Origin of the sequence: Streptomyces sp. Act143 (genome assembly GCF_003143935.1) — a bacterium.
In the GTDB taxonomy this organism is placed as follows: domain Bacteria; phylum Actinomycetota; class Actinomycetes; order Streptomycetales; family Streptomycetaceae; genus Streptomyces.
Genome location: NZ_QFRX01000001.1, coordinates 7,128,200 through 7,240,128 on the forward strand (window position 1 = coordinate 7,128,200; position 111,929 = coordinate 7,240,128).

93 protein-coding genes, 2 tRNA genes and 1 pseudogene (1 of these 96 cut by a window edge) are annotated in these 111,929 nt (G+C 71.3%); 50 read left to right on the top strand and 46 right to left on the bottom strand.

Annotated elements, in window-relative coordinates; genetic code table 11:
- Nucleotides 1-2,431 carry the 5' portion of an ABC transporter permease gene (locus DI272_RS32600; RefSeq protein WP_109498754.1) on the bottom strand. Its footprint begins 827 nt before the window's first position, so only the first 2,431 of its 3,258 coding nucleotides appear in the window; it begins with the start codon at nt 2,429-2,431; the stop codon falls past the left edge of the window.
- Nucleotides 2,432-2,620: 189 nt separating this feature from the next.
- Complete coding sequence (locus tag DI272_RS32605) at nt 2,621-3,025, bottom strand: globin (protein ID WP_109498755.1); 405 nt, start codon at nt 3,023-3,025, stop codon at nt 2,621-2,623.
- Between the two features lie 69 nt (nt 3,026-3,094).
- Between DI272_RS32605 and DI272_RS32610 the strand changes: the two genes are divergently transcribed.
- Nucleotides 3,095-4,084, top strand: coding sequence for a methyltransferase domain-containing protein (locus tag DI272_RS32610; RefSeq protein ID WP_109498756.1), 990 nt, complete (start codon nt 3,095-3,097; stop codon nt 4,082-4,084).
- Between the two features lie 9 nt (nt 4,085-4,093).
- On the opposite strand, the gene DI272_RS32615 is transcribed toward DI272_RS32610, so the two are convergent.
- The 14 genes from DI272_RS32615 to DI272_RS32680 form a co-directional block, all read right to left on the bottom strand.
- Nucleotides 4,094-5,689, bottom strand: coding sequence for an FHA domain-containing protein (locus DI272_RS32615; RefSeq protein ID WP_109498757.1), 1,596 nt, complete (start codon nt 5,687-5,689; stop codon nt 4,094-4,096).
- Between the two features lie 38 nt (nt 5,690-5,727).
- Nucleotides 5,728-7,074, bottom strand: coding sequence for a VWA domain-containing protein (locus tag DI272_RS32620; RefSeq protein WP_109498758.1), 1,347 nt, complete (start codon nt 7,072-7,074; stop codon nt 5,728-5,730).
- 101 nt (nt 7,075-7,175) lie between these two features.
- Nucleotides 7,176-8,471 (bottom strand): PP2C family serine/threonine-protein phosphatase, encoded by a 1,296-nt coding sequence (locus DI272_RS32625; RefSeq protein WP_181387385.1) that lies wholly within the window; start codon nt 8,469-8,471, stop codon nt 7,176-7,178.
- Nucleotides 8,472-11,015, bottom strand: a complete 2,544-nt coding sequence (locus DI272_RS32630) for a serine/threonine-protein kinase (protein WP_109498760.1) — start codon at nt 11,013-11,015, stop codon at nt 8,472-8,474.
- Nucleotides 11,012-12,346, bottom strand: coding sequence for a hypothetical protein (locus tag DI272_RS32635; protein ID WP_109498761.1), 1,335 nt, complete (start codon nt 12,344-12,346; stop codon nt 11,012-11,014). Before DI272_RS32635 ends, DI272_RS32630 begins: the two co-directional genes overlap by 4 nt.
- Before the next feature lie 76 nt (nt 12,347-12,422).
- Complete coding sequence (locus tag DI272_RS32640; protein WP_109501171.1) at nt 12,423-13,487, bottom strand: glutamate ABC transporter substrate-binding protein; 1,065 nt, start codon at nt 13,485-13,487, stop codon at nt 12,423-12,425.
- Between the two features lie 14 nt (nt 13,488-13,501).
- On the bottom strand, nt 13,502-14,923 hold the full coding sequence (locus tag DI272_RS32645) for a hypothetical protein (RefSeq protein ID WP_109501172.1): 1,422 nt from the start codon (nt 14,921-14,923) through the stop codon (nt 13,502-13,504).
- A gap of 292 nt (nt 14,924-15,215) precedes the next feature.
- Nucleotides 15,216-16,187 (bottom strand): N-acetylglucosamine kinase, encoded by a 972-nt coding sequence (locus DI272_RS32650; RefSeq protein ID WP_109498762.1) that lies wholly within the window; start codon nt 16,185-16,187, stop codon nt 15,216-15,218.
- Nucleotides 16,178-17,443 carry a 6-phospho-beta-glucosidase gene (locus tag DI272_RS32655; RefSeq protein WP_109498763.1) on the bottom strand — a complete coding sequence of 422 codons (1,266 nt, stop codon included), beginning with the start codon at nt 17,441-17,443 and terminating at the stop codon, nt 16,178-16,180. Before DI272_RS32655 ends, DI272_RS32650 begins: the two co-directional genes overlap by 10 nt.
- Before the next feature lie 7 nt (nt 17,444-17,450).
- Nucleotides 17,451-18,344, bottom strand: a complete 894-nt coding sequence (locus DI272_RS32660) for a carbohydrate ABC transporter permease (protein WP_109498764.1) — start codon at nt 18,342-18,344, stop codon at nt 17,451-17,453.
- Between the two features lie 2 nt (nt 18,345-18,346).
- Nucleotides 18,347-19,315, bottom strand: a complete 969-nt coding sequence (locus DI272_RS32665) for a carbohydrate ABC transporter permease (protein WP_109498765.1) — start codon at nt 19,313-19,315, stop codon at nt 18,347-18,349.
- Entirely contained in the window at nt 19,316-20,647 is a 1,332-nt protein-coding gene (locus DI272_RS32670; RefSeq protein ID WP_109498766.1) for an ABC transporter substrate-binding protein, read from the bottom strand.
- Between the two features lie 42 nt (nt 20,648-20,689).
- On the bottom strand, nt 20,690-21,883 hold the full coding sequence (locus tag DI272_RS32675; protein WP_109498767.1) for an ROK family transcriptional regulator: 1,194 nt from the start codon (nt 21,881-21,883) through the stop codon (nt 20,690-20,692).
- A 231-nt stretch (nt 21,884-22,114) separates the two neighbouring features.
- Nucleotides 22,115-23,209, bottom strand: a complete 1,095-nt coding sequence (locus DI272_RS32680; protein WP_109498768.1) for a mechanosensitive ion channel family protein — start codon at nt 23,207-23,209, stop codon at nt 22,115-22,117.
- A 292-nt stretch (nt 23,210-23,501) separates the two neighbouring features.
- Between DI272_RS32680 and DI272_RS32685 the strand changes: the two genes are divergently transcribed.
- On the top strand, nt 23,502-24,038 hold the full coding sequence (locus DI272_RS32685) for an HNH endonuclease (protein WP_109498769.1): 537 nt from the start codon (nt 23,502-23,504) through the stop codon (nt 24,036-24,038).
- A gap of 117 nt (nt 24,039-24,155) precedes the next feature.
- Here the strand turns inward: DI272_RS32685 and DI272_RS32690 are convergent, their stop codons facing one another.
- Genes DI272_RS32690 through DI272_RS32700 form a run of 3 tightly spaced genes read right to left on the bottom strand, consistent with a single transcriptional unit; the run spans nt 24,156 to nt 26,760 of the window.
- On the bottom strand, nt 24,156-25,547 hold the full coding sequence (locus tag DI272_RS32690; protein WP_258314753.1) for an FtsX-like permease family protein: 1,392 nt from the start codon (nt 25,545-25,547) through the stop codon (nt 24,156-24,158).
- Nucleotides 25,544-26,230 (bottom strand): ABC transporter ATP-binding protein, encoded by a 687-nt coding sequence (locus DI272_RS32695; protein ID WP_109498770.1) that lies wholly within the window; start codon nt 26,228-26,230, stop codon nt 25,544-25,546. Before DI272_RS32695 ends, DI272_RS32690 begins: the two co-directional genes overlap by 4 nt.
- Entirely contained in the window at nt 26,227-26,760 is a 534-nt protein-coding gene (locus tag DI272_RS32700) for a PadR family transcriptional regulator (RefSeq protein ID WP_109501174.1), read from the bottom strand. The genes DI272_RS32695 and DI272_RS32700 overlap by 4 nt, the downstream gene beginning before the upstream one ends.
- Nucleotides 26,761-26,961: 201 nt before the next feature.
- On the opposite strand from DI272_RS32700, the gene DI272_RS32705 reads away from it, so the two are divergent.
- The 3 genes from DI272_RS32705 to DI272_RS32715 all read left to right on the top strand — a co-directional run bounded on the left by DI272_RS32705 (nt 26,962) and on the right by DI272_RS32715 (nt 29,669).
- The gene (locus DI272_RS32705) at nt 26,962-27,168 is read left to right on the top strand and encodes a hypothetical protein (RefSeq protein ID WP_109498771.1); all 207 of its coding nucleotides are present in this window, start codon (nt 26,962-26,964) and stop codon (nt 27,166-27,168) included.
- Nucleotides 27,169-29,247, top strand: a complete 2,079-nt coding sequence (malQ, locus tag DI272_RS32710; protein WP_109498772.1) for a 4-alpha-glucanotransferase — start codon at nt 27,169-27,171, stop codon at nt 29,245-29,247. It abuts the gene before it with no gap.
- Between the two features lie 146 nt (nt 29,248-29,393).
- Nucleotides 29,394-29,669 (top strand): hypothetical protein, encoded by a 276-nt coding sequence (locus DI272_RS32715; protein ID WP_109498773.1) that lies wholly within the window; start codon nt 29,394-29,396, stop codon nt 29,667-29,669.
- A gap of 120 nt (nt 29,670-29,789) precedes the next feature.
- Here the strand turns inward: DI272_RS32715 and DI272_RS32720 are convergent, their stop codons facing one another.
- Complete coding sequence (locus DI272_RS32720; RefSeq protein ID WP_109498774.1) at nt 29,790-30,386, bottom strand: TetR family transcriptional regulator; 597 nt, start codon at nt 30,384-30,386, stop codon at nt 29,790-29,792.
- 184 nt (nt 30,387-30,570) lie between these two features.
- Between DI272_RS32720 and DI272_RS32725 the strand changes: the two genes are divergently transcribed.
- Nucleotides 30,571-32,061 carry an FAD-dependent monooxygenase gene (locus tag DI272_RS32725; protein ID WP_109498775.1) on the top strand — a complete coding sequence of 497 codons (1,491 nt, stop codon included), beginning with the start codon at nt 30,571-30,573 and terminating at the stop codon, nt 32,059-32,061.
- A gap of 14 nt (nt 32,062-32,075) precedes the next feature.
- Here DI272_RS32725 and DI272_RS32730 read toward each other — a convergent pair whose 3' ends face one another.
- Complete coding sequence (locus DI272_RS32730) at nt 32,076-32,591, bottom strand: MarR family winged helix-turn-helix transcriptional regulator (protein ID WP_109498776.1); 516 nt, start codon at nt 32,589-32,591, stop codon at nt 32,076-32,078.
- Between the two features lie 107 nt (nt 32,592-32,698).
- On the opposite strand from DI272_RS32730, the gene DI272_RS32735 reads away from it, so the two are divergent.
- Nucleotides 32,699-33,640 (top strand): EamA family transporter, encoded by a 942-nt coding sequence (locus tag DI272_RS32735; RefSeq protein WP_109498777.1) that lies wholly within the window; start codon nt 32,699-32,701, stop codon nt 33,638-33,640.
- A pseudogene (locus DI272_RS45685) lies at nt 33,641-33,938 on the top strand (EamA family transporter); the annotation flags it as partial.
- A gap of 172 nt (nt 33,939-34,110) precedes the next feature.
- Here DI272_RS45685 and pepN (DI272_RS32745) read toward each other — a convergent pair.
- Nucleotides 34,111-36,687, bottom strand: coding sequence for an aminopeptidase N (gene pepN, locus DI272_RS32745; protein ID WP_109498778.1), 2,577 nt, complete (start codon nt 36,685-36,687; stop codon nt 34,111-34,113).
- Between the two features lie 121 nt (nt 36,688-36,808).
- Between pepN (DI272_RS32745) and DI272_RS32750 the strand changes: the two genes are divergently transcribed.
- Nucleotides 36,809-37,282 carry a DUF1203 domain-containing protein gene (locus DI272_RS32750; RefSeq protein ID WP_109498779.1) on the top strand — a complete coding sequence of 158 codons (474 nt, stop codon included), beginning with the start codon at nt 36,809-36,811 and terminating at the stop codon, nt 37,280-37,282.
- 20 nt (nt 37,283-37,302) lie between these two features.
- Here DI272_RS32750 and DI272_RS32755 read toward each other — a convergent pair whose 3' ends face one another.
- Together DI272_RS32755 and DI272_RS32760 are read right to left on the bottom strand one after the other, a co-directional pair.
- The gene (locus DI272_RS32755; RefSeq protein ID WP_109498780.1) at nt 37,303-38,319 is read right to left on the bottom strand and encodes an aspartate-semialdehyde dehydrogenase; all 1,017 of its coding nucleotides are present in this window, start codon (nt 38,317-38,319) and stop codon (nt 37,303-37,305) included.
- Nucleotides 38,320-38,426: 107 nt separating this feature from the next.
- Entirely contained in the window at nt 38,427-40,565 is a 2,139-nt protein-coding gene (locus DI272_RS32760; protein ID WP_258314754.1) for a TerD family protein, read from the bottom strand.
- Between the two features lie 112 nt (nt 40,566-40,677).
- Here DI272_RS32760 and DI272_RS32765 point away from each other — a divergent pair, with 112 nt between their 5' ends.
- Both DI272_RS32765 and DI272_RS32770 read left to right on the top strand, forming a co-directional pair.
- Nucleotides 40,678-41,217 carry a sigma-70 family RNA polymerase sigma factor gene (locus tag DI272_RS32765; protein WP_109498781.1) on the top strand — a complete coding sequence of 180 codons (540 nt, stop codon included), beginning with the start codon at nt 40,678-40,680 and terminating at the stop codon, nt 41,215-41,217.
- A 1-nt stretch (nt 41,218) separates the two neighbouring features.
- On the top strand, nt 41,219-41,926 hold the full coding sequence (locus DI272_RS32770; protein WP_109498782.1) for a hypothetical protein: 708 nt from the start codon (nt 41,219-41,221) through the stop codon (nt 41,924-41,926).
- Nucleotides 41,927-41,976: 50 nt separating this feature from the next.
- On the opposite strand, the gene DI272_RS32775 is transcribed toward DI272_RS32770, so the two are convergent.
- Both DI272_RS32775 and DI272_RS32780 read right to left on the bottom strand, forming a co-directional pair.
- Complete coding sequence (locus DI272_RS32775; RefSeq protein WP_109498783.1) at nt 41,977-45,291, bottom strand: S8 family serine peptidase; 3,315 nt, start codon at nt 45,289-45,291, stop codon at nt 41,977-41,979.
- Nucleotides 45,292-45,518: 227 nt separating this feature from the next.
- On the bottom strand, nt 45,519-46,046 hold the full coding sequence (locus tag DI272_RS32780) for a CGNR zinc finger domain-containing protein (RefSeq protein WP_109498784.1): 528 nt from the start codon (nt 46,044-46,046) through the stop codon (nt 45,519-45,521).
- A gap of 121 nt (nt 46,047-46,167) precedes the next feature.
- On the opposite strand from DI272_RS32780, the gene DI272_RS32785 reads away from it, so the two are divergent.
- From DI272_RS32785 to DI272_RS32805, 5 genes are all read left to right on the top strand, one after another.
- Entirely contained in the window at nt 46,168-46,611 is a 444-nt protein-coding gene (locus tag DI272_RS32785; RefSeq protein ID WP_109498785.1) for a VOC family protein, read from the top strand.
- Nucleotides 46,611-47,498, top strand: coding sequence for a pyridoxamine 5'-phosphate oxidase family protein (locus DI272_RS32790; RefSeq protein WP_109498786.1), 888 nt, complete (start codon nt 46,611-46,613; stop codon nt 47,496-47,498). The genes DI272_RS32785 and DI272_RS32790 overlap by 1 nt, the downstream gene beginning before the upstream one ends.
- Nucleotides 47,499-47,507: 9 nt before the next feature.
- Entirely contained in the window at nt 47,508-47,969 is a 462-nt protein-coding gene (locus tag DI272_RS32795; RefSeq protein ID WP_109498787.1) for an NUDIX hydrolase, read from the top strand.
- A gap of 357 nt (nt 47,970-48,326) precedes the next feature.
- Entirely contained in the window at nt 48,327-50,111 is a 1,785-nt protein-coding gene (locus DI272_RS32800) for a TIGR03767 family metallophosphoesterase (protein WP_109498788.1), read from the top strand.
- A 91-nt stretch (nt 50,112-50,202) separates the two neighbouring features.
- Nucleotides 50,203-51,351 (top strand): serine hydrolase, encoded by a 1,149-nt coding sequence (locus DI272_RS32805; protein ID WP_109498789.1) that lies wholly within the window; start codon nt 50,203-50,205, stop codon nt 51,349-51,351.
- 198 nt (nt 51,352-51,549) lie between these two features.
- On the opposite strand, the gene DI272_RS32810 is transcribed toward DI272_RS32805, so the two are convergent.
- On the bottom strand, nt 51,550-52,596 hold the full coding sequence (locus DI272_RS32810; protein WP_109498790.1) for a hypothetical protein: 1,047 nt from the start codon (nt 52,594-52,596) through the stop codon (nt 51,550-51,552).
- A 215-nt stretch (nt 52,597-52,811) separates the two neighbouring features.
- Nucleotides 52,812-55,385 carry an aminopeptidase N gene (gene pepN, locus DI272_RS32815; RefSeq protein ID WP_181387387.1) on the bottom strand — a complete coding sequence of 858 codons (2,574 nt, stop codon included), beginning with the start codon at nt 55,383-55,385 and terminating at the stop codon, nt 52,812-52,814.
- A 140-nt stretch (nt 55,386-55,525) separates the two neighbouring features.
- Here pepN (DI272_RS32815) and DI272_RS32820 point away from each other — a divergent pair, with 140 nt between their 5' ends.
- Nucleotides 55,526-56,188, top strand: a complete 663-nt coding sequence (locus tag DI272_RS32820) for a DsbA family protein (protein ID WP_109498791.1) — start codon at nt 55,526-55,528, stop codon at nt 56,186-56,188.
- A 3-nt stretch (nt 56,189-56,191) separates the two neighbouring features.
- Here DI272_RS32820 and DI272_RS32825 read toward each other — a convergent pair whose 3' ends face one another.
- From DI272_RS32825 to DI272_RS32845, 6 genes are read right to left on the bottom strand one after another with little or no spacing between them, the layout of a single operon-like run.
- A complete protein-coding gene (locus DI272_RS32825) occupies nt 56,192-56,419 on the bottom strand; it encodes a hypothetical protein (protein WP_109498792.1) in 228 nt (75 codons plus the stop codon).
- A 10-nt stretch (nt 56,420-56,429) separates the two neighbouring features.
- A complete protein-coding gene (locus DI272_RS44690) occupies nt 56,430-56,585 on the bottom strand; it encodes a hypothetical protein (protein WP_181387388.1) in 156 nt (51 codons plus the stop codon).
- Entirely contained in the window at nt 56,578-58,005 is a 1,428-nt protein-coding gene (locus DI272_RS32830; protein WP_109498793.1) for an FGGY-family carbohydrate kinase, read from the bottom strand. The genes DI272_RS44690 and DI272_RS32830 overlap by 8 nt, the downstream gene beginning before the upstream one ends.
- Nucleotides 58,006-58,022: 17 nt before the next feature.
- Nucleotides 58,023-59,057, bottom strand: a complete 1,035-nt coding sequence (locus tag DI272_RS32835; RefSeq protein WP_109498794.1) for a 2-hydroxyacid dehydrogenase — start codon at nt 59,055-59,057, stop codon at nt 58,023-58,025.
- Nucleotides 59,054-59,854 (bottom strand): ATP-binding cassette domain-containing protein, encoded by an 801-nt coding sequence (locus DI272_RS32840; protein ID WP_109498795.1) that lies wholly within the window; start codon nt 59,852-59,854, stop codon nt 59,054-59,056. Before DI272_RS32840 ends, DI272_RS32835 begins: the two co-directional genes overlap by 4 nt.
- On the bottom strand, nt 59,832-60,677 hold the full coding sequence (locus DI272_RS32845) for a DeoR/GlpR family DNA-binding transcription regulator (RefSeq protein WP_258314755.1): 846 nt from the start codon (nt 60,675-60,677) through the stop codon (nt 59,832-59,834). The genes DI272_RS32840 and DI272_RS32845 overlap by 23 nt, the downstream gene beginning before the upstream one ends.
- 161 nt (nt 60,678-60,838) lie before the next feature.
- On the opposite strand from DI272_RS32845, the gene DI272_RS32850 reads away from it, so the two are divergent.
- The 3 genes from DI272_RS32850 to DI272_RS32860 are packed head-to-tail and all read left to right on the top strand — an operon-like array spanning nt 60,839 to nt 63,687.
- Nucleotides 60,839-62,275 (top strand): FGGY-family carbohydrate kinase, encoded by a 1,437-nt coding sequence (locus DI272_RS32850; protein WP_109498796.1) that lies wholly within the window; start codon nt 60,839-60,841, stop codon nt 62,273-62,275.
- Nucleotides 62,272-62,898 carry a histidine phosphatase family protein gene (locus tag DI272_RS32855; protein ID WP_109498797.1) on the top strand — a complete coding sequence of 209 codons (627 nt, stop codon included), beginning with the start codon at nt 62,272-62,274 and terminating at the stop codon, nt 62,896-62,898. The genes DI272_RS32850 and DI272_RS32855 overlap by 4 nt, the downstream gene beginning before the upstream one ends.
- Nucleotides 62,899-62,910: 12 nt before the next feature.
- A complete protein-coding gene (locus DI272_RS32860) occupies nt 62,911-63,687 on the top strand; it encodes an SAM-dependent methyltransferase (protein WP_109498798.1) in 777 nt (258 codons plus the stop codon).
- Between the two features lie 117 nt (nt 63,688-63,804).
- Here DI272_RS32860 and DI272_RS32865 read toward each other — a convergent pair whose 3' ends face one another.
- Nucleotides 63,805-64,455: a superoxide dismutase gene (locus tag DI272_RS32865; protein ID WP_109498799.1), complete on the bottom strand. Its 651-nt coding sequence runs from the start codon at nt 64,453-64,455 to the stop codon at nt 63,805-63,807.
- Between the two features lie 115 nt (nt 64,456-64,570).
- On the bottom strand, nt 64,571-65,953 hold the full coding sequence (locus DI272_RS32870; RefSeq protein WP_109498800.1) for an amino acid permease: 1,383 nt from the start codon (nt 65,951-65,953) through the stop codon (nt 64,571-64,573).
- 353 nt (nt 65,954-66,306) lie between these two features.
- Between DI272_RS32870 and DI272_RS32875 the strand changes: the two genes are divergently transcribed.
- Nucleotides 66,307-66,885, top strand: coding sequence for a biotin transporter BioY (locus DI272_RS32875; RefSeq protein WP_109498801.1), 579 nt, complete (start codon nt 66,307-66,309; stop codon nt 66,883-66,885).
- A gap of 208 nt (nt 66,886-67,093) precedes the next feature.
- Here the strand turns inward: DI272_RS32875 and DI272_RS32880 are convergent, their stop codons facing one another.
- Nucleotides 67,094-67,813: a hypothetical protein gene (locus DI272_RS32880; protein WP_109498802.1), complete on the bottom strand. Its 720-nt coding sequence runs from the start codon at nt 67,811-67,813 to the stop codon at nt 67,094-67,096.
- A 231-nt stretch (nt 67,814-68,044) separates the two neighbouring features.
- Between DI272_RS32880 and DI272_RS32885 the strand changes: the two genes are divergently transcribed.
- Nucleotides 68,045-70,141: a protein kinase gene (locus tag DI272_RS32885; protein WP_309221680.1), complete on the top strand. Its 2,097-nt coding sequence runs from the start codon at nt 68,045-68,047 to the stop codon at nt 70,139-70,141.
- A 66-nt stretch (nt 70,142-70,207) separates the two neighbouring features.
- On the opposite strand, the gene DI272_RS32890 is transcribed toward DI272_RS32885, so the two are convergent.
- Nucleotides 70,208-71,626, bottom strand: a complete 1,419-nt coding sequence (locus DI272_RS32890; RefSeq protein ID WP_181387389.1) for an amino acid permease — start codon at nt 71,624-71,626, stop codon at nt 70,208-70,210.
- A 204-nt stretch (nt 71,627-71,830) separates the two neighbouring features.
- Here DI272_RS32890 and DI272_RS32895 point away from each other — a divergent pair, with 204 nt between their 5' ends.
- Both DI272_RS32895 and DI272_RS32900 read left to right on the top strand, forming a co-directional pair.
- Nucleotides 71,831-72,319: a ribose-5-phosphate isomerase gene (locus DI272_RS32895; protein WP_097264110.1), complete on the top strand. Its 489-nt coding sequence runs from the start codon at nt 71,831-71,833 to the stop codon at nt 72,317-72,319.
- A gap of 39 nt (nt 72,320-72,358) precedes the next feature.
- Nucleotides 72,359-73,168, top strand: a complete 810-nt coding sequence (locus tag DI272_RS32900; RefSeq protein ID WP_109498805.1) for an Fpg/Nei family DNA glycosylase — start codon at nt 72,359-72,361, stop codon at nt 73,166-73,168.
- 142 nt (nt 73,169-73,310) lie between these two features.
- Here DI272_RS32900 and DI272_RS32905 read toward each other — a convergent pair whose 3' ends face one another.
- Nucleotides 73,311-74,552: a GNAT family N-acetyltransferase gene (locus tag DI272_RS32905; RefSeq protein ID WP_181387390.1), complete on the bottom strand. Its 1,242-nt coding sequence runs from the start codon at nt 74,550-74,552 to the stop codon at nt 73,311-73,313.
- A 162-nt stretch (nt 74,553-74,714) separates the two neighbouring features.
- On the opposite strand from DI272_RS32905, the gene DI272_RS32910 reads away from it, so the two are divergent.
- The 4 genes from DI272_RS32910 (at nt 74,715) to DI272_RS32925 (ending at nt 79,777) form a co-directional block, all read left to right on the top strand.
- Nucleotides 74,715-75,902, top strand: a complete 1,188-nt coding sequence (locus tag DI272_RS32910) for a PP2C family protein-serine/threonine phosphatase (protein WP_109498806.1) — start codon at nt 74,715-74,717, stop codon at nt 75,900-75,902.
- A gap of 199 nt (nt 75,903-76,101) precedes the next feature.
- Nucleotides 76,102-76,869 carry an ABC transporter ATP-binding protein gene (locus DI272_RS32915; protein WP_109498807.1) on the top strand — a complete coding sequence of 256 codons (768 nt, stop codon included), beginning with the start codon at nt 76,102-76,104 and terminating at the stop codon, nt 76,867-76,869.
- A complete protein-coding gene (locus DI272_RS32920; RefSeq protein WP_109498808.1) occupies nt 76,869-79,307 on the top strand; it encodes an ABC transporter permease in 2,439 nt (812 codons plus the stop codon). Before DI272_RS32915 ends, DI272_RS32920 begins: the two co-directional genes overlap by 1 nt.
- Nucleotides 79,304-79,777, top strand: a complete 474-nt coding sequence (locus DI272_RS32925) for an HD domain-containing protein (RefSeq protein WP_109498809.1) — start codon at nt 79,304-79,306, stop codon at nt 79,775-79,777. Before DI272_RS32920 ends, DI272_RS32925 begins: the two co-directional genes overlap by 4 nt.
- Before the next feature lie 51 nt (nt 79,778-79,828).
- Here the strand turns inward: DI272_RS32925 and DI272_RS32930 are convergent, their stop codons facing one another.
- On the bottom strand, nt 79,829-81,013 hold the full coding sequence (locus tag DI272_RS32930) for an acyltransferase family protein (protein WP_109498810.1): 1,185 nt from the start codon (nt 81,011-81,013) through the stop codon (nt 79,829-79,831).
- A gap of 544 nt (nt 81,014-81,557) precedes the next feature.
- Between DI272_RS32930 and DI272_RS32935 the strand changes: the two genes are divergently transcribed.
- On the top strand, nt 81,558-81,752 hold the full coding sequence (locus DI272_RS32935; RefSeq protein ID WP_059191782.1) for a hypothetical protein: 195 nt from the start codon (nt 81,558-81,560) through the stop codon (nt 81,750-81,752).
- 407 nt (nt 81,753-82,159) lie between these two features.
- Here the strand turns inward: DI272_RS32935 and DI272_RS32940 are convergent.
- Nucleotides 82,160-82,230, bottom strand: a tRNA-Gly gene (locus DI272_RS32940).
- A gap of 152 nt (nt 82,231-82,382) precedes the next feature.
- On the opposite strand from DI272_RS32940, the gene DI272_RS32945 reads away from it, so the two are divergent.
- From DI272_RS32945 to DI272_RS32970, 6 genes are all read left to right on the top strand, one after another.
- A tRNA-Pro gene (locus tag DI272_RS32945) sits at nt 82,383-82,459 on the top strand.
- Between the two features lie 166 nt (nt 82,460-82,625).
- Complete coding sequence (gene tig / locus DI272_RS32950; protein WP_109498811.1) at nt 82,626-84,023, top strand: trigger factor; 1,398 nt, start codon at nt 82,626-82,628, stop codon at nt 84,021-84,023.
- A gap of 358 nt (nt 84,024-84,381) precedes the next feature.
- Nucleotides 84,382-84,987, top strand: a complete 606-nt coding sequence (locus tag DI272_RS32955) for an ATP-dependent Clp protease proteolytic subunit (RefSeq protein WP_109498812.1) — start codon at nt 84,382-84,384, stop codon at nt 84,985-84,987.
- 73 nt (nt 84,988-85,060) lie between these two features.
- Nucleotides 85,061-85,741 (top strand): ATP-dependent Clp protease proteolytic subunit, encoded by a 681-nt coding sequence (locus tag DI272_RS32960; RefSeq protein ID WP_109498813.1) that lies wholly within the window; start codon nt 85,061-85,063, stop codon nt 85,739-85,741.
- Between the two features lie 189 nt (nt 85,742-85,930).
- On the top strand, nt 85,931-87,220 hold the full coding sequence (gene clpX / locus DI272_RS32965; protein WP_109498814.1) for an ATP-dependent Clp protease ATP-binding subunit ClpX: 1,290 nt from the start codon (nt 85,931-85,933) through the stop codon (nt 87,218-87,220).
- 161 nt (nt 87,221-87,381) lie between these two features.
- A complete protein-coding gene (locus DI272_RS32970; RefSeq protein ID WP_181387392.1) occupies nt 87,382-87,783 on the top strand; it encodes a hypothetical protein in 402 nt (133 codons plus the stop codon).
- A gap of 536 nt (nt 87,784-88,319) precedes the next feature.
- Here the strand turns inward: DI272_RS32970 and DI272_RS32975 are convergent.
- Nucleotides 88,320-89,261: a hypothetical protein gene (locus tag DI272_RS32975; protein ID WP_109498815.1), complete on the bottom strand. Its 942-nt coding sequence runs from the start codon at nt 89,259-89,261 to the stop codon at nt 88,320-88,322.
- A gap of 86 nt (nt 89,262-89,347) precedes the next feature.
- Nucleotides 89,348-89,950: a transposase gene (locus DI272_RS32980; protein ID WP_109498816.1), complete on the bottom strand. Its 603-nt coding sequence runs from the start codon at nt 89,948-89,950 to the stop codon at nt 89,348-89,350.
- Nucleotides 89,951-90,052: 102 nt separating this feature from the next.
- On the opposite strand from DI272_RS32980, the gene DI272_RS32985 reads away from it, so the two are divergent.
- Entirely contained in the window at nt 90,053-91,522 is a 1,470-nt protein-coding gene (locus DI272_RS32985; protein ID WP_109498817.1) for an RNA-guided endonuclease TnpB family protein, read from the top strand.
- Nucleotides 91,519-94,143, top strand: a complete 2,625-nt coding sequence (locus DI272_RS32990) for a valine--tRNA ligase (RefSeq protein ID WP_109498818.1) — start codon at nt 91,519-91,521, stop codon at nt 94,141-94,143. The genes DI272_RS32985 and DI272_RS32990 overlap by 4 nt, the downstream gene beginning before the upstream one ends.
- 55 nt (nt 94,144-94,198) lie before the next feature.
- Here the strand turns inward: DI272_RS32990 and DI272_RS32995 are convergent, their stop codons facing one another.
- The 3 genes from DI272_RS32995 to DI272_RS33005 all read right to left on the bottom strand — a co-directional run bounded on the left by DI272_RS32995 (nt 94,199) and on the right by DI272_RS33005 (nt 96,321).
- Nucleotides 94,199-94,390 carry a hypothetical protein gene (locus DI272_RS32995; RefSeq protein WP_109498819.1) on the bottom strand — a complete coding sequence of 64 codons (192 nt, stop codon included), beginning with the start codon at nt 94,388-94,390 and terminating at the stop codon, nt 94,199-94,201.
- A 28-nt stretch (nt 94,391-94,418) separates the two neighbouring features.
- Entirely contained in the window at nt 94,419-95,486 is a 1,068-nt protein-coding gene (locus tag DI272_RS33000) for a glycosyltransferase family 2 protein (RefSeq protein ID WP_109498820.1), read from the bottom strand.
- Between the two features lie 139 nt (nt 95,487-95,625).
- A complete protein-coding gene (locus DI272_RS33005; RefSeq protein ID WP_109498821.1) occupies nt 95,626-96,321 on the bottom strand; it encodes a response regulator transcription factor in 696 nt (231 codons plus the stop codon).
- Nucleotides 96,322-96,394: 73 nt separating this feature from the next.
- On the opposite strand from DI272_RS33005, the gene DI272_RS33010 reads away from it, so the two are divergent.
- The 13 genes from DI272_RS33010 to DI272_RS45690 form a co-directional block, all read left to right on the top strand.
- Entirely contained in the window at nt 96,395-97,903 is a 1,509-nt protein-coding gene (locus tag DI272_RS33010) for a folylpolyglutamate synthase/dihydrofolate synthase family protein (protein ID WP_109498822.1), read from the top strand.
- A 6-nt stretch (nt 97,904-97,909) separates the two neighbouring features.
- Nucleotides 97,910-98,266 (top strand): DUF4233 domain-containing protein, encoded by a 357-nt coding sequence (locus tag DI272_RS33015; protein ID WP_109498823.1) that lies wholly within the window; start codon nt 97,910-97,912, stop codon nt 98,264-98,266.
- 176 nt (nt 98,267-98,442) lie between these two features.
- Complete coding sequence (gene ndk / locus DI272_RS33020; RefSeq protein WP_046586767.1) at nt 98,443-98,856, top strand: nucleoside-diphosphate kinase; 414 nt, start codon at nt 98,443-98,445, stop codon at nt 98,854-98,856.
- Nucleotides 98,857-99,120: 264 nt separating this feature from the next.
- Complete coding sequence (locus tag DI272_RS33025) at nt 99,121-100,140, top strand: rod shape-determining protein (RefSeq protein ID WP_004001297.1); 1,020 nt, start codon at nt 99,121-99,123, stop codon at nt 100,138-100,140.
- 139 nt (nt 100,141-100,279) lie between these two features.
- Nucleotides 100,280-101,227 carry a rod shape-determining protein MreC gene (gene mreC / locus DI272_RS33030; RefSeq protein WP_109498824.1) on the top strand — a complete coding sequence of 316 codons (948 nt, stop codon included), beginning with the start codon at nt 100,280-100,282 and terminating at the stop codon, nt 101,225-101,227.
- Nucleotides 101,228-101,240: 13 nt separating this feature from the next.
- Nucleotides 101,241-101,921 (top strand): rod shape-determining protein MreD, encoded by a 681-nt coding sequence (gene mreD, locus DI272_RS33035; protein ID WP_109498825.1) that lies wholly within the window; start codon nt 101,241-101,243, stop codon nt 101,919-101,921.
- Nucleotides 101,922-102,073: 152 nt separating this feature from the next.
- A complete protein-coding gene (mrdA, locus tag DI272_RS33040; protein WP_109498826.1) occupies nt 102,074-104,329 on the top strand; it encodes a penicillin-binding protein 2 in 2,256 nt (751 codons plus the stop codon).
- Complete coding sequence (gene rodA, locus DI272_RS33045) at nt 104,326-105,522, top strand: rod shape-determining protein RodA (RefSeq protein ID WP_109498827.1); 1,197 nt, start codon at nt 104,326-104,328, stop codon at nt 105,520-105,522. The genes mrdA and rodA overlap by 4 nt, the downstream gene beginning before the upstream one ends.
- A gap of 108 nt (nt 105,523-105,630) precedes the next feature.
- The gene (locus tag DI272_RS33050; protein WP_109498828.1) at nt 105,631-107,133 is read left to right on the top strand and encodes a CYTH and CHAD domain-containing protein; all 1,503 of its coding nucleotides are present in this window, start codon (nt 105,631-105,633) and stop codon (nt 107,131-107,133) included.
- A gap of 76 nt (nt 107,134-107,209) precedes the next feature.
- Complete coding sequence (locus tag DI272_RS33055; RefSeq protein WP_109498829.1) at nt 107,210-109,189, top strand: TIGR03960 family B12-binding radical SAM protein; 1,980 nt, start codon at nt 107,210-107,212, stop codon at nt 109,187-109,189.
- A gap of 163 nt (nt 109,190-109,352) precedes the next feature.
- Entirely contained in the window at nt 109,353-110,564 is a 1,212-nt protein-coding gene (locus DI272_RS33060; RefSeq protein WP_109498830.1) for a twin-arginine translocase TatA/TatE family subunit, read from the top strand.
- 48 nt (nt 110,565-110,612) lie between these two features.
- Entirely contained in the window at nt 110,613-111,371 is a 759-nt protein-coding gene (locus DI272_RS33065) for a TIGR03936 family radical SAM-associated protein (RefSeq protein ID WP_109498831.1), read from the top strand.
- Between the two features lie 260 nt (nt 111,372-111,631).
- A partial coding sequence (locus tag DI272_RS45690; protein ID WP_258314756.1) for a hypothetical protein occupies nt 111,632-111,929 on the top strand: 298 nt, incomplete at its 3' end.

The window sequence follows — 111,929 nt, forward strand, 5'->3', positions numbered from 1 at the left end:
GGGTCCAGGTGTCCTCGCGCGGGACGTAACCGGTTCCGTACTCCACGGCCGCACCGCTCACGCGCGGCGGGGCGGGGGCGTTGCTGCGGTCCGGGAGTTCGGAGGTGTTGTCGGTGGTCGTGCGGGCCGTCCACGCGGCGGGCAACGGCAGCCGCCGCTCGGTGCCTTCGGCGGTCACGGACGTCAACGCGTCCAGGGTGAAACGGTGTTGCTCCGCCCGGCCGCGCGGTACCGGCAGCACCAGCTGTACGTCGGTGAGCGTCGACGTGGCCGCGGGGACGGTCAGTTCCAGTGTGTGCGGGCGGTTGTCGGCCGGGAGCGAGCCGGCCGGGAGCCGGTACGGGGTGCCGTGGCCGTCCTCCAGGGTGACCGTCGCGTCGGCGGCCGTGCCCGGCGCCGGTCCCCGCAGGGTCGCCGTCAGCCGGAGCCGGGCGCCGCCCGCGGGGACGGCCGCGCCGGCCGACGGCCGTTTCGGGCCGAGCCCGGCCAGCAGCGGTCGTACCGGCTCCGTGGCGAGGTCCGGGCGCAGCAAGGCCGCGTCCGCCGCGTGCGCGGTGTCCAGGGCCAGCACGGTGGCCGAACGGTTGCCGGACAGCGGCAGTTCGCTGCGGGCGGCGGGAGCGGCCTCGCGGACGTGGCGGACGGCGGCGTACTCGTCGGTGCGGCCGAGGCCGTCCTCGCCGTTGGCCAGCACCCGCACCGGGACGCCCGCGCGGAAGTCGGCCTGGTCGTCCTGGGAGCGGTCGAAGGAGGCGCCCTGCGCGATCGCCAGCATGCCCAGCGCCACGGCCAGCACCAGCAGCAGCACCGGGCCCGCGCCCCGCATCGGACGGCGCCCGATCTGCCAGCCCGCGAGGGCCCCGGCGAGGCCCCGCCCGGCGGCGGCCCGGCGTTCGGCGAGGCGGGCGAGCGGGGGCAGCAGCCGCAGGGTGAGGATGGTACCGGCGAGCAGGGCCAGCGCGGGGGCGGCGACCAGCAGCGGGTCGACGCCCAGGGTGCCCATGGGGGTCCCCCCGCTCGAGCGGAGCCGAGAGTGGGGGATGCCGTCGGTCACCGCGCCGGTCGTCTGCCGGCTCAGCTGCCAGTACGCCACCCCGGCCACCACCAGCAGCCCCAGGTCCGCGCCCGAGCGCACCGCAGAGGGCAGCGCCCGGGCCCGGCCGGTGGCGAAGGACGACGTCAGCACGGGCAGCGTCACCGCCAGCGCGCACCCCAGCGCCACACCCGCCGCGACCAGCCACACCCCGAACCGGCCGGTCGCCGGCACGTGCAGTTCGAGTCCGATCCGGGCCAGCGCGCCCTGCCCGGCCAGCAGCCGGGTCAGCGGCCCCGCCAGCAGCGGCGCGCACGCCACCGCGGGCACCGCGAGCAGCAGCGCCTCCAGCGCGGCCAGCCCCGCGACCCGCGGCCGGGAGGCGCCGCGCGCCCGCAGCAGCCGGGTCTCGCCCGCCCGTTCGGCGCTCAGCAGCCGGGCCACCAGCAGCAGCGCGCAGCCCGCGAGGAGCGCCAGTTGCAGCGCGACGATCAGCAGGGTGGAGCGCGAGACGAGCAGGGAGCGGTCGACGCGGTCGAGGACCGCGGGCAGGTCGGTGTGGGCGGCCGTGGTGCCGCTGAGCGCCGCCTCGCCGCGCAGCGCCGCGCTGCCGTCGCGGGCCGCGTCGCGCAGGGCGCCGATCCGGGCGGTCGTCAGGGCCGAGAAGTCGGCGGTGGCCAGCCATGCCGACGGCCCGGCGCTGACCTTGCCGCCGGTCAGGGTGTCGGGGGCGGCGAGGAGGGGGCCGTAGGTGGTGAAGTCGAGCTTGTTGACGCCGCGGCCGTGCAGATCGTCCAGGAGCTGCCAGTACGGGGCGTCCGCGCGGACGGGGCGGTAGAGGCCGACGATCTCGACCCGCACCTTCGGGCCGCCGAGGCGGTCGACGAGGGTGAGGCGGGCGCCGGGCGCCAGTTTCAGCAGCCGGGCCGCGTTCTGCGGCAGCGCCGCCTCGGTCGCGGCCGACGGTGCCCTGCCGTCCGTGATCCGCACCTGCGACGCGTCCAGCGCGGCGAAGTGGGTGAGATCCGGGTCGCCGGACCGCTCGGCGGCCGGGCGGAGCGAGCGGGGCAGCGCGTACGGGCCCGACCTCAGCAGCGTCCGCACGGTCACCGGCAGCCCGTCGAAGGTCCGCTGCGCGCCTTTGCGTACGGCGGTGTCGGCGGCCGTGCGGGACGCGGCCGGGACGTCGGCCTTGACGACCAGGGCGGCGTCGGCGGCGTTGCGGGAGTCCGTGAGCGAGTGCCGCAGGGCGGCGTCGCCGATCGCGCCCGAGTACGCCGTGAGCGTCGCGAGGACCGCCGTGGTGAGCAGCACGGTCAGCAGCGCGGCGGCGAGCAGCGGGCGGTGTGCCCGCGCCCGCTGGAGGACGAACCTCGCGAACCCCCCGTACCCCGTCACCGCGTCACCCGACCCCCGTCGTGCCCCACCGCGCCCCGCCAGGCCCCGTCGTGTTGTCCAGACCTCCGGGCGATGCTGTCAGAGGGGGGCGAGGGCCGGTAAGCGGTTGTGCGCCGGACTTGACCGGATCGTGATCGGAAATCGACGTCGTACGACCGGAATTCGGGACTCAGTGCGCCCCCGGCGGGATCAACCCTCCGTGTTCACCATCGACGCCGCCGCGTACGTCAGGTAGTTCCACAGCGTGTGCTCGTGCTCCTCGGACAGGCCGAGTTCGTCCACGGCCACCCGCATGTGCTTCAGCCAGGCGTCGTGCGCCGCCCGGTCCACCTGGAACGGGGCGTGCCGCATCCGCAGCCGGGGGTGGCCGCGGTTCTCGCTGTACGTCGTCGGACCGCCCCAGTACTGGATGAGGAACAGCGTCAGCCGCTCCTCGGCCGGGCCCAGGTCCTCCTCCGGGTACATGGGCTTCAGGAGCGGGTCCTCGGCCACGCCCTCGTAGAAACGTCGGACGAGGCGGCGGAAGGTCTCCTCCCCACCGACCTGCTCGTAGAAGGTCTCCGTCTGAAGCGTGCCGCGCCGAATCTCTTTCACCCGTCCATCGTCTCAGACGAGGGGAACCAGGACTTGGGGCTTAGGACCCTTCCGCAGGACAGTGGAGGTATGGGTGCGCACGCTCTCTCCGAGGACCTGGAAGAACTGGCCGCCGAGGCGCGGGCCGCGCTGGTGGGGCAGATCGACGCGAGCGGGGCCTGGGCGGCCGACCCGGTGTGGCGGGACGCCTTCGCGGCCGTACCGCGGCATCTGTTCGTGCCGTACTACTACGTCGGCGTCATGGGCGGTTACGAGCGGCGCTGGGGCGAGAGCCCCGACGCCCGCGCCCGGGAACGCTGGCTGCGCGGCGCCTACGCCGACGCCCCGCTGGCCACCCGGCTGCGCGACGGCGAGCTGGTCTCCTCCAGCAGCCAGCCCTCCCTCATGGCGATGATGCTGACCGCGCTGGAGGTCGAGGACGGCGACAGAGTCCTGGAGATCGGCGCCGGTACGGGATACAACGCGGCGCTGCTCGCGCACCGGCTCGGCGACGACGGCCTCGTCACCACCGTCGACCTGGAGCCGGAGATCACCGAGGCGGCCCGGCAGCATCTGGCCGCCGCCGGGTACCACCCGGTCGTCGTCACCGGCGACGGGGCCCGCGGGGTGCCCGAGCGCGCCCCCTTCGACCGGATCATCGCGACCTGCGCCCTGGCCTCGGTCCCGCCGGTCTGGCTCGCCCAGTGCACTCCCGGTGCCCGCATCCTGACCCCGCTGGCCAACGGCCTCGTCGCGCTGACGGTCCGGGACGCGGGGCACGCCGAGGGGCGCTTCCTGCACACGCCCGCCTACTTCGTGCCGCTGCGGGGCGAGGGGCGGCCGGAGCCGGAGACCGCGCACCTCGGCGGGGTGCCCCGGCAGGCGCGGGAGCACGAGCTGTTCCGGTTCCTGCTCGACCTCGGCCGGGGCAGCCTCGACCCCCAGGAGGCGTATCAGCTCTGGGAACGGGAGGGACGGCCGGAGCGCCGACGGTACGGGCTCACGGTGAGCGGCGGGGACGAGTGGGCCTGGCTGGACGATCCGGAGGGGCCTTACGCGTGGCCCCTCCGGCTGCCCTGAGCCGGACCGTCAGCCGCGGCGGACGGTGATCGTCGTCCAGGCGCCCACGTGCACCCGGTCGCCGTCCTGGAGCGGTACCGGGACGAAGGGCTGGATGGGCTCCTCCGCGCCGTTGACCGTGGTGCCGTTCGTCGAGTTCTGGTCGACGACCGCCCAGGAGCCGTCGGGCTGCTGGACCAGCACCGCGTGCTGGTGCGAGACGCCCGGGTCCTCCGGCGGCACCGACAGGTCGATGTCCGGGGTGTCACCGGTGGAGTGCCGGCGGCGGCCGATGGTGACCTGGTTGCCGGTGAGCGTGCGCTGCTGCTCGGGCGAGTACGCGGGCAGGTTGAGGCCGGCCGCCTCCGGGCCGGAGCGCTGCATCATCGCCATGAAGTACTCGCGGTCCGGACCGATGGTCGCCGTCCAGGTCGCCGGTCCGGCGGGCTGCTGCTGGAAGCCGGGGCCGGGCGGGGCCTGGGTGGAGCCGGGCTGCGGGTAGCCGTAGCCGCCGGGGGCGCCACCGGGACCGCCGGGGCCGGTGGCGGACGGCGGGGAGATCACCCAGTCGTCCTCGCCGCCGCCGAAGGAGGGGCCGCCGGGCTGCGGGCGGTTCGTCTCCTGCGGGAAGGCGGGCGGGGCGGAGGGTCCGGACGGCGAGAAGGCCGAGGGAGCGCCACCGGGACCACCGGGACCGCCGGGTCCGCCGGGGCCCGCGGGCGGCGTGGGGCCGGGCGGGGGCGGGACGGGGCGGGACGGGTCGCTGCCGAAGGGGGAGGGGCCACCGGGGCCGCCCGGGCCGCCGAAGCCACCGGGGCCGTTGGGGTTGCCGGGACCACCGGGACCACCGGGGCCGTTGGGGCCGCCCTGCGTACCGAAGCCACCGGGGCCGTTCGGCCCGCCGGGCCCGCCCTGCGTGCCGTAACCGCCGGGACCGTTGGGGCCACCGGGACCGCCGGGGCCACCCGGACCATTGGGGCCGCCGGGACCTCCGGGGCCTCCGGGACCGCCGAACGCACCGGGGCCGCCCGGTCCGCCGGAACCGCTGCCGGGGCCGTGGGGGCCGCCCTGGCCGCCCTGGCCACCCGGGCTTCCGGGACCGCCGAAGCCGCCAGGTCCGCCCGGGCCACCGGCACCGCCGGGACCACCCGGACCGGCCGGGCCCGGGGGCTCGCTGCCGAAGGGCGGGATCGGCTCGGCGGGACGGTTCATCTGGGACGGACGGGAGCCCTGGTACTCGTACGAGTCACCGGCGCCGTACGACGCACCCGGCGGCGGGCCCTGGAAGCGCACGCCCGGGCCGGGGGCCGGCGGGCGCGGGGCGGCCGGGGTGTACGAGGTCGCCGTGTTCGTCAGGAAGTTCCACCGGCACTCCTCGCAGAACGGCGCACCGCCCTCGCGGGGCGTGCGGCACTGCGGGCAGAGCTCCGGCTCGGGGTCCGGCACCGCGGACAGGTGGGAGCGTCCGGGCTGGCCGCCGGCGCCCGGCGGGGGCGGCGGGAAGCCGTAGCCGCCACCCGGGGGCGGCGGGGGAGGGGGCGGAGGCACGGCACCGGCCATGCGGTGACCGCAGACCTCGCACCAGTCGTCGGAACCCGACTGGTGTCCGTTCGGGCAGGTCGGCATGTCGGCGCTTCCCCCTCTCACATAAGGAGACCTCTAGGTCACTTCTTTACACGAACAGTCTTTGTGGACCGCGTCTCGAGAGTCATCTCGTCCGCCTCCTCGACCTTCGCCTTCAATCGCACAGTACCTGTCGCGGCATCGACCACGTCCACCACCTTCGCAAGCAGTTTCGCAGTATCGGCGTTCCCGGAAGCGCTTGCGAGCTGAACGGCCCGGCCCAGTTTGGCGGTTGCTCCATCCATATCGCCCGCTTTGCGCAGATCGAGCCCTTGCTGGATGACTTGTGCCAGTTCGGCCTGGCCGGTGTAGTGGGCGACCTGGGGGTTGATCGACGTCGAGGCGACCATGTCGTCGGTCCACACCGCCCGTACCAGCCCCTGGGCGCCCAAGTTCTGTGCGGTGCCGTCGGGTTGGGGGATGACGAGGGAGACCCGGGCGGCCAGCATCTCCTGGCCGAGGTGGGCGGCCGGCACCTCCACGCAGACGTGGTAGTCACGGGACTCGTCTCCCCAGGAGCCGGTGGGGTAGTCCCCGGCACGCGGGCCGGCTTCGGTGCGGCGGTCGGTCAACTCCTCGACGGTGGGCGCGACCTGCTTGACGAACCTGATGGTGGTGCCGACCGGCGTCCACACCCGCAGCGAGACGTCCGCGACCTCCTTGCCCATCGCCGTCTCCATCATCTGCGTGAAGTCGGCGGCGAGACCGGCCGGGTCGGCGACGATGTCCGCGGTGCCGAGCAGCGCGGAGGCGATGCCTGTGACTTCTTTCACTTCCCAGTCGGTGCCCACGCCCCGCGCGTCACAGGTGAAACGTCCGGCGCAGGAGTCGAGGGCCGCCTTGAGGTCCTCCGGTGACTCGTGTTCATTGCGGCCGTCGGTGAGCAGGATGCCGTGCCGGATGGCGACGTCCGCCGAGGACAGCAGCCGGTCGGCGAGCCGCAGCCAGGTGCCGATGGCGGTGCCGCCGCCCGCGCTGAGCTTGCGCAGGGCCTGCTTGGCCTGGTCGCGGGTGGTGGCGTCGGCCACCGCGAGCCGCCCGCCGCCCGGGTACACCTCCTTGGCCACATGGGTGCCGCCGATCACCGCGAAGTGCACCCCGTCGCGCAGGGTGTCGACGGCGGCGGCCGTGGCGTCCCGGGCGTTGCGCATCTTGGTCGGCGGGTAGTCCATCGACCCGGAGCAGTCGACCATGATCGCCACGGCCGCGTCCGGTCCGTGACCCGGTGTGTAGAGGTGCGGCGCCGCGACCGCGCTGCCGATGGTGCCGCCGCCGGTCGCGGACACCGTCACGATCGCGTTGACCTCGCGGCCGCCCTCCGGCAGGTACTCGTTCTGGTACACGTCCACCGAGAACTGCGGCACATTGGACTTCGAGAAATTGGCCATGCCTGATCGAATCCCCCTTGAAAACCCCGCGGTGGCAGGGCATACGGCTGTGTGCGGACCGGTCCCCTCCGGTCCGTGAGGCGTCCCCGTACGAATCGGCCTCAGGCCGATCCTGCCCCCTGAGACGGGGCGGGGAACGGCACGAGAGCCACTGTTACGTTGTCGTGGCCGCCGCCGTCCAGGGCGTGACCGACCAGGACCTGGGCGCCGTGCAGGGGGCGTACGGCGGCGTCGAGCGGGACGGCCTCGGCCATCTCCTGCGCGCCCTCCGCGTAGTTCCACAGTCCGTCGGTGCACACCACCACCACACCCGGCCGGTCCGGCTTGAAGGAAGCGGTGTGCGGCTCCAGTTCGTAGGCGTCCGCGCCGAGCCAGCCGGTGATCGCGTGGGCGCGCTCGTCGGCGTACGCCTCCGCCTCGTTCATCAGGCCCGCGGCGACCATCTGCGCGGCCCACGAGTCGTCCTCGGTGAGCCGGGCCGGCAGGGAGGAGCGGTCCACCGGCACCCAGTAGGCGCGGCTGTCGCCGACCCAGCCGACAGTCAGCAGCCCGGACGTGACCACGGCGCCGACGATCGTGCAGGCCGGGGCGTTCTGGTGCGGGGCGTGCTCGCGGGCCGTCTGCGGTTCGGCGGCCAGGGCGTTGACAGCCTGGGAGGCGGCGACGATCGCGTCGTGCATCGCCTGCTGCGGGTGGGCGCCGCGCTCCAGGGCGGCCAGCAGCGACTCGCTCGCCGCCCGGGACGCGGCGAGGGATGCGTCGTCGGGGCGGGTCGCCGAGGAGACGCCGTCGCAGACGATCGCCACGGACGCGGGCGAACCGTCGGGCAGGGCGGCGGTGCCGACGGCGAAGGCGTCCTCGTTGCGGTGGTGGCGCAGGCCGCGGTCGCTGACGGCCGCGATCGGGCCGCACTCCTGCTCCATGTGGTCGCGCTCGCGCGGCTGGGCGTGCCCGCAGTTCTCGCAGTAGCCGTCGTGGTCGACATGGCCCGCGCGGCAGGCCACACACACCTTGGCGCCCTCCGCCGGGGCGGGCGCCTCGGCGGCCACCCGCGGGTCCGGCGCCTGGAGCGGGTACTCGTCCGGCTCCGACGGCCGGTCGAAGCGCACCCCGGAGGCCGGGGAGACGGGGGAGCCGCTCGGGGGCGGCGGCACCGGAGCGTGCTCGCCGGAGGCGGTGCCCGCGGGCTCCTGGCCGACCGGCCACGGGCCCCCCTCGGCGGGAGGTGACACCGGCGCCGAGCCGTTCACGGCCAGGGTCGGCTGGTCGTCCGGGCGTGCCGGTACGGCGGACAGGTCGTATCCGCACGCACCGCAGAAGCGGTCACCCGACTCGAGCGGCTCCTCGCAGCTCGGGCAGTTCGTCAGGGCGGCCTGCTGGGGCATCTGCGACATCAACTACACCCACGTCCGGGGGCGGTAACGGTTGGCACGTTCCACCAGGTCGATCCTCTCCTCGCCGCCCCGCGCGAGCCGGGCCAGCGTGCGGTACGAACGCTCCAGTCCGAAGCGGAGTCCCCGCTCGTCCAGCTCGCTGCCGAGCAGCACCCGGCGGGCCGCCGGGTCGGCGCCCTGGCCACCGGAGAGTACCCAGTCCAGCGCACAGCCGAGGACTTCGGCGGACAGCTGCTCCCGGCGCGCCGGATCCAGTCCGTACGCGTCGAGCGCCTCGACCTGCCCCGCGGCGGCGGTCAGGTCGTCAAGGAACGGTACGTCACCGGCGGCGGCCGTGCGTTGACGCAGCCGCGCCCGTACGGCGGCCACCCGGGCGGCGGTGTAGTGGATGGAGCTCTCCGGGACCGACTCCAGCGTCCGTACGGCACTGCCGCGGTCGCCCGCCGCGAGCTGCACCCGGGCGAGCCCGAAGGCGGCGCTGACATAGCTGGGGTCGGTCGACCAGACCAGCCGGTAGTACTCGGCGGCGTTGTCGAGCTGGCCCAGCACCTCCGCGCACAGCCCGAGCGCCAGCTTCGGCGCGGGCTCGCCCGGGAAGGCGTCGTAGACGGCGTCGAAGGCGAGCGCGGCGGCCTCGTGATCCCCGGTCACCAGGGCGGCGACCCCGCGGTACCAGACCACCCGCCAGTCGTCGGGCCGCTCGTTCTCCACCCGCGTCAGCGCCTCCAGCGCGGTGTGCGCGTCGCCGTTCTCCAGCCACGCCCGGATCTGCCGCAGCCGTGTCTCGACGGACGGCGCCGGCGCGGCCGCCAGCGCCCCGAGCAGCTCCGCCGCGGCCGTGGCCATGAGCCCGGCGAGGAAACCTGCGTTGGGGTCGGACGGGTCGACCCGCGGAACGGGCAGGGCCAGCGCCGCGGCGGGCGTCGCGACCGACTTGACCAGCGCCGCGGCGCCCACCGGCGTCGGGACGGCCGCACCGACCGGGGCCAGCGGGGAAGGAGCGGGGACGGCAGCGGCGGCCGGCGCGGCGGAACGGCGGCGCGGCACGACCACCCGCGCCCCCAGCCGCGAGACCTCCCCGTCCAGCTTCGGGAACAACTCCGTGTCCGGCACCCGCAGTTCCGGCCCGAACAGCGTCGACAGGGCGGGGCGCGCGCGGCCGGTCTGCAAGGACACGACCTCGCGCAGCACCCCCGTCAGCTGCTCCGCCATCTCCTGCGCGGAGGCGAACCGGCGGGCCGGGTCGGGGTCGGTGGCGCGGACCAGGAGCCGGTAGAAGGACTCGTACTGGCGGAAGACCTCGATGTTGTCGGGGTCGGGCAGGGAGTCCACGAAGACGTTCGTGTAGCCCTGGAAGTCGAAGGTGAGGACCGCCAGGGTGCGGCCGACTGTGTACAGGTCGGACGCCACCGACGGGCCGACCTCCGCGACCTCCGGCGCCTGGTAGCCGACCGTGCCGTAGATGGCCGACTCGTCGTCGTCCATCCTGCGGACCGCGCCCATGTCGATCAGCTTGAGCTGGTCCTCGGTCTGGATGGCGTTGTCGACCTTGAAGTCGCAGTACAGGAGGTTGCGGCTGTGCAGGTGGCCGAGCGCCTCCAGCGCCTCGATGCCGTACGCGCAGGCCTGCTCGACAGGGAGCGGATCGCGCTTGCCGTCCGGGGTGCGGCGGCCGTTGGCGATCTCCTTGAGGGACTTGCCGCCCACGTACTCCATGACGATGTACCCGTCCAGCGAACCCGTCCGCTGGTCGAGGTGCTCCACGAAGTTGTAGATCCGCACGATGTTGGCGTGCTCGATCTCCGCCAGGAAACGCCGCTCGGAGATCGCGGCGGCCATCGCGTCCTGGTCCCCGGTGTCCAGCAGGCCCTTGAGGACCACCCAGCGGTCCGAGACGGCCCGGTCGACGGCGAGGTACACCCAGCCGAGGCCGCCGTGCGCCAGGCAGCCCACGACCTCGTACTGACCGTGCACGATGTCACCGGACGCCAGCTTCGGGACGAACGAGTACGGGTTGCCGCACTTGGTGCAGAAGCCCTCCGTGCGCCCCGGCCGGTCGCCGCGCGCCCGGCCCACCGGCGCCCCGCAGTCCGAGCGGGAGCAGAACCGCTTGCGCTCGGGGACCTCCGGGTTCTCCAGCACCATCGCGCGCGGGTCGGGACGCGGCACGCCCGGCACCTCGACCAGCCCGGCGCCCAGCCGGCCGCGGGCGCTCGCCCCGGTGCTGGAGCCCGAGCTGCGCACCGACACCGAGCGGCCCGTCGACCGGCCCGACAGGGAGCGCGACAGGCGGCCCGACACCGACCGCCGGGACTTCGACGACTGCGACGTGCTGCGCGAGGTGCTGCGGCTGCTGGAGCGTGAGCCCGCGCTGCCCGAGCCCTTGCCGCCGCCCGTGACCCCGGTCGGCGAGGCCCCCACCATGCCGGTGGCCGACACGACCGGAGCGAGACCGCAGGTGTCGCAGTACAGCTCGCCGCCGCCCACGTCCTCGTACGTCCCGCCGCAGCCTGGCCGCTGACAGGTCCGCTGTGCTGCCTGACTCATGACTGGGCCTCCCCCCTACGGTCCTCTGGCCCGCCCTGCTCCGGCACGCGCGGGGCGCGCAGCAGTTCGGCGGCCGCGTGCTGGTAGCGCAGCACGGCCTGTTCGGCGACGCGCAGATCGCAGGGCGCGCTCCACAGCATGCGGCGCGCCGCGTCGTACCGCTCGATCAGGAACGGGTCCTCGGCGAGGCCGTGCCGGGCGACCTTCGCCTTGTACGCGTCGAGGCGGCCGCGCAGCTCCGCGCGGACCGCCAGTGGCTGGGTGACCGCGGTCAACGACTCGCGGGCGCGCAGCAGTTCTTCCTCCGCCTTCTGCTCCAGGGACTCCAGGAGCGGGGACAGCCGGTGCCACTGGGCCTGTCTGCGGTACTCGGCGGCCGTCGCCAGCTGCTCCTGCAGCACGGTCGGCGGCCCGCTGACCACCGGCACCTCCGTGGCCGCGATCTTCGCCAGCACCTCGCCGCGCGCGGTGCGGGCCTCGGCGAGGGTGCGGTCCGCGCGGGAGAGCACGTCACGGAGTCGGACCAGCCGCTGCTCGGCGTCCTGGCGGACCGTCAGCACCGCGTCGATCTCCCGGCGCACGTCCTCCAGGGCGCGCGCCTCACGGTCGTAGACCGTGGTGTCGGGCCGACCGCCGCCCGGTGCCGAGCTGCCCGGGGTGGGGTTCCAGTAGGCGAGCGGATCGGAGACCACCTGCTCGCGCAGGTGCGTCAGCGTGCGCGTGATGCGCTCCAGGTCGTCGCCCGCCGGGTGCTCGCCGGGGCGGACGCCCACCGAGTGCGCCAGCTTGCGGGTGCGCTGGAGTTCCGCGGCCAGTAAATCTATCCGCGCGGGCAGCGCCGACCACACCGCGTCCGCGGCCACCACCATGTCGAGCGAGGACGCGTACAGCTCGTTCATCCGGTCGACGAGCGTGGCGAGGCTGAACTGCTCGCTGAGCTTGCCCGAACCGCCGTGCAGGGTCGGGGCGTTGGCGGTGGCCGTGGTGCTGCCGGCCACCGTCACCGACTCGCCGCGCAGCAGCTCCGTCAGCTCCACCAGGTCCTCACGGCTGGACCAGCGGCGCCGCGACCGGATCTCGCGGGCGGTGCGCAACGCGTCCGTGTACGCGTCGAAGTACGCCCACAGCAGGGTGATCGACGCCTCCGCGGCCGTCCAGCGCTCCTTGGTGACACCCGTGAGCGAGGCGCCTTCGAGGAGCCTGCGGCCGGAGTGGTCCTGAAGGGCGAGGAGCGAGGTCTCGATCGCCTCGTACTCCGCGCCGAGCCGCGCCAGCGCACGGTCCACCTCGTCCCGGTCCATCACCGGCCCGGGGGGTCCCGTGACGCCCATCGATCACCTCTCGCTGCTGGTCTGGTTGTTGGGGGTGTGCTCGCCGTTCGGGGTGCCTGTGTCCGTGCGTTCCGTGTCAGCTCGTGCGGAGGTACTCCGGGGCGGGCGGCTCCGACTTCGTGGAGTCCTTGTCCAGTGTCGCCGACAGCCACTTGTCGTACGACGCCTGCCAGCCGTTGGCGGTGTCCTTGCGGTAGTCCGCCAGGATCTGGTTGACCCGGCGTACCAGATCGTCGGCCTTAAGGTTCATCGCCACGCCGTAGTACTCGGTCGTGAACGGATCGCCCTTCAGCTGCACCGTCGGGTCCTGGGCCGCCTGGCTCGCGGCGAGGGCGCCGTCGGTCACCACGGCGTCCACCTCGCCGAGTTGGAGGCGTACGAGGCAGTCGAGCTGGTTGGGGACGGTGGTGGAGATGTCGGTGCTCTCGGGCAGCGCGTTCTTCTTCTTGTCCTCGTCCAGCTTGGTGTACGCCGTCGAACCCTCCGCCGTGCAGATCTTCTTGCCGGCGAGGGTGTCGTCGTACCCGGTGATCGGCGCGGACTTGGGGGCGAGGACCTGCTGGCCGGTCTTGAAGTACGGAGCGGAGAACGCGACTTGGCCGAGGCGGGTGCAGTTGATGGTCATCGTGCGCACCACCATGTCGACCCGCCCCTCCCGGAGTGCCGGGATGCGCTGGTTGGTGGGGATCGCCTTGAACAGCACCGCGTTCGGGTCGCCGAGGATCTCGTCGGCGATCCGGTGCACCAGGTCGATGTCGAAGCCCTCCAGCTCGCCGCTGGTGCCGGCGTTGGGGTTGCGGTAGCCCCAGCGGTAGCTGTTCTGGTCCACGCCGACGACCAGCTTGCGCTTGTCGCCCACCCGGTCCTTGATCTTCCGGATGGTGTCGCCGTCCGCGCTCGACGGGGCCAGCGTCTGCTTCTCCGGCGCCTTCGCGATCTGCGGGTCCTGGCAGGGGTCGTCCTCGGCCCGCGCCTGGCTGCCGTGGGCCACGCCGGGGCCGCCGGTGCCGTCGGCGTCGGCGCCCTTCGACTGCGTCAGCGGCAGCAGCAGCACGAAGGCCAGCGCGAGGGCGCAGACCACCGCCATCGCGGCCACGCCGCCCCAGCCCTTCAGACCGGCCCGTATCCGTCGCACGGTCATCGTCACGCCCCCTTTCACCGGTACTCCGACAGCCTGCGGCCGATGCCCAGGATCGCGCCGGCCGCGCCCAGTACGGCGAGCACGGCCGCGCCCACGGGCAGGCCGGTCATCGCGTCCAGGCCGTCACCGGCCGCCTGCTCGAACTCGGCCTCCTCGTGCGCCAGCGCCTTGGCGAGGTTGTCGTCGACGCTGTCGAAGCACTCGCCCGTCGCGTTCTCGGGGCCGATGACCCGGTTCAGCGCCGCCTCGTAGTTGCCGTTGTCGTCCTCGGCGCGGGCCGCGGTGTGGCGCTTCTTCCACTCCGTCATGTTGCCCTCGGCCGCGGTGACCGGCTTCTCGCCGGAGCTGTCGTCGGCGAGCTTCGCCGCCTCGGTCAGGCCCGCGCCGAGGGTCTGCATGTCCTTCTGGAAGTCGTGGTCGTACGCGTCCAGCGTCTGTTCCACGCCGTCGGCGTCCTTGACCGTCACCGTCTCGGCGCCGCGGGCGACGAGCGTGAGGTTCTCGTTGCCCCGCGCCTTGAGGGAGGCGATGCGGGCGTCGTGCAGGACGTTGAGGGAGCGGACGCCGTGGTCGTAGGAGTCGTTCAGACCCGCGCGGGCGACGGTGTGGCCGACTACGAGCCACAGCAGGACGACGGTCGCGGTGGCCGTCGCCGCCACCAGGCCGTGGTTCATGACCCGGTTGGTGCGCCGGTAGTTGCGGTGCTGGGCCCAGGCGAGGGCGGCGAGGGCGAGGACGCCGAGGGCTATCGCCGCCCACGGGTACGGCGTCGCGTCGTCGTAGTCGGCGCGCAGCCGCTGGTTCTCCTTCTTGTACAGGTCCTCCGCCGCGGGGAGCATGTCCTGCTGCATCTTCTCGTTGGCGTAGCGCAGATACGCGCCGCCGACCGGGAAGCCCTGGCGGTTGTAGGTGCGGGCGCGCTCCACCAGGCCCTTGTACTCGGGCAGCAGCCGGTTGAGCTTTCCGACCGTCGCCGCGGCCGGGGAGTCGGGGTCGGAGTTGGCCGCGGCCTTGACCAGACCGGCCGCCGCCTTGTCGATGTCCTGTTCGTAGCGGTCGCGGGAGGCCGCCGTCTCCTGGCCGCCGGCGAGGAAGCCGCTGGAGGCCGCGGTGTTGGCGTCGGCGAGGCTGCGGTAGATGTCGGCGGCGGCGCTGCTGAGCGGCTGGCTCTTGTTGAGCACGTCGTCGGCGGCTGCCGCGCGCTCGGTCGTCTGCCAGGCCGTGACGGCGCCGAACGCGATGACCAGGGCGGCGAGGAAGGCGCCGATGATGCGCAGCCGGCCGGGTTCGGTGGTGGCCGCGTGCCGCAGGCGGTCGACGCCCTCGGCGAACGCGGTGCGGCGGGGTTCCTGCGGGGCGGGGGCGGCGGTGGCGGCCGGGGTGGGGGTGCCGTTGCCGTGCGCCTGGGGCCCTGCCTGTGGTGGTACGGCCGGCATCGTGGGCATGCCGAGGTTCGGTGGTGGTGCCGCGCTGCTTTTCGGCGGGTGTGTCACTGTTGACCTCCCCCATGGTCATCCGTCGCCGCAAGTATCGCTGCCGGGACCGACAATGCGCACCGGCCTTCACTGGATCTTGATCGGATCGCAGCGTGCATGCCGGAATTCCGGCACGACGCAGCGCCCCGCACACCCCCTGCCCATTCACACGCGAGGGGAATCTGTTCGGTTCCCGGTTGCCGGTTCGTACGGGCTGGGGAGGGATGCGGGGCACATGGCGGAGGGGGCGCAGTCAGGGCTCGTAGTGCTCCCGTGCCCGTGCCTGGGCCGTCGCGGGGGCTTCCACGTCGTCCAGGCCCAGCAGCGCCGCGCCCAGCACCGGGCTTGCCGTGACGACCTGCGGTACGGCCTTGGGGGCGCGGGACGCCAGCAGGTCCCGTATGCCGGTGTCCAGTTGGGGGTGGCGGGCCGCCAGGACGCCGCCGCCCAGGAGGACCGGGGTCTCCTCCGCCAGGAGGTCCAGGCGGGTCAGGGCCACCGTGGCCATGGTCGTCACCTCCTCGGCCAGGCGGTCCACCAGGGCGCGGGCGACGGGGTCGCCGGTGGCTGCCGTGGTGAAGAGGACCGGGGTCAGTTCGTGGCGGCGGGAGAGACGGATGCGTTCTCGGTGCAGGGCCTCTATCAGGGCGTACATGGACGGCAGGCCGAAGTGGGCGGGCAGCGTGCGGGCGAGGTCGGTGGGTTCGCCCCGGCCGTCCTCCGCCCGTGCCGCGTGCCACAGGGCCTCCTCCGCCAGGCCCCAGCCGCCGCCCCAGTCGCCGGAGATGCGGCCGACGGCCGGGAAGCGGGCGGTCCGGCCGTCGGGGCGCATGCCGACGCAGTTGATGCCGGCGCCGCAGACCACGGCCACGCCGCGGGGCTCGGTGGTGCCGGCGCGGAGGATGGCGAAGGCGTCGTTGCGGACCGTGACGGTGGCGGACCAGCCGCGGGCTCGGAGGGCCGCGGCCAGTTGTTCCTCCTCGAAGGGGAAGTCCGCGTTGGCCAGGCACGCCGACGTGTGGTCCGCCGTCGTGACCCCGGCTGCGGTGAAGGCCGCGGTCACCGCTTCCGCCACGGTGTCCAGCGCCGCCCCGACGCCCGTCGCGTGCGGGCGGAAGCCTCCTCCCCGTGCCGTGGCCAGGACCCTTCCGTCGGCGGCGAGGACGGCGACGTCCGTCTTGCTGTTGCCCGCGTCCACGGCGAGGACACGTGCGGTCAGGCCCACGCGAGGTGCTCCCGGTTGTGTGCGACGAGTCGGTCGGTGAGGTGGTCGGCGTACTCGTACTGGGCGATCAGGGGGTGGGAGAGAAGGGCCTTGAGGACCCGGTCCCGGCCGCCGTGCAGGGCCGCCTCCAGGGCGAGGTGTTCGTAGGCCGTGACGTTGGCGACCAGGCCCGCGTAGAGGGGGTCCAGGGGCGGGACGGGAAGGGGGGTCGCGCCCTTGCGGCCGACCGCCGCCTGGACCTCGATGACCGCGTCGTCGGGGAGGAAGGGGAGCGTGCCGTTGTTGAGGGTGTTCACCACCTGGTACGGGCTTCCCGCACCGGTGAGCAGGGCCGCCGCCAGGTCCACGGCCGCCTCCGAGTAGTACGCGCCGCCGCGCCGGGAGAGGAGCGCCGGCTTCTCGTCCAGGGCCGGGTCGGCGTAGAGACTCAGCAACTGGCTCTCCATGGCCGCCACTTCGGCCGCCCGGGAGGGTTTGGTGCGCAGTTCTCGCACGACCTCGTCGTGGGCGTAGAAGTAGCGCAGGTAGTAGGAGGGGATGGCGTTCAGGCGGTCCAGGAGGGGGCGGGGGAGGTGGAGGTCCTGCGCTATCGCCTCGCCGTGCCGGGCGAGGAGGTCGGGCAGGACGTCGCGGCCCTCGGGGCCGCCCAGGCGTACCGCCGTCTCCCAGGTGAGGTGGTTGAGACCCACGTGGTCCAGGTGCACCTCGGACGGGTTGACGTCCAGCAGGGCGGCGAACTTGCGCTGGAAGCCGATCGCCACGTTGCACAGGCCGACCGCCTTGTGGCCGGCCTGGAGGAGGGCGCGGGTGACGATGCCCACCGGGTTGGTGAAGTCGATCAGCCAGGCGTCGGGGTTGGCGCGGCGGACCCGTTCGGCGATGTCGAGGACGACGGGTACGGTGCGGAGGGCCTTGGCGAGGCCGCCCGCGCCGGTCGTCTCCTGGCCCACGCAGCCGCACTCCAGGGGCCAGGTCTCGTCCTGTTCGCGGGCCGCCTGGCCGCCGACGCGGAGCTGGAGCAGGACCGCGTCGGCGCCTTCCACGGCCGCGTCCAGGTCGGAGGTGGTGGTGATGCGGCCGTCGTGCCGCTGCCTGGCGAAGATGCGGCGGGCCAGGCCGCCCACCAGGTCCAGGCGTTCGGCGGACGGGTCCACCAGGACGAGGTCCTCGACGGGCAGCGTGTCCCGCAAGCGGGCGAAGCCGTCGATGAGTTCGGGCGTGTAGGTCGAACCGCCGCCTACCACGGTGAGTTTCATGTCGGGGCTAACCCTTCACTCCGGTGAGCGTGACACCCTCCACGAACGCCTTCTGCGCGAAGAAGAACACGAGGATCACGGGGGCCATGACCAGCACGGTCGCGGCCATGGTCAGGTTCCAGTCGGTGTGGTGCATGCCTTTGAAGGACTCCAGCCCGTAGCTGAGGGTCCAGGCGTTCTGGTTCTCCGAGGCGTAGATCTGCGGGCCGAAGTAGTCGTTCCAGGCGTAGAAGAACTGGAACAGGGCCACGGCCGCGATGCCCGGTTTCGCCATGGGGACGATGACCCGCAGGAGGGTCCGGAGGTCGCCGCAGCCGTCGACCTTCGCCGCGTCCACGTACTCGTTCGGGATCGTCATCAGGAACTGGCGCAGCAGGAAGATCGAGAACGCGTCGCCGAACGCCATCGGGATGATCAGCGGCCACAGCGTGCCGGACAGGTCCAGCTGCTTCGCCCAGAACAGGTACATCGGGATGACGACGACCTGCGGCGGCAGCATCATCATCGAGATCACCAGCATCAGGGACAGATTGCGGCCCCGGAAGCGGAACTTGGCCAGCGCGTACGCCACGGGGAGCGACGACACCACGGTCAGCGCCGTGCCCGCGCCCGCGTACAGCAGCGTGTTGCGCCACCAGGTCAGGAAGCCGGGGGTGTCCAGGACCCGGCGGTAGTTGCCCCACTCCCAGGTGTGCGGGATCAGGTCGCGGCTGAGGGCCTGGGTGTCGCTCATCAGCGAGGTCAGGAACACGAAGACGAAGGGGAGGGTGAAGAAGAGGGCGGCGGCGAGGCCGAGGGAGTGGACGGCGATCCATTCGAGCAGGGCCCGGCGGCGCGCGGTGCGCTCGGCGGGCGACGCCGGGGACTTCAGCTCCACCGGCACGTCCAGTACTTGGGTCACCGTCAGTCACCTGCCTGGATCAGGCCGCCCCGGCGCCGCATCAGGAACGCGGTGAAGGCCATCGAGAGGGCGAAGAGGACCAGGGCCACGACACAGGCCGAGCCGTAGTCGAAGCGCTGGAAGCCCAGGTTGTAGACGAGTTGGGGGAGGGTCAGCGTCGACTTGTCCGGGTAGCCGGGCTCGAACTGGGTGCCCGCGCCCTGGATCACGCCCGAGGCGACCTTCCCGGCGATCAGCGGCTGTGTGTAGTACTGCATCGTCTGGATCACTCCGGTCACGACCGCGAACATCACGATCGGCGAGATGTTCGGCAGCGTGACGAAGCGGAACCGCTGCCAGGCCGACGCCCCGTCCAGCTCCGCCGCCTCGTACTGCTCCCGCGGTACGTCGAGCAGCGCGGCCATGAAGATGACCATCAGGTCCCCGATGCCCCACAGGGCGAGCAGGGTGAGGGCCGGCTTGGACCAGGTGGGGTCGTTGAACCAGCCCGGGGCCGGGATGCCGGCCTTCTCCAGGATCGAGTTGGCCGGGCCCGTACCGGGGTTGAGCAGGAAGGCGAAGGCCATGGTGGCCGCCACCGGCGGGGCCAGGTAGGGCAGGTAGAAGAGGGTGCGGAAGACTCCCGTGCCCGTCTTGATCTTGGTGATCAGCATGCCGACGCCGAGACCGAAGACGACCCGGAGGCTGACCATGACCACGACCAGCCAGAGGGTGTTGCGCAGGGCGGGCCAGAAGAAGGGGTAGTGCTCGAAGACGTAGGTCCAGTTCTGTGTGCCGCTCCACGTCGGCGGCCGGAAGCCGTCGTAGTGCATGAACGAGAAGTAGACCGTCGAGAGCAGCGGGTACGCGAAGAAGACCGCGAAGCCCACCAGCCAGGGCGACATGAAGGCGAGGTTGCGCAGGGCCTGTTTCCGCCGCTTCGCAGCGAGGTCGGCCCTGCGGCGCTTCGACGCCACGGTGATCGTGGTCATCTACTTCGCCTGCGCAATGTCCGTGTCGATCTGCCGCGCCGCGTCCGCGAGGCCCTTGTCGAGGTCGGTGACCTTGCCGCTCTCGTAGTCGTAGCCGAGCTGCTGGATCGTGTTGAGGTACACGCCGCCGTTGACCGAGGCGGGGGAGGAGGACGACTTCGGGTTCGCGGCGATGTCGAGGAACGTCTTGAAGCGCGGGTCGTACGTCAGCTTCGGCGACTTGAGGGCTTCGAGGGTGGACGGCACGTTGTGGATGCCGTTGGAGAAGCCGACCACCGCGTCCGTGTCCGTGGTGATGTACTTGACGAACTCCCAAGCCGCGTTCTGCTTGCGGCTGTTGGCGGCGATGCCGGCGATGGTGCCGGTGATGTAGCCCTTGCCGTACTGGTCCGGCTGGTCGTCGGGGACGGGCAGCGGGGCGACGCCGATCTCGAAGTCCGGCTTGGCGTCCACGGCCATGCCGAGGCGCCACTCACCGTCCAGCTGCATGGCGACCTGGCCGGTCTGGAAGGGGTGCTTGGGGCCCCACTCGTCGCCGAGCGTGGCCCGGTACTTCTCCAGCCTCCGGTAGCCGCCGAGTTCGTCCACCAGCTTCTTCTGCAGGGTGAACGCGGCCTTGAACGCGGGGTCCTTGGCGAGCCGCGACTTCCCGCTGGAGTCGAAGTACGTCGGCGAGAACTGCCCGAGATAGTGCTCGGTGGTGGTCTCCCAGCCGTGGTAGTTCGGCATGAATCCGAGCTGCTTGTAGGTGCTGCCCTGCTCGATCGTGAGCTTCTTGGCGTCGGCCTCGAACTCCGACCATGTCCTGGGCGGCGAGCTGATGCCGGCCTTCTCGAACGCGGTCTTGTTGTAGTAGAGCCCGTACGCGTCGCCCAGCAGCGGCACGGCACAGCGGTCGCCGTCGAACTGGGTGTACTCGTTCATCGCGGCCGGGAAGGTCTTCGCCGGGTCGATCCTGGACTTCTCGAAAAACGGGTTGAGGTCGACCAGCGCGCCCGAGGAGCAGAACTTGCCCACGTTGTTCGTGGTGAACGACGAGATGACGTCCGGTGCCTTGTCGCCGCCCGTGCGCAGCGCCTGGTTGATCTTGTCGTCGGTCATGTTGCCGACGACGTTGACGTGGAGGTTGGGGTGCGCCTTCTCGAAACCGGCGACCAGCGACTTCACGGCCTTCACCTCGGAGTCCGCGCTCCAGGCGTGCCAGAAGTTGATGGTGGTCTCGGCGGAGGCGTCGTCGTCGGCGCCGGAGGAGGACTGGCCGGTGCAGGCCGTGGCCAGGAGGGCGACGGAGGAAAGGAGGGCAGAAGCTGTTATTCGGGCGCGCTTGGGCATGGCGAGATCTCCCTGGGGCGGGCAAGAGGGTGAGAAGGGGGCTCAGCGCGAGGTGTCGAAGACCTCGTCACGGGTGGCGGCGAGCGCGCTCTCCAACGCGCCGCGCAGCACGGGCTGTTCGGGTACCTCGCCGATGACGAGGTGGGGGCGGGCCGCGGCCAGCTCCTCCAGTTCGGACTGGACGAGCGCGCGCAGCGGCTCGCCGCCGGCGGTGAGCGAGGCGCCGCTCAGGACGACGAGTTCGGGGTCGAGGACGGAGACGAGCGAGGCCAGACCGGTGGCGAGGCGGGTCGCGTACGTCTCCAGCAGCCGCTGGTGGGCGGGGTCCTCGGAGTGCGCGGCGCGCGCGACCAGGGCGGCGGCGGCCTCGGCGTACGGGCCGCTCGGGACGTCGTGGATGCCGAGTTCACGGGCCAGCCTGGGGAGGGCCTGAGAACCGGCCAGCTCCTGGTAGCCGCCGCTGTTGGCCTTGGTGACCTGCCGTACCAGCGGGGCGCCGGGCACCGGCAGGAAGCCGACCTCGCCCGCGCCGCCGGTCCAGCCGCGGTGCAGCCGGCCGCCGAGGACGAGGGCGGCGCCGAGGCCCCCCTCGTTCCACAGCAGCACGAAGTCCTCGTGCCCGCGTGCCGCGCCGAGCCGCTGTTCGGCCACGGCGACGAGGTTGACGTCGTTCTCGTACTCCACCGGCATGGGCAGCGCGGCGGCGAGTTCGTCGAGGAGCGTCGGGGTGTGCCAGCCCGGCAGGTGGGAGGCGTAGCGCAGCCGGCCGGTGTTGGGGTCGAAGGCGCCGGGGGTGCCGATGGCGAGGCGGTGGATGTCGGCACGGGTCAGCCCGGCCGCCTTCACGGCGCCGTCGAGGGCGTCGGTGACCTGCTGGACGACCGGGGTGCCGGTCCTTCTGCCGGGGGTGGGCAGTTCGTACGAGCCGATCGTGCGGCCGGTGATGTCGGCGACGGCGGCCAGGACGCGTTCGGGGGTGACGTCGAGCCCGGCGGCGTGTCCGGCGGCCGGATTCACCTCGTACAGCTGGGCGTTGGGTCCGGGGCGGCCCTCGGTCGTGCCGCCGGCGAGCACGAGTCCGGCCGCTTCGAGCCGGGCCAGGAGCTGGGAGGCGGTCGGCTTGGACAGGCCGGTGAGCTTGCCGATCCGGGTGCGGGAGAGGGGGCCGTGCTCCAGGAGGAGGTCGAGGGCGGCACGGTCGTTCATGGCGCGCAGGGTGCTGGGGGTGCCTGCCATGTGTGCCCCTCTCCTGGGATCGGTCCGCAGCTGACTTTACGGAAGGTGACTGTTAGGAAGGTTTCCTATCGGATGCAGGGAACATAGATCCGGACCGTGGGGGAGTCAAGGGGGGATGAACGAACCGCCCCGGCAGGAAACGGAGTCGTTACCTGCCGGGGCGGTCCGGGGGCGTTGCGGGGCGGGACGTACCCGCGAAGAGGCCGGGGGCGGCGTGTCCTCCCGTGCCCGCTACTTCGCCACGCTCGGCGGCGTCAGCGGAGTGGCGGCCTGGGCCTGCGGGGACGAGGTGTTGGAGTAGGCCGACGGGGCCGCCATGCCCGCCGTCGGGTCGGGGGCCGGTTCGGGGGCCGCCGCGACGGCCGAGCCGCCGACGATGTCGATGTCCGCCGCGTCGAAGGCGTGCTTCACACGCCAGCGCAGTTCGCGCTCGACCGTCAGCGCCTTGCCCGGCATCGTCTTCGCCGAGACGCGGACCACCATCGAGTCCAGCAGCACGCTGTCCAGGCCCAGGACCTCGATCGGGCCCCACAGGAGCTCGTTCCAGGGCTCCTCCTTGCTCATGCGTTCCGCGACCTCGTCGATCGTCGACTTCACCTTGTCCAGCTCCTCGTCGGAGCGGACCGTGACGTCCACGCCGGCCGTGGCCCAGCCCTGGGAGAGGTTGCCGATGCGCTTGACCTCGCCGTTGCGGACGTACCAGATCTCGCCGTTGTCGCCGCGGAGCTTCGTCACGCGCAGGCCCACCTCGATGACCTCGCCGGACGCCACCCCCGCGTCGATCGTGTCGCCCACGCCGTACTGGTCCTCCAGGATCATGAAGACGCCGGAGAGGAAGTCCGTGACGAGGTTGCGGGCGCCGAAACCGATCGCCACGCCCGCCACACCGGCCGAGGCGAGGAGCGGGGCGAGGTTGATCTCGAAGGTGGCCAGGATCATCAGGGCCGCCGTGCCCATGATCAGGAAGCTGGCCACCGAGCGGAGGACCGAGCCGATCGCCTGGGAGCGCTGGCGGCGGCGCTCCACATTGACCAGGAGGCCGCCCAGCGCCGTGCCGTCGACCGCCTGGACCGTGCGGTTCATGCGATCTATGAGCTTGGTGATCGCCCGCCGGACCGCGACTCTCAGCACCGCCGCTATCACCAGGATCAGCAGCACGCGCAGACCGATCGCCAGCCAGGTCGACCAGTTCTGCTCGACCCAGCTGGCGGCGTTCGTCGCGCTCTCCTGGGCGTCCTGGAGCGAGGGGACGGTCGCGGTCTGGCTCTCCGAGGGAGAGGGCGACGGCGTCGCGGTCGCGGCCAGTAGGGCGGCGGGCAAGGACACGGCAGGAACCTCCAGGTGCAGCGTCCGCGGCCCGGCCGATGGTCAAGGTCACGGAAAGGTCACCGGGCGGCAGACCCACCACACTAACGGTGCATCGTGTGGGGATCGTTGCAATGTTCGGGGGAGAGACCGTGCTCACCTGGGGATGTAGTAGGCAGTGGTCTCAGGTGTGGTCGAAAACACTTCCAGCCCGTTACCGGGAGATGGTGGCGCTTCCACCAGGCATGAGGGGAGACTGACTACAGATCGTCCCGGCGCGAGCCACGCGCCGCCGACGCCCAAGGAGGCATCCGTGCCGCATGTCCTGGTCCTCAACGCGTCGTACGAGCCACTGGGCGTCGTACCGCTCCGCCGCGCGCTCGTCCTCGTCCTCGAAAACAAGGCCGTGTGCCTCGAGGAGTCCGGCGCCTTCATGCACAGCGCGACCGTCACAGTCCCCGCACCAAGCGTGGTCCGGCTCAAGCGATTCGTGCGGGTTCCCTATCGGGGGCCCGTTCCTCTGACCCGCCGCGCGCTCTTCGCCCGCGACGGGGGCCGGTGCATGTACTGCGGTGGCGTCGCAACCAGCGTCGACCACGTCATCCCGCGCAGCCGCGGGGGCAAGCACGTCTGGGACAACGTGGTGGCCTCGTGCCGCCGCTGCAACCACGTGAAGGCCGACCGGCATCTGTTCGAGATCGGCTGGCGGCTGCGCCACAAACCCGCTCCGCCCACCGGCCTGGCCTGGCGCATCATCGGCACCGGGCACAGGGATCCGCGCTGGCTGCCGTACTTGCAGCCGTTCGGCGCGGACGACGCCCTGGCCCGGATCGACGGCATCTCTGCCTGACGACGATCCGGGCCTTCGTGTTGTCCGGCGGGCGTGCCGGGTGTGCTGTCCCGGGGGTCCCCCGTGCCCCCGGGACGACAGTCATGGGCGCCTCACGCGTCCCGGGTCATGGGCGCCTCACGCGTACCGCAGCTCCGCCGGACGCAGTGAACGGCGCAGCAGCGGCAGCGCGGTGGCGGCGGCCAGCAGACAGGCCGCGAACACCGCCACCGGCGCCACCAGTGCCAGGTACGGCACCGCCGGCGAGCCGTGCGCGGAGACGACCGAGCCGTACCAGACGCTGATCGTCAGACCGCCGAGGCCCGCGACCGTCAGCGCCGGTGCCAGCGGCAGCGCGGTCTCCAGCAGGGTCGCCCGCGCGAGGACCGAGTAGGGCACCCCCGCCGCCGACTGGGCGGCCAGCCCCCGGCGCCGGGTGGCCACGGACTCCGCGGTGCCGACGGCCAGCGCGGTCAGGACCAGCACGAGGGCGGCGAGGATCACCAGGCCCGTGAGGTTCAGGCCGCCCTCGACGTCCTCGATCCGCCCGTCGTAGCCGTGCTCCCGGGAGTGCAGGGCCGACAGCAGCACCTGCCGTATCCCCAGGAAACCCGAGCCGACCACGGTCACCAGCAGCACCGCCGCATGCGTCCGCGCCGCCGCCCACGGGTCGTCGCGCAGCCGTCCCGCCGCGATCAGCACCGCCGGGCTCTTGGCGCGGACGGACAGCCCCTCGCCCAGCTGCCGGGCCGAGGCGCCGGTCAGCCACACCGCGACGGCGCCCACCAGGAGACAGAGGCAGAACACCGTGACCGGGGTGAGCGCGAACTCGAACGGCACGTCGTGGAAGGGCGTCGTCAGCACGTACACCACCAGCAGCCCGAGCAGCGCGGTCGCCACCCGGAACAGCCGCCCGGGCCCCTCGGCGGGCCGCTCCCGGCGCAGCCGGCCCAGCGGCGAGGCCACCAGCCGGCGCAGGGCGAGCACGCTCACGGCCACCCCCAGCACCGGCACCAGGACGGCCACCACGGCCATGACCGCCCAGGCCAGCGGGTCGGGCCGGTGCCACACCCGGAGCAGGGTCGGTACGGCGGCGACCGTGGCCACCGCCGAACCGGCCAGACAGGCCAGCCCTGACTCCAGCGCCGCGATCCGCCGCACCTGTCCCGGCGTGGCCCCCGCCAGCCGCAGCGCGGCCAGCCTGCGCTCGCGGTGCACGGCGCCGATCCGGGCGCACTGGCCGAGGAAGCCGAGCACCGGGACGAGCAGCATCAGCAGCGCGGTGATCACACCGATGCGGGTGCCCGGCTGGTCGAGCATGCCGTAGCCGACGGGGATGTGGTACCGCCCGCTCAGCGACAGCAGCGCGGCGACGACCAGACCGACCCCGGTCGCCAGCGCCGCCCCGACCCCCGTCAGCAACGCCCGCCACCCCTCCCGCCGGTCCGAACCCCGGGTGAGCAGCCAGGCCAGCCGGAGATCGGCACGCAGGTGCCCACGGGCGCCGGTGTGGTGCGCGTACGTCGTCACGCCGCCACCTCCTGCGGGACCGCGACCCCGTCGCTCAGCCGTATCTCGCGGTCCGCGTACGCCGCGACCTGGTCGTCGTGGGTGATCAGCAGCACCGCCGTGCCCAGCTCGCCCGCCGTGTGGGCCAGGGCCGTCATCATCTGCTCGCTCGCCAGCGAGTCCAGCGCTCCCGTCGGCTCGTCCGCGAAGACCACCTTCGGGCCGGTGACCAGGGCCCGCGCCAGCGCGGTCCGCTGGGCCTGGCCGCCGCTCATCTCGCCGGGCCGCAGCGCCTCCTGCGCCAGCACGCCGAACCGCTCCAGCCACTCCTGGGCCCGCGCCCGGGCGTCCTTGCGGGCGGTGCCCGCGAGCATCAGCGGAAGGGCCACGTTGTCGAGCGCCGTCAGCTCCGGGATCAGCTGCCCGAACTGGAACACCACCCCGAACTCCGTGCGCCGCAACTCGCTCAGCCGCTTCTCGGGCAGGGTGTGGAGCTGTTCGCCGGCATAGCTCACCGAGCCCCCGTCCGGGCGGACGATGCCCGCGAGGCAGTGCAGCAGCGTCGACTTCCCGCTGCCGCTGGCACCGGTCACGGCCAGGATCTCGCCGGCCCGCAGTTCGAGGGAGGCGCCGCGCAGGGCCTCGGTGCGGCCGTGCGCCTTCACGAGCTCGCGCGCCGCCAGGAGCGGCACTGTGGTGCTCATGCTGTGTCGACCTCCGTGGTCAGAGTGGTCAGCCGGGCCGCCGTGGTGGTCATCCAACGGAGGTCGGCGTCAAGGTGGTTGAGGGCGTAGTCCGCCGAGAGCACGGTCGCGAGATCGGCGCCCTTGGCCGTCTTGACCTGTGTGAGCTCCCGCATCCGCGCCATGTGGGCGGTGCGCTGGGCGCGCAGGTAGGCGTCCGGGTCGCCGCCGGACAGGATCGAGACGACGACCTTGGCGAAGATCTCGTTGGTGACGAAGGGGGCGGGCGGGGTGATCTCCGCGGCCCACCGGGCGAGTTCACGCTCCCCGCCGGCCGTCGCGCGGTACGTCGTCCGCTCCGGCCCGCCGTCGGACTCGGTGGCGTCGACCTCGGCGAGACCGTCGCGGACCAGGCGTTGCAGGGTCGTGTAGACCTGCCCGTAGGCCAGTGGGCGGGCCTGCGGGAAACGTTCGTCATGGCGTCGCTTCAGGTCGTAGCCATGGCTCGGCCCCGAGGCGAGCAGCCCCAGCAGGATGTGGCGGGTGCTCATGGCGATCATTATGCACTCGATACATGTACTGAGTGAATAGTGGGGCGGGTGGGCCGAGTGGATCGCCATCGCTGGACGGATCGCAGAGCGGGCCGGAACATGACGAAAAGCACGTTCTTGCCCTCCGTACGTCTGCCGCCGCGACCGCTGGGTAGGGCTGCGATGACCCCTCACGCAGCCGCACACACCAAGGAGGCCCCCGTGGCCGCACCGACCCACCCCCCGCTCCCGGCCCTGTCCAAACCCGCCGACGCCCATCTGTGCGTCTTCAGCGCCGAGGGTGCCTGCGCCGAGACCCCGCTGACCAGCGAACCGCCCCTGCCCGACGCCGAGCCCCTGACCAGCGAGCCGCCGCTGGCCGACGCCGCCCCGCTGACCAGCGAGTCCGATGCCGATGCGGAGCTGTAGATGACCGCTGCCGAGCCCCCGTCCGAGGACCTCTCCCGGCTTGCCGGGCTGCACGGCGTCGCCACCTCCTACAGTCCCGCCCCGGGCCGCACGGTCACCGCCTCGGCCACCGCCGTCATCCGGGCCCTCACCGCCCTCGGCGTCGACACCGCCGACCCCGCGGCGGCACTGGCCGCCCGTGAGCGCGAGCTGCGCGCACGGCTGCTGCCGCCGACCGTCGTGTGCTGGAGCGGCACCCCGTGCGCCGCCCTCGACGCCCTCCCTGACGGCACCCGGCTGCGCATCACGACCGAACAGGGCGAGACGCGCTCCACGGTCGAACAACTCCCGCCCGGACTGCACCGGTTGACCGCCACCGCACCGGACGGGCGAGTCGCCGAGGCCCACCTGGTCGCCGCCCCCGCCCGGCTCCCCACCCCCACCGGACGCTCGTACGGCCTGCTCGTCCAGCTCTACTCCCTGCTCTCCGGGCGCTCCTGGGGCATGGGCGACCTCGGCGACCTCGGCGAACTGACCGCCTGGGCCGGACGCGCGCTCGGCGCCGGATTCGTGCAGGTCAACCCCTTGCACGCGGCCGTGCCCGGCGCCCCCACCGACCCCTCGCCCTACCGGCCCTCCTCCCGCCGCTTCCCCGACCCGGTCCACCTGCGCGTGGAGGACGTCGACGAGTACCCGTACGTCCCGGACCGCGACCGGCTCCGCGCCCTCTCCGAACGGGCCGCGCTGCTGCGCGAAGCGGTCCTGGAGAAAGGCGCGTTGATCGACCGGGACGCGGTGTGGGAACTCAAGGGCGAGGCGCTCCGGCTCGTCCACGAGGTGCCGCTCGGGCCCGGTCGGCGCGCCGCCTACGCCGACTTCCTCGCCCAGGAGGGCGAGGCGCTGGAGGACCACGCCACGTGGTGCGCGCTGGCGGAGGTGCACGGCTCGGAGTGGCGCCGCTGGCCGGCCGCGCTCCGCGATCCCCGCTCGGCCGAAACCGCCCGCGCCCGCGCCGAGTTGATGGACCGCGTCGACTTCTGGTCGCGGCTCGCCTGGCTCACCGACGCCCAACTGGCCGCCGCCCAGCGCGCGGCCCGCGACGCCGGGATGAGCGTCGGCGTCGTCCACGACCTCGCGGTCGGCGTCCACCCCGAGGGCGCCGACGCCTGGGCGCAGCAGGAGTACTTCGCCGCCGGGATGTCGGTGGGCGCCCCGCCGGACGCCTTCAACGCCCGCGGCCAGGACTGGGGGCTGCCGCCCTGGCGCCCCGACCGCCTCGCCGAGTCGGGGTACGCGCCGTACCGGCGGCTGCTGCGCGCGCTGTTCCGGTACGCCGGCGCCCTGCGCATCGACCACGTCATGGGCCTGTTCCGGCTCTGGTGGGTCCCGCAGGGGCTGCCGCCGACCGAGGGCACCTACGTCCGCTACGACGCCGAGGCCATGCTCGCCGTGCTGGTGCTGGAGGCGTCACGGGCCGGGGCGATGGTCATCGGCGAGGACCTCGGCACGGTCGAGCCCGGCGTACGCGAGACGCTCCGCGAGCGCGGGGTGCTGGGCACGTCGGTGCTGTGGTTCGAGCGGGACTGGGAGGGCGACGGCCGTCCGCTGCCGCCCGAGCGCTGGCGGGCCGACTGCCTCGCCACCGCCACGACCCACGACCTGCCGTCCACGGCCGCCCGGCTCACTGGTGAGCACGTCGAACTCCGGCACCGGCTGGGGCTGTTGACGCGGGGGCTGGCCGAGGAGCGGGCCGAGGCCGCCGCCGACACGGGGGAGTGGCTGGAGGTGCTGGCACGGCTGGGGCTGCTGCACGGTACGGGCGGTGGGCACGGTGCGTCGACCGAGGAGGCCGAGGTGCAGGCCGTGCACCGGTTCCTGCTGCGGACGCCCGCACGGCTGGTGGGGGTGTGGCTGCCGGACGCGGTCGGGGACCGGCGGCCGCAGAATCTGCCCGGGACGTGGGACCAGTACCCGAACTGGCGGTTGCCGATCGCGGACGCGGAGGGGCGGGCGGTGACGTTGGAGGAGCTGGCGGGGGAGCCCCGCTTGCATGCGTTGGTGGAGGTGCTGCGGGGGAGAGGCGTGGACGGGGGCGGGTGAGCGGGGGCGGGCGGGTGCCGGACGGTGGGGCGGGAGGTGGCGCCGGCCCGGGGCCGTGCCGGACCGGACCGGGCGGATGGACGGACGGCTGCCTCATACGCACCCCCGGGCGCGCGGGCTCGATCCGCGTTAGATACTTTGGCACCGTGGACAAGAAGAACGCCCTGCGCGCCGGTGCTCTGGCTGCCGGTACGACGCTGATGATGCTGCTCATGACGTCTCCCGCGCTCGCGCTCACCCGGGACGACGGTGACGACCCCGGCTCCGGTCTGAGCGTCATCGACACGCTGGGTCTCTTCGTCGCGGCCCCGCTCGTGATCTTCGGGGTCATCGCCGGCCTCGTGCTGGTCCTGGACCGGTCGAAGCCGGAGCAGCGGGTGGCCGTGCCCAAGACCGAGGCGAAGGCCAAGGCCAACGCCTGACCGAGCCCGGGGCCGAGGTTGCGGCTCCGCGGCTCACCGCACGTTTCCCGAGGGCGCCGGCCCCGTCGTACGTACGCGCATCCGCCGTACGTGGGCGAGGCCGGCGCCCTCGGTGTGTGCTCAGGAGGTTGAGGGGCTGGGTGCCGTGAGGTACCGCTGCACCGTCGGCCCCAGCCACGCCACGATCTCGTCGGGGTGCAGCGCCACCACCGGCGGAATCCGCAGCACGTACCGGGTGAGCGCCAGCCCCAGCAGTTGCGAGGACGTCAGCGCCGCCCGCGCCGGGACCTGCTCGGGATCGGGGCACACCTGACGGGCCACCGGCAGCAACTGGTCCCGGAAGATGCCCTGCATGCGCTCGGCCCCGTCCTGGTTGGTGGCGCCGACCCGGAGCAGGGCGGTGAGGACCTCGTCGTCCTCCCACATGTCCAGGAAGTGCCGTACCAGGACCTCGCCGACGTCCTGCGGGGACAGCCCGCCGATGTCCGGCAGCCGCAGGTCGACGGCGACGGCCGCCGCGAACAGGCCCTCCTTGTTGCCGTAGTAGCGCATCACCATCGACGGGTCGATCTGCGCGTCCTTGGCGATGGCGCGGATGGTGGCCCGCTCGTACCCGTCGGTGGCGAACCGCTCCCGGGCCGCGGCGAGGATCGCGTCGCGGGTCGCCTCGGAGCGGCGGGGGCGGGGGCGGGGGTTCGTGGTAGGGGTGCCGGTCATGCCCGCAAGCGTATGCCAACGCATGTTTGCCAACAAGTGTTGACTTCGTTGTGCGTCCGCATCTACTCTCGTCAACGAGCGTTGGCAAACAATCGTTTGCATACGATCGTTGGCATACGGGCGTTGGCAAACAGACGTTGGCAATCAAGTGTCGGCGGACAGGCGCCGGCAACAGGAGGCCCCCATGAACGGCACCGGCACTGGCATCGGCACTGGTACGGGTACCGGCACCCACCGCACCACGCACCCCGTGATCGTCGTCGGCTCCGGCCCCACCGGCCTGCTCCTGGCCGGCGACCTGGCCACCGCCGGTGTCCCGGTCGTCCTGGTCGAGAAGCGCCCGCACAAGATCAGCAACCTCTCCCGGGCCTTCGGCGTCCACGCCCGCACCCTGGAGCAGCTCGACGCCCGCGGCCTCGCCGACGACCTGCTGGCCACCGGCGACACCATCACCGGCCTGCGCCTCTTCGGCCGGCTCTCGCTCGATCTGGGCACGCTGGAGTCCCGCTTCCCGTTCCTGCTCATCACCCCGCAGTACGAGGTCGAGCGGCTGCTGGAGCGGCGGGCGCGGCAGGCCGGGGTGGAGTTCCGGTACGAGAGCGAGGTCGTCGGGCTGCGGCAGGACGACGCCGGCGTCGATCTCGACGTACGCGGTCCGGACGGGGTGACCGCCACGCTCCGCGCGGACTACGTCGTCGGCACCGACGGCCACCACAGCGCCGTGCGCCGGGCGATCGGGGTGGACTTCCCCGGGGTCGCCGTCATCAAGTCCCTCTTCCTGGCCGACGTCCGGCTCGCCGAGAAGCCCGAGGGGGTGCTCACCGTCAACGGGGCGGACGACGCCTTCGCGATGATCGCCTCCTTCGGCGACGGCTGGTACCGGGTGATGGGCTGGAACCGGCGGCACGAGGTGGCCGACGACGCCCCGCTCGACCTGGACGAGATCAAGGAGGTCACGCGCCGCGCCCTGGGCACCGACTACGGCATGCACGACGCCCGCTGGCTGTCCCGCTTCCACAGCGACGAGCGCCAGGCGCCGCGCTACCGGGTCGGCCGGGTCTTCCTCGCCGGGGACGCCGCGCACATCCACTCCCCGGCCGGTGGCCAGGGCATGAACACGGGTCTCCAGGACGCGGCCAACCTCGGCTGGAAGCTGGCGGCGGCCGTCCAGGGCCGGGCCTCCGAGGGGCTCCTCGACAGCTACGAGGCCGAGCGGCACCCGGTCGGCAAGGCGGTGCTGCGCAGCAGCGGCGGGCTGGTCCGGCTGGCCCGCGCGCAGAACCCCGCGCTGCGTCTCGTGCGGGGCCTGGTGGCGGCCTTCGTCAACGCGGCCCCGCCGGTGCAGCGCAAGGCGCTCGGCCAGGTCTCCGGCATCGGCTACCACTACCCGGCCCCGCGCGGCGCCCACCGCCTCACCGGCACCCGCGTCCCCGACGTCGCGCTGCGCGGCGGCGGCCGCCTCTACGAGGCCCTGCGCGGCGGCCGGTTCGTGCTGATCACCCCGGAGGCCCACGACGGACGGGGCGCCCGCGAGGACCTGCTGACCGTGGACCGCTGGGCGAGCGACCGCCGTACGACCGTGTTGGTGCGGCCCGACGGATACGTGGCCTGGGCGGCGGACGCCGCGGATGCCGCGCAGATCGAGGCGGCGCTCGCCGCCCACGTGGGGGGCTGAGGGGCCGCGGGCCGCTATGCCTGGTGGCCCGCCCCTTCCGTACCCGCCAGCAACTCCCGCAACAGGTCGGCCAGTCGGTCGGCCTGTTCGTCGTCCAGGGCGGACAGGGCCGCCGCCTCGGCGTCCAGGCCGGCGCCCACCGCCTCGTCGACGGTCGTCAACCCCTTGTCGGTCAGGGTCACTTGGAGGCCGCGGCGGTCGTGGGGGTCGGGGGAGCGGCGGATCAGGCCGGCGCGTTCCAGCTTGTCCAGGCGGCCGGTCATGCCGCCGGTGGTGAGCATCAGGGTGCCCGAGAGCTGGCGCGGGGAGAGGGTGTAGGGCTCACCGGACCGGCGCAGCGTGGCCAGGACGTCGAACTCGCCGCGGGCCAGGCCGTGGGGGGCGTAGGCCCGTTCCATGCGGTCGCCCATGGCGCGGGAGAGGCGGAAGATCCGCCCGAAGACCTCCATCGCCTTGGTGTCGAGGTCGGGCCGGACGGCCGCCCACTGGTCGACGATCGCGTCGACGGGGTCCTTGCGCGGTGCACTCATGCGGAGAGTATCCGCCCGGTTCCGGTCGCCCGCAAGAAAGTGGATTGACAGTAAGTAGCTTAGCGCTAAGCTAATGACTACCAAGTGACCTTCAGAAGGGTGCCGTCGTGAACCGCGCCGCGACCGTCCTGCTCACCGCCCTCGCCCCCGTCTCCTGGGGCACCACCTACGCCGTCACCACCGAGTTCCTGCCGGCCGACCGCCCCCTGTTCACCGGACTCATGCGCGCCCTGCCCGCCGGCCTGGTCCTGCTCGCCCTCGCCCGGGTGCTGCCGCGCGGCATCTGGTGGGGGAAGGCCGCCGTGCTCGGCGCGCTGAACATCGGGGCCTTCTTCCCGCTGCTGTTCCTGTCGGCGTACCGGCTGCCGGGCGGGATGGCGGCGGTCGTCGGGTCCGTCGGGCCGCTGTTCGTGGTGGGGCTGTCGGCGCTGCTGCTGGGGGAGCGCTCCACGACCCGGAGCGTGCTCACCGGCGTCGTGGCGGCCTTCGGCGTCAGCCTGGTCGTGCTGAAGGCGGCCGGGGCCCTCGACCCCGTCGGTGTGCTGGCGGCCCTCGCCGCCACCGCCTCCATGTCCACCGGCACCGTGCTCACCAAGCGCTGGGGCCGCCCCGACGGCGTCGGTCCGCTGGCGCTCACCGCCTGGCAGCTGACCGCGGGCGGGCTGCTCATCGCGCCCCTCGCCTTCCTCGTCGAGGGCGCCCCGCCCGCGCTCGACGGACCGGCGATCGGCGGCTACCTCTACCTCGCGCTCGCCAATACGGCCGTCGCCTACTGGCTGTGGTTCCGCGGCATCGGCCGCCTCACCGCCACCCAGGTCACCTTCCTCGGCCCGCTCTCCCCGCTGACCGCCGCGGTCGTCGGCTGGGCGGCCCTCGGACAGGCGCTCACGCCGCTCCAGCTCGCCGGGATGGGGCTGGCGTTCGGGGCGACGGTGGCCGGACAGCTCCGGCAGCGGACCCCCGCCGTGCCCGCCCGATCGTTCAGTTCTGCTGAAAAGAACGCCCGGAAAGATGCGACGGGCGTGACAGGTCCGGCGCTGCGACGGTAGATCCTCGTCACCTCCCGTGCCCCGCACGACAGCGTGCCGCCCGTCCAGCAGGCCTTCCGGCGCTGGATCGCCGCCCTCGCGGCCGTGGCCCCCTTCGGGGCGCGGCGGGCCTGGCGGCAGCGGGCGGCGATCCGCCGGCACCCCGGCTTCGTCGTCCTGGCCTCGCTCCTCGGCGTCACCGTCCACGACACCCTGGCGAGCCAGGCCGGATCGACCACCCCCCGCCGCCACCATGGGCGTGATCACGGCCGCGTCACCGGTGCTGACGGCGCTCTTCGAGCGGGCCTCCGGGGTGCGGGAGGCACGACTGCCCGCAGCGGGGCAGCGGCGGTGGCCGGGCCCGCCCAAGGGCCGCGGGGAACTGCGCGATCAGCCCCCACCGGCCCGCACGCGCGCCACGAGCTGTCGCACCCAGGACATGACGAGGGGCGCCCGGCATCGCACCGGGCGCCCCTCGTCGCTCGTACCGGCTACTCCGTCGCCGCCGCGTCCGCCGCCTGGGCCTTCAGGGCCCGTTCGACGCCCGCGCGGGACTCCGAGACCAGGCGGCGCAGGGCCGCGTTGGGCTCGGCGGAGGACAGCCAGGCGTCCGTCTTGTCCAGAATCTCCTGGGAGACCTGGATCGACGGGTAGAGGCCGACCGCGATCTGCTGGGCGATCTCGTGGGAGCGGGTGTCCCAGATGCCCTTGACCACCTCGAAGTACTTGTCCGTGTACGAGGCGAGGAGCTCGCGCTGGCCGGTCTGGACGAAGCCGCCGATCACGGCCTCCTGCACCGCGTTCGGGAGCTTGTCGGACTCGACGACCTGGGACCAGGCCTCCGCCTTGGCCTCCTCGGTCGGGCGGGACGCGCGGGCGGTCGCCGCGTGGCGCTCGCCGGCCGCCGTCTTGTCCCGCTCGTACTCGCCGGCGATCTCGGCCTCGTCGAAGCGGCCGACCGCCGCCAGGCGCTCGACGAACGCCCAGCGCAGCTCGGTGTCGACGGCCAGGCCCTCGATCGTCTGCGTGCCGTCCAGCAGGGCCTCCAGGAGGTCCAGCTGCTCCGGCGTACGCGCCGTCGCCGCGAACGCGCGCGCCCACGCCAGCTGGTGGTCGCTGCCCGCGGTCGCCGACCGCAGGTGCGCCAGGGTGGCGTCCGTCCAGCGGGTCAGCAGCGTCTCGCGGGCGGCCGGGGCGGCGTACAGCTCGATCGCCAGCTTCACCTGGCGGTGCAGGGACTGCACGACACCGATGTCCGACTCCTTGCCGATGCCGGACAGGACCAGGGACAGGTAGTCGCGGGTCGCGAGTTCGGCGTCGCGGGTCATGTCCCAGGCCGACGCCCAGCACAGGGCGCGGGGGAGGGAGGACTCGAAGTCGCCGAGGTGTTCCGTCACGAAGGCGAGGGACTGCTCGTCGAGGCGGACCTTCGCGTACGACAGGTCGTCGTCGTTCAGCAGGATCACCGCCGGGCGGCGCTTGCCCACCAGCTGCGGTACGGCCGTCAGCTCGCCGTCGACGTCCAGCTCGACGCGCTCGTCGCGGACCAGCTTGCCGCTGTCGTCGTCGAGCTCGTACAGGCCGACCGCGATGCGGTGCGGGCGCAGCGTCGGCTCGCCCTTCGCGCCCGCGGGGAGGGCCGGGGCCTCCTGGCGGATGGCGAAGGACGTGATGACGCCGTGCTCGTCCGTCTCGACCTCGGGGCGCAGGATGTTGATGCCGGCGGTCTGGAGCCACTTCTGCGACCAGGTGCTCAGGTCACGCCCGCTGGTCTCCTCCAGCGCGCCCAGCAGGTCCGACAGACGCGTGTTGCCGAACGCGTGCCGCTTGAAGTACGCCTGCACGCCCGCGAAGAACTCGTCCATGCCGACGTACGCCACGAGCTGCTTGAGAACGCTCGCGCCCTTGGCGTAGGTGATGCCGTCGAAGTTGACCAGGACGTCGTCCAGGTCACGGATCTCGGCCATGATCGGGTGCGTCGACGGGAGCTGGTCCTGGCGGTACGCCCACGTCTTCATGGAGTTGGCGAACGTCGTCCAGGAGTGCGGCCAGCGGCTCTCCGGGGCGTACGCCTGGCAGGCGATCGACGTGTACGTGGCGAACGACTCGTTCAGCCACAGGTCGTTCCACCACTCCATGGTCACGAGGTCGCCGAACCACATGTGGGCCAGCTCGTGGAGGATCGTCTCGGCACGGACCTCGTACGCGGCGTCCGTCACCTTCGACCGGAACACGTACTGGTCGCGGATGGTGACCGCGCCCGCGTTCTCCATCGCGCCCGCGTTGAACTCCGGCACGAACAGCTGGTCGTACTTCTTGAAGGGGTACGCGTAGTCGAACTTCTCCTGGAACCAGTCGAAGCCCTGCCGCGTGACCTCGAAGATCGCGTCCGAGTCGAGGAACTCGGCCAGCGAGGGGCGGCAGTAGATGCCGAGCGGGACGGACTGGCCGTCCTTCTCGTACACGCTGTGGACCGAGTGGTACGGGCCGACGATCAGCGCCGTGATGTACGACGAGATCCGCGGGGTGGGCTCGAACTCCCAGACGTCGTCCTTGGGCTCCGGCGTCGGGGAGTTGGAGATGACCGTCCAGCCGGTCGGCGCCTTCACGGTGAACTGGAAGGTGGCCTTCAGGTCCGGCTGCTCGAAGGAGGCGAAGACGCGGCGGGCGTCCGGCACCTCGAACTGGGTGTACAGGTACGCCTGCTGGTCGACCGGGTCGACGAAACGGTGCAGGCCCTCGCCCGTGTTGGTGTACGCGCAGTCCGCCACCACGCGCAGTACGTTGCGGCCCTCCAGCAGGCCGGGGAGCGCGATGCGGGAGTCCTTGAAGACCTCGTCCGGGGCGAGCTGGTCCCCGTTGAGCGTCACCTCGTGGACCGTCGGGGCCACCAGGTCGATGAAGGAATCGGCTCCGTTCTCGGCCACGTCGAAGCGCACCGTGGTCACGGACCTGTAGGTACCGCCCTCTTGCGCGCCGGAGAGGTCGAGATCGATCTCGTACGACTCGACGGTGAGCAGCTTCGCTCGCTGCTGAGCCTCTTCGCGAGTCAGGTTTGTGCCAGGCACGCGGTCATCTCCTCGTTATGGGTAGGTTCGGCGGTTCCGACATCCTTCCACGGGAGCTGCACGAAACGCGATGTCCGGAACCCGCCGGTGACCGGCGAGGACACCCGGGATCGTGGAGCACATGACCACCTACACCGCACGCCCCATCCCCCCGTCCGCTCTGAAGGAGCTCCGCTCCACCGACGACTCGGGGCGGGAGATGGTTCCCGTGACCGACGAGGAGGGCGGAGCGCCGCTCAGGTGCTGTCTGCGGCGCAGTGTCCCCGGGGAGCTGATCGCCCTGGTCTCGTACGCCCCGCTGCGCCGCTGGGCGGCGCGGACGGGGGCCGAGCCGGGGGCCTACGACGAGCAGGGGCCCGTCTTCGTCCATGCCGAGGAGTGCGCCGGGCCCGAGGGGGAGGGCTATCCGTTCGCGAACGCTCACCGGACCGTCCGCCGGTACTCCCGCGACGGGCGCATCCTCGGCGGCGAACTGGTCGACGCCCTCGACGACGATGCCTTCCACCACGCGTTCGACGACCCGTCCGTGGCGCTCGTCCACGTCCGGGCCGTCGAGTACGGCTGTTTCCTCTACGAGGTGCGCAGGCCCGCCTGAAGGGTGTCGCGGAACACCCTTCAGCCCTTCAGCTCCGCCGCCACCAGCTCCGCGATCTGCACCGCGTTCAGGGCCGCGCCCTTGCGCAGGTTGTCGTTGGAGACGAACAGGGCGAGGCCGTTGTCGACGGTCTCGTCGCGGCGGATGCGGCCGACGTACGAGGCGTCCTTGCCGGCCGCCTGGAGCGGGGTCGGGATCTCGGAGAGCGCGACGCCCGGGGCGCCGGCGAGCAGCTCCGTGGCGCGCTCCGGGGAGATCGGCCGCTCGAAGCGGGCGTTGATCTGCAGGGAGTGGCCGGAGAAGACCGGGACGCGCACACAGGTGCCGGAGACCTTCAGCTCGGGGAGCTCCAGGATCTTGCGGGACTCGTTGCGCAGCTTCTGCTCCTCGTCGGTCTCGTTGAGACCGTCCTCGACGAGGTTGCCGGCGAAGGGCAGCACGTTGAAGGCGATGGGGCGCTTGTAGACCTGCGGCTCGGGGAAGTCGACCGCCTCGCCGTCGTGGGTCAGCTTCTCGGCGTCGGCGGCGACCTTCTGGACCTGGCCGTGCAGCTCCGCCACGCCCGCCAGGCCGGACCCGGAGACCGCCTGGTAGGTGGTGGCGACGAGGGCCTGGAGGCCCGCCTCGGCGTCCAGGACCTTCAGGACCGGCATCGCGGCCATGGTGGTGCAGTTCGGGTTGGCGATGATGCCCTTGGGGCGGTCCGCGATGGCGTGCGGGTTGACCTCGGAGACGACGAGGGGCACCTCGGGGTCCTTGCGCCAGGCCGAGGAGTTGTCGATCACGACCGCGCCCTGCGAGGCGACCTTCTCGGCCAGCGCCTTCGAGGTCGCGCCGCCCGCGGAGAACAGCACGATGTCCAGGCCCGTGTAGTCGGCCGTCGCCGCGTCCTCCACCGTCACGCCGTCCAGGACCGTCCCCGCCGAGCGGGCCGAGGCGAACAGGCGCAGCTCGGTGACCGGGAACTCCCGCTCCACGAGGATCCTGCGCATGACCGTGCCGACCTGGCCGGTGGCTCCGACGATTCCTACCTTCACGACGACTCCTTCTACGTGGCGGGTGCGTGGCCTGGACGTTTCCATCATGCGTCTCTTACCGGCCGGTGTGTCCAATCGTTTGCCCGAGGGGTGGGACGCCACTCCTGTCAGGGACGCAGTTCCAGCGTCCACTCGCCGAGGGACCGGACGTGGAGGATCGAGCCCGAGATGCGGTGCGGGCCGGAAGAAGCGGTGAGTTTCCGGTGCGGGAAGAGATTTTCGTCCAGTTCGAAGACATGGATCATGGCCGTGCCGACGACCACCAGCTCGGCCTCGGGCCCGGTGTGACGTACGACTCCATACCAGCCACCCGGCGTCCGCGCGCCGAGCACGGGCGCCGCACTCAGCGGGGCGGGCTCCAGGCGCCACTTCGTGTCCTCGGCGGCACGGACCGTGATGAAGCAGGTACCGCCGGGGTCGACCCACACCGGCCCGAGCGTGGGGCGACGGCGGCCGAGGGTGTCGGCGATCGTCGCGGACCTGCCGTAGGGGTGATTCAGGGACCATGCGCTCAGATGCTCGTCGTCGCCGCGTGAGGTCCGCTGCACCGTCATGAGCGTGGGCGGCCCCTGGTAGCGCAGGACGCTGCTGCCCCGGCCCTCGGCCGGACCGGTGAGCAGCGGCGCCTGCTCCTCGGGCAGCAGCCGCAGCGTCCAGTCGCCCGCGCACTTGACCCGCACGGTCTGCTCGGCCCTGCCGTCGGCGAACAGGACGGCCATGCCCCGGGTGCCGCGCTGGCGGCCGGTGAGCCACTCGTCCTCGTCGCCGTACTCGTCGACGATCCGCACTTCGAGGCTGTAGTCGGCCTTGGCGCCGGGGAAGTCGTACTCGACCAGCGCCGGACGCCCGGGGCGGGGGTTGAGGAGCGTGACCGTCTTGTCGCCGCGGCCCTGGTAGGCGCCGGTCTGCCGGCCCGCGGACGGGTCGCGGACGGGCAGCGGCTTCGCGGTGAGCTCCCAGTTGCCGTCGCCGTGCTCGATGACGAGCAGCAGCGGGCCGTCGGGGACCGGGACGGTCTGCTTGAGCTTCCCGATCTCGTTGCACAGCATCTCGTGCTCGTCGAGGTCGTCGAAGTGCTCGGCCTCGTGGCAGTTCAGCACGAACCACTCGCCGCGGTCGGCGCCCCCGTCGAAGCGGACCTTCACGTCGGCCATCGTGCCCCGGTAGGCGATGACGTCGACGCCGCGCCCCTTGAGTGTCTGGGTGCCCAGCTCACGGGCCGCCGACAGCGGCAGGACCCTGATGGTCCAGTCGCCGTCGTAGTTGACCTTCATCCGCAGCGGGCGGTCGCGCGGGGGCTGCACCAGGGCGCGGCCGTGGAAGTCGCGCAGGGTGGTGTTGAAGACGGTGTCCTCGTCCTTGTTGCGCCGGTTCAGCGTCTCGACGAGGAGCCAGTCGTCCCCCCGGATCTGGGCCTCCACGATCACCGGTCCGGGCGGCAGCGGTACGTCGACGGAGACGACGCCGTTGCCGCGCCCGCTCTGGGTGTGGGGCGGGAAGTCGGCACCGAGGGCCTGCGGCGCCGGCACGGGCAGGGACGGCGTGGACGGCACGGTCGGCGTGGACGGTATGGAGGGCACGGGCGGTATGTGCGCGGGCACGGCCATGGGTGCGTCCGTCTTGGAGACCGCGGCGTACGCCATCGTGGGCGGAGCCGCCGGAGCCGCCGGAGCCGCCGGAGCCACTGGGGCCACCGGCCCCGGCATCACCGGAACCGGGTCCTGCGCCACCACGATCCCGAAGTCCGTCGCCAGTCCCGCGAGCCCCGACTCCCACCCCTGCCCGACCGCCCGGAACTTCCACGCCCCGTTGCGCCGGTAGAACTCCCCGAGCACGAACGCCGTCTCACCGGCGGCGTCCGTCACGTCGTAGTGCGCGACGATCGTGCCGTCGGCCGCGACGGTCTGGAGCGCGAGCCCCGGCACCGCCCCGAAGGTGCCGTCGTCGCAGGACGCGGCGACCAGCACCCGCTGCACCACCGGCTCCACCCGGGGCAGGTCCAGCTCCAGCCACTCGGCGAGCTGGTCCACGCCGTCGCCCGTACCGAGGTGCCGTACCGCGCCCGACGGGTGCGCGGGCTGGTTGTGGAAGACGAGGTCGGCGTCGCCGCGCACCTTGCCCGTCGCGTCCAGCAGCAGCGCCGAGACATCCACGGCGGGCGTCCCCGGCACCTTGCGGCGGCAGACGGCAACCCTCAGAGGACCGGTGGGGACAGGGGTGTTGGCCCCCTTCACGATGTGCGTCATGGGGCTCATGGTGACAGTGAAGATCACGTGAAGAAACAATTCCGGGAATCGGGCCGAACGTTTCCGCCCGCACCGGCGTCATAGAGGAAACGCGGCGAGGAGAGGGGGAGCTGTGCTGCGCAGAAAGGCCCGCCGCGGCCAGGGGGACAGCGTCCATGACGGGCCGGACGACCCGCTCGACGCGGCCCAGGAACGCCGGGTGCGAGCCGTGCTCGCGCTCGGCGGCGTACCGCAGGCGGACCTGCCGGACGGGGTGCAGCAGGTCCGCCTGCGGTTGCTGGAGCGGGCGGCCAAGGGGTACGAGGCGCCGCGCGACGTCTCCGCGTGGGCGGCCGTCGTCGCCTCCAACCTCGCCATGGACTGGCACCGCGCCAAGCGCCGGCAGGAGCGCATCGGCGAACGCCTCGCCTCCTTGCGGCAGTTGGAGCACCCCTCCGGCGAGGACACCAGCGTGCTCTCGCTCGCCGTCGCCCAGGGACTGGACGAACTCCCCGACGCCCAGCGCCAGGTCGTCGTCCTGCGCTTCTACGCCGACCTCCCGGTGCGGGACATCGCCCAGGAACTCGGCGTCCCGGAGGGCACGGTCAAGAGCAGGCTGCACACGGCGGTCCGCGCGCTGCGCGCCCGTCTGCACGAGGACGAGGTGGTGTGACATGACCGCCGAACACCGGGACGTCGACGCGCTGATGGCCGCGCTCACCGACGCACCACCGCCCGACGGCACGGACGCCGCGTTCCTCGCCGAACACCGCAAGGCCACCGCCGACATCGCCCTGCTGCGGGAACAACTCGGCCTCATCGGCGACGCGCTGGCACAGCAGCCGCGCCCGGCGCCGCGGCCCGCTCCGGTCCGTCCCTCACGGGCCCGGCGCTGGGCCCCCCGGCTCGCCTACGGCACCCTCGCGGTCGCCGCCGCGGCCTCCGTCGTCACGGGGCTCGGCTGGCTGATCGCGACGGGCGGCAACAACGCCGCGGACGCCGGGAGCAGCGCCAGCGACAAGTCCCAGCCCGGCGCCGACGCAGCCCCCCGCTTCGGCAGCCCGCACTACCTCGCCTGCACCCGGCTGGTCGTCGAGGGCACGGTCGCCTCGGTCGAACGCCTCTCGGACCAGGTGCAGTTGCGGATCACCGTGGACGTGGCCCGCTACTACAAACAGGACGTGAAGGGACCCGAGCAGCTGACCTACGTCGTCGACGACACCTTCGTGCAGGGCCTGCACAAGGGGGACGCGGTGCTGTTCGGGGTCCTCAAGGGCGACGCCGTGCCCGACCACTGGGTGGTGGGCGAGAAGGAGGTCGCCCGCGAACGGGCCTGGGTCCAGGCGTCGTTGCCGGAGTCGCGCGGCCTGCCGTGCGCATGAGAAAGGGCGGGCGCCCCTGCGGACGCCCGCCCCACTGCCGTACTCAGCCGTTACGGCGTGACCTTCTCGATCTTCACGCTGCCGATGCCCGCGACCGTGCCGCGCGCGTTCACCAGCTGGACCTGGCCGAAGAACTCACGGCCCTCCGGGGCGGGCGCCGCGGCGGTGACGCTCGCGGTGACGTCCGCGGAGTCGCCCGTGCCCAGCTTCACCGCGGCCGAGTCGTCGACCGTGACGGTGCCGAGCGCGGCGGAGAAGAACACGTCCTGGTAGTCGTACTCGGTGGAACCGGCGGGCACCGAGTAGCCGACGACCTCGATGGTGTAGGTCCCGGCGGCCGGGGAGGCGATCGAGACGGCCTCCTCCGAGTCGCCGTCGGCGGACTGGCCGACCTGGGCGCCCATCGAGTCGTAGACCGTCAGGTCGAGGTCGGCGGAGGCGTCGGAGACGTTGCCGATGACCACGTCGAGCGACTTGGCGCCCTCGGGCACCTCGACCGTGGTGGTCTGGGTGGCACCCTCGGCGATGGACGGACGGGCCGACTTGGCCGAGCCGAGCGGGCCGCCGACCAGCTTGCCGTCGAGGGCGGCGAACTTGTTCGTCACCTTCCAGGAGGCGGCGACCGGCGTGCCGACCTTGGCCTCGGGGACGGTCACGGTCTCCGGGGCGAAGGCCGCGCCGAGGACGGCGACGTCCAGCTTGTACGGGTTGTCGAGCAGCGGCGACGTGCGGCGCGACTCGACCTCGATCTCCCAGACGCCGGCCTGCGGGTCCGCGTACGAACGCACGTCGGGCTTGCAGCCGTTGCCGTCGAGGTAGTTGTTGTAGCAGTACGGCGTGGAGGTGTTGTCGACCGGCGTGCCGTACGGGTGGATCGCGATGAACCGGGTCTGGCTCTTGTCCTTCAGCCCGCCGATCGCGACCTCCAGGGACTTGGCGCCCTCCGGCACGGTCACGAAGTACGACTGCGTGCTGTTGCGCTGCACGGTGTTCGCCGCGGACCAGGTGTACTTCACCGGCGAGGAGACCACGACCGTGTTCAGGATCTGCTTGTCGACGCCCTCGGTGCGCGGGTCGTCGACCTCCAGGATCGCGCTCTTGAGGCCGGCGGACGGCGACTTCGCGGTGATCTTGACGGTGACCGGCTTGTTCAGCTCCAGCCGGACCAGGTCCGAGCCGGCGATGGAGAAGGTGCCGGAGGCGTTGTTGCGCAGGCTCAGCTCGTGCCACAGCGGGCGGTCGGGGCCGGAGGTACGGGTGATGGTGACCTCGTACGACTTCTTCACGCCGGCCTTCAGGCCGCCCTCACGGTCGTAGATGCCGGTGCCGTAGCCGGGCGTCTTCAGCAGCTGGTCGAGCGCGGTGTCGACCGGGGCCTTGACGGTGTAGTCGTGGGCGGTGGCGCCGTCCCGGATGGCGTCCCAGGCGTCCACGATGTTGATGAGGCCCGCGCCCTCCTCGTACGCCTGCACACCCTTGATGTGGTCGGCGGTCGAGGTCAGGGCGGTGCGCAGGTTCGCCGGGGTGAGGGCGATGCCCTTCTGCTTCGCGGCGGAGAGCAGCAGCGCCGAGGCGCCCGCGGCCTGCGGGGAGGCCATCGAGGTGCCCTGGAGCATGGAGTAGCCGGCCGGCAGCGAGTAGCCCGCCTCGGCGACCGGGGAGCCCGGCAGCCAGGTCTGCGTGGTGTTGATGGAGGCACCCGGCGCGGACAGGGTCGGCGTGAACCCGCCGTCCTCACGCGGACCGCGCGAGGAGAACGGCATCATCGCGTACTTCTTCTCCACGGCCGAGCCGTAGTTGGAGGCCCACGTCGCCTTGGAGATGGCCGCGCCGACGGAGATCACCTTGTCGGCCAGACCGGGGTCGCCGATGGTGTTCGCACCCGGGCCGGAGTTGCCCGCGGAGATCACGAGCTGCACACCGTAGGTGTCGATGAGGCGCGTGTAGAGCTCGGCGCGCGCGTTGTTGCCGTCGTTCAGCGCCGGCAGACCGCCGATGGACATGTTGACGATGTCGACACCGCGCTTGGTGACGAGGTCGATCATGCCCTCGGTGAGCGCGACGTTGGTGCAGCCGCCGGTCCAGGTGCAGGCACGGGACGAGACGATCTTCGCGCCCGGGGCCGCGCCGTTCATCCTGCCGCCGAACAGGCCGTTGGCGGAGGTGATGCCGGCGACGTGCGTGCCGTGCTCGGACTCGATGACGCCGATGTTGACGAAGTCCCGCTTCTGGCCGACCCAGTCGCCGCCGTACGGGTCCATCGGGACGTCCTTGCGGATCTCCACGACGAACGGCTGGCGCTCGACGACGTCGGTGGACGGGTTGTCGGTACCGAAGTAACCGATCTGGTAGCCGTCCTTGTACGGCTTCATCGCCTCGTCGTCGGTGAAGTCGTTGTTGTTGTTCAGGTCGACCCGGACCGTCCCGGCCGCGGCGTCGTAGAGCACGCCCCAGGAGTCGGTGGTGTCGCCGTCACGGTTGGCGTCGCCGGCCGCGTCGCCGCCCTTGGTGTACGACTCCAGGAAGGTGCTCACGGAGTACGAACCCGCGGGCGCCGTCCAGGTCTTGCCGCCGTAGGTGAAGGTGGGGCCCGAGACGCCGGTGACCTGCGGACGCCAGGTGCGGTCGCTGTCCAGGATCGGGTCGGTCGCGGTGACCCAGTCGACGATCTTGCGCTCGCCGGTGGTGGTCTTCTGGAGGGCCGGGTGGCCGAGGTCGACGCCCGAGTCGAGGATGCCGATGGTGATGCCGCGGCCGTCCGCCTTCGGGTGGTCCTGCACGAAGTCGACGGCGCCCGTCTCGAAGGACGGGTTGTACGGGTTCTCGGCGGGGGTGTTCTTGCCCGGCGCCGGGTAGGTCGTCGCCGTCGCGGAGGAGGCGGCGCCCTTCGCGGTGTCGGCGGACGGCGTCGGGTCGTCGAGCGCGATCTCCTGCCGCAGGTCGATGCCGTGCACGGAGGAGAGCTTCGCGGCGGCCGCGATGGCCGAGTCGGCCTTCGAGGTCGGGACGGTGGCGCGGACGTAACCGAGCTTGTCGTACGTCTTGCCGACCGAGCCGCCCTTGACCGCGTCCAGCTCCTCGGCGACCTGCTCGGTCTTGCCGGGGGCGGTGGCGACCATCAGCGTGACGTTCTTGTCGCCGTCGGCCTTGGCCTCGGCGAGGAGGTCCGCGTCGTCCGAACCGAGCTTGGCGTCGGCGGACTTGACGCCCGGGTCGGCCGCGGCCGGCGTGGCGTCGTCGGCGGAGAAGGCCATGGGTATCGGCCCGGCCGCGGAGAGCGCGGCCACGAGCCCCGCTGCCACGGCTATGCGCACCACGCGTCTCGCGCCGCCCGATATCGGATCGCGCTGGGGGGTGAGGGTCATCGGCATCCCTTGTAGGTAAAGGAACGTGCGGATGCGGCCGGGGCCGATCGGTCCTGACCGCGAAGGTCCGGAAATGCGACCCGGACGATCGCACAGCTTTACGCATGGGAAGGATGTTTAGGGAGAGTTGACCGAATCGATATGGGCGGATGGGGAAAACCCGCGATCCCCTTTAGGGGCATGGGTGAGAAAAGGGGCGAACCGCCCGCCAACTGTCCGGTGGATTCTCAGGCTTCTCTGGTACGCGCGTAGTGCCGCGACGCCTTCGCCCGGTTCCCGCACGCCGCCATCGAGCACCAGCGGCGCGTGCCGTTCCGTGACGTGTCGAAGAAGTGCAGGATGCACGCCTCGTGGGCGCAGCCGCGGATGCGGTCGGGTGCGGCGGTGAGGAGCTCCAGGTAGTTGCGCGCGGCGAGCCAGGCGGGCCCCCACGCGGGGTCTCGGAACTCGGGCACCTCGCCCGGGCCCTCGGGGGTGAGGGTGGCCCGGATACGGCCATGATCGAGCACGGCGTCCAGCGGGGCCGGGTCGCCCCCGTCGACGGCCTTCCGCAGCGCGTCCCGCGCCTGGAGGGTGTGCCGCAGTGTCGGCGCGTCGGCCGTGAAGCGCCCGTCGAGCGCGTTGGCCGCCAGCCACACGGTGAGCCCGTCGGCGTCCGTCAGCAGGTCCTGGACGGCGCCCTCCCGCATCCAGCGCGTGTTGAGCAGATCGAGGGCGAGGGGTTCGCCGGTGAGGGGGCGGGGGTCGGCTGGCATGCGGGGGCTCCTTCGACGCTAACCACTCAAGGGTACGTGAGGGGTTGCGCTGCTCACACCTAACCTTTAACTTGATTGAGAGAGGTTAGCCGCGGGGCTGGCCATGTCGAAGGGGAGAGCCATGACCTTGCGTACCGGCCACATCGGCCTGAACGTCACCGACCTCGACCGCTCGCTCGCCTTCTACCGGGACGTCCTGGGCTTCACGCTGATCGGCGAGGGCAAGGAGGAAGGCCGCCGGTACGCGTTCCTCGGTGACGGCTCGGCCCTCGTCCTCACGCTCTGGCAGCAGGCGGGAGGGCCGTACGCGAGCGACCGCGCGGGCCTGCACCACCTCGCCTTCGAGGCCGACTCGATCGAGCGGGTCAAGGAGTACGAGGCGGCGCTGCGGACGTACGGCGTGGACTTCGCCTACGAGGGGGTCGTCGCCCACCGCGAGGGCGCCGCGTCCGGCGGCATCTTCTTCCACGACCCGGACGGCACCCGGCTGGAGATCTCGGTGCCGAGCGGCGCGGAAGGCGCGCCGGCGCCGGTCGAGTCGGCTCCGACCTGCGGGTTCTTCTAATGGCGGGCTTGTATCACGCGGGCTCGCTGGCCGTGCAGGAGCGGGTGGGCGTACGGGAGATCGCGGCGCGCATGGGGCGGGCCGCGGGCGCGGGCATCAAGCCGGTGGCCGCGGCCTTCCTGGAACAGCAGCCGCTGCTGGTGGTGACCGCCACCGACCCCTCGACCTCCCGGGTCTGGACGTCACCGCTCGCCGGCCCTCCGGGCTTCGTCCGGGCCACCGGCCCCGCCCAGCTGTCCGTGACCGTCGGCGTTCCGCCGGCCGACCCGCTCGCCACGGCCCTCGGGACGCCCGGCGTGGCCGTCGGCACGATCGCCCTCGACCCGCGCACCCGCCGCCGGATGCGGCTCAACGGCCGGGCCCGGCCCACGGCACAGGGGTTCGCGGTGGCGGCCGACCAGGTGTTCGCCAACTGCCCCAAGTACCTCCAGAGACGGGAGTCGTACGAGGTGGTGACCGGCCGGGGGAGCGGGGCCGCCCGGCACGGCACCGCACTCACCCCGCCCCAGGCCGCGTTCATCGCCGCCGCGGACACCTTCTTCCTGGGAACCGTGCACGCGGACGGCGCCGACGCCAGCCACCGGGGCGGCAACCCCGGCTTCGTGCGCGTCGATTCACCGCGCGAGCTCAGCTGGCGGGACTACCCGGGCAACTCGATGTTCCTCTCCCTGGGGAACCTCGCCGCCGATCCCCGGGCGGGCCTGCTGTTCCTGGACTGGACCACGGGCACGACCCTCCAGCTCACGGGCGAGGCGCGGACGGAGTTCGCAGGCGCCGAACGCCGGGTCCGGTTCACGGTCACGGCAGCCGTCGAGCGGCCGTCGGCGGTGCCGCTGCGCTGGTCGGAGCCGGAATACTCCCCGGCCAATCCCGGCGATACCGGCTAACTTTCCCTTATGCGACAGAAGTTGAGGGTGGCGGCCTACGCCGTGTGCGTTCGCGACGACCATCTCCTGCTGGCCCGCTGGATCGACGGCAGCGGAGAGCCGGAGTGGACCCTGCCCGGGGGAGGCATGGAACACGGCGAGGACCCCTACGACACCGTGCTGCGGGAGGTGACGGAGGAGACCGGGTACACGGTCGAGATCACGGGCCTGCTCGGCGTGAACTCCATTCGCCGCACACAGCGCCGGAGTTGGGGCCGGAGCATCGCGCACCAGGGCCTGCGCCTCGTCTACGAGGGCCGCGTCACCGGCGGCGAGCTGCGCCCCGAGATCGGCGGCTCCACGGACCTGGCGGCCTGGCATCCCCTGACGGAGGTACCCGCCCTGAACCGGGTCGGGCTGGTGGACGTGGGGCTGGCGCTGTGGCGGGAGCGGCCGGTGACGGGGCGGGTGGCGGCGGCGAAGGGGGACTGACACCGCGCCGCGTGCCGGGGCCCCGCCCGCCCCGGCGCCGACCCGCACGGGGAGCGCGAACGGCCCTCCCATGGCCGGGGGATGCGCGCAGGACCCTTCAGAGCGCGGGGGATGCGCGCAGGACCCTCCCCTACCCCGCGAGATGAACAGAGCGTGACCGTCGTCCGGCCACCGCAAGAGTCCTCGTGGACACCCAGGGTCCCCCAAGATCCACGTACGGTGATCGGTGTCGGGCGTTGCCGTCTCGTTCACGCACAGGTCATCCCCGGTGCCAACGATCCAGAGCGAGCGGGGAATTCGCGGCAGCGAGCGACCCGCGACCACTGCCGACGCGTTCGCACTCGGGGAGATCGCGCCATGTCGCGCATACGCTCTGTCGCCAGCTCCGCCCTGGCGGTCAACCGCCGTACCGTCCTCGCCGTCACCGGCGCCGCAGCCGTCTCCGCGGGCGTCGGCTACGCCCTGCGGCCCACCGACAGCCAGGCCGCCACCGACGCGGGTGCCACCGGCACGGCCGCCGACACCGCGGCGGAGGCGCCCGTCGCCCAGTCCCGGCGGGCCCCCGCCGTGCCCCTCGCGCCCTACACCCGCGGCACCACCGTCGCCACCGTCGCCGCCCCGCGCACCGCCTCCGGTTTCCGCCGCCTGGGCGACGGCCCCGGCTGGCTGCGCGTCGTGCGCGGCGATCTCGCCGCCGCGAAGTCGGGCCGGGCCGGCCGCCGCACCGCGCTCGCCGCGTTCGTGCAGCTCACCGACCTGCACATCATCGACGCCCAGCATCCGATGCGCCTGGAATACCTGCGCTCGACCGACGTGCACGCCTGGCGCCCGCAGGAATCGCTGACCGTGCACGGCGCGATCGCCCTCGTGGAGCGGATCAACGCCCTGCGCGGCGCCCCCGTCACCGGCGCCCCGCTGCACTTCGCGATGACCACCGGCGACAACACGGACAACAACGCCAAGACCGAGCTGGAGTGGTTCCTGAAGGTGATGAGCGGCGGCCGGATCAGCCCCAACTCCGGTGACCCGCGGCAGTACGAAGGCGTCCAGAACAGCGGCATCAAGCAGTACTGGCAGCCTGACACCACCGTCCGCGACGCCGACAAGCAGCGCGGCTTCCCGCATCTCGACGGCTTCCTCGCCGCCGTGATCCGCGAGCTCAACAGCCCTGGCCTGAACCTCCCCTGGTACTCCACGGTCGGCAACCACGACGCCATGCCGCTCGGCTGCTACGGCTCCCACGCCGACCCCTGGCTCACCGAGTACGCGATGGGCGGGAGGAAGCTCATGAGCCTGCCCGCCGCCGAGGCGAAGAAGCTCCAGGACGCCATCAGGAACGCCAAGGACCCCAAGGGCGCCGGCTTCCGCGACCTGCTCAAGGCCCACGCCCGCGACATGCGCTCGGTGACGCCGGACGAGAACCGGGCGCCGTACACGCCGACCGACTACCTCAAGGCCCACCTCGACCCGGCCCACCGCGGCCTCGGACCCGTCGGTCACGGCTACTCCACCGCCAACCTCGACGCCGGCACCCAGTACTACTCCTTCCGCATCGCCGACGACGTCATCGGCGTCAGCCTCGACACCACCGACGCGGGCGGCCACTACGAAGGGTCCGTCGGCACGGCCCAGTTGAAGTGGCTGGAGAAGACGCTGAAGGACAACAAGGACGCGTACGCCGTCGTCTTCAGCCACCACACCAGCAAGTCGATGGACAACACCCGCCCCGACCCGGCCCGCCCCGGCGAGCGCCGGCACAGCGGCGAGGAGGTCGTCGCCCTGCTGGCCCGCCACCGCAACGTGCTGGCCTGGGTCAACGGCCACATCCACCGCAACGACATCACCGCCCACGCGGGCTCCGGCGGCGGCCACGGCTTCTGGGAGATCTCCACCGCCTCCCACGTCGATTACCCCCAACTCGCCCGCGTCATCGAGCTGGTGGACAACAAGGACGGCACGCTCTCCCTGTTCACCACCTGCGTCGAGTCCGCCGCCCCGCACCGCACCGACTTCGCCGACCTCTCCCAGACGGGCCTGGCGGCGCTGTACCGCGAGCTGTCCTTCAACGCCCCGGGCGCGAGCACGACGCTCGGCGGCTCGGCACGGGACCGCAACACGGAGCTGGTGCTGAAGAAGGGCTGAAAACGGCTCAACCGGCGCACAGCGGTCAACCCCGCCGGTTCCGCCCGGGTCTCCTTCCCCGACCAACCGCGCAGGCCGGAAGGGGAAGAGCATGAGGACCGTACGGACGACTCTCGTGGCGGTGACGGCGGTGACGGCGGTGACGGCGGTGGCGCTGTCGGCGGCCCTGGCGGCACCCGCGTTCGCCGCCCCGAGAGGCGGCGGGGACCACGCGGCGACCCGCGCCGCGATCGAGGCCGCGGTGAAGGACGGCGTTCCCGGGGTGACGGTGACGGCGGGCAGCTGGTCGGCGACCGCAGGCGTCGGCGACCTCCGTACCGGCGCACCGCGCTCGCCGCACGACCGCTACCGCGTCGGCAGCATCACCAAGACCTTCGTGGCGACGGTGCTGCTCCAACTGGAGGCGGAGGGGCGGCTGTCGCTGGACGACACGGTGGAGAAGTGGCTGCCGGGCGTGGTGCGGGGCCACGGCCACGACGGCCGTCGGATCACCTTGCGCCAGCTGCTCAACCACACCAGCGGCATCTTCAACTACACGCAGGACGACGGTTTCGCGCAGGCGTACTTCACCAAGGACGGCTTCTTCCGGCACCGCTACGACACGAGGGCGCCGCAGGAGATGATCGCCATCGCGATGTCCCACCGGCCGGATTTCGCGCCCGGCACGGCCTGGCACTACTCCAACACCAACTACGTCCTGGCCGGGCTGGTGATCGAGAAGGTCACGGGACGCCCGTACGGCGACGAGATCCGGGACCGCGTCATCAGGCCGCTGCATCTGACGGCCACGTCGGTCCCCGGCACCCGCGCCACCCTCCCGCGGCCGAGCAGCCGCGCCTACTCCAAGCTGGCGGAGACGGCGACAGGACCGACCTACGACGTCACGGAACTCAACCCCTCCGTGGCCTTCGCCGCCGGCAGCATGGTCTCCGACTCGGCCGACCTGAACCGCTTCTACTCGGCCCTGCTGCGAGGCAGGCTGCTGCCTCCGGAGCAGCTGAAGGAGATGAAGACGACGGGCTCCGGCGAGGGCGCCCCGGACATCGGCTACGGCCTCGGCCTCATGGACCGCGAACTGAGCTGCGGCGTGCACGTCTGGGGCCACGACGGGGGCATCCACGGCTCGTCGTCGGTGGCGGTGACGACGGCGGACGGCCGCCGTTCGCTGGCGTTCAACTTCAACGGCGACTGGTCGGGTGACGCGGAAGCGGTGGTCGAGGCGGAGTTCTGCGGGAAGTAGTCCCGCACCACGCCACGGCACGGCATGGCACGCCACGGCATGGCACGCCACGCCACGGCATGGCACGCCACGCCACGGCACGGCACGGCACGGCACACGTGCCCGTCCCGTCCGCTCCGCGCGCACGAGGAGGAGCCGCCCGGTCCCCTCCACCCGGCGGCTCCTCCTCTCCCCTCCTGATCTCGCCCCGGTCCGTCACTACCGGGGCAGGACCACGACATACGCGGCCGGATCACGGTCGCCGGACGCCATCAGCGCCGTGCGGACCACGGCCGCCTGCTGCTCCATGGACTCCCGCAGCTTCTTCGGGGTGATGTACACGACCGTGATGCCGAGGCGCTCCAGGTGCTCGCGCTTGCGGGCGTACTCGGACCACATCGCGTCCTCGTCCTGGCGCGGGGCGCGGGTGTCCAGTTCGACGGCGACCGCCTGCTCGGGCCAGTACGCGTCCAGGCCGCCCAGGTGGGGCCCGCCGGGCAGCCTCAGGTCCACGTTCCACACCGGGTCCGGCAGGCCGTGTTCGCGGACCATGCGGTACAGGCGGTCCTCCGCGATCGACCGGCCCTCGGCGAGCAGGGAGTCCACCGCGTCCACCACGTGCGGGCGGGACAGCAGCTTCGCCGCGTTCAACTCCCTCACCACCGCCGCTGGTTCGCAGTGGCCGCCGCGGACCGCCTCCGTCAGCAGCCGGCGCACCGCGCCCGCGTCCGTCAGCTCCGACACCGCGTCCGCCAGCGCCCGCGGCACCGGCGCCACCGGCACGCCCGTCACCTGCTGCGGCGCCGGCAGGGACGCCGTGCGCAGGATGCGCGCGGTGCCCGTCGAGCGCAGCCGGCGCAGGCGGGGGACCAGGACGTCGAACTTGTCGATCGACATCAGCGGCGGGGACGAGGTGAAGCCGTGCAGGGTCAGGGCCGCCAGGCCCGTCAGCATCGCCTCCGTGTACGCCGGGGCGTGCGGGTCCTCCGCGCCGGGCTGGGCCGGGACCCCCGTCGGCCGCTCCTTCGCCGCGTACATCAGGACCGCGTGCAGCCGCTCCTCGCTGGTCGGCGGGCCGGGGTGGAGCAGGATCACGCCCGGGAGGATCTGCTGCCAGGCGCCGCCGGGGCGGCACTGCTCGTTCACGTCGGCCGGCGAGACGCCGTGCGTGCGCAGCCGCGCCGTCGTCATCACCCGGCGGTGCACCTGCGAGAGGTGGCGGACCGGGCGGGAGGAGAGTGGGGGGACCGGGGTGTTGTGGTTCATGCAGCGGGGATTCCCGCGGCCGGTCCGCCCTCTAACCGCTGTTACGTGCCTGTCGATAAATGCGGACAACACGGTACTAAAGGACGGGTGTTCGGATGCCGAGTAGGCACCGAAAACCCCTGGTCCGAATGGGTTCGGCCAGGGGTTACGGTCATAATTGCCTGAACTTCGTAACGGCTACCTACCGCCGAAGTTTTGGCCAGAGATCGCGGTGATCAGGATGCCTGCGCGTCGCACTCCTGCCCCCGCAACGCCCTCGCCAGGTCGTCCCGCGCCTCCAGCACCAGCCGGCGCAGCGCCGGGGGCGCGTCCTCGTGCGCCGACAGCCACGCGTCCGTCGCGGCCAGGGTGTCCGGGGAGTCCTGGAGCGACGGGAACAGGCCCCGCACCACGTCCATCCCGATCTGGATCGACCGGTCCGCCCACACCCGCTCGATGGCCGCGAAGTACTTCTCCGCGTAAGGCGCCAGCAACTCCCGCTGCGAGGACTGGTTCCAGCCCCCGATCGTCGCCTCCACCAGCGCGTTCGACAGCGCGTCCGACTCCACGACCTGCGCCCACGCCTGGGCCTTCACAGCCGCCGACGGCCGGGAGGCCAGGCAGCGGACCTGGTGGCGCTTGCCCGACGCCGTGTCGTCGCGGGCCAGTTCGGCCGCCAGCACGCCCTCGTCGGCGACCCCGTGCGCGGCCAGCGGGCCGAGGAACGCCCAGCGCAGCTCCTGGTCCACCGTCAGACCGTCGATCTTCGCCGTGCCGTCCAGCAGGCCCTGGAGCAGCTGGAGATCGGCCTCGCCGGACGCCGCGGACGCGAAGAACCGCGCCCACGCCAACTGGTGCTCGCTGCCCGGCTCGGCCCGCCGCAGCTCGTTGAGCGCACCCTCGGCCAGCAGCCGCTCGCCCGTCGGCCGCCACGCGGGCGCCACATAGTTGACCAGCGACGAGTTCGCCCACGCGTGCAGCATCTGGAGCACGCCGATGTCCGACTCCCGGCCCGCGAAGCGCAGCACCAGGTCCACGAAGTCCCGGGCCGGCAGCAGCGCGTCCCGCGTCATGTTCCACAGCGCCGACCAGCACAGCGCGCGGGCCAGCGGGTCGGTCACCGAGCCCAGGTGGGCCTTGAGCGTCTCCAGCGACCCCGCGTCGAAACGCGTCTTGCAGTACGTCAGGTCGTCGTCGTTGACCAGCACCAGCTCCGGCGCCTGAGCGCCCGCCAGCTCCGCCACGACCGTCCGCGGGCCGTCGACGTCCACCTCCACGCGCGCGTACCGCTCCACGGCGCCTTCGGGGGTCCGCCGGTACAGGCCCACCGCCACCCGGTGCGGGCGCAGCTCGGGGTGCGACTCGGCGGCCTCCTGGAGCACGGCCAGTTCGGTGATCCGGCCCTCGCCGCTCAGCAGCACATGCGGGGTGAGGGAGTTGACGCCCGCCGTCTGGAGCCAGGACCGCGACCACGCCGCCATGTCCCGGCCGCTGGTCTCCTCCAGGACCGACAGCAGGTCTCCGAGCCGGGTGTTGCCGTACGCGTGCCGCTTGAAATAGCGCCGCGCGCCCTCCAGGAAGGCGTCCTGACCGACGTACGCGACGAGCTGCTTCAGTACGGAGGCGCCCTTGGCGTACGTGATGCCGTCGAAGTTGAGCTTCGCGTCCTGGAGGTCGCGGATGTCGGCGGTGATGGGGTGCGTGGAGGGCAGCTGGTCGGCGCGGTACGCCCAGGCCTTGCGGCGGTTGGCGAAGGTGATCCAGGCGTCCTTGAAGCGGGTCGCGCCGACGTTGGCGAAGGTGCCCATGAAGTCCGCGAAGGACTCCTTCAGCCACAGGTCGTCCCACCACACCATGGTGACCAGGTCGCCGAACCACATGTGCGCCATCTCGTGCAGGATGACGTTGGCCCGGCCCTCGTAGGACGCCTGGGTCACCTTGCCGCGGAAGATGAACTCCTCGCGGAAGGTGACCAGTCCCGGGTTCTCCATCGCGCCGAGGTTGTACTCCGGCACGAACGCCTGGTCGTACTTCCCGAAGGGGTACGGGTAGTCGAAGTGGTCGTGGAAGAAGTCCAGGCCCTGCTTGGTGACGAGGAAGACGTCGTCGGAGTCGAAGTGCGGGGCCAGCCCCTTGCGGCACATCGCGCCGAGGGGGATCTCCAGCTTCGTGCCGTCCTCGAAGGTCCGCTCGTAGGAATCCGTCACGTAGTGGTACGGACCCGCCACGACACAGGTGATGTACGTCGAGATCGGCTTCGTCTCCGCGAACCGCCAGACGCCGTCCGTGTGCGAGGCGACGCCGTTGCTCCACACCGTCCAGCCCTCCGGGGCCCGCACCTCGAAGCGGAACGGGGCCTTGAGGTCCGGCTGCTCGAAGTTGGCGAAGACCCGGCGGGAGTCGGCCGGCTCGTACTGGGTGTACAGGTACACCTCGCCGTCCTCGGGGTCGACGAAGCGGTGCAGGCCCTCGCCGGTGCGGGAGTAGGCGCACTGGGCGTCCACGACGAGTTCGTTCTCGGCGGCGAGGTCCTCCAGGGTGATCCGGGAACCGTCGAAGACCTCGCCGGGGTCGAGATCACGGCCGTTGAGGGAGACGGAGGTCACACTCGGCGCGATCAGGTCGGCGAAGCTGGTGGCACCGGGCTCGTTGCAGCGGAACCGGAGCGTGGTCACGGAACGGAAGGTGCGCGGCCCGTCGTCCGCGCCGCCCACCGCCGAACGGACGTCGAGGGACACCTCGTACCCGTCGACGGACAGCAGGGCGGCCCGCTCCCGGGCCTCGTCTCGGGACAGATTCTCACCGGGCACGGGCGGCACTCCCTACAAGCGGTGTTCGGTATGTGGACAGCACCGATCCTGCCATGTGCCCCTGACGGCCGGGACCAGGGAATGGGGTGGGGTGGGGACGACGTTGTCCGTGGGAATCGAACACTTTCCTTAGGAGACGCATGTCCGAGACCGCGAGCACCCCCGCGAAGACCCCTGTCGACTTCTGGTTCGACCCTCTGTGCCCCTGGGCGTGGATGACCTCCCGGTGGGTGCTGGAGGTGGAGAAGGTCAGGGACATCGAGGTGCGCTGGCACATCATGAGCCTGGCCGTGCTCAACGAGGACAAGCTCGACCAGCTGCCCGAGGAGTACCGGGACATGCTGGAGACCAAGGCGTGGAAGCCGGTGCGCGTGGTGACCGCGGCCTGGCAGAAGCACGGCGCGGACGTCCTCGGCCCGCTCTACACCGCGCTCGGCACCCGCTTCCACAACAACGGCGAGGGCCCCACGGTCGAGGCCATCGCCGCCGCGCTCGCCGACGCCGGACTGCCCGCCGACCTGATCGACTACGCCGACCAGGAGGACTTCGAGTTCGACGCCGAGCTGCGCGCCTCCCACAAGGAGGGCATAGAGAAGGTCGGCCAGGAGGTCGGCACCCCCGTCATCGCCGTGCCCGGCCCCGACGGCGAGCAGATCGCCTTCTTCGGCCCGGTCGTCACCCCGGCCCCCAAGGGCGAGGACGCGGCGAAGCTCTGGGACGGCACCCTGGCCGTCGCCTCGGTCCCCGGCTTCTACGAGATCAAGCGCACCCGGACCAAGGGCCCGGACTTCAGCAACCTGTAGGTCTCACGCCGGGGGATCGGCGGCCGGGTTCCGGAACTCCTCCAGGAGCCGGCCGCCGTCGCGCTGGTGGTGGACGGGCTGGTACCAGCGGCAGCCCACGGCGGTGCAGCGCCACAGGTCGGTCCTGCCGCGATGCCGCGGCTCGACCCCCGTCCACTCCCGGCCTTCGAGCATCCGGAACTCCCGGTCGTACTTCTTGCAGGTCGGGCAGTACTTGTTCGCGAAGAACACCGGCCCCTCCTCAGCTGCTCCCGGCCGTCACCGCCGGATTCGGGAAGTCGCTCATCACCACGTCGGCCCCCGCCTCGTAGTAGACCGCGTACTGCGCGCACGCGCCCCCGAAATCGTTCGCTCCGCTCCCGCGCCGGACCACCAGGACCCGGGCACGGTCAGGCACGCGAGCGGGCCCGTGCCTCCGACAGCCGGGCCAGGTGTTCGCCGTAGCCCTTCGCGTAGTACGCCGCCCGGTCCTGGTCCGGCTCGACGACCGAGGTCGGCTGCGTCCACGCGGTCACGTCCAGCGCCGCCCCGAACCGCTCGGCCGCCGCCAGCACCGCCCCGCGCGCGCCGACTTCACCCTCGACGACCCGTAACGGCCTGCCCAGCACGTCCGCCAGCAGCCGCATCCAGGCCGGGCTGCGGGTACCGCCCCCGCAGACCGCCAGCGTGCCGGTGAGCCCCGCCGCCTCCAGACAGTGCCGGGCCGCGTAGCCGATGCCCTCGCAGGTCGCGCGGATCAGGTCGGCCGGGGTGGACTCCAGCGAGACACCGGTGAGTTCGGCGCGGAGCCGGGGTTCGACGAAGGGGGCGCGTTCGCCGGAGGGGGCGAAGTAGGGCAGGACGCGGACGCCGTGTGCGCCGGGCGGGGTCCGCGCGAGCAGGGCGTCCACCTCGTCGTGGCCGGTCCCCGTCGTCGAGAGCACCCAGTCCAGCGCGGCCGTCCCCACCATCGCGGGCATCGCGCGCAGCCAGTGCCCCGGACGGTCCGTGGAGATGTACAGGCCGGCCGGCTCGCCCGTCAGGACCACCTCGTCCGTCGCGACCAGGGCGGCCAGGCAGGTGCCGACGATCAGCAGGCCGTCGCCGGGCGCGGTCACCCCGGCGCCGAGCGCGCACGCGGGCAGATCGTAGGGGCCGTCGGCGAGACGGACGCCCGCCGGGAGGCCCTCGCCGCGTGCCTCGCCCGTCGCGACCGGGTCGCTGACCGGCGCCAGCAGCCCCCTGCGGTGGGTCAGACCGAGCAGCTCCACCACCCGGTTGTCGTACGACCGGGTCCGCGGGTCCAGGAACGGCATCGAGGCGTCCGAGACATCCGTCGCCGCGCGCGCCGCGCCCGTCAGCCGCTGGAACACCATGTCCTTGCAGTAGACGGCCGCCGACGCCGCGTCCAGCGACTTCGGGTCGTGGCAGTCCAGCCAGGCCAGCAGGGGCCCCGGGCTGCCCGGGAACATCGCGCTGCCGGTGCGCCTGAAGACGGTCTCGAACGTGCCGTCCGCCAGCCACCGGTCGACGAGTTCATGGGCCCGCCCGTCCATCCAGGACGCCGCCGCCCGCACCGGGCGCCCCTCGCCGTCCACCAGCCACACCCCGTCGCCCTGCCCGGTCAGCCCGGCGAACTCGACCGGTTCGGGCAGGCTCGTGGTCACCTCTTCGAGTACGGCGACGACCGCGCCGTACACCTCGTCCATGTCCTGCTCCACGAAGCCGCCGTGCAGCGCGAGGCCCACCGGCCGGGCGGCCACGCCCAGTTGACGGCCGGTGCGGTCGAAGGCGGCGGCCTTCACCATGGATGTGCCGACGTCGATCCCCACGTACATGAGCGCCTCCCGGTGCCTCAGGTCAGACAGTGCGCCAGTGATTCCCCGCGCACCCAGCGCCCCACCTCCGCCGCCGCGAGCGCCGTCGCCTTTTCGGCCACCGCGCGGGAGGCCCCGCCCAGGTGCGGGGTGAGCACCACGCGGTCACCGAGCGCGCGCAGCCGGGAGTCCGGTGCGAGGGGCTCGTGCGCGAAGGTGTCGAGTGCCGCCGCCGACAGGTGTCCGCTCTCCAGCGCGTCGCACAGGGCGCCCTCGTCCAGCAGGGGACCGCGGGCCGCGTTGACGACGACCCCGCCCGGCGGCAGCAGGGCCAGCTCGCGGGCGCCGACCAGCCCGCGGGTCTCGGCGGTGAGGCGGGCGTGCAGGGTGATCACCTGGGAACGGCGCAGGAGTTCGTCGAGGGTGGCGACCCGCAGCCCGTGGATCTCCAGGTGGTGGATGTACGGGTCGTACACCATGACCCGCGCCCCGAAGGCGCACAGCACCCGGGCGACCCGGCTGCCGACCGCCCCGTAGCCGACCAGGCCGACGGGCAGGTCCTCCAGCTCCAGGCCGCTGTGTTCATAGGTGTAGTAGGCGGCGCCCGCCCAACTGCCCTGCCGGGACAGCAGGTCGTGGGCCTGGGGGATGCGGCGCAGGGCCGCCAGGAGCAGGCCGACGGTGAACTCGGCGGTGGCGGCGGCGTTGCGGCCGGGGGTGAAGCAGACGCGGACGTCGTGGGACTTGGCCGCCTCCAGGTTCACGTTGACCGGGCCGCCCCGGCAGACCACGACCAGCCGCAGGTCGGGACAGGCGTCCAGGACGCGTGCCGTGACCGGCCCCATCTGGGTGACCAGCACCCGGGCGCCGGCCAGGGCCTCGATCAGCTCGTCCTCGGCGTCGCCGGCCTCGCTGACCTCGGCGACCGGGCCGAAGGGTTCCAGGGGCCAGCCCAGCGTCAACTCATGTATGTCAACAGGCTGTTCGCGGAGCTCATGGGTGATCGCCCGGCGGATCAGCTCCGGCAGGATGAAGTGGTCGCCGGCCGCCACGGCCCGCAGGGCATCGGTCATCGCAGGGTGTCTCCCGTCTGTCCGTCGAAGACGTGCGTGAGTCCTGGGGCCACCGGGCCCCGTTCGTCAGGGGCGAGCCGTACCTCGGGGCGGGTGCGGGCGGTGACGGGACCCGCCACGCCGTCCAGCGCGAGGGTCGCGATGCCCGGCTCCACCTCGCGGCCCGCCGCCACCGGAACCGGCAGCTCGATCGCTACGGCCCGGGAGAGGCGGACCCGGCCGTCCGCGGTCACCACGCCCGGCAGCAGGTCGATCGCCGGTTCACCGACGAAGTCGGCCGGCACGTCCGGTACGCGGATCGGCGCCCGTGCCAGGCGGAAGCGTTGCTTCTGGCCGCTGGGCAGGCCCGCGGGGCGGACGTCCAGGATCTCGGCCAGGCCCACCCGCCCGGCGATCTCGGCGACCTCGCGGGAGACATCCCCGCGGGCCGTCCCGCGCCGCGCCTTCAGCCCGGACGCCAGGTTCTCCGCCACCGTCAGCGGCGGGTTCAGGGCGCAGTTCCCGAACGCCACTCCCATGTCCCGGAGCCGCGCCGGCGTCCCGGTCGCCGACGTGCCGTCCGCCAGGATGTGCGTGCCGGTGACCGTCTCCAGGCCGGCGATCATCCGCGGGGTGGTGGACTTGCCGCAGCTCCCGCAGCTCCCGCAGCTCCCGCAGCTCCCGCCGCCCGACGGGCCGCGCAGGCCCGGCAGTTCGCCCGGGCGCAGGGTGAGGTCGATGCCGCGGACCGCCTCCACCGGCGGACTCCCGCGGGCGCGACGGGCCTTGCGCAGGTCACGTGGCTCCAGCCGGGTCATCGCCGCCCCTCGTCACACAGACCTCGTAACGGACCTTGTGTTCGTCCAGATCGCGCAGCGCGTCCGCCGGTGCCCCGTCGTCGACCAGGAGGAGGTCGAAGCGGGACAGGGGGGCGACGCGGTGCAGGGCGGTCCGGGCGAGTTTGGTGTGGTCGATCAGCAGGACGTTGCGGGCGGCCGAGTCGAGCATCGCCCGCTTCACCGACACGATGTGCTGCTCCTGGTGGTAGGCGTACCCCCCGTGCACGGCCGAGGTGGACGCGAAGCAGACGTCCACCCGGAGCGACTGGACCGCCTCGACGCAGGAGACGCCGAGGAAGGAGGAGTGCAGGGGGTCGTAGTCGCCGCCGAGGGCCATGAGGTGGATGCCGCGCTGGTCGGCGAGGAGGTTGAGGGCCTCCAGGAAGTTGGTGACGACCGTGAGCGGGGTGACCTCGCCGAGGCGGGGGCGGCGGGCTATCTCCAGGGCGGACGTCGAGTCGTCCAGCATGATCGCCATCCCGGGCTCGATCAGCTGGAGCGCCCGCTCGGCGACGGCCGCCTTCTCGGCCCGCATGGTCTTCAGCCGGTACTGCACGTTCGACTCGAAGACCCCGGACGGCTGCGCCGTCACCCCGCCCCTGAACTTCCGGACGATTCCCTGCCGTTCGAGCTCGTCCAGATCGCGGTGGATGGTCATCAGGCTCACCCCGAAGCGCTCGGCGAGCTCGGCCGCGGTCGCCGAACCGTCGGCGAGGACCTGCTCGGTCATGGCGGCCTGGCGGGCGGCGGGGCCCGTGGTGCCCTTGAGGAAACGCCGTCGGTGATGCGCGTGCGTGTCCATCCGTGACCTCCAGGTGGGGCGGGGCCAGGTGCTCGGCAACACCTCGGGTCGACTCGATAACAGAGGGTGTAACGGCGGAAGATGGCCGTCAATCCCTCGCGCACGCCCACATCTCAGGGCACAGTGAGAAGTTCACGGCATCGGATGTGCGGGAGGCCGGGATGGCGCAGGAGGCATGGCTCGGGATCGACCTCGGGACCCAGAGCGTCCGCACCCTGCTCGTCACGGCCGACGGCACGGCCCTGGGCGGCGGCTCGGCCCCGCTCCGGGCGCGGCGCGACGGCGTACGGCACGAACAGGACCCGGAGGAGTGGTGGACGGCGGTGTGCGCGACGGCCCGGGCCGCCCTGCGGGAGCGCTCCGCCGGGGTCGGCGGGCTCGCGGTGTGCGGGACGTCCGGGACCGTGCTGCTCACGGACGACGCCGGCCGACCGGTGAGCCCCGCGCTGATGTACGACGACGGGCGGGCGTGGGCGGAGGCGGAGCGGCTGCGCGGGGCGGGCCTCGCGGTGCAGAACACGTGGGGGCTGCCGAAGGCGCTGTGGCTGCGCCGGGTGCACGGCCCCGGCCGGATCACCCACCAGCCCGACCTGGTCACCGCCCGCCTCGTCGGCCACCCCGTCCCCACCGACTCCAGTCACGCCCTGAAGACGGCGTACGACGTGGCGGCCGACGCCTGGCCGGACCTGCCGGGCTCCCCGCTGCCGCTGCCCGGCGTCGTACGCCCCGGCACCCGCCTGGGCGAGGTCTGCGCGAGCGCCGCCGAGGCCACCGGCATCCCGGCCGGCACCCCCGTCGTTGCCGGCATGACCGACGGCTGCGCGGCCCAGATCGCGTCCGGCGCCCTGCGCGCGGGCTCCTGGAACTCGGTGCTCGGCACCACCCTGGTCCTCAAGGGCGCGTCCCCGGCCCCGGTCCACGACCCGACCGGCGTCCTCTACAACCACCGTGCCCCGGACGGCAGTTGGCTGCCCGGCGGCGCGTCGAGCGTGGGCGCGGGCGTGCTGACGGCGGCGTTCGCGGGGGCGGACCCGGCGGAGATGGACCGGCAGGCGGCCCGGCACGAACCGGCCGGGGCGATCGCCTACCCCCTGGTCTCCCCGGGCGAACGCTTCCCCTTCCTGGCCCCCGGAGCGACGGCCCTGCTGCTCGGCGAACCCGCGAGCCAGGCCGACCTGTGGGCCGCCCTCCTCCAGGGCGTCGCCTTCACCGAACGGCTCTGCCTGGACTACCTCCACCACCTCGGCGCCCCCCTCGACGGCCCCCTGACCTTCACCGGCGGCGCGGCCCGCAGCCCGTACTGGAACCAGCTGCGCGCCGATGTCCTGGGCCGGCCGGCCCGCGTCCCGGAACAGACCGAACCGGCTCTGGGAATGGCCGCGTTGGCGGCCCACGGGATCGGCGGCGAGCCGCTGCCGGACCTCGCGGAGCGGATGGTCCGGGTCCGGACGGTCCTGGAACCCCGCCCGGACCGCACCGCCCGCTTCACCGAGCCGTACGCCCGCCTGATCGACGAACTCACGAACCGGGGCTGGCTGCCCCCGCCCGTCGCGGCGCACGCGCGGGCCCGCCTCGGCCTGGACACTGCGGACTCATGAGCAGCACGACCCTCCTCCTCGCCCGGCACGGCCAGACCGTCTGGCACGCCGAGAACCGCTACGCCGGCGTCAGCGACATCGCCCTCACCGACGAGGGCCGCGCCCAGGCCGAGGCCCTCGGCCGCTGGGCCGCCGCTCACCCGGTGGACGCGGTCTGGACGTCCACGCTGTCCCGGGCCGTCGCCACCGCCGACCCCGCCTGCCGCGCCCTCGGCCTCACCCCGCACCGCGAACCCGCCCTGCGCGAATGCGACTTCGGGGTGGTGGAGGGCCGTACCCTCGCCGAGTTCGCGGCGCAGAACCCGCAGGCGGCGGAGGCTTTCCGCACCGATCCCGTGGCCCACCCCTTCCCCGGCGCCGAGGACCCGAGGGCGGCGGTGGAGCGGGCCACCGCCGCCCTGCGCCGCATCGCGCGGGCCCACCCCGGCGAGCGCGTCCTCGTCGTGGCCCACAACACCCTGCTCCGCCTGGTCCTGTGCGAGCTGCTGTCCATCCCGCTGAGCGAGTACCGGCGGGTCTTCCCGCGGTTGCGCAACGCGGCGGTCAGTGAACTCCGCGTGACGGACGGCGGTCCGGCCGCACTCGTCTCCCTCAATGTGCCGTGCGACCTGCGCCTGCCGTAGCACCATGGGCACATGACGGAGATCGACACCTCGGTACCCCATTCGGCCCGCATCTGGAACTACTGGCTCGGCGGCAAGGACAACTACCCGGTCGACGAGGCGGCGGGCGACGCCTACACCGCCGTCTTCCCCGGCATCGTCACCATCGCCCGCAGCAGCCGCGCCTTTCTCGGCCGCAGCATCCGGTACCTGGTGCAGGAGGCGGGTGTACGCCAGTTCCTGGACGTCGGCACCGGCCTGCCGACCGTCGACAACACCCATGAGGTCGCCCAGCGCATCGCCCCCGAGTCGAGAATCGTCTACGTCGACAACGACCCGCTCGTCCTGACCCACGCCCGCGCCCTGCTCACCTCCACCCCGGAGGGCGTCACCGCGTACGAGGACCTGAGCCTGTACGAGCCCGAGCGCATCCTGGAGCAGGCGAGCCGGACCCTCGACCTCTCCCGGCCCACCGCCCTGATCCTCAGCGGCATCCTCGGCCACGTCGCCGACTACGACCTGGCCCGGGACCTCGTCGCCCGCCTCCTCGCGGGCCTGCCCTCCGGCAGCCATCTGTGCGTCAACGACGGCTCGCGCGGCACCGACCCGGACTACGAGCACGCCCAGGACTCCTACAACGAGACCGGCGCCGTCCCGTACTTCCTGCGTCCGGTGGAGCAGATCACGGCGTTCTTCGAGGGCCTGGAACTGGTGGACCCGGGCGTCGTCTCGGTCCCCCTGTGGCGCCCCGACCCGGGCACCACGCCGGAGCCGATCGGCCAGCACGGCGGCGTGGGCCGCAAGCCGTAGGCGCCGCTCCGCACGGGAAAGCCCCCGCGAGTCACGTCCTCGCGGGGGCTCCCGTCATTCCGCCTGCCACGTGAAGGGTGAGAAGACGATCACGAGCAGGACGTATTCATACACCCGTCACGGTGCGAGCAGCAGCACATCCGCACGGGACGTGGCCGCCTCGTAACGCCGGGCCACGTCCTGCCAGTTGACGACGGCCCACATGGCGTCGATGAAGTCGACCTTCTGGTTCCGGTACTGGAGGTAGAAGGCGTGCTCCCAGGCGTCGAACACGAGGATCGGCACCGCGCCCTGACCGACGTTGCCCTGGTGGTCGTAGACCTGCTCGACGACCAGCCGCCCGCTCACCGGCTCGTACGCCAGCACCCCCCAGCCCGACCCCTGGGTGGTCGCGGCGGCCTTGGTGAGCTGCGCCTTGAACCCTGCGAACGACCCGAAGGACGCCTCGATCGCGCCCGCGAGCTCCCCCACGCCGTCCACGGCGAGCGGTTCACCGCCACCGCCGTCCTTCGGGCCGGTCATGTTCTGCCAGTAGATCGAGTGCAGGATGTGCCCGGACAGATGAAAGGCGAGGTTCTTCTCCAGCCCGTTGAGCGCCCCCCACTGCTCCTTGTCCCGTGCCTCCGCGAGCTGCTCCAGCGTGTCGTTGGCGCCCTTCACGTACGCCGCGTGGTGCTTGTCGTGGTGCAGCTCGATGATCTCGGGGCTGATCACGGGGGCGAGCGCGGAGTAGTCGTACGGCAGGTCAGGCAGCGTGTAGACGGGCATGGCGGGTCCCCTCAAGAGCTTGGTGCCAGCTTGTTGCGAATAGCTTGCAATAACAAGCTAGCAGCAAAAAGCCCCCGGGTGGATCATCCGGGGGCTTTCGGGGGAGCGGACCGCGTCAGCGCGCCGCCCGCCGGCGCTGCCAGGCGTAACCCACGGCCGCGAGCACCACGGTCATGGCGCCCGTGGAGTACAGCTGGACCCGCGTGTCGGCCTCCCGGGCCATCAGCACGAAGATCCCCGCCATGCCCGCCAGCGCCACCCACGTCAGCACCGGGAACGCCCACATCCGCACCGTCAGCCGCTCCGGGGCCTCCCGCTCCAACTGCCCGCGCAACCGCAGCTGCGAGACGGCGATGAAGATCCAGACGACGAGGATGACCGCGCCGATCATGTTGAGCAGCCAGGAGAAGACGTCGTTCGGGCGCCAGTAGCTCAGCAGCACGCACCCGAAACCGAACACCGAGGACGCCAGTACGGCGACCCGCGGCACCCCGCCCGGCGCCCGGCCCAGCACCTTCGGCCCCTGCCCCCGCGCCACCAGCGAGTAGGCGATGCGCGAGGAGCCGTAGATGTTGGCGTTCATCGCGGACAGCAGCGCCACCAGCACGACCACGTTCATCACCTGCCCGGCGCCCGGGATGCCGAGCGAGTCCAGGGCGGCGACGTACGGGCCCTTCTCCGTCACGGCCCCGGAGTCCCACGGAACCAGCGTCACGATGACCGCCATCGAGCCGACGTAGAACAGCGCGATGCGCCACATGGCCGTGCGGACCGCGCTCGCCACGCCCTTGACCGGGTTCTCCGACTCCGCCGCCGCGATGGTGACCGTCTCCAGGCCGCCGTACGCGAAGACGGAGGCGAGGACGCCGATGACCAGGCCCTCGCTGCCGTTCGGGAGGAGGTCGGTGAGGTGCGAGGCGCCGGGGGAGTCCGTGCCGGGCAGGACGCCGGCGATCGCCAGCACGCCCAGGACGAGGAACAGGGAGATCGCGCCGACCTTCAGGGCCGCGAACCAGAACTCGAACTCGCCGAAGTTCTTCACGGCGGCGAGGTTCGTGCCACAGAAGACGACCATGAACAGCGCCACCCACGCCCACTCCGGCGTCCCCGGCAGCCACCCCGTCACGATCTTCGCCGCGCCGATGCCCTCCAGGCCGACGGCCGTGCAGAGCAGGACCCAGAACGACCAGCCGGCCGTGAAGCCCGCCCAGGGGCCGATCGCACGTTCGGCGTGCGCGGAGAACGAACCCGAGGACGGGTACGCGGCCGACATCTCGCCCAGCATCCGCATCACCAGCATCACGAGGAGCCCGGAGAGGGTGTAGGCGAGGACGATCGACGGCCCGGCGGCGGCGATGCCCGCGCCGGAGCCCACGAACAGGCCCGCACCGATGACACCGCCGAGGGCGATCATCGACAGGTGGCGCTGCTTCAGGCCGTGGGAGAGGGTCCCGGGGGCGTCCGACTCCTGTGGGGTCGTGACGGTGGTGCTGGGCATGGGCGTGGTTCGTCCAATGCGTGAGACGGCAAAAACGCCCACAGTCTGGGCAGGGTCGCCGCCCGGAGGGCGAAGGCGCCCACCATCCGGACACCCCGGCCACCCTCCGTCACCGACCCCTCACCCACACCGTTTTGGCGAAAACCTACAGCGGGGCCAAGGCGGCCATCCGTAGCCGAAACCACCCCACCTCAGTGACCGGCGTCACCCCGTACCGGGTGTAACCCGCACCCTTTGTATGGAGACCACCAAGCGGCCGTTCCACCCTTTGTCGAGCGCTGACGGTGATCGCCTCCAGGGCGCCGGTATAGCGTCACCGTGTCCTCCCTGTCCCCACCTCCCGCGGAGTCCCCATGAGCACCGCCGTCGCCCCCGCCCTCCCCGGTAAGGTCCTCGCCGACCTGCTTCCGGCCTCCCGCGTCCGGGACGTCGCGCTGGTCGTCGGCGGCGCCGCGCTCACCGGCCTCGCCGCCCAGATCGCCGTACCCGTGCCCGGCTCCCCGGTGCCGGTGACCGGCCAGACCTTCGCCGCGCTGCTCGTCGGCACCACGCTCGGCGCGGGCCGCGGCTTCCTCTCCCTCGCGCTGTACGCGATCGCGGGCGTCGCGGGCATGCCGTGGTTCGCGGGCGCCGGCTCCGGCTCGGCCGCCCCCTCCTTCGGCTACATCCTCGGCATGATCCTCGCCTCCACCGTCGTCGGCGCCCTGGCCCGCCGCGGCGCCGACCGCTCCGTGCTGCGCACGGCGGGCGCGATGCTGCTCGGCGAGGCGATCATCTACGCCGTCGGCGTGCCCTACCTCGCCGTCGCCACCGGCATGTCCGCCTCCGCCGCCGTCGCGGCCGGCCTCACCCCGTTCCTGATCGGCGACGCCCTGAAGGCGGCCCTGGCGATGGGCCTGCTGCCGAGCGCCTGGAAGCTGCTCAAGCGCTGACGCCGCAGCCGTCACCGCAGAGGCTCGCCGGGGCGTAGGTCACCTACGCCCCGGCGAGCCTCTTCCGCGTTACGGCGTCGTACGGCCCCTCGCTCCGATCCCCGCCGGAGCCGGTACGGACGCGGGCGGTTCTCGTGATCCATCGCTCCCGGGGTGCAGGCACGACCTGACGACCGCCGTCAGGCCATGCCCCCGTGCCGCGTGCCTGTCAGATCCCCTGCCGCGGCCGCCGCGTCGACCACCACAGCCCGGCCGCACCGGCCGTCAACAGGGCCGCTCCCGCCGCTCCCGCCGGGAGCAGATCACGCATCACACCGGTCTTCGGCAGCTCGTCGCCGCCGGGTGCCACCGGCTTGTTGTCCGTACCGAGGAGCAGCGGGGTGGCCGGGGCGTTCGGCGACGGATTCGTCGTCCCGAACGGAACCGGGCCCTGCTGCCAGTACGTCTTCTTCCCGTCGCCGGTCTGCACCGGCAGACAGATCTTTCCGGTCTTGCCGAGATCGAACGACGCGTCGACCGCGTACGACTTCGACTTACCGGCTGCGAGATTGTCGATCGGGCACGCGAAACCGCTGTTCGAGCCCTCCGGCAGATCGCTTTTGGCAATCGAGGAGCAGCCTTGAACGTTGTTGACCGTGAGGCCGTCGAAACCGACGACCAAAAGCTGGATCTTTCCGCTGTCCTTGGTCCCCTCGTTCTTCACCGTGGCGGTGATGTCGGTCTTTTCGGAACTGTTGTCGACCGAGATCTGTTCGGGCAGCAGCGTGGTCAGTTTCACGCCCGCCGGTGCCTCGTCGACGGCCTTTCCCCCCTTGCTGCTGCCGGGCCCCTGGTCATCCGCGCTGGCGGCGAATGGAAGGATCAGTACGGCCGAGAAAGATGCCGTGACCAGCGATCCCGCGATGGTCGTCATGCGACGAGAACTCATGTTCGTCCCCCTTGGCTGCGCCTGAATTCGCAGTACTTGAAGAGCTACCACAAGATTTCTCCGCACTATGCTGGTACGGCGTGAAGTGTGACCATTGTGTTGAAGTAGGCGGTGGCCGGTACGTGCCGGAGGGGGTGCAGCGGATTGCCGGAGAATACGGGAAACACGGGAAGCACGGGAAGTGCGGGCAGCACGGGAAACATGAGAAGCGGCGGGGCTCCGGGGACACTGGTGTCGAGTCGTTATCGCCTGGTCGAGAGCATCGGCCAGGGGGGAATGGGGCGGGTGTGGCGAGCCGCCGACGAAATGCTCGACCGCCAGGTCGCGGTCAAGGAAATGCGCATAGACGGCCTCGACGCGGAGGACGCCCGCACCCGCCGTGAACGCACCCTGCGCGAGGCCCGCGCCACGGCACGCATCGACCACCCCAATGTGGTGCGGGTCTACGACGTCGTGGACGAGGGCGAACGCCTGTGGATCGTCATGGAGTTGGTGGCGGGCCGCTCCCTGGAACGGATGATGGTGGAGGACGGTCCGCTCGCCCCCCGGGAGACCGCCCGGATCGGCATCGGTCTGGTGACGGCCCTGCGTCAGGTGCATGCGCGCGGTGTCCTGCACCGGGACATCAAGCCGGGCAACGTACTGGTGGAGGGGGCCGGACACCGCGTGGTCCTCACGGACTTCGGCATCGCGGCCATCCAGGACGCCAAGGCGCTCACCATGGTCGGCATGCTGGTCGGTTCCCCCGACTACATGGCCCCCGAGCGCATCTCCGGCCGCCCGCAAGGCCCCCCGTCGGACATCTGGTCGCTGGGCGCCACGCTCTGCGCGGCCCTGGCGGGCCACTCCCCGTTCTCCCGCGACACCACGCTGGCCACCTTGCACGCGGTCCTCTACGAGGAGCCCGAACTGCCCAGCACGGCAGGGCCGTTGCGGGACATCCTGGCCGCCCTCCTGGAGAAGGAGCCGGAGCTGCGCCCGGGCCTGGACGAGGTGGAGGAGGCGCTCCGCCCGGTGGCGTTCCCGCCCACTGTCGCCACGATGCGGGTGATCGAGGAGGAACAGCCGCCCCAGGAACGACCGGCACCCCCCGAGGACGAGCGGCCCGCGAGCGCCCTCCCGGACCGCGCAACCCCGTTCCTCCCCTGGCCCAGGCCGGAACACCCCACCCCGCCCTACCTGAACGCCTCCCAACTCCCGGCCCACGCAGCCCCGAGAAGCACCCCACCCACAGAACCACCACCTCCCCACGAAGAACCCAGCCCCACCTGGAAGCCCACCCCTACGTGGGAGCCCACCCCTACCGGGGAATCCGCCCCTACCTGGGAGCCCACACCTACCCAGGGGCCCACCCCTGCCCAGAGCCCTACCCCTACCCAGGGGCCCACCCCTACCCAGGGGACCACCCCCACCTGGGAACTCACTCCCACCCCGACGTCCACCCCCACCCCCACCCACGCCCCCGCACACGCCGACGGCGCTCAGCCCCCGCAGGGGCCACCCGCAGCCGACCACGAAAGCCGCACGGGTGGTGCGGGTGGGAACGAAAACCGGGCCGAAGGCCCGGCGGCCCCCACCCCCAACGCCTCCTCAGAAGCACACGGCGGCATCTCCCTCATCCGCTCAGAGGCAGTCACCGAACAACGCCCCCTCCAGCCACCCCCACCCGACCCCCACCCCGACGTCCACCCCCACCCCCACCCCCACCGCCACCGCACCCGACTGCTCACCGCCGCCGTCGCCGCCGCAGCCGCGCTCACCACGACCCTGCTCCTGCTGAACGCGAACGCACCCGGCACCCACGACGACAAGGCACACAGCACTTCGACCCCGACCCCGGCTCCCTCCGCCACCACCCTCAACTCCCCGCCCCCCACCGTCGAAGGCACCTCCAGGCCCCAGTCGATCCCACCCGGCGCCCACCAAGAGGCCGGAGGTTTCGCCTGGGCAACCCCCGAGGGCTGGCGCAGGGACGTGAAGACGGGCGCGGAGGTGCACTACACGTCACCCGACGGCACCCAGGAACTCGCCGCGAAGTCCTCCCTCGCCCGGGGCGACTTGATGGAGACCTGGAAGACCTCGGAGCAGAACGCCCACCAGGGCCAGGACTACCGGAAGATCCGCTTGGAGGACACGGAGTTCCAGGGCCACCCGGCGGTGGTCTGGGAGTACACCTTCACGCTCAAGGGCGTTCCCTGGCACGCCCGCCTGCTCGGCTTCAACGTGGACGGCAAGTCGTACCAGGTGAACACGTGGTACCAACCGCACACGGAGACACAGGCGTTGAAGACGTACGAGAAGGTCAAGAACAGCTTCACGGTGCTGTGAGACCCACAGCACCGTGAAACCGACGAACTGAAACCGGCTGACTGAGACCGGCGAACTCAGGACGTGTCAGCCGACCTTGATCTCGTCCTGCACCTCAGGCCCGTCGACGGCGGCCGGACGTCCGCCCCGCACCCGCTCCTTGACCACAGCGACCACCAGCACACACGCCGCGACGAGCAACGACAGCAGCACGGTCGTACGCCCGCTGCTCGCCCCCTCCGTGTCGGTCAGCATGTAACCGAGGACGAACACGATGAGCGCGGCCGTGGCCCAGGTGAGGTACGGGTACAGCCACATCTTCACGACCAGCTTCTCCGGCGCCTCCGCCTGGATGATCCGCCGCATCCGCAGCTGCGAGAAGCAGATGACGAGCCACACGAACAGGGCGACCGCACCGGAGGAGTTGACGAGGAAGAGGAAGATCGTGTCCGGGGACAGGTAGTTGAAGAAGACGGCCACGAAGCCGAACAGCACGGACGCGAGAATCGCCGTCATCGGCACGCCCCGCCCGTTGGTCCGCGCGAACGCGCGAGGCGCGTCCCCGCGCTCACCGAGCGAGAAGGCCATGCGGGAGGCCGTGTAGAGGCCGGAGTTGAGGCAGGACAGCACCGAGGTCAGCACGATGAAGTTCATGATCTGACCGGCGTGCGCGATGCCGAGGGAGTCCAGGGCGGCGACGTAGGAGCCCTTCTCCGCGATGGACGGGTCGTCCCAGGGGAGCAGCGTGACGACGACGAAGATCGAGCCGAGGTAGAAGACGCCGATCCGCCAGATGATGCTGTTGGTCGACTTGGTGACGGCCCGCTGCGGGTCCTCGGACTCGCCGGCGGCCAGCGTGGCGATCTCGCTGCCCATGAAGGAGAAGACGACGAGCAGCACACCGGTGAGGATGGCGCCGGGCCCGTTGGGCAGGAAGCCACCGTGGTCGGTGAGGTTGGACAGGCCCGCCTTGTCGGCGTCGACCCCCGGCAGCACACCGAAGACCGCGAGCCCGCCGATGACGATGAACGCGCCGATGGCGACGACCTTGATCCCGGCGAACCAGAACTCGAACTCGCCGTAGGAGCCCACGGAGATCAGGTTGGTGGCGGTCAGCACCACCATCACGATGAGCGCCCACCCCCACTGCGGGACGGCGGGGATCCAGCCTTCGAGGATCTCGGCTCCCGCGGTCGCCTCGACGGCGAGCACCACGACCCAGAAGAACCAGTACAGCCAGCCGATGGAGAACCCGGCCCAGCGTCCGAGCGCCCGGTCGGCGTGCGCGGAGAACGAGCCGGTGGTGGGGTTGGCGACGGACATCTCGCCGAGCATCCGCATCACCAGCACCACGAGCGTGCCGACGAGTGCGTAGGACAGGAGGATGCCCGGCCCTGCGGTGGCGATGCCTGCCTTGGAGCCGACGAACAGACCCGCCCCGATGACGCCACCGATGGCGATCATCGAGAGATGTCGGTTCTTGAGTCCGGCCTGGAGACCAGTCATGGGGGGAATTCCTTTGCGCCGGGTGAGCGGTTCCCGTACGGGTTGCGTACGGATCGGTCCAGTGAATCGGAGGCAAAGGAATTCGTGAACCTATGAATCCGGATCGTTACTTGAGGTTTTCTTGAGCTTCCATGGTTGAGGCCGTGTTTTTCGTCCTGGACACCCAGGGCGGCTGCCCCGAAACAGGCGTGTCACACTCATCCCATGCGCGTGTATCTCGGCTCCGACCATGCGGGCTTCGAACTCAAGAACCACCTCGTCGAGTGGCTCAAGGCCGCCGGCCACGAGGCCGTCGACTGCGGCCCCCACATCTACGACGCCCAGGACGACTACCCGCCGTTCTGCCTCCGCGCCGCGGAGCGTACGGCGGCGGACCCCGACGCCCTCGGCATCGTGATCGGCGGCTCCGGCAACGGCGAGCAGATCGCCGCGAACAAGGTCAAGGGCGTACGCGCGGCGCTCGCCTGGAGCGAGGAGACGGCGTCGCTGGGCCGCCAGCACAACAACGCCAACGTCGTCGCGGTCGGCGCCCGGATGCACACCCAGGACGAGGCGACCAAGTTCGTCGAGACCTTCCTCGCCACCCCGTTCTCCGGTGACGAGCGCCACATCCGCCGCATCGACATGCTGGCCGACTACGAGACGACCGGCGACCTCCCGCCGATCCCGGCCCACCACCCGCAGCAGGACTGACGTAACACAGCACCCAGAGGGCTGGAAGGAACAGGCACCGTGCCAGAGGGGCACACGATCCACCGGTTGGCGGCCGACTACGCCGACCGCTTCTCCGGCACGGCGCCCCGCGTCACCAGCCCCCAGGGCAAGTTCTCCGACGCCGCCGCCCTCCTGGACGGCGCCGGACTCACCCGTACCGAAGCCCACGGCAAGCACCTCTTCCTGGGCTTCCGGGACACCGACTGGGTCCACATCCACCTCGGCCTCTTCGGCAAGGTGGCCTTCGGCGACGCCCCGGCGCCCCCGCCCACGGACACCGTCCGCCTGCGGCTCGCGAACGCCACGTCGTACGTCGATCTGCGCGGCCCCACGACCTGCGCCCTCATCACGGACGCCGAGAAGGACGCGATACACGAGCGCCTCGGCCCCGACCCGCTGCGCGCGGACGCCGACCCGCAGGCGGCGTACCGGCGGATCTCCCGCAGCCGTACGACGATCGCCGCGCTCCTGATGGACCAGAAGGTCATCGCCGGCGTCGGCAACGTCTACCGTGCCGAGGTCCTCTTCCGGCACGGCATCGACCCGTACCGGGCGGGGAAGGATGTCACCGCGCGGGAGTGGGACGCGATCTGGCGGGATCTCGTCGACCTCATGCGCGAGGGCGTGCGCAACAACCGCATCGACACCGTCCGCCCCGAGCACACCCCGGAGGCGATGGGCCGACCGCCCCGCGTCGACGACCACGGCGGCGAGGTGTACGTCTACCGCAGGGCCACCCTGCCCTGCCACATCTGTGGCGGCGAGATCCGCACCGCCGACCTCGCCGCCCGCAACCTCTTCTGGTGCCCGGGCTGCCAGACGGCCTGAGCCGCAGGCCCCCGTACCCGCTGTCAGACGGCCTGAGCCGCAGGCCCCCGCACCGGCTGTCAGACGGCCTGAGCCGCGGGCCCCGCGCCCGTACCGCCTGACGGCCGGGCAGCCGGCGCCACGGCGCCTCCGGCAGCCGCGCTCAGAAGCCGTGCGGCAACCAGGGGGCCACCGCCGACCCGAAGCCGACCGCCGCCTCCGTCAGCGCCCCCTGCCGCAGCTCCCGCACCCGCCCGGCGGCGCCCAGCGCGGCCAGGCTCACCCCGCCGAGATACGCGGCCCCCAACTCCCGTACGGACAGCGCCAGATCAGCCGCGTCCTCGGTCCGCTCGCAGGACGCCCCCTTCGCGTCCCCGCTGAGCCGCCAACGCCCCGTGTTCCAGGGGCAGAAGTCGTCCTGGACGTCGAACACCACGTCCACCGGCGCCTGATAGGTCCGCGCCTCCAGCGCGGCCCCCACGTCCACCAGCCGTACGTGCAGCGAGTCCCGCAGCCGCGGCTCGCACCGCCGCATGTCGGAGACCAGCTGCTGCCACACCTCGTCGACCGGCCGCCCCCGCACGCTCACCTTCGACGTCAGGTCGATCCCGAACAGGAACCGCCAGAGCGCGGCATGCGTCGCCGCATCCAGCGCCTGCACGTCCCGCAGCACCACGGTCCCGTCGGGCCCGGCGGTCCCCCACTCCGGCTTCACATGGAAGCGCGCGTACCCGACGACTCCGCCGTCCCGCTCCGCGACCACGCACTGCAGCGGAGAGGCGCCGTCCCGGTCGCTCGCGGGGTCGAGCATCCCGAGCCGCTCCCACCCGGGAAGCCGCGCCAGCATGCCCGGCCGCCCCGGCACCAGCCGCGCGTACACCGCCTCACAGGCGTCGAGCACCTCCGCCGGCTTCGCGTACCGCACCCGTACGTCATCGGTGCCGGGCGGCAGGGACAGCCGTACCCGGGTCGTATCGATCTCGGCGTTGACGTGGAAGGTCGCCGGCGCGTACCCGAACCGGCCGTAGATCGCCGGTTCGCTGGCGGTCAGGACGGCCAGCGGCCAGCCCCATTCCCGTACGTCGTCCAGCTGGCGCCGCATCATCGACGTCAGCACCCCGCGGCGCCGATGCGTCGCGGCCACACTGACCATCGTCACGCCCGCCGCCGGCACCGACGCACCGCCCGGCACGGTCAGCCGGAAGCTGAACGCCCCGGCCGTGCCCACGCACTCGTCCCCGTCCCAGGCGCCGAGGGAACGGTCGAGTTCGGTGAGCGAGTTCCACAGCTCCCGCTCCTCGGCCGCCTCCGCGACCCCGCCGAAGGCGCGGATCAGGTTGTCGTACCACTCGTCCCACTCGTCCCGCCGCAGCACCCGCAGGTCGGTCGCCAAGTCAGAAGCCATGGACCATGCCTACCAGGGCATTGCGGGACGAGCCAGGGAATTTCTCCTTGGTGGCGGCAAGGTGGCTTTCCGTGAAGTTCACTGTGAAGTTGAACCTCGGACGGGGGACAAGTGGGACCTCCCGTGCCAAGCAGCTGGTCCGATGGATAGGGTCCCGAACTAATGGCAGCAGGACGAGAGCGGCGCGCGGAAGCCGACACGTTCACGGCCCGGTTGAAGATGCAGTGGCACCGGGCCCGCGTCGGCCTGCGCAGAAGCGCCGTGGACTACTTCCGCGGGGACGGCTCGGACTGGGTCGCGCTGGCCGGTCTGCTCCTCACCGTCCCGCTGATCGCCGCCACCACGCTGATGAACTCGGTGTGGTGCTCCCCGGCCGCGCTGGTCCTCCCGATCGTCGCGGGCGGGCTGCTGCTGCGCCCGGCGAGCCTGCTCGGCCTGTACGCGGCGGCGGCGACGGCACTGATCGTGGAGTCGGTGCAGCTGGGCCCGTACACGGAAGGCCCCTCCCGGGTCACCCCCGGCATCGTCCTCGTCGTGGCCGCCTGCGGCTTCTTCGGCCTTCTGATCGCCCAGTTCCGCAGCCGGGTCGGCGTGCCCTGGCGGCGCGGCGGCACCATGCTGTTCGACCTGCGCGAACGCATCCGCGTCCAGAGCAAGCTGCCGAAACTCCCGCACGGCTGGCACCGTGAGATGGCGCTGCGCCCGGCGGGCGGCCAGTCCTTCTCCGGCGACTTCGTGGTGGCCGCCCGCACCAACGGCGGCCGCACCATGGAGGTCGTCCTGACGGACGTCTCGGGCAAGGGCATGGACGCCGGCAGCCGCGCCCTGCTCCTGTCCGGAGCCTTCGGCGGCCTCCTGGGCTCCCTGCCCCCGCACGCGTTCCTCCCCGCCGCCAACGGCTACCTCCTGCGCCAGGACTGGGACGAGGGCTTCGCGACCTCGATCCACCTGGTCCTGGACCTGGACTCCGGTGACTACGAGCTCTACTCCGCGGGCCACCCGCCGGGCCTCCAGCTCAGCGCGGGCAGCGGCCGCTGGGAGGAGAAGGCCGCGGAAGGCCCGCTCCTGGGCGTCTACGACGGTGCCCAGTTCGACCCCGTGAAGGGCTCCCTGCGCCCCGGCGACGTGCTGATGCTCTTCACGGACGGCCTGGTGGAAACCTCCGACCGGGACATCGTGGAAGGCATCGACCGCCTCACGGGCGAGGCCGACCGCTACGTGGCCGGCGGCTTCCACGGCGCCGCCTGGCACCTGATCGAGGCAGTGGCCAAGGACGTCAACGACGACCGCGCCCTCCTGCTGATCTGCCGGGAAGGCCCGACAGCCACGGCCCAGCCGGCACAGCCGTAGCCCTGCGCGACTACGCCTGTTGCTGTTGGCGTCGCCGTAACTGCGCCCAGTCGTGTCGCTGCGCCCACCCAGGCAGGCCCGCCCAGCCCACGCCAAGGTGGGGTTTTCCCCAGCCCGGATCCGCCAGCACCCCTCATCGCCCCGCACACCCCCGCTCCGTAGCGTCAAGTACATGACCTCGGACCGGAAGAAATCCCCCATGCCCCCCACCTCGGTCGAATGGGCTGTCGAACTCCACGGAGTGCAGCGTCGCTACGGCCGTGGCCGCACCGCCGTCCACGCCCTGCGCGGCATCGACCTCACCCTTCCCCCGGGCACCTTCACCGCGGTCATGGGCCCCTCGGGCTCCGGCAAGTCCACCTTCCTCCAGTGCGCGGCCGGCCTCGACCGCCCCACCACCGGCAGCGTCCGCCTCGGCGGCACGGAGATCACCGGCATGAAGGAGAACAAGCTCACCGCCCTCCGCCGCACCCGCCTCGGTTTCGTCTTCCAGGCCTTCAACCTGCTCCCGTCCCTCACGGTCGAGCAGAATGTCGCCCTCCCCATGCGCCTCGCCGGCCACCGCCCCGACCGCCGGCGCACCGCCGAGGTCCTCGACCAGGTCGGTCTGGCCGACAAGGCCCGCCGCCGCCCCGGCCAGCTCTCCGGCGGCCAGCAGCAGCGCGTCGCCATCGCCCGCGCCCTCGTCACCCGCCCCGACGTGGTCTTCGCCGACGAACCGACCGGCGCCCTGGACACCACCACCGCGGCCGAGATCCTCGCCCTGCTCCGCGAGGCCGTCGACACCCAGCGCGCCACGGTCGTCATGGTCACCCACGACCCCACGGCCGCGGCCTGGGCCGACCGCGTCCTGTTCCTGGCCGACGGCGAGCTCACCACCCACCTGGACCGCCCGACCCCGGACCAGATCGCCAACCGCATGAAGACCCTGACGGCCCGCCGGGACGGCGTGAAGGCGGCGGCGTGATGCGCCCCAACGGCCTGGCCCGCGCCGCGATCCGATTCCGCCCGGCCGCGTTCGTCGGCACCTTCGTGGCCCTCGTCATGGCCGCCGCGATCGTCTCGGCCTGCGGCATCCTCCTGGAGACCGGCGTCCGCGCCGAGGTCCCGCCCGGCCGCTACGCCGGCGCCCCGGTCGTGGCCGCGGCCGACCAGGCGGCCCACTACGGCACGGGCGACAGCGCCGACAGCGAGCCCGTCCCCGACCGCGCCCGCCTCGACGCCGCCCTGGTGGCCAAGGCGGCCACCGCCCCCGGCGCCCGCACCGCCGTCCCCGACGTCACCTTCCCGGTCACCGGCCCGCACGGCCCCCTCACCGCCCACAACTGGTCCGCCACCGCCTTCACCGGCGAACAGCTCACCGCGGGCCACGCCCCGAACCCCGGCGAAGTGGTCCTCACCAAGGACAAGGACCGGTCCGAGGTCGGCGACCAGGTCACCCTCACCACCCCCGACGGCCCGCACACCTACCGGGTCTCCGGCACGACCACGGGTACCGGCGTCTGGCTGGCCGACCCGGACGCCGTACGCGTCTCCGGGCACCCCGGCCGCATCGACGCCATCGCCGTGCTCCCGAAGCCCGGCGTCCCCACCGCCGCCCTGGCGGCCCAGGTCGACAAGGCCCTCGGCGGCCGGGCCGAGATCCACACCGGGGACGGCCGCGGCACCGTCGCGGACCCCACCCTCGACGAGGCCAAAGAGGTCCTCATCGGCATCGGCGGCTCCTTCGGCGGCGTCGCCACGGTGGTCGCGATCTTCACCGCGGCCGGCACCATCGCCCTGGCCGTCGGCCAGCGCGCCCGCGAGTTCGCCCTGCTGCGCGCCCTCGGCACCACCCCGCGCCAGATCCGCCGCACCATCGCCACCGAGACCCTCCTCGTGGCCCCCGTCGCGGGCGCCCTCGGCTGCCTGCCCGGCATGGCCCTGGCCGCCTGGTGGCTGGACCAGCTCCGCGACCGGGGCGCGGTCCCGGCCCCGGTCGACCTGGCCGTTTCCTGGATCCCCCTGGTCTCCGCGACCGGCGCCGTCCTCCTCACCGCCCTGCTCGCCGGTTACATGGCCGCCCACCGCAGTTCCCGCATCAAACCGGGCCAGGCGCTGAGCGAGGCGAGCGTGGAGCGGCTGCGCATCGGCTGGATCCGCACCCCGCTCGGCCTCGCCGCCGCGGCCGGCGGTTTCGTCTGCGCGGCCCTGTCCGCCTCCCTGACCGGCGAGGACGCGGCCAACGCTGCCCTCGGCATCGTCGTGCTGTTCATGCTCGCCGTGGGCCTGCTCGGCCCGCTGGTCGCCCGGGCCTGCGCGGCCCTGTTCGGCCTTCCGCTGCGCGGCGCGAGCGCCTCCGCCGTGCTGGCCGCCGCCAACTCCCGTACCAACGCCCGCCGTCTGGCCTCCGCGATCACCCCGATCGTGCTCGCGATGGCCTTCTCCTCGGTCCTGGTCTTCCTGCACACCAGCGAGGACCACGTCACCGCCCAGCAGCAGCGCGACGGCATCACCGCCGACCACATCGTCACCGCCCCGGACGGCCCCGGCCTCGCCCCCGACGCGGTACGACGAGCCGAGGGCACCCCCGAAGTCACCGCCGCCGTCGGCCTGCTGAAGACCGCCGTACTCGTCCCCGGCTCGGCGGGCGCCCTGGAGCAGGCCACCGCCCAGGGCGTCACGGGCTCCGCACGCGACCTGGCCGCCGTACAGGATCTGGACGTCAAGGACGGCCAACTGTCCCTGCAGCAGGGCGAGATCGCGATCGACGCGTCCCTCGCCGACACCGCGGACGTCAAGGTCGGCGACCGTCTCCACCTCCGCCTCCCCGACGGCACGAAGGCCGCGCCGCGGGTCGTGGCGACGTACGGCCGCGGCCTGGGGCTCGCCCAAGTCACCCTGAGCCGTGCCGATCTCGCCACCCACGTCACCTCCGCCTACGACACGGAACTGTGGACGAAAGGCGGTACCACGGCCGGTCTGAAGGCGCTCGGCACCGTCCAGGACCGTGACGGCTACACCACCGCCCGGTCCGTGGACCGCGAGCTCAACGCCTGGGCCAACAACCTCATGGCGGCCGTCCTCGGCGGCTTCGCGGCCGTCGCCGCCGTCAACACCCTGGTGATGACGGTCCTCGACCGCCGCCGTGAGCTCGGCACCCTCCGCCTCATCGGCTCCACCCGCCGCCAGGTGCTGCGGATGATCCGCTGGGAGGCCCTGCTGGTCGCCCTCGCCGGCATCGCCCTCGGCACCGCGATCGCCCTCGCCACGCTCGTGCCGATGATGAACGGGCTGACGGGGCAGGGGCCTTACATCCCGCCGCTGATGTACGGCGCGTTCGCCGGGACGATCGTCGCGCTCGGCCTGACCGCGGCGACCCTTCCCGCCAAGGCGGCGCTCCGCGGGGAGACACTGGACGAGTGACCGAACCACTGACGCTCGCGCTCGCCGAGATCGAGGCCCTCGCCCGCACCGCCCACGAAGGGCAGACCGACAAGGCCGGACGCCCTTACGCCGAACACCTCCAGGCCGTCGCGGAGGGCGTCCGCGCGCGGGGCGGCGACGCCGAGCAGATCGCGGCGGCCTGGCTGCACGACGCCGTCGAGGACGACGCGCTCTCCGAGCGGTGGCTGGCGCAGGCGGCGCTGAGCCGTCGTACGAAGGACATCGTGCTCGCGCTCACCAAGCGCGCGGGGGAGCCGCCCGAGGCGTACGCCGCCCGCATCCTCGCCACGCCCGGCGCACTGCTGGTGAAGGAGGCGGACCTGGCCCACAACGCCGACCCGGCCCGCCTCGCGGCCCTGGACGAACCGACCCGGAAACGACTGACCGAGAAGTACACGCGGATGCGCACACTTCTCGGTCTCGTACGGGGTGAAGGGCAGCCGGCCTAGCGCCCTCGCCCTAGACGGTCTCGCGGTCTGGCCCTCTGGCCGATTGGCGGTCTAGGCGGAGACCTTCTCGCGGCGCTCCTGCTGCTGCCGCTCCCGCTGCTGCCGCTCGCGCGCCAGTTCCGTGGCGTCCCGCTTGAAGGCCCACTCCATCCTCGGCTCCATCGCGAACCGGAAGACCCGCTGCACCGGCTTGGTGCACAGCGCGGTGACGACCGCGGCGGCGAGGACGGACACGAAGATCTCACCGGCCGGGCGGTGCAGCCAGGCGTGGTCGAACCAGCCCTGGTAGTCACCGGCCTTCACCAGGAAGCCGTGCAGCAGGTAGCCGTAGAGCGTGCCCGCGCCGAGCGCCGTGAACCACATCTTCCGGCGCGGCACCCAGGCGAAGAAGCAGGCGGTCAGCAGCAGCGAGCAGCCGAACATCGCGAGCACCATGACCGGGCCGACCCACCACGGGGCGCCCAGGTCCTGGGCGGCGTCCCGGTGGTAGAACCACGCGGTGTTCATGCGCGGCACCGCCCACCAGCCCACGACGAGCGCCGCCGCGAACACGGGCAGGGCCAGGATGCGCATCCGCCAGGTGCGCACCATGTGGAAGTGCTCGGCCTTCATGCTCAGGCCGAGGACGAAGTAGGGCAGGAACTGAAGCACCCGCTGGAGGTCCAGGTCGTTGCCGATCGAGGGCGCCACGGACGCCAGCATGGCGATGCCGAGGGCGACGGGCAGCGGCCGGCGGATCATCTTCAGGATCGGGGTGCACATCCGCCAGACGAACAACGCGCACAGGAACCAGGTCAGATACCAGGGGTCGAGCAGGCTGATGTCCTTGCCGGGTTCGTCGCCCACCGTGCGCGCGAAGAGCACGTACGCCGTCTCGAAGAGCACGTACGGCACCGCGACACCCGTGATCAGCCGCTTGAGCCGGTCGGGGCGCATGTCGAAACTGCGCGAGAAGAAGCCGGAGATGATGATGAACGCCGGCATGTGGAAGGAGTACACGACCGTGTACGCGCCCTCCAGGATGCGGCTGTCGCCCTTGAGCGGCTCCCAGGCGTGACCGACCGCGACGAGCACGATCGCCAGGTACTTGGCGTTGTCGAAGAACGCGTCGCGCTGCTTGCCCTGCGGCTGCTGCCGAGGCTTCTGCTGAGCGAGCGGTGAGCGCGGGCTCGGCACTCCGGGTGCCGACGACTGTGCCGGCGGGAGCGGCACTCGGGGCGAGGCGGCGTGGAACATCTGAGGGACCCTAGCGTTGTCTGTGCGATTTCGTAAAACCGGCCACGTCATTCCTGGTTATCGACTTCGAGTACCCGGTATATCGGCACCTCGCGTCATTCTGCACGTGACGGTGAACACAGCGAACTGACAGGCGTATCCGTCACCGCAAGGGGCGTCTTGGTGTGATTCATCCTGACTAAATAGGTCATAAGGCCAGCAGGCGACTCCGGTGGAATGTCCGCTTCCTCTGGGCCGGTTATGGCCGCCGTTCATTTTCGAATTACCTGCGAACGGGATGTGTGGAGACCGAAACGATCCGGCCGAATTCCCTGCGTGATCCCTGTGCGAGGGTGCGCTCGAATTGCTGTGCGGGACTTGACGGTTCGGTCGCGGACGCGGGCGACACCCGCCCGGCGCCGCACAGTTCAGGCACAGGTGTGGTCAACGATGCGTCACCCGCCGCATACAGCGGCTTGGTTGGTGGCACGATGGTTCTGGCGGGGGTGCGCGGGGCCGGCACCTCCGGGCCGGGAGAGCGGACCGACCTAGGGTGTGATCAGTTGTGGCCATTTCGCTGTCAGTGGTGCTGCTGTTGGCGATCATCATGGTGGTGTTGATCCGTGGCGGGTCCCTCAAGGCCGGACCCGCGGTCGTGGCCGTGCTGTTCGGCTTCTTCCTGGCCTCGACGGGTATGGCCGACGACATCCAGCGCTTCCTCAACTCGATAGCGGAGACGATCAACTCGATCCAGTTCTGACCCTGTCGACCGAGCCGGTCCAGGCTGACCGACCGACCCGGTCACGGGGGCCGAAGACGGACAGCGGGGTACGTACGGGGATGGCGCTGTACGCCTCGGACCCGGCGGAGATGGGCGGTTTCCTCATCGAGGACCGCCGGGGCGGCGGAGACGGGGGAGGGCGTGCTCATCTCGCCCGCTCCGCCTCCGGCCGCCGCCTCGCGGTAAGGGCGTGCACGGCCAGTACGCCGACGCCCTCACCCGGACCGGCGGCGATGCAGCTACCACCCGCGCGAGCGAAGCCGAGCGTCCCGTACGGCCTGCGCTCCGTCCACACGATCGACGTACGGACCCTCCGGCCTGCCGCACCCGCCGAGCACACGAGGAAAGGGCCCGGTTCCAGAGGAACCGGGCCCTTTGCCGAACAGAGCGGGCGACGGGAATCGAACCCGCGTAGCTAGTTTGGAAGACTAGGGCTCTACCATTGAGCTACGCCCGCACAGCGCGCGCCGCAGGTCAGGTGACCGCGGCACAGAAGGCATCGTAGCGGGTCGGGCCCCCTCGCCGCACACCCCGGCCCACCTCGCCCCGCAGCCCGTAAATGCGGCGTTCCCATGGCTTGCGGGCATGTACCCTACGTCTCGCACCAGACGGGGTGTGGCGCAGCTTGGTAGCGCGTCCGCTTTGGGAGCGGAAGGCCGTGGGTTCAAATCCCGCCACCCCGACCACCTTCCTTGATCGCCTTTTGGGGCGTGTCGTGGCTGCGGTTACTATGCAAGCTGCATGCCCGTGTGTCTCTCGTCTGACCCTGACGACGTCCTCCGGGCGGCGAATCCGCCGGAGCCGTTCTGGCCCCGGCAGAATCCGAGAAGTCAGCCACAAGGAGACCGAACCGTGAAGAGCGCCGTGGAGACCCTGAACCCGACCCGGGTTCGGCTCACTGTCGAGGTGCCCTTCGAGGAGCTCAAGGACAGCCTCGACGCGGCGTACAAGAAGATCAACCAGCAGGTCACGGTGAAGGGCTTCCGCAAGGGCAAGATCCCGGCCCGCGTCATCGACCAGCGGTTCGGCCGCGGTGCGGTCCTGGAGGAGGCGGTCAACGACGCGCTTCCGAAGTTCTACACCGAGGCGGTCAACGAGGCCGACCTGGACGTCCTCGGCCAGCCCGAGGTCGACATCACCGAGCTGAAGGACGGCGACACGCTGAACTTCACCGCCGAGGTCGACATCCGCCCCGCCCTGGAGATCCCGGACTTCTCCGGCATCGAGGTCGAGGTCGACGCCGTCGAGGTCACCGACGAGGACGTCGACAAGTCCGTCGAGCAGCTCCGTGAGCGCTTCGCCTCCACCTCCCCGGTCGAGCGCGCCGCCGAGGACGGCGACGTCGTGACGATCGACCTGGAGGCCAAGGTCGACGGAGAGGTGCTCGAGGACGGCATCGCCAGCGGTGTCTCCTACACCATCGGCTCCGGCGAGCTCCTCGACGGCATCGACGACGCCGTGAAGGGCCTGGAGGCCGGTGGCGAGGCCACCTTCACCTCCGAGCTCAAGGGCGGCTCGGCGGCCGGCAAGGAGGCCGAGGTCACCGTCAAGGTCACCCAGGTCGCCGCCCGCGAACTGCCCGAGCTGGACGACGAGTTCGCGCAGCTCGCCTCCGAGTTCGACACCCTCGACGAGCTGAAGGCCGACAGCCGCAAGCGCCTCGAGAACATGAAGCAGTACGACCAGGCCACCCAGGCCCAGGAGCGCGTCCTGGAGAAGCTCCTGGAGCTCGTCGAGGTGCCCGTCCCCGAGAAGCTGCTCGAGGACGAGATCAACACCCGCAAGCACAACCTGGAGCACCACCAGCTCGGCCAGATGGGCCTCGACCTCGCCAAGTACCTGGAGATCCAGGGCAAGACCGAGGAAGAGTTCGACGCCGAGACCAAGGAAGCCGCGGTCAAGGGCATCAAGACCCAGTTCGTCCTGGACGCCCTGGTCAAGCGCGAGAAGCTGAACGTGAACCAGGAGGAGCTCACCGAGCACCTCATGCGCCGCGCCGCCTCCTCCGGCATGTCCCCCGACCAGTTCGCGCAGGCGGTCGTCGAGGGCGGCCAGGTTCCGCTGCTCGTCGGCGAGGTCGCCCGCGGCAAGGCCCTGGCCGTCGTGGTCGAGGCCGCCACGGTGAAGGACACCAACGGCGAGGTCATCGACCTGGACGACGAGGACGAGGTCGAGGAGGCCGCCGAGGTCGCCGCCGAGGCCACCGAGGCCGACGCCACCGAGGCCGACACCGAGAAGACCGAGGGCTGAGCCCACGGCACCTTGTAGGTCGTAAGGAAGGGCCCTCGGGAAGACGATCCCGAGGGCCCTTCCGACTTGGGGCGGGGTGGTGCGGGCAGGGGCGCGGGAAACTGCGCGAACCGCCGCCACGGACCCGCAGCCTGCCGAGCACGGCCCCCACCACGGCGAGTAGCAGACAAACACCCTCCGCACGCTCTACGCCCCCGGCGAACACCCCCTACTCCGGGATTCCCCAGGGGGACCAGCGCGTTAGGGTCCATGAGTATGGGGCCCCCAGTCGGCCGAACCGCCGGAGGCCCCCGCAGGGAACACGTGAAGACGGCCCGGCGCCGTCGTAAGACGAGCAGGTGGATACGTGACGAATCTGATGCCCTCCGCCGCCGGCGAGCCTTCCATCGGTGGTGGCCTCGGCGACCAGGTCTACAACCGGCTGCTCAACGAGCGGATCATCTTCCTCGGCCAGCCGGTCGACGACGACATCGCGAACAAGATCACCGCACAGCTGCTGCTCCTTGCCGCCGACCCGGACAAGGACATCTACCTCTACATCAACAGCCCGGGCGGTTCGATCACGGCCGGCATGGCGATCTACGACACCATGCAGTACATCAAGAACGACGTGGTGACGATCGCCATGGGCCTCGCCGCCTCCATGGGCCAGTTCCTGCTCAGCGCCGGCACCCCCGGCAAGCGCTTCGCGCTGCCGAACGCCGAGATCCTGATCCACCAGCCGTCCGCCGGCCTCGCCGGCTCGGCCTCGGACATCAAGATCCACGCCGAGCGGCTGCTGCACACCAAGAAGCGCATGGCCGAGCTCACGGCCCAGCACACCGGTCAGTCGTTCGAGCAGATCACCCGCGACTCCGACCGCGACCGCTGGTTCGACGCCGAGGAGGCCAAGGAGTACGGCCTCATCGACGACGTCATCACCACGGCCGCCAACATGCCGGGCGGCGGCGGCACCGGGGCCTGACACGCCCCGGAGGGGCCCGTAACGACCCCGCCACAGCCCCCAGCCGACCGCCACAGCTCCTAGGAGACAGACAGTGAACGACTTCCCCGGCAGCGGCCTGTACGACCGCACCCGCGCCGAGTACACGGGCCCCACGGCGGAGTCCCGGTACGTCATCCCGCGCTTCGTCGAGCGCACCTCGCAGGGCATCCGCGAGTACGACCCGTACGCGAAGCTCTTCGAGGAGCGCGTGATCTTCCTCGGCGTCCAGATCGACGACGCCTCCGCCAACGACGTCATGGCGCAGCTGCTGTGCCTGGAGTCGATGGACCCGGACCGGGACATCTCGATCTACATCAACAGCCCCGGCGGCTCCTTCACCGCGCTGACGGCGATCTACGACACGATGCAGTTCGTGAAGCCCGACGTCCAGACGGTCTGCATGGGCCAGGCGGCCTCCGCCGCTGCCGTGCTGCTGGCCGCCGGCACGCCGGGCAAGCGCATGGCGCTCCCGAACGCCCGCGTCCTGATCCACCAGCCGTACAGCGAGACCGGCCGCGGCCAGGTCTCCGACCTGGAGATCGCCGCCAATGAGATCCTGCGGATGCGCTCGCAGCTGGAGGAGATGCTGGCCAAGCACTCCACCACGCCGATCGAGAAGATCCGCGAGGACATCGAGCGCGACAAGATCCTCACGGCCGAGGAGGCGCTTTCGTACGGCCTGATCGACCAGATCATCTCCACCCGGAAGATGAACAACGCCGCAGTCCGCTGACGCGACTGCTGTATCGTCTGCCGCCCCTTGGCACGGTTCGTGTGCTTTGACACGCTGCACGTCAAAGTGAACCGGGCCAAGGGGGGCCCGAACGGGGGGCCAGGCAAGGTACCGTCGGATTAAGGCAGCACCAGGAGCCGCTGGATTCGTAAGCGTCCAGTCGTCTCCCAGGCGAAGGGGAAGCACACCGTGGCACGCATCGGTGACGGCGGCGATCTGCTCAAGTGCTCGTTCTGCGGCAAGAGCCAGAAGCAGGTCAAGAAGCTCATCGCAGGGCCCGGTGTCTACATCTGCGACGAGTGCATCGATCTCTGCAACGAGATCATCGAGGAAGAACTCGCGGAGACCAGCGAGGTGCGCTGGGAGGAACTCCCCAAGCCCCGCGAGATCTACGAGTTCCTCGAGGGCTACGTGGTGGGCCAGGAGGCGGCCAAGAAGGCCCTGTCCGTGGCGGTCTACAACCACTACAAGCGCGTCCAGGCCGGGGAGAACGGCGGCGCCAACGGCCGCGACGACGCGATCGAGTTGGCGAAGTCCAACATCCTGCTGCTCGGGCCCACGGGCTCCGGCAAGACACTCCTCGCCCAGACACTGGCGCGCATGCTGAACGTGCCCTTCGCGATCGCGGACGCCACCGCGCTCACGGAAGCGGGTTACGTGGGCGAGGACGTCGAGAACATCCTCCTGAAGCTCATCCAGGCGGCGGACTACGACGTCAAGAAGGCCGAGACGGGCATCATCTACATCGACGAGATCGACAAGGTCGCCCGGAAGAGCGAAAACCCGTCGATCACGCGCGATGTGTCCGGTGAGGGCGTCCAGCAGGCGCTGCTGAAGATCCTCGAGGGCACCACGGCCTCGGTCCCGCCGCAGGGCGGTCGCAAGCACCCCCACCAGGAGTTCATCCAGATCGACACGACGAACGTCCTGTTCATCGTGGGCGGCGCTTTCGCGGGCCTGGAAAAGCTCATCGAGTCGCGCGCGGGCGCCAAGGGCATCGGCTTCGGCGCGACGATCCGCTCGAAGCGGGAGCTGGAGGCCAAGGACCAGTTCGAGGACGTCATGCCGGAGGACCTGGTGAAGTTCGGGATGATTCCCGAGTTCATCGGCCGTCTGCCCGTCATCACCTCGGTTCACAACCTCGACCGCGAGGCGCTCCTCCAGATCCTGGTCGAGCCGCGCAATGCGCTGGTGAAGCAGTACCAGCGCCTCTTCGAACTCGACGGCGTGGAGCTGGACTTCGAGCGCGAGGCGCTGGAAGCCATCGCCGACCAGGCCATCCTCCGCCAGACCGGCGCGCGCGGCCTGCGCGCCATCATGGAGGAAGTCCTCCAGGGCGTGATGTACGAGATCCCGTCCCGGAAGGACGTGGCACGGGTCGTCATCACGGCGGACGTCGTCCACTCCAACGTCAACCCGACACTGATCCCGCGGGATGCGCGGGGCGGACGGGGGTCTGGGGAGGCGAAGACGGCGTAGCCGTTGGCAGAGAGTTCTGTAGGGGCGCCTGGCGATTTGACGCCAGGCGCCCTCCTCATTTGCCTGAACACAAACGGGTACGGGTGCGTACCCCTACCCTGGGCCGACGAGAGTCGTCTGGATGCCGTACTGGACCGACGGTTGGCGGAGGCTGGCATCGGATGAGCGATGAACTGCACGTCGTGTTCGACGAGACGGCGTTGGTCGCCGCCGGGCGTGGCAACGCTCTGGTCTCGCGCTTGATCCACCATGCGCACCAACAACAGGGCTGGTTCCTGTATGCCACCGTCTGTGCGCTGGTCGAGGCAGACCGCGCGCGGCCTGGTACGGCGGAGCACATCGCCGCTCTGCCGGGCATCACAGTGGTCAACCTCGACCTCCCCGCTGCGCTCGCCGTTGCCCGCGAGGAGACCTGGGCGGTCGCGCACAGCTGGTATGCAGCCAAGCCGACTCCCGATCGCCCGTACGGTTCGGTCGTGGTCACCGCTCATCCGAAATCATGGAAGGGGCCTTCCGTTCGCGTACTGGACCTCAGGCCCAGGCAGTCGGATGGTGAGGGATAAGCCCGGTTAGTTCCCTGAGCAGCGGGTGCGGGTTTGCCAGCTGCTTGCGACAGTTGATGAATCAGGCCAACTACAAGACAGTCATAGCGGTCATGCGTCGCTCCATGATCGAATTCCGTTCGACCTTGTCGCTCGCTCGTGTGTTCGGCTGAGTTTCAAACGGGAGGGATCGCATGATGGTACAAAAGGTGAAGCGAACTTTTGCGGTAGTTAGCATCGTCGCGGCAGCTGGCGTGGTACCTGTGGTTGTGGCGGCGCCCGCGTCGGCTTCATCTGGAGACTGCAGAGGTTGTGTGGCCTACGAGGGCTACAACGTTGGCCCCAAGGTGACTGCAGCCTGTGCGTATAAGGCGATACCACAGCCCTGGGGGCGTCCGCTTCCTAATCCGGCTTGCACTTCGGGGTTGACGGCAGCAGGTGTCGCTTCAGCGGTAGCGAGTGAGGCCTGCCGCCGGACTTGAGTCAACGACTCGTGTGTGTCCACGAGGGGGCGTGGCCGTTCTAATCGGCTGCGCCCCCTCATGGTGCGGCAGAACTCACGCGTTGACCCGGACCTCCTTGCGGAGCTTCGCGGTGAGTTCGGCGTCGGCTGCCGGGTCGCTGCTCTTGCCCGCCGCGAGGCTGGCGAACTCCATCGGCATGACGAAGCCGAGCGTGCTGTGGTCGCCCCAGATGCAGATCGACATCGACATCTCCTTCGGCTCGCCCGCGGCGGCCTCGGAGTTGTCGACCTTCGCCTGCTGGCACTTGAGGATCGCGCCGTCGAGGGAGGCCGGCTTGTACGCCTTCGGCTCGCCGACCAGGCTGACGTCCTCGCCGTCTTCCTTCTTGCTCTCGGACTTCATGTGGGCGAACATCGCGTCGACGGTCTTCTCGGGGTCGTCGATCGTGCCGTAGACGCCGCCGAAGTTGATCATCTTCTGGCTCAGCGGGTTCGACTCGTCACCGGCGGTGTACCCGGCGCTGACGTCCTTGGGGTCGTGCACGCCCCACTTCTCGGCGTCCTTCATGTCGCTCTCGGTGAAGGTGTCGCTGTCGCTCTCCGACTTCTTGTACTCAGAGAGCACGGTCGCCGGAGTCGTCAGCTTGTGGGGACCGTCATCGGCGATGTCCGACCCACTACCGCCCCCGCCCTTACCGAGCAGCAGCGCCGCCCCCACCGCGATAGCCGCCACCACAGCCACCGCGCCGATGATGATGCCCAGCTTCTTCTTGCCGCCACCCGGCGCCGGGGGCTGCGGGACTCCGTAGGGGGCCTGGCCGTAAGGGGGCTGGCCGTACGGCGGGGTCTGGGGCGGCACGCCCTGCGGGGGCTGCTGCGGGTAGCCGTAACCCGGCTGGGGCGCGGTCGGCTGCTGAGGGTAGCCATAGCCGGGCTGGGGGGCCTGCGGCGGCTGCTGGCCGTAGGGGCCCGGCTGGCCGGACGGTCCGGGCTGCTGGGGCTGCCCGCCGTACGGGCCCGGCTGGTTGTAACTCATTACTGGGTTCCCCTCCAGATGCTTGTGTGTCCCAGACATCTTGGCTGAAGGGGCAGGGGTGCGGGGCCGGCGGGGGGTATTGATGCCTACTTGTTGACAGGTCGTTCCAATTGTTGGGCGGGCCAGTCGGGTGGGGCGGGCGAGCGCGGGCCGATGGAAGCGGCGAAGTACTGTTTCGACCAGATGTATACGTTGATGTCGGGTGATTCCCGCATGGAACGTGCTGTAGCGCCTCTGAGTCGCTTGGCGAGGTTCGCGACGGAAACCCGCGCCGGGTATCTGACCTTGACTTGTACGAGATCGGGCCAACCGCTGAACTCTTCAATCTCCGCGTCAAGTTCCCGCGCCGCGTTGCGCATCGTGCGCTCGGCCAATGATCGTAGGTCGGAGGTGAGGATGGGGCGCTGTCCCTTTGTTGTGAACACCAGTTGCACGTGGAGGGTGTGGGGCTCGATGGTCGCGCCCCCTTCGACGGCCTTGTGTTCGCCCTCGCGGTCCTGTCCTGGCCGCTTTGATGGGTGTGCTGCCCGCCAGGCATCCAGCTGCGCTGGTGTCCATGTCGGTGTCCGTCCCACGTAGACCGGCTGCGGAAACCCGTTACCTGCCCTGGAGTTGAGGGCGTAGACGGCCTCTCGCGACACATCGAGATGCTTGGCGGCCTGTGCGGGGTCGAGCCGACGTTCTGTCATGGATTTCACGATAGGACGGACAAGTTCAACTTGTCCGTCCTATCGTGAATGCACGCCGAGCGCCGCCAGGTGCAAGTAGGTGCGTTGCGTCGAGGGGGGCGGGTGATTGTGAAAGGGTTCAAGAAGGTTGGGAAACCGACCAAGGCCCCGGCTGACAGCGGCCGCAAGTACCGTCTCTACCCCACGCAGCTTCAAGCCGAGCGACTCATTCAGTGGGGACACACCTGCCGTACTGTCTGGAACCTGGCCCTGGAACAGCGCATCTACGTGTACAAGCAGCGGCGTGAGAACCTACGAGCGGACGAGCAGTGCCGCTACCTGACCCGGGCGCGTCGCGATCTGGACTGGATCGCGGACCTTCCTTCCCAGGCGCCCCAGCAGGTTCTGAAGCACCTCGACAGGGCCTTCGACAACTTTTGGAGCCACGACCATCCCGCAGGGTTTCCCCGGTTCAAGAAACGCAGCTCGCGCTTGGCGATCCCATTGCCCGGACAGGCCGTGCGGGTGACCAAGCTGAACCGTAAGTGGGCCTGCGTACGAATCCCCAAGCTCGGTGAGGTCAGGTTCAGGCTGACCCGTCCGATCGGGGGGCAGATCAAAGCCGCGTCGATCCAGAGGGACGGGGCGGGGAATTGGTCCGTCAGTTTCGGGGTGCACACGGGGAGGAGCGCGGCACCGCCGAACGGACAGCCACCCGTGGGTGTGGACTTCGGCGTGAAGCAAGCGGCGTACCTCTCGGACGAGGTCGCGCCGCGACTCATGCAGCAGACGCTGACCAAAGGCGAGCGGCGGCGTCTTGCTGGACTGGAACGTCGTAGAGAGCGGCAGATCCGGGAGGCGAAGAGGCACAGAGGAGGCAAATACAGCAACCGATTGCGACGAACACTCCGCGCCATCGCCGACCTGAAGGCGAGGCAAGCTCGTCGTCGTGCCGACTTCACGCACAAACTCACTACAGACCTGGCCAAGAGCCACGGCTTGGTCGCGATTGAAGATCTTCGTGTGAAGCAGATGACACGTAGCGCCAAGGGCACGCCCGATGAGCCGGGGGTGCACGTCTCTCAGAAGGCCGGTCTCAACCGGGCCGTTCTCGATAACCTGCCAGGGGAGCGGCGGCGACAGCTGGCCTATAAATGCCCGGCCTACGGATCCAAGCTCGTTCTCGTACATCCAGCCAGGACGTCGCAGACCTGTGGTGCCTGCACTCTCTGGGACCCCGCATCGCGGATCAGTCGGGACGCTTTCGCCTGCACAGGGTGCGGGCACACTGACGATGCGGACCACAACGCATCGGTCGTCATCCTCAGCCGCGCCCTCCGTGATCAGGCGGGCACACCCATTGCCGCAGGACATTGCGGTGAACAGCACGCACCGACAGGCCAAATCCGGCCTGCGATGCTTCGTACCCGTACGGAGCGCACGCGTGAACCTCTGAACCCCTCGTTCGTGACAGCTCAGCCGTTGCGGGATACCGAGGGCTGTCAGGAATCTCCGCAGGTCACTGCGGGGAGGATGTCAAAGAACAAACGCGTTTCGGGACACCGCCGCGACACCCCTAAACTGACCCCGTGACCGAGAACGCTCAGCAGCAGCCACCAGCGCCCGACACCGAACTGCCGACCCAGTACGCGCCGGCCGATGTAGAGGGGCCGCTGTACGAGCGCTGGGTAGAGCGCGGTTACTTCGAGGCGGACGAGAAGAGCGACAAGCCGCCCTACACCATCGTCATTCCGCCGCCCAACGTCACCGGCTCGCTCCACCTCGGGCACGCCTTCGAGCACACCCTCATCGACGCCCTCACGCGCCGCAAGCGCATGCAGGGCTTCGAGACGCTGTGGCAGCCCGGCATGGACCACGCCGGCATCGCCACCCAGAACGTCGTCGAGAGGGAGCTGGGGAAGGAAGGCAAGTCCCGGCACGACCTGGGGCGCGAGGCCTTCGTCGAGCGCGTCTGGCAGTGGAAGGGCGAGTCCGGCGGGCAGATCAGCGGACAGATGCGGCGCCTCGGTGACGGCGTCGCCTGGTCCCGTGAGCGCTTCACCATGGACGAGGGGCTGTCCCAGGCCGTCCAGACCATCTTCAAGCGGCTCTACGACGACGAGCTGATCTACCGCGCCGAGCGCATCATCAACTGGTGCCCGCGGTGTCTCACCGCCATCTCCGACATCGAGGTCGAGTACCAGGACGACGACGGCGAGCTGGTCAGCATGAAGTACGGGGAGGGGGACGACACCATCGTCGTCGCCACCACCCGTGCGGAGACCATGCTCGGTGACACCGCCGTCGCCGTTCACCCCGACGACGAGCGCTACCGGCACCTGGTCGGCAAGCTCATCAAGCTGCCGCTGACCGACCGCTCGATCCCGGTCGTCGCCGACACCCACGTCGACCCCGAGTTCGGCACCGGTGCCGTCAAGGTCACCCCCGCCCACGACCCGAACGACTTCGAGATCGGCCAGCGGCACGACCTGCCGGCCATCACGATCATGGACGAGCACGCCGTCATCACGGCCCACGGTCCGTTCCAGGGCCTGGACCGCCTGGAGGCCCGCTCCGCCATCGTCGCCGCGCTGCGCGCCGAGGGCCGGATCGTCGCCGAGAAGCGGCCCTACGTCCACTCCGTCGGCCACTGCTCGCGCTGCAAGACCACCATCGAGCCCCGCCTGTCCATGCAGTGGTGGGTCAAGGTCGGTCCGCTCGCGAAGGCCGCCGGTGACGCCGTCCGCGACGGACGCGTCAAGATCCATCCGCAGGAGATGGAGAAGCGCTACTTCGACTGGGTCGACAACCTCCACGACTGGTGCATCTCGCGGCAGTTGTGGTGGGGACACCGGATTCCGGTCTGGTACGGGCCGGAGGGCGAAGTCGTCTGCGTCGGCCCGGACGAGGAGCCGCCCTCCGGCGAGGGCTGGCGTCAGGACACCGACGTCCTCGACACCTGGTTCTCCTCCGGCCTGTGGCCCTTCTCGACCCTCGGCTGGCCCGAGCAGACCGAGTCGCTCGCGAAGTTCTACCCGAACTCCGTCCTGGTCACCGGCTACGACATCCTCTTCTTCTGGGTCGCCCGGATGATGATGTTCGGCCTGTACGCGATGGACGGCACCCCGCCGTTCCACACCATCGCCCTGCACGGCATGGTCCGCGACCAGTTCGGCAAGAAGATGTCGAAGTCCTTCGGGAACGCCGTCAATCCCCTGGACTGGATGGACAAGTACGGCAGCGACGCGCTCCGGTTCACCCTGGCCCGTGGCGCCAACCCCGGTGTCGACGTGCCGATCGGCGAGGACTGGGTCCAGGGCTCCCGCAACTTCGCCAACAAGATCTGGAACGCCACCCGCTTCGCGCTCATGAACGGCGCGACGGTGGACGGTCCGCTGCCGGACGCGTCGAAGATGTCCTCGACCGACCGGTGGATCCTGTCCCGGCTCAACTCGGTCGTCGCCGAAGTCGACGCGCTCTACGACGACTTCCAGTTCGCCAAGCTCTCCGACGCCCTCTTCCACTTCGCGTGGGACGAGGTCTTCGACTGGTACGTCGAGCTGTCCAAGACGACGTTCCAGGCGGGCGGCGAGCCGGCCGAGGTCAGCAAGCGCGTCCTCGGCGAGGTCCTCGACGTCACGCTGAGGCTGCTCCACCCGGTCGTCCCCTTCGTCACGGAGACGCTCTGGACCACCCTCACCGGCGGGGAGTCGGTCGTCATCGCCGAGTGGCCCGCGGACAGCGGCTTCCGGGACGCGGCTGCCGAGCGTGAGATCGAGTCCCTCCAGTCCGTCATCACCGAGGTCCGCCGCTTCCGCGCCGACCAGGGCCTCCAGCCCGGCCAGCGCGTCCCGGCCCGCCTCACGCTCGACGGCACGGCCCTCGCGCCGCACGAGGCCGCCATCCGCCAGCTGCTGCGTCTGCAGCCGGAGGGTGAGGGCTTCTCGGCGACGGCGACCCTGCCGGTGGCCGGTGCCGAGGTCGCCCTCGACCTCTCCGGCACCATCGACGTCGCCGCGGAGCGCAAGCGGCTCGCCAAGGACCTCGCCGCCGCCGAGAAGGAGAAGGCGCAGGCCCAGGGCAAGCTCGGCAACGAGGCGTTCCTCGCCAAGGCCCCCGACCACGTCGTGGAGAAGATCCGCACGCGGCTCGCCAAGGCCGACGAGGACATCGCGCGCATCCAGGCCCAGTTGGAGAAGCTGCCGCCCGCGTAAGGGTTCGTACGCCGTGAAAGGCCCCCGGAGGTTTTCTGCTCCGGGGGCCTTTCGGCTACTCCTCCTCGTCCTTCCTGTTCCTGTCCCGCGCCACCCCCACCAGGCTCCGCACCGCCAACCCCGCGGCGATCAGTGTCAACGCGGCCACCACCAGGCCGATGATCGCCAGTGCGGGCGTACCCGTGGCGGCCAGGGCGCCCGTGCCGCCGGTTCCTAGGGCGGCGGCGTCCGTGGGCTTGCCGTACATGGTCAACTCCGTTCATACAAAAGGGGGTTCAGGTCGCCACCCACCGCTCCTCGCGCCGCAGCACCAGGTCGATCAGCGACCTGACGAACACGGCCTGGCGGAAGGCGTCGTAGAGCAGCTCGGGGATCAGGGGAGCGGCGAGCAGTACCGCACGGCGGCCCGCGCCCCGTACGGTCAGCACGCGCTCGGCGACGAACAGGAGCGTGATCCCGGCCCAGAAGACCGAGACGCCCTGCCAGCCCACCAGCGTCAGGCTGAGCACGGTGAACGCCGTGAACAACGCCAGGGCCAGTGCCCCGAGCCCGAGCAGGAACTGCTGCCGGAAGTACGGCGCGGTCACCCGCGTCCAGCCGTAGTCGCGCAGGTTCTCCAGCGCGCCCCGCTGCCAGCGCAGCCGCTGGTGCCACAGCTTGCCGAGGCTCGGCATGACCTCGGTGACCAGCCGGCAGCCGGCGGGGGAGACCGTGCGGTGGCCGAGCGTCTTGACCGCCTTGGTCATCTCGTCGTCCTCGGTGAGGGAGGCGAGGCTGTAGCAGCCGGTGCCGCCGCCGAGGAGGCCGTCCCGGCGCGCCTGGCGGACCTCGCGCAGCACCCGCGCGCGGAACAGGGTGCCCGTGCCGGTGAGGACGGCCGCCTCGTCGTGCTTGCGGCGGATCTCCACGGCGTAGCGCTGGTACTCCATGCGTTGCAGCAGGCCCAGCAGGCCGCCGCCCTCCTCGCCGTAGAAGACGCCTCCCACGGCTCCCACCTCGGGGTCGTCGAGGGCGTCGACGGCGCAGCGTACGAAGCCGGGGTCGAGGACGGTGTCGGCGTCCTGGACGAGGACGAGGGCGTCGTCGCCGAGGTCGTCGAGCAGCCGCTCCAGCACCTGGTTCAGGGCGCCCGCCTTCTTGTCGCGGTTGGCCACCGGGACGAAGACCTCGGCGCCGATCCGCTCGGCGATCGCGGCGGTGGCGTCGGTGCAGTTGTCGGCGGCGACGACGATCCGGTCCGGGCGCAGGGTCTGCCGGTAGAGGCCGGCGAGGGCGGCGGCCACGCGGTCCTGTTCGTCGTGGGCCGGGATGATCGCCACCAGGCGCCTGTCCGAGCTGTTCATGCTTCAACGGTCGGGGTGGCGGGTTGCGGCCAGGGTGCCGCGGGGGTGCGGGCCGGGTGCGGGCGGCGCGCGGCGCGAGGTCAGGACGGAGGACCTGGGACCAAAGTCACCGGACCATCGCTCGGAGCCGGGTCGAGGGTCACTCGGGCAGGCGGTAGCGGTAGCCGACGCCGCGGACCGTGCTGATCCAGGTGGTGTCCCCGGTGGCCGCCGCGATCTTGCGGCGCAGTCGCAGCACGGCGTACTTCACGCGCGCGTGGCCGGAGTCCGCCGCGTCGTGCCAGACCAGGCGGAGCAACTGCTCGTAGGTCAGGGCCTGGCCGGGATGCTCCGCGAACGTGCTCAGCAGGTCGAACTCCAGGGCGGTCAGAGCGAGCGGGACGCCGTCGGCGCTGGCCGCGCGGGTGGCCGCGTCGACCTGAAGCCCGTTCTGCGGGGCCGCCGCCCTCGCCGCCCCCGCCGCGCACGGCACCCGGCGGGTCAGCCGCCGGACGATGCGCGGGAAGCCCTCCGCCGAGGGCGTGAGGTAGCTGAGGTAGTCGTCGGCGCCCTCCCGATAGGCGCGGATGGCGTCGTCCGCGACGTACTCGGCGGAGAACAGCAGCACCGGCATGTCGTTCACGGCGCGGACCCGGCCGAGCAGCTTCCACGGGTCGCAGTCGGGCAGGTGCACGCCGAGGAGGAGGGCGTCCGGGGACAGTTCGAGCAGGGCGCGCTCGGCTGCGGCGCCGTCGGCGGTGCGCTCGACGCGGTAGCCCTGCTCCCGGAGCATCGAGGCGATGACCTCGGCGGGCCGGTCGAGGTGCAGGGCGATCAGGACCAAAGGGGCGCACATAAGCACCAAAGGTAACGATTCGCTCCCGGGACCGAGAGGCCCGTTGTCGGCGGCCGTCCGTAGACTGGGCCCCGTGAGTGAGCTCCCCCCTGAGGACAGCGGGTACCCCGACCCCTTCGACGAGATCGTCGCGGCCGAGACCGACCGCGACCCCGACCTCGCGGTCATCGAGGCCGGCAGCCGTACGCTGCGCACGCAGGGCGGCCCGCCGGCCGCCGACGTGCCCGCGCGGCCCGAGGACCCCGAGGTCGACAAGGCGCTGCGCGTGGTCGAGGCCGAGCTGGCCACGCGCTGGGGCGAGACCAAGCTGGAGCCGTCCGTCAGCCGGATCGCCGCGCTGATGGACGTGCTGGGCGAGCCGCAGCGGTCGTACCCCTCGATCCACATCACGGGGACGAACGGCAAGACCTCGACGGCCCGCATGATCGAGGCCCTGCTCGGCGCCTTCGAGCTGCGCACCGGGCGGTACACCAGCCCGCACGTGCAGTCGGTCACCGAGCGCATCAGCCTCGACGGGGCGCCGATCTCCGCCGAGCGCTTCATCGAGACGTACGACGACATCAAGCCGTACGTCGAGATGGTCGACTCCCAGCAGGAGTACCGCCTGTCCTTCTTCGAGGTGCTGACCGGCATGGCGTACGCCGCCTTCGCGGACGCGCCCGTGGATGTCGCCGTCGTCGAGGTCGGCATGGGCGGCACCTGGGACGCCACCAACGTCATCGACGCCGACGTCGCCGTGGTCACGCCCATCGACCTCGACCACACCGACCGGCTCGGCGAGACGCCCGGCGAGATCGCCAAGGAGAAGGCCGGCATCATCAAGCAGGACGCCACCGTCATCCTGGCCCAGCAGCCGGTCGACGCCGCCCAGGTCCTGTTGAAGAAGGCCGTCGAGGTCGACGCCACGGTGGCCCGGGAGGGGCTGGAGTTCGGCGTCGTCTCGCGGCAGGTGGCCGTCGGCGGTCAGCTGCTGACGCTGCGCGGGCTCGGCGGGGAGTACGACGAGGTGTACATCCCGCTGCACGGCCCCTACCAGGCGCACAACGCCGCCGTCGCGCTCGCCGCGGTGGAGGCGTTCTTCGGCGTCGGCTCGCAGCGGCCCGAGCCGCTGGACATCGAGACCGTCCGCAAGGCCTTCGCCGCCGTCTCCTCGCCGGGCCGGCTGGAGGTCGTCCGGCGGTCGCCGACCGTCGTGCTGGACGCCGCCCACAACCCGGCGGGCGCCCGCGCCACCGCCGAGGCCGTCGGTGAGGCCTTCGACTTCAGCCGGCTGATCGGCGTGGTCGGGGCGAGCGGCGACAAGAACGTACGAGGGCTGCTGGAGGCCTTCGAGCCGATCTTCGCGGAGGTCGTGATCACGCAGAACTCCAGCCACCGCGCCATGGACGCCGACGAGCTCGCCGCGATCGCCGTCGAGGTCTTCGGCGAGGAGCGCGTCCAGGTCGAGCCGCGGCTGCCGGACGCCCTGGAGGCCGCGATCACCCTGGCCGAGGAGGAGGGCGAGTTCGCGGGCGGCGGCGTGCTCGTCACCGGTTCCGTCATCACTGTCGGCGAGGCCCGACTGCTTCTGGGGAGGGGCTGACCGCCCGTGCGCACGCTCTGTTCTTCGACCCTGATCGGCGAGTTCTTCGTCATCGGCTTCGCCGCCCTGGTGGCGATGAAGGACGACGACCTGACCACGTCCACGGTGTGGACGGTCAGCGGCATCGCGATGTTCCTGTGCCTGGCGCTGTGCGGCATGGTCACCCGGCCGGGCGGCATCGCCCTCGGCTGGGCCCTCCAGATCGCCCTGATCGCCTCCGGGTTCGCCGTGCCGACGATGTTCTTCCTGGGCGCGGTCTTCGCCGCCCTGTGGTGGGCCTCGGTGCACTACGGCCGGAAGATCGACGAGGCGAAGGCCAGGTTCGCGGCACAGTCCGAGGCCGCTGCACCTGACGCCGCGTAGCACAGGCACGGACGGTATGCCCGACGCTGCGTGGCGCAGGCCGGGACGGTATGCCCGACGCTGCGTGGCGCAGGCCCGGACGGTATACCTGACGCTGCGTGACAGACGGCCGGACACGCCCTGTAACCTCGGTCTTCCCGCACCACGCTTGACACGCTCGACTAAGGAGCCCCCTCGTGACGCAGCGCACCCTCGTCCTCCTCAAGCCCGACGCCGTCCGTCGTGGCCTGACCGGCGAGATCATCAGCCGTATCGAGCGCAAGGCCGGCTGGCAGATCACCGCGCTGGAGCTGCGCACCCTGGACCAGGAGACCCTGGAGCAGCACTACGGCGAGCACAAGGGCAAGCCCTTCTACGAGCCGTTGGTGGAGTTCATGGCCTCCGGCCCGGTCGTGGCGCTGATCGTCGAGGGCGAGCGGGTCATCGAGGGGGTGCGGGCGCTGGCCGGTCCCACCGACCCGATCGCCGCCGCCCCCGGCTCGATCCGCGGTGACTACGGCGTGATCGTCCGCGAGAACCTCATCCACGCCTCCGACTCCGAGGAGTCCGCCGAGCGCGAGGTGAAGATCTTCTTCCCGGGTCGCGCGTAGCGCGTGCGGCGGCCGTGAAAGTCCGGGGGACCGCCTCCGGACTTTCTTGGCATATGCGTGCCGATCGAGGGAACGAGCACCCCCGAACGCCCCTCTCCAGGAGCGAACCGTGTCGGCATCTGCTGACAATGGCGGAGACCCTTACGCAGTGTCCGTGCGGGCGCCACTACGATGGAAGCCTTCACGTCACAGCACCCACTTCGCCGACCTGAAAAGCCCTCAAAAGCTCCCAGGAAGGCCAGACGAATCCTGATGGGGAACTCAATGTCGTTCATCGGCCGTGACATGGCTGTCGACCTCGGGACCGCCAACACGCTGGTGTACGTCAGGGGTCGCGGGATCGTACTCAACGAGCCGTCCGTCGTCGCGATCAACACCAACACCGGTGGCATCCTGGCGGTCGGCGCCGAAGCGAAGAAGATGATCGGGCGCACGCCCGGCAACATCGTTGCCGTCCGTCCGCTGAAGGACGGCGTGATCGCCGACTTCGAGATCACCGAGCGGATGCTCCGCTACTTCATCCTGAAGATCCACAAGCGGCGGTATCTGGCTCGTCCGCGGGTCGTCGTCTGTGTGCCCTCGGGCATCACCGGCGTCGAGCGCCGCGCCGTCATCGAGGCGTCGTCCCAGGCCGGCGCCCGCCAGGTGCACATCATCGAGGAACCCATGGCCGCGGCCATCGGCTCCGGCCTGCCGGTCCACGAGGCCACGGGCAACATGGTGGTCGACATCGGCGGCGGCACGACGGAGGTCGCGGTCATCTCGCTCGGCGGGATCGTCACCGCCCAGTCGATCCGCGTCGCGGGCGACGAACTGGACAACGCGATCATCCAGCACATCAAGAAGGAGTACTCCCTCCTCCTCGGTGAGCGGACGGCCGAGCAGATCAAGATCACGATCGGTTCGGCGTACGACCTCGACTCCGACGAGCACACCGAAATCCGCGGCCGGGACCTCGTCTCCGGGCTGCCCAAGACCGTCGTCATCTCGGCCGCCGAAGTCCGCAAGGCGATCGAGGAACCCGTCAACGCGATCGTGGACGCCGTCAAGACGACCCTCGACAAGTGCCCGCCCGAGCTGTCCGGCGACATCATGGACCGCGGAATCGTTCTGACCGGCGGCGGAGCCCTGCTGCGCGGTCTCGACGAGCGGCTGCGCCGGGAGACGGGCATGCCGATCCACATCGCCGAGGACCCGCTGGACAGCGTGGCGCTCGGCTCCGGCAAGTGCGTGGAGGAGTTCGAGGCGCTCCAGCAGGTGCTGGACGCCCAGCCGCGCAGATGACGTAACTCTTCGATTCCGCCGTACGGGATGATCTCCTCTCGTACGGCGGATCGTTGATATAGAGGCATAAGCTCGCCCGTACACAACCGCACATTCTGAACACTGCACATTCCTATTGAGGAAGGCACGGCCGCCGCACGTGAGGGACACACGAGAGAGCCGGCTGCTCCTGGTGCTGCTGATCGCCATCGCGTTCGCACTGATCACGGTGGACATCCGCGGCGGGGAGGACTCACCGGTCGACGGTGCCCGCCAGGCCGCGGCCACGGTCTTCGGCCCCATCGAGGACGGCGTCTCCGCCGCGGTGAACCCGGTCGGCAACGCGATCTCCTCCATCCGCGACTCCGGCGAACGGCACGACCGGCTCGCCGCCCTGGAGAAGGAGAACGCGGCCCTCAAGGCGAAGCTCGGCAGCGACGACCGCAACGCCAGCCGCCTCAAGCAGCTCAACAAGCTGATGGGCATCGCCGCCGAGGGCCAGTACGGCATCAAGGGCGCCGAGGTCATCGCCATAGGAGCGGCCCAGGGCTTCTCCTGGACCATCACCATCGACGTCGGCAGCAACGACGGCATCAAACGTGACATGACCGTCCTCAACGGCGACGGACTGGTCGGCCGCGTGACGACCGTCGGCCCGAACACCGCCACCGTCCTGCTCGCCAACGACCCCGACTTCACCGTCGGCACCCGCATGGAGGCCGGCGACGAACTCGGCTTCGCCTCCGGGCAGGGCGACCGGCCGCTGCGCGTCGAACTCCTCAACGGCAAGGCCGAGGTGAAGAAGGGCGACCGCCTGGTCACCTTCGGCTCGCAGGCCGACAAGCCCTTCGTGCCCGGCGTCCCCGTCGGCGTCGTCTCCCGCGTCGACCCCTCCGGCGGCGGCCTGACCCGCACCCTCTACGTCACCCCGTACGTCGGCTTCACCAAGCTGGACGTCGTCGGCGTCGTCGTCGAGGCCCCGAAGAAGGACCCGCGCGACACGGTGCTGCCGGACAAGCCGAAGCCGACCCCCCGGCCGACGGTCACCGTCACGGTCACCCCCTCGGCGAACGCCAACGCCGACGGCCAGTTCGAGCAAGAGCAGTAGGAGCTGATTCCCCTTGCGTGTCAACCGGATCCTGCTCTCCACCTCCCTCGTCGTCGTCGCCCTGGTCCTCCAGGTCAGCGTCCTGTCCAGACTCCACCTCCCGGGCGCCGTCCCCGACGTGCTCCTGCTGACCGTCCTCGGCCTCGCCATGGTCTACGGCCATGTCGGCGGCGCCCTCGTCGGCTTCGGCGCCGGACTCCTCGCCGACCTCGCGCCCCCCGCGGACCACGCCGCCGGCCGCTACGCGCTGGTGCTGTGCGTCATCGGCTACCTCGCCGGCCTCGCCAAGCCGGAGAACGGCCGCCTGAAGTCGGCCACCGGCCCGATGGTCGTCGTGGTCGTCGCCGCCCTCGGCACGACCCTGCTCTACGCCGGTGTCGGCGCCCTCGTCGGCGACACCGCGGCCCGTCATGTCGGCCTCGGCAGCCTGCTGTTCACCGCCGCGCTGTACGACCTGCTGCTCGCGCCGTTCGTCGTCCCCGGCATCATGGCGCTCGCCCGCCGCGCCGAGAACGACCCGCTCGCGGAGACCAACTCCGCCGCCAAGAAGGCCACCGACATCTCGTCGGGCTGGCTGTCGTCCGGGACCGGCCTGAAGATCGGCGGGCAGCGCGGCGGACTCGGCTCGCTGAAGACCAAGGCCCGGACGCGGACCGCCCGCGTCGGCCGCATCAAGGGGGTCAAGCGGCTGTGAGGGCGGGGGTGTCGAGGCCGGATCAGATCGCTGCGGCCTCAGGCGAGTTCACTCGAACGGGTCTGCCGGGCCGGAACGTCGTCTCACAGGTCAGCCGTTCATCATTCGTACGCGCACACAACCCGGCGCACTGAGAGGGGGCGGCAGCCGCAGTGACCAACATCCCCGAGACCGGTCGGACCCCACGGGTCCAGATCAGGCTCATCGTGATCCAGATCCTCGTCCTGTCCCTCCTCGGCACCCTCGGCGGGCGCCTGTGGTACCTCCAGATCCGCGAGGGCGAGGCATACGCCAAGGAGGCCTCCGGCAACCACGTCCAGCAGGTCGTCGAGCCCGCCGTACGCGGCTCGATCCTGGACGCGCGCGGCGTGCCGATCGCGGACAACGAGACCAGGCTGGTGGTCTCCGCCTCCCGCACGGACCTGCTGAAGATGAAGGACGACGGCAAGGCCGTCCTCACCAAGCTGGCCAAGGTCCTCGGCATGAAGCCCGCGGAGGTCATGCAGAAGGTCCGCCTCTGCGACGCCAAGACCCCCCAACCCTGCTGGAACGGCTCGCCGTACCAGCCCATCCCCATCACCGACGAGGCCACCGCCAAGCAGGCCCTGCAGATCCGTGAGCGCGCCGAGGACTTCCCCGGCATCACCGCCGAGCCCGAGGCCGTGCGCCGCTACCCGGGCCCCGGCAAGGCCAACACCGCCCAGGTCCTCGGCTACCTCTCCCCGGTCACCGACGAGGAGATCACCAAGGCCCAGGACACCGACTCGCCCTACCTCCGCTCCGACCAGGTCGGCCGCTCCGGGCTCGAGCGGGAGTACGACAAGGAGCTGCGCGGCAAGGCCGGCGTCACCCGCTACGAGGTCGACAACCTCGGCCGTGTCATCGGCCAGGCCGAGGCCGACGAGGCCCAGCCCGGTGCCAACCTCGTCACCAGCATCGACTCCCGCGTCCAGCGCGTCGCGGAGTACGAACTGAACGAGGCGATGAAGAAGGCCCGAGAGGTCTACGACGACAACACCGGCGAGAACTACAAGGCCGACTCCGGTGCCGTCGTCGTCATGGAGGCCAAGACCGGCCGCATCGTCGCCATGGCCTCCAACCCGACCTACGACCCCAACGCCTGGGTCGGCGGCATCTCCGCCAAGGACTACAAGAAGCTCACCGGCAAGAGCTCCAACTACCCGCTGCTCAACCGGGCCATCCAGGGCCAGTCGGCGCCCGGCTCCACCTTCAAGGTGATCTCCACGGCCGCCGCCGTCGAGGCCGGCTACGACTTCGACGGCCGCTACCCGTGCACGAGCTCGTACTCGGTCGGCGGCCAGGTCTTCAAGAACTTCGAGTCGGAGAACTTCGGCCCCATCAACCTCGGCCGCGCGCTGGAGGTCTCCTGCGACACCGTCTTCTACGGCCTCGCCCACAAGGAGTGGCAGCGGGACGGCGGCATCAACCCGAAGAAGGGCGAGCCGAAGGACTACTTCTTCAAGGCCGCCCACCAGTTCGGCCTCGGCAAGACCACCGGCATCGACCTGCCCAACGAGGTCACCGGCCGCGTCCCCGACCGCGCATGGAAGCAGGCGTACTGGGAGGCCAACAAGGACGCCTGGTGCAAGACCGGCAAGAAGGACGGCACGTACGTCGAGAAGATCTCCTACGAGAACTGCCTCGAGGGCAACAAGATGCGCGCCGGTGACGAGATCAACTACTCCATCGGCCAGGGCGACACCATGGTCACCCCGATCCAGATGGCCACGATCTACGCGGCGATCTCCAACGGCGGCACCCTGTACAACCCGACGGTCGGCAAGGCCATCGTCAGCGCCGACGGCCAGTCCGTCGACGAGATCGCGCCCAAGTCCCACGGCAAGCTGCCCATAAGCAAGACCACGCTCGCCAAGATGGACGACGCCCTCGCGGGCGTGGCCACCCGCGGTACCGCCGCCTGGCGCTTCGCCCAGGTCGGCTGGCCGCAGGACAAGATCCCGATGCACGCCAAGACCGGTACGGCCGAGGTCTACGGCAAGCAGACGACGTCCTGGTTCGCCACGTACACCAAGGACTACTCGATCGTGATGACCATCTCCCAGGGTGGTACGGGCTCCGGCGCCTCCGGCCCGGCCGTCCGCAACATCTACGACGCGCTGTACGGCGTCTCCGACGACGGCACCATCAACAAGAAGAACGCGCTGCTGCCCACCCCGCAGAAGGGCCTGCCGAAGGTCCGCACGGACGGCACCATCAAGTCCCCGAAGGTCGCCAAGGACCCCGCCAAGGAGCAGCGGGTGAGCCAGGAGGGCGCCCCCAAGCCGGACGAGACCACGCTGGCCGCGACCGTCGAGCAGCCCGCGGCAGGCAACCGCAACACCCGCAGGCGCCGCCGTCGCCGGGGGAGCCGGAGGACGTGCACATGACCGGCAACAGCTTCTCCGTCTCCGGGTACGGACCCGAACGCGCGGGCTGGACGCGGCTGTTCGCCCGCGACTCGCTCGCCCGCCGGCTGGACTGGCCGATACTGTTCGCGGCGCTCGCGCTCTCCGGCATCGGCTCGCTCCTGGTCTTCTCGGCGACCCGCAACCGCACCGAGATCAACCAGGGCGACCAGTACTACTTCCTGATCCGGCACATCATGAACACCGGCATCGGGTTCGCCCTGATGATCGGCACGGTCTGGCTCGGCCACCGAGCCCTGAGAACGGCCGTCCCGATCCTCTACGGCGCCTCGGTGTTCCTGATCCTGCTGGTCCTCACCCCGCTGGGCTCCACGGTCAACGGCGCCCACTCCTGGATCGTGCTCGGCGGCGGCTTCTCCCTCCAGCCCTCGGAGTTCGTGAAGATCACGATCATCCTGGGCATGGCGATGCTGCTGGCGGCGCGGGTCGACGCGGGCGACAAGCCCTACCCGGACCACCGGACCGTGCTCCAGGCCCTGGGCCTGGCCGCCGTGCCGATGCTGATCGTCATGCTGATGCCCGACCTCGGGTCGGTCATGGTCATGGTCATCATCGTGCTGGGCGTGCTGCTCGCCTCCGGCGCCTCCAACCGCTGGGTGTTCGGCCTCCTCGGCACCGGCGCGATCGGCGCGATCGCGGTCTGGCAGCTCGGCATCCTCGACGACTACCAGATCGCCCGCTTCGCCGCCTTCGCCAACCCCAGCCTCGACCCGGCCGGCGTCGGCTACAACACCAACCAGGCGAGGATCGCGATCGGGTCGGGCGGCCTCACCGGCTCCGGCCTGTTCCACGGCTCGCAGACCACCGGCCAGTTCGTGCCCGAGCAGCAGACCGACTTCGTCTTCACGGTCGCGGGCGAGGAACTCGGCTTCGTCGGCGCGGGCCTGATCATCGTGCTGCTCGGCGTGGTCCTGTGGCGGGCCTGCCGCATCGCCCGGGAGACGACCGAGCTGTACGGCACGATCGTCGCCGCGGGGATCGTGGCCTGGTTCGCCTTCCAGTCCTTCGAGAACATCGGGATGACGCTGGGCATCATGCCGGTCACCGGTCTTCCGCTGCCGTTCGTGTCCTACGGCGGAACGTCGATGTTCGCCGTGTGGGTCGCGGTGGGACTGCTGCAGTCGATCAAGGTGCAGCGGCCGATGTCGGCGTAGCACCACGGAAGCGGAGCTTCACAGGGGACGCTGCTCACCTCCTGATTCCCCGGGGTTCGGAGTCGGTGCCCTCTGCCCTCCCGCCCCTACTCCGTCTAGATTCGATTCATGGCGGACACAAAGCGCGAGATCGAGCGGAAGTACGAGTCCGACGACAGCGGACTGCCCGACCTCACCGGCGTCGCCGGGGTCGCGGCAGTCATCGACAAGGGTGTCGCCCACCTCGACGCCACCTACTACGACACCCACGACGAACGCCTCGCCGCGTCCTCGATCACGCTGCGCCGCCGCATCGGGGGCACCGACGCCGGCTGGCACCTGAAGTTCCCGGTGGCGCCCGGCGTACGGGACGAGATCCAGGCGCCCCTCTCCGACACCCTGCCCGATGCCCTCGCCGGCCTGGTCCGCTCCCGAGTGCGCGCGAGCGAACTGCTGCCCGTGGTCCGGCTGCGCTCCGACCGCGATGTGCGCCACCTCATGAACGCCGACGGACAGCTGCTCGCCGAGGTCAGCGTGGACGCCGTACACGCCCAGCGGCTCGCCGGGGGCGACGGCAGCGCCCAGTGGACCGAGTTGGAGGTGGAGCTGGCGGACGGCGGCGACCCGGCCTTCCTCGACCGGGTGGAGAAGCGGCTGCGCAAGGCAGGCGTGCGGCCCTCGAAGTCGGCGTCCAAGCTGGCGCGTGCCCTGGCCGAGACCGCGCCGAAGAAGCGCCCGCCGGCGTCCGTCGAGGACCCGGTGACCGCGGGCGACCATGTGCTCGCCTACCTCCGTGTCCAGCGGGACGCGATCGTCGAGTACGACCCCGCCGTGCGCCAGGACGTCGAGGACTCCGTCCACAGCATGCGCGTCGCCACGCGCAGGCTGCGCAGCACGTTCAAGACCTTCGGCAAGGTCCTGGACCGGGAGGTCACCGATCCGATCGGCGAGGACCTGAAGTGGCTGGCCGGCGAACTGGGCAAGGACCGGGACCGTGAGGTGCTGAGCGAACGCCTGTCGGCGGCGCTCGACGAGGTGCCCCCCACGCTGGTCCACGGACCGGTCGCGCGGCGGCTGGACCACTGGGCGGGCGACCGGCCCGGCGGGGCGAGCGCGCGGCTGATCGGCGTCCTCGACTCCCGCCGCTATCTGTCCCTGCTCGACGCCCTGGACGAGGTGCTCAGCGAGCCGCCGCTGCTGAAGGCGGCTGGGAAGAAGCCCGAGAAGGTACTGCCCAAGGCCGTGAAGAAGGCGTTCGGCAAGGTGTCCGCGCTGGTCGAGCAGGCGGTGGAGCTGGAGCCCGGCACCGATCGGGACGTCGCCGTCCACGAGGCCCGCAAGAAGACCAAGCGCACCCGGTACGCGGCGGAGGCGGCCACCCCGGCCCTCGGCAAGTCCGCGAAGGCCCTGACCAGCGCCATGAAGGGGCTCCAGAACCTGCTCGGGGAGCACCAGGACAGCGTCATGGCCCGCGGAACCCTGAGCGAGCTGTCCGCGCTGGCGCACGCGGCGGGGGAGAGCGCCTTCACCTACGGGCTGCTGTACGGGCGGGAGGAGCAGCGGGCGGCGGCTGTGGAGGCCGAGCTGCCCGGGTTCTGGGACGGGATCAAGGACGGGGCGGACGCCCTCTGAGCCGCCGGGCGTCCGGGAGGCGGCCGCGCTCGCGTTACGCTAGATGGTCACCCCTGTCAGTCCACGGAAGTGCGAGATGTCAGCCGAAACCGCCGAGGCCGTTGAGTCTGTGTTCCCGCAGCTCGAAGCTCTGCTCCCGCATGTGCAGAAGCCGATCCAGTACGTCGGCGGAGAGCTCAACTCCACGGTCAAGCCGTGGGAGACCTGTGACGTCCGCTGGGCGCTCATGTACCCGGACGCCTACGAGGTCGGGCTGCCCAACCAGGGCGTCATGATCCTCTACGAGGTGCTGAACGAGCAGGAGGGCGTCCTCGCCGAGCGCACCTACAGCGTGTGGCCGGACCTGGAGGCGCTGATGCGGGAGCACGGCGTCCCGCAGTTCACGGTGGACAGCCACCGCCCGGTGAAGGCCTTCGACGTGTTCGGCCTGTCCTTCTCCACGGAGCTGGGCTACACGAACATGCTGACGGCCCTGGACCTGGCGGGCATCCCCCTGGAGTCGAAGGACCGCGGCCTGGACGACCCGATCGTCCTCGCGGGCGGCCACGCGGCCTTCAACCCGGAGCCGATCGCGGACTTCATCGACGCGGCGATCATCGGTGACGGCGAGCAGGCCGTCCTCGACATGACGCGGATCATCAAGGAGTGGAAGGCGGAGGGCCGCCCCGGCGGTCGCGAGGAGGTCCTCTTCCGTCTGGCGAAGACGGGCGGGGTGTACATCCCGGCCTTCTATGACGTCGAATACCTGCCCGACGGCCGGATCGCCCGTGTGGTCCCCAACAAGTCGGGCGTGCCGTGGCGCGTGTCGAAGCACACGGTCATGGACCTGGACGAGTGGCCGTACCCGAAGCAGCCCCTGGTCCCGCTGGCCGAGACGGTCCACGAGCGGATGTCGGTGGAGATCTTCCGCGGCTGCACCCGTGGCTGCCGTTTCTGCCAGGCCGGCATGATCACCCGCCCGGTGCGCGAGCGCTCGATCACGGGCATCGGCGAGATGGTCGACAAGGGACTGAAGGCGACGGGCTTCGAGGAGGTCGGCCTCCTCTCCCTGTCCTCCGCGGACCACACCGAGATCGGCGACATCGCGAAGGGCCTGGCGGACCGGTACGAGGAGGACAAGATCGGCCTGTCCCTCCCGTCGACCCGTGTGGACGCCTTCAACGTCGACCTGGCGAACGAACTCACGCGCAACGGCCGCCGCTCCGGCCTCACCTTCGCGCCCGAGGGCGGCTCGGAACGCATGCGCAAGGTCATCAACAAGATGGTGAGCGAGGAGGACCTGATCAGGACCGTCGCCACCGCGTACGGCAACGGCTGGCGCCAGGTGAAGCTGTACTTCATGTGCGGCCTGCCGACGGAGACGGACGAGGACGTCCTGCAGATCGCGGACATGGCGATGAACGTGATCGCCAAGGGCCGCGAGGTCTCCCGCTCCAACGACATCCGCTGCACGGTCTCGATCGGCGGCTTCGTCCCCAAGCCCCACACGCCCTTCCAGTGGGCCCCGCAGCTCTCGGCGGAGGAGACGGACGCCCGCCTGGAGAAGCTCCGCGACAAGATCCGCGGCGACAAGAAGTACGGCCGCTCGATCGGCTTCCGCTACCACGACGGCAAGCCCGGCATCGTCGAGGGCCTCCTGTCCCGCGGCGACCGCCGCATCGGCGCCGTCATCCGCGCGGTCTACGAGGACGGCGGCCGCTTCGACGGCTGGCGCGAGCACTTCTCCTACGACCGCTGGATGGCGTGCGCCGACAAGGCCCTCGCCCCCCTCGGCGTGGACGTCGACTGGTACACGACCCGCGAGCGCACCTACGAGGAGGTCCTCCCCTGGGACCACCTCGACTCCGGCCTCGACAAGGACTGGCTCTGGGAGGACTGGCAGGACGCCCTCGACGAGACCGAGGTCGACGACTGCCGCTGGACGCCTTGCTTCGATTGCGGGGTGTGCCCGCAGATGGACACCTCCATCCAGATCGGCCCGACCGGGAAGAAGCTGCTGCCGCTCACGGTCAAGAACGCGGGGCCCACGCCTGCTGCGAGTGGTCACTCGCACTGAGGTGAACGGGGCGCTGGATCGCGTCATGGGTTTCTGAGCCCCCTTCCGGACGGGAAGGGGGCTCGTCCTTCTGCCCGGAGTCGTCGGGCGGTCGGGACGGACCCGGCCGCGGCCGGCGGTGCGCGGTCGGAACGGAAGCAGGGCCTCCGGCGTCTACGTCGGTATGGATCTGGAGAAACCAGCGCAGACGGCGCCGCGGCAGAACCCCGAGGGGTGTCTCGCGGTCGCGATTCGGGTGCCGGTGCGGATCGTCGTGCTGGTGCTGGTCGTGCCGGTGCGCATGGCGTGGGACGCGCTCGTCGTCGCCGGGCGGTTCCTGAACGACACCGTGCTGCGGCCGCTGGGGCGGGCGCTGGAGTGGGCCCTGGAGTGGGCCGGGCGGATCCTGTTCGTGTGGCCGCTCCTGGGGCTGTGGCGGTATGTGCTCGTGCCGGTCGGCAAGGGGCTCGCCTGGCTCGGGAACGCGCTCGTCGTGGTGCCTCTGGTGTGGACGTACCGGTATGTGCTGATTCCTCTCGGGCATGGCTTCGGCTGGGCCGCTCGGCAGGTCGTGGCCGGTCTGGCGTGGGTGTACGCGCGCGTGCTGACGCCCGTCGGGCACGCGATCCTGTGGGCCCTGCGGGGGATCGGCGCCGGGTTCGCCCTGCTCGGGGCCGGGCTGTACGCCGCCCTGGCCTGGCTGGCGCGCTACCTCGCGGTCGTGCCTGCCGTGTGGCTGTACCGGTGGGTGTTCACGCCGGTCGGGCACGGTGTCGTGTGGGTGGTGCGGGGGATCGGGGTCGCTCTGTACTGGAGCGGCCGGGTGTTGTTCGTGCTGCCTGCCGTGTGGCTGTACCGGTGGGTGCTCACGCCGGTCGGGCACGGTGTCGTGTGGGTGGTGCGGGGGATCGGCGTCGCGCTGTACTGGACCGCGCGCGTGCTTCTCGTGCTGCCCGTGCTCGCCCTGTGGCGGTGGGTGCTCACGCCCGTCGGGCGGTTCCTCGCCGTGCTGGGGCGGGAGGTGCGGGACGCGCTCGGGCATGCCTGGCGGATCGCCGGGTACGTCTCGCTCGCGGTGGGGCGGTTCCTCGCGGCCCTCTTCCGGTGGGTCTTCGTGGAACCCGTGCGCTGGGTCTACCGCACGGTGCTCACGCCGGTCGGACATGTCGTACGCGATGTGGTGCTGCGGCCCGTCGCCGAGGCCGCCCGCAGTGTGGGACGGGCCACTCGGGAGGCGCTGGCCTCGGTGCGCGAGACCGCGCGTCAGGCGCGTGCCGACTTCCGGCGGATGCTCTTCGGGGAGCACCGGGAGGCGGTCGAGGCGGACCGGCGGGAACCGACACGGCTCGAGACACGTACTCTTGGTAGCAGTACGACCGCTCTCACGAAGGACTGAACGACACTGGGCAAGCGACAGCCCGAAGGCCCGCCGCCCGCACCCGCGGTGCAGCGCATCCGACTGCGCTACACCAAGCGCGGCCGCCTCCGGTTCACCAGCCACCGTGACTTCCAGCGCGCTTTCGAGCGTGCGCTGCGCCGCGCCGAGGTGCCGATGGCGTACTCGGCGGGGTTCACGCCGCATCCGAAGGTGTCGTACGCCAATGCCGCACCCACCGGCACGGGCAGTGAGGCGGAGTATCTGGAGATCGCCCTCACCGAGGCCCGGGACCCCGAGAAGCTCAGGGCCCTGCTCGACGAGTCGATGCCCGTCGGGCTCGACATCGTGGACGCGGTCGAGGCCCGGACCTCCGGGCTCGCCGACCGGCTGACCGCCTCGGTGTGGGAGCTGCGGCTCGACGGAGTGGAGCCGGCGGAGGCCGAACGGGCCGTCGCCGCGTTCAACGCCGCCGAGACCGTCGAGGTCCAGCGCATGACCAAGAACGGCGTCCGTACCTTCGACGCCCGTTCGGCGGTCGTAGATCTTGAAACGCACAGTTCGGCTGCTGATAGGCCGACCGACCAGCCCTGTGCGATACTGCGGCTGGTTGTTCGGCACGTGACGCCTGCCGTACGACCCGACGACGTCCTGTCCGGTCTCCGCGCCGTGGCCGACCTGGCGCCGCCGGTCCCCGCAGCGGTGACCAGGCTGGCGCAGGGGCTGTTCGATGAAGAGACCGGCGAGGTGACCGACCCGCTCGCGCCCGACCGCGAGGCAGCTGAGGCCCCCACAACGGCCGCTGCCGCCGCGAAGGCGCCGGCGTAGGGAAGGTCCCGCGAAAGGACGGACGTCGTAGCGCCGCCCTCGTACTCGGGAGCCACCTGGGTCGGGCAGCGCACCGACCAGAAGACTTTCGCCAGGCCGTACCCAACAGGGTGTACGGAACCGGCGAGACAGGACACAGAGAGCTCCCGTGCGGCGCCCGCGCCCCGGACGGCGGCACCGCGCATCGCGCGAGCCGCGGACGTCACCGGCATCGCCGGACCAGGCGCGGCGCCCGGGAGCCTGACGGGAGAAACGCCCGCATGCTCGAGCCGACCGAACCCACCGAGGGTTCCGAACTCAACACCCCCAGCGACACTCTGCCGCCGCGACGCCGGCGCCGTGCCGCATCCCGGCCGGCGGGTCCGCCGGTCGCCGCCGCGGCCGATGCGCCGGACGAGGTGACGCCGGCCATACCGGCCGCCGAGGACGCCGAGGCCGCTGCCGAAGAGCCGACGGAGGCCGCAGAGGCCACAGAGGCCGTGGCGGCTGAAGAGGCACCCGCGCCTGCCGCGCGCACGCGGCGTCGTGCCACCCGTCGGGCAGCCGCGCCCGCCGGGG

Bases quoted from the DNA above. Each gene is read 5' to 3' on its own strand.
- DI272_RS32610 (WP_109498756.1), top strand. From the start codon at position 3,095: ATGGGTGCGCACGCTCTCTCCGAGGACCTGGAAGAACTGGCCGCCGAG.
- DI272_RS32615 (WP_109498757.1), bottom strand. From the start codon at position 5,689: ATGCCGACCTGCCCGAACGGACACCAGTCGGGTTCCGACGACTGGTGC.
- DI272_RS32620 (WP_109498758.1), bottom strand. From the start codon at position 7,074: ATGGCCAATTTCTCGAAGTCCAATGTGCCGCAGTTCTCGGTGGACGTG.
- DI272_RS32630 (WP_109498760.1), bottom strand. From the start codon at position 11,015: ATGAGTCAGGCAGCACAGCGGACCTGTCAGCGGCCAGGCTGCGGCGGG.
- DI272_RS32635 (WP_109498761.1), bottom strand. From the start codon at position 12,346: ATGGGCGTCACGGGACCCCCCGGGCCGGTGATGGACCGGGACGAGGTG.
- DI272_RS32640 (WP_109501171.1), bottom strand. From the start codon at position 13,487: ATGACCGTGCGACGGATACGGGCCGGTCTGAAGGGCTGGGGCGGCGTG.
- DI272_RS32645 (WP_109501172.1), bottom strand. From the start codon at position 14,923: ATGCCGGCCGTACCACCACAGGCAGGGCCCCAGGCGCACGGCAACGGC.
- DI272_RS32655 (WP_109498763.1), bottom strand. From the start codon at position 17,443: ATGAAACTCACCGTGGTAGGCGGCGGTTCGACCTACACGCCCGAACTC.
- DI272_RS32665 (WP_109498765.1), bottom strand. From the start codon at position 19,315: ATGACCACGATCACCGTGGCGTCGAAGCGCCGCAGGGCCGACCTCGCT.
- DI272_RS32670 (WP_109498766.1), bottom strand. From the start codon at position 20,647: ATGCCCAAGCGCGCCCGAATAACAGCTTCTGCCCTCCTTTCCTCCGTC.
- DI272_RS32675 (WP_109498767.1), bottom strand. From the start codon at position 21,883: ATGGCAGGCACCCCCAGCACCCTGCGCGCCATGAACGACCGTGCCGCC.
- DI272_RS32695 (WP_109498770.1), bottom strand. From the start codon at position 26,230: ATGAGCACCACAGTGCCGCTCCTGGCGGCGCGCGAGCTCGTGAAGGCG.
- DI272_RS32700 (WP_109501174.1), bottom strand. From the start codon at position 26,760: ATGAGCACCCGCCACATCCTGCTGGGGCTGCTCGCCTCGGGGCCGAGC.
- malQ (WP_109498772.1), top strand. From the start codon at position 27,169: ATGACCGCTGCCGAGCCCCCGTCCGAGGACCTCTCCCGGCTTGCCGGG.
- DI272_RS32720 (WP_109498774.1), bottom strand. From the start codon at position 30,386: ATGACCGGCACCCCTACCACGAACCCCCGCCCCCGCCCCCGCCGCTCC.
- DI272_RS32725 (WP_109498775.1), top strand. From the start codon at position 30,571: ATGAACGGCACCGGCACTGGCATCGGCACTGGTACGGGTACCGGCACC.
- DI272_RS32730 (WP_109498776.1), bottom strand. From the start codon at position 32,591: ATGAGTGCACCGCGCAAGGACCCCGTCGACGCGATCGTCGACCAGTGG.
- DI272_RS32750 (WP_109498779.1), top strand. From the start codon at position 36,809: ATGACCACCTACACCGCACGCCCCATCCCCCCGTCCGCTCTGAAGGAG.
- DI272_RS32760 (WP_258314754.1), bottom strand. From the start codon at position 40,565: ATGACGCACATCGTGAAGGGGGCCAACACCCCTGTCCCCACCGGTCCT.
- DI272_RS32770 (WP_109498782.1), top strand. From the start codon at position 41,219: ATGACCGCCGAACACCGGGACGTCGACGCGCTGATGGCCGCGCTCACC.
- DI272_RS32775 (WP_109498783.1), bottom strand. From the start codon at position 45,291: ATGACCCTCACCCCCCAGCGCGATCCGATATCGGGCGGCGCGAGACGC.
- DI272_RS32780 (WP_109498784.1), bottom strand. From the start codon at position 46,046: ATGCCAGCCGACCCCCGCCCCCTCACCGGCGAACCCCTCGCCCTCGAT.
- DI272_RS32785 (WP_109498785.1), top strand. From the start codon at position 46,168: ATGACCTTGCGTACCGGCCACATCGGCCTGAACGTCACCGACCTCGAC.
- DI272_RS32790 (WP_109498786.1), top strand. From the start codon at position 46,611: ATGGCGGGCTTGTATCACGCGGGCTCGCTGGCCGTGCAGGAGCGGGTG.
- DI272_RS32795 (WP_109498787.1), top strand. From the start codon at position 47,508: ATGCGACAGAAGTTGAGGGTGGCGGCCTACGCCGTGTGCGTTCGCGAC.
- DI272_RS32800 (WP_109498788.1), top strand. From the start codon at position 48,327: ATGTCGCGCATACGCTCTGTCGCCAGCTCCGCCCTGGCGGTCAACCGC.
- DI272_RS32805 (WP_109498789.1), top strand. From the start codon at position 50,203: ATGAGGACCGTACGGACGACTCTCGTGGCGGTGACGGCGGTGACGGCG.
- DI272_RS32810 (WP_109498790.1), bottom strand. From the start codon at position 52,596: ATGAACCACAACACCCCGGTCCCCCCACTCTCCTCCCGCCCGGTCCGC.
- DI272_RS32820 (WP_109498791.1), top strand. From the start codon at position 55,526: ATGTCCGAGACCGCGAGCACCCCCGCGAAGACCCCTGTCGACTTCTGG.
- DI272_RS32830 (WP_109498793.1), bottom strand. From the start codon at position 58,005: ATGTACGTGGGGATCGACGTCGGCACATCCATGGTGAAGGCCGCCGCC.
- DI272_RS32835 (WP_109498794.1), bottom strand. From the start codon at position 59,057: ATGACCGATGCCCTGCGGGCCGTGGCGGCCGGCGACCACTTCATCCTG.
- DI272_RS32840 (WP_109498795.1), bottom strand. From the start codon at position 59,854: ATGACCCGGCTGGAGCCACGTGACCTGCGCAAGGCCCGTCGCGCCCGC.
- DI272_RS32845 (WP_258314755.1), bottom strand. From the start codon at position 60,677: ATGGACACGCACGCGCATCACCGACGGCGTTTCCTCAAGGGCACCACG.
- DI272_RS32850 (WP_109498796.1), top strand. From the start codon at position 60,839: ATGGCGCAGGAGGCATGGCTCGGGATCGACCTCGGGACCCAGAGCGTC.
- DI272_RS32855 (WP_109498797.1), top strand. From the start codon at position 62,272: ATGAGCAGCACGACCCTCCTCCTCGCCCGGCACGGCCAGACCGTCTGG.
- DI272_RS32860 (WP_109498798.1), top strand. From the start codon at position 62,911: ATGACGGAGATCGACACCTCGGTACCCCATTCGGCCCGCATCTGGAAC.
- DI272_RS32865 (WP_109498799.1), bottom strand. From the start codon at position 64,455: ATGCCCGTCTACACGCTGCCTGACCTGCCGTACGACTACTCCGCGCTC.
- DI272_RS32870 (WP_109498800.1), bottom strand. From the start codon at position 65,953: ATGCCCAGCACCACCGTCACGACCCCACAGGAGTCGGACGCCCCCGGG.
- DI272_RS32875 (WP_109498801.1), top strand. From the start codon at position 66,307: ATGAGCACCGCCGTCGCCCCCGCCCTCCCCGGTAAGGTCCTCGCCGAC.
- DI272_RS32880 (WP_109498802.1), bottom strand. From the start codon at position 67,813: ATGAGTTCTCGTCGCATGACGACCATCGCGGGATCGCTGGTCACGGCA.
- DI272_RS32890 (WP_181387389.1), bottom strand. From the start codon at position 71,626: ATGACTGGTCTCCAGGCCGGACTCAAGAACCGACATCTCTCGATGATC.
- DI272_RS32895 (WP_097264110.1), top strand. From the start codon at position 71,831: ATGCGCGTGTATCTCGGCTCCGACCATGCGGGCTTCGAACTCAAGAAC.
- DI272_RS32905 (WP_181387390.1), bottom strand. From the start codon at position 74,552: ATGGCTTCTGACTTGGCGACCGACCTGCGGGTGCTGCGGCGGGACGAG.
- DI272_RS32910 (WP_109498806.1), top strand. From the start codon at position 74,715: ATGGCAGCAGGACGAGAGCGGCGCGCGGAAGCCGACACGTTCACGGCC.
- DI272_RS32915 (WP_109498807.1), top strand. From the start codon at position 76,102: ATGCCCCCCACCTCGGTCGAATGGGCTGTCGAACTCCACGGAGTGCAG.
- DI272_RS32920 (WP_109498808.1), top strand. From the start codon at position 76,869: ATGCGCCCCAACGGCCTGGCCCGCGCCGCGATCCGATTCCGCCCGGCC.
- DI272_RS32930 (WP_109498810.1), bottom strand. From the start codon at position 81,013: ATGTTCCACGCCGCCTCGCCCCGAGTGCCGCTCCCGCCGGCACAGTCG.
- DI272_RS32955 (WP_109498812.1), top strand. From the start codon at position 84,382: ATGCCCTCCGCCGCCGGCGAGCCTTCCATCGGTGGTGGCCTCGGCGAC.
- DI272_RS32970 (WP_181387392.1), top strand. From the start codon at position 87,382: ATGAGCGATGAACTGCACGTCGTGTTCGACGAGACGGCGTTGGTCGCC.
- DI272_RS32975 (WP_109498815.1), bottom strand. From the start codon at position 89,261: ATGAGTTACAACCAGCCGGGCCCGTACGGCGGGCAGCCCCAGCAGCCC.
- DI272_RS32980 (WP_109498816.1), bottom strand. From the start codon at position 89,950: ATGACAGAACGTCGGCTCGACCCCGCACAGGCCGCCAAGCATCTCGAT.
- DI272_RS32995 (WP_109498819.1), bottom strand. From the start codon at position 94,390: ATGTACGGCAAGCCCACGGACGCCGCCGCCCTAGGAACCGGCGGCACG.
- DI272_RS33000 (WP_109498820.1), bottom strand. From the start codon at position 95,486: ATGAACAGCTCGGACAGGCGCCTGGTGGCGATCATCCCGGCCCACGAC.
- DI272_RS33005 (WP_109498821.1), bottom strand. From the start codon at position 96,321: ATGTGCGCCCCTTTGGTCCTGATCGCCCTGCACCTCGACCGGCCCGCC.
- DI272_RS33025 (WP_004001297.1), top strand. From the start codon at position 99,121: ATGTCGTTCATCGGCCGTGACATGGCTGTCGACCTCGGGACCGCCAAC.
- rodA (WP_109498827.1), top strand. From the start codon at position 104,326: ATGACCGGCAACAGCTTCTCCGTCTCCGGGTACGGACCCGAACGCGCG.
- DI272_RS33050 (WP_109498828.1), top strand. From the start codon at position 105,631: ATGGCGGACACAAAGCGCGAGATCGAGCGGAAGTACGAGTCCGACGAC.
- DI272_RS33055 (WP_109498829.1), top strand. From the start codon at position 107,210: ATGTCAGCCGAAACCGCCGAGGCCGTTGAGTCTGTGTTCCCGCAGCTC.
- DI272_RS33060 (WP_109498830.1), top strand. From the start codon at position 109,353: ATGGATCTGGAGAAACCAGCGCAGACGGCGCCGCGGCAGAACCCCGAG.